Source organism: Skermanella aerolata KACC 11604 (assembly GCF_000936425.1).
Classification (GTDB): Bacteria; Pseudomonadota; Alphaproteobacteria; order Azospirillales; family Azospirillaceae; genus Skermanella; species Skermanella aerolata.
This window is the reverse complement of the sequence record NZ_AVFK01000029.1, coordinates 1-107,025: the sequence shown is the minus strand read 5'-3', so window position 1 is coordinate 107,025 and position 107,025 is coordinate 1. Positions and strand designations below refer to the sequence as shown.

At 64.7% G+C, this 107,025-nt stretch carries 101 protein-coding genes and 1 tRNA gene; 58 read left to right on the top strand and 44 right to left on the bottom strand.

The genetic code is table 11. The features are described 5' to 3' along the window. The 4 genes from N826_RS27420 to N826_RS27405 all read left to right on the top strand — a co-directional run. Positions 1 to 2,192 (top strand): VCBS domain-containing protein (locus N826_RS27420; RefSeq protein WP_044434018.1); only part of this gene is annotated, 2,192 nt, incomplete at its 5' end. A gap of 340 nt (positions 2,193 to 2,532) precedes the next feature. Continuing rightward, positions 2,533 to 4,305, top strand: a complete 1,773-nt coding sequence (locus N826_RS27415) for a TolC family protein (RefSeq protein ID WP_052832150.1) — start codon at positions 2,533 to 2,535, stop codon at positions 4,303 to 4,305. Positions 4,306 to 4,309: 4 nt separating this feature from the next. Next, positions 4,310 to 5,077: an efflux RND transporter periplasmic adaptor subunit gene (locus tag N826_RS27410; RefSeq protein WP_052832148.1), complete on the top strand. Its 768-nt coding sequence runs from the start codon at positions 4,310 to 4,312 to the stop codon at positions 5,075 to 5,077. A gap of 43 nt (positions 5,078 to 5,120) precedes the next feature. After that, positions 5,121 to 5,348 carry a sulfurtransferase TusA family protein gene (locus N826_RS27405; protein ID WP_044434016.1) on the top strand — a complete coding sequence of 76 codons (228 nt, stop codon included), beginning with the start codon at positions 5,121 to 5,123 and terminating at the stop codon, positions 5,346 to 5,348. Here the strand turns inward: N826_RS27405 and N826_RS27400 are convergent. The 3 genes from N826_RS27400 to N826_RS27390 are packed head-to-tail and all read right to left on the bottom strand — an operon-like array spanning position 5,321 to position 9,309. Continuing rightward, a complete protein-coding gene (locus N826_RS27400; protein WP_147040183.1) occupies positions 5,321 to 6,280 on the bottom strand; it encodes a lysylphosphatidylglycerol synthase transmembrane domain-containing protein in 960 nt (319 codons plus the stop codon). The two genes, N826_RS27405 and N826_RS27400, sit on opposite strands and share 28 nt — an antisense overlap. Positions 6,281 to 6,299: 19 nt before the next feature. Then, on the bottom strand, positions 6,300 to 7,091 hold the full coding sequence (locus tag N826_RS27395; RefSeq protein ID WP_052832146.1) for an endonuclease/exonuclease/phosphatase family protein: 792 nt from the start codon (positions 7,089 to 7,091) through the stop codon (positions 6,300 to 6,302). A gap of 7 nt (positions 7,092 to 7,098) precedes the next feature. Further along, on the bottom strand, positions 7,099 to 9,309 hold the full coding sequence (locus tag N826_RS27390; protein ID WP_044434012.1) for a VTT domain-containing protein: 2,211 nt from the start codon (positions 9,307 to 9,309) through the stop codon (positions 7,099 to 7,101). A 261-nt stretch (positions 9,310 to 9,570) separates the two neighbouring features. Between N826_RS27390 and N826_RS27385 the strand changes: the two genes are divergently transcribed. The 11 genes from N826_RS27385 (at position 9,571) to N826_RS27335 (ending at position 21,152) form a co-directional block, all read left to right on the top strand. After that, positions 9,571 to 11,166: a peptide ABC transporter substrate-binding protein gene (locus N826_RS27385; RefSeq protein WP_044434054.1), complete on the top strand. Its 1,596-nt coding sequence runs from the start codon at positions 9,571 to 9,573 to the stop codon at positions 11,164 to 11,166. Positions 11,167 to 11,262: 96 nt separating this feature from the next. After that, entirely contained in the window at positions 11,263 to 12,180 is a 918-nt protein-coding gene (gene oppB / locus N826_RS27380) for an oligopeptide ABC transporter permease OppB (protein ID WP_044434010.1), read from the top strand. An 18-nt stretch (positions 12,181 to 12,198) separates the two neighbouring features. Beyond that, entirely contained in the window at positions 12,199 to 13,098 is a 900-nt protein-coding gene (locus N826_RS27375) for an ABC transporter permease subunit (protein WP_044434052.1), read from the top strand. Between the two features lie 4 nt (positions 13,099 to 13,102). Next, positions 13,103 to 14,086: an ABC transporter ATP-binding protein gene (locus tag N826_RS27370; protein ID WP_308518129.1), complete on the top strand. Its 984-nt coding sequence runs from the start codon at positions 13,103 to 13,105 to the stop codon at positions 14,084 to 14,086. Positions 14,087 to 14,106: 20 nt separating this feature from the next. After that, positions 14,107 to 15,093: an ABC transporter ATP-binding protein gene (locus tag N826_RS27365; protein WP_044434007.1), complete on the top strand. Its 987-nt coding sequence runs from the start codon at positions 14,107 to 14,109 to the stop codon at positions 15,091 to 15,093. Between the two features lie 303 nt (positions 15,094 to 15,396). Continuing rightward, the gene (locus tag N826_RS27360) at positions 15,397 to 16,515 is read left to right on the top strand and encodes a two-component system sensor histidine kinase NtrB (protein ID WP_169789423.1); all 1,119 of its coding nucleotides are present in this window, start codon (positions 15,397 to 15,399) and stop codon (positions 16,513 to 16,515) included. A 6-nt stretch (positions 16,516 to 16,521) separates the two neighbouring features. Continuing rightward, positions 16,522 to 16,905 (top strand): response regulator, encoded by a 384-nt coding sequence (locus N826_RS27355; RefSeq protein WP_044434003.1) that lies wholly within the window; start codon positions 16,522 to 16,524, stop codon positions 16,903 to 16,905. Positions 16,906 to 16,916: 11 nt separating this feature from the next. Next, entirely contained in the window at positions 16,917 to 18,983 is a 2,067-nt protein-coding gene (locus tag N826_RS27350) for a methyl-accepting chemotaxis protein (protein WP_044434002.1), read from the top strand. Positions 18,984 to 19,129: 146 nt separating this feature from the next. Further along, positions 19,130 to 19,366, top strand: coding sequence for an antitoxin (locus tag N826_RS27345; protein WP_044434000.1), 237 nt, complete (start codon positions 19,130 to 19,132; stop codon positions 19,364 to 19,366). Continuing rightward, positions 19,363 to 19,773, top strand: a complete 411-nt coding sequence (locus tag N826_RS27340; RefSeq protein ID WP_084721228.1) for a type II toxin-antitoxin system VapC family toxin — start codon at positions 19,363 to 19,365, stop codon at positions 19,771 to 19,773. The genes N826_RS27345 and N826_RS27340 overlap by 4 nt, the downstream gene beginning before the upstream one ends. A gap of 110 nt (positions 19,774 to 19,883) precedes the next feature. Further along, on the top strand, positions 19,884 to 21,152 hold the full coding sequence (locus tag N826_RS27335) for a molybdopterin molybdotransferase MoeA (protein WP_044433998.1): 1,269 nt from the start codon (positions 19,884 to 19,886) through the stop codon (positions 21,150 to 21,152). Positions 21,153 to 21,333: 181 nt separating this feature from the next. On the opposite strand, the gene N826_RS40555 is transcribed toward N826_RS27335, so the two are convergent. The 4 genes from N826_RS40555 to N826_RS27315 all read right to left on the bottom strand — a co-directional run bounded on the left by N826_RS40555 (position 21,334) and on the right by N826_RS27315 (position 27,202). Beyond that, positions 21,334 to 22,758 (bottom strand): PAS domain-containing sensor histidine kinase, encoded by a 1,425-nt coding sequence (locus N826_RS40555; RefSeq protein ID WP_169789422.1) that lies wholly within the window; start codon positions 22,756 to 22,758, stop codon positions 21,334 to 21,336. Positions 22,759 to 22,980: 222 nt separating this feature from the next. After that, positions 22,981 to 23,712, bottom strand: a complete 732-nt coding sequence (locus N826_RS27325) for a Bax inhibitor-1/YccA family protein (RefSeq protein WP_044433997.1) — start codon at positions 23,710 to 23,712, stop codon at positions 22,981 to 22,983. Positions 23,713 to 23,919: 207 nt separating this feature from the next. Continuing rightward, positions 23,920 to 26,448, bottom strand: a complete 2,529-nt coding sequence (locus N826_RS27320) for an ABC transporter permease (RefSeq protein ID WP_044433995.1) — start codon at positions 26,446 to 26,448, stop codon at positions 23,920 to 23,922. A gap of 10 nt (positions 26,449 to 26,458) precedes the next feature. Next, entirely contained in the window at positions 26,459 to 27,202 is a 744-nt protein-coding gene (locus N826_RS27315) for an ABC transporter ATP-binding protein (RefSeq protein ID WP_084721226.1), read from the bottom strand. 40 nt (positions 27,203 to 27,242) lie between these two features. On the opposite strand from N826_RS27315, the gene N826_RS27310 reads away from it, so the two are divergent. The 17 genes from N826_RS27310 to N826_RS27230 all read left to right on the top strand — a co-directional run bounded on the left by N826_RS27310 (position 27,243) and on the right by N826_RS27230 (position 43,146). Then, positions 27,243 to 27,920, top strand: coding sequence for an arylesterase (locus tag N826_RS27310; protein WP_308518126.1), 678 nt, complete (start codon positions 27,243 to 27,245; stop codon positions 27,918 to 27,920). Next, a complete protein-coding gene (locus tag N826_RS27305) occupies positions 27,917 to 29,068 on the top strand; it encodes an FIST signal transduction protein (RefSeq protein ID WP_044433989.1) in 1,152 nt (383 codons plus the stop codon). Before N826_RS27310 ends, N826_RS27305 begins: the two co-directional genes overlap by 4 nt. Before the next feature lie 43 nt (positions 29,069 to 29,111). Continuing rightward, a complete protein-coding gene (locus tag N826_RS27300) occupies positions 29,112 to 30,155 on the top strand; it encodes an NADP(H)-dependent aldo-keto reductase (protein WP_044433987.1) in 1,044 nt (347 codons plus the stop codon). 49 nt (positions 30,156 to 30,204) lie between these two features. Beyond that, on the top strand, positions 30,205 to 30,750 hold the full coding sequence (gene thpR / locus N826_RS27295) for an RNA 2',3'-cyclic phosphodiesterase (RefSeq protein WP_052832142.1): 546 nt from the start codon (positions 30,205 to 30,207) through the stop codon (positions 30,748 to 30,750). A 181-nt stretch (positions 30,751 to 30,931) separates the two neighbouring features. Further along, positions 30,932 to 31,441, top strand: coding sequence for an SUF system Fe-S cluster assembly regulator (locus tag N826_RS27290; protein ID WP_044433985.1), 510 nt, complete (start codon positions 30,932 to 30,934; stop codon positions 31,439 to 31,441). Then, positions 31,425 to 32,906 carry a Fe-S cluster assembly protein SufB gene (gene sufB, locus N826_RS27285; RefSeq protein ID WP_044433983.1) on the top strand — a complete coding sequence of 494 codons (1,482 nt, stop codon included), beginning with the start codon at positions 31,425 to 31,427 and terminating at the stop codon, positions 32,904 to 32,906. Before N826_RS27290 ends, sufB begins: the two co-directional genes overlap by 17 nt. Before the next feature lie 72 nt (positions 32,907 to 32,978). Continuing rightward, positions 32,979 to 33,731 (top strand): Fe-S cluster assembly ATPase SufC, encoded by a 753-nt coding sequence (sufC, locus tag N826_RS27280; RefSeq protein ID WP_044433981.1) that lies wholly within the window; start codon positions 32,979 to 32,981, stop codon positions 33,729 to 33,731. A 4-nt stretch (positions 33,732 to 33,735) separates the two neighbouring features. Then, positions 33,736 to 35,067: a Fe-S cluster assembly protein SufD gene (gene sufD, locus N826_RS27275; RefSeq protein ID WP_044433979.1), complete on the top strand. Its 1,332-nt coding sequence runs from the start codon at positions 33,736 to 33,738 to the stop codon at positions 35,065 to 35,067. Positions 35,068 to 35,106: 39 nt separating this feature from the next. Then, entirely contained in the window at positions 35,107 to 36,375 is a 1,269-nt protein-coding gene (locus tag N826_RS27270) for a cysteine desulfurase (RefSeq protein WP_044433977.1), read from the top strand. Next, the gene (gene sufU / locus N826_RS27265; protein ID WP_044433974.1) at positions 36,375 to 36,845 is read left to right on the top strand and encodes a Fe-S cluster assembly sulfur transfer protein SufU; all 471 of its coding nucleotides are present in this window, start codon (positions 36,375 to 36,377) and stop codon (positions 36,843 to 36,845) included. Before N826_RS27270 ends, sufU begins: the two co-directional genes overlap by 1 nt. Continuing rightward, positions 36,842 to 37,264, top strand: coding sequence for an SUF system Fe-S cluster assembly protein (locus N826_RS27260; RefSeq protein WP_244619443.1), 423 nt, complete (start codon positions 36,842 to 36,844; stop codon positions 37,262 to 37,264). Before sufU ends, N826_RS27260 begins: the two co-directional genes overlap by 4 nt. Before the next feature lie 46 nt (positions 37,265 to 37,310). Beyond that, complete coding sequence (locus tag N826_RS27255; RefSeq protein WP_044433972.1) at positions 37,311 to 37,649, top strand: HesB/IscA family protein; 339 nt, start codon at positions 37,311 to 37,313, stop codon at positions 37,647 to 37,649. A gap of 300 nt (positions 37,650 to 37,949) precedes the next feature. After that, positions 37,950 to 38,564, top strand: coding sequence for a M10 family metallopeptidase C-terminal domain-containing protein (locus N826_RS27250; protein ID WP_052832140.1), 615 nt, complete (start codon positions 37,950 to 37,952; stop codon positions 38,562 to 38,564). Between the two features lie 95 nt (positions 38,565 to 38,659). After that, positions 38,660 to 39,391: an RluA family pseudouridine synthase gene (locus N826_RS27245; protein ID WP_044433970.1), complete on the top strand. Its 732-nt coding sequence runs from the start codon at positions 38,660 to 38,662 to the stop codon at positions 39,389 to 39,391. A gap of 77 nt (positions 39,392 to 39,468) precedes the next feature. Further along, entirely contained in the window at positions 39,469 to 40,710 is a 1,242-nt protein-coding gene (locus tag N826_RS27240; RefSeq protein WP_052832137.1) for a glycosyltransferase family 4 protein, read from the top strand. Positions 40,711 to 40,721: 11 nt separating this feature from the next. Further along, positions 40,722 to 42,122, top strand: a complete 1,401-nt coding sequence (locus N826_RS40550) for a glycosyltransferase family 2 protein (protein WP_147040181.1) — start codon at positions 40,722 to 40,724, stop codon at positions 42,120 to 42,122. A 277-nt stretch (positions 42,123 to 42,399) separates the two neighbouring features. Continuing rightward, positions 42,400 to 43,146, top strand: coding sequence for a helix-turn-helix transcriptional regulator (locus tag N826_RS27230; protein ID WP_044433968.1), 747 nt, complete (start codon positions 42,400 to 42,402; stop codon positions 43,144 to 43,146). 20 nt (positions 43,147 to 43,166) lie between these two features. Here N826_RS27230 and N826_RS27225 read toward each other — a convergent pair whose 3' ends face one another. From N826_RS27225 to pepN, 3 genes are all read right to left on the bottom strand, one after another. Continuing rightward, positions 43,167 to 43,358 (bottom strand): hypothetical protein, encoded by a 192-nt coding sequence (locus N826_RS27225; protein WP_044433966.1) that lies wholly within the window; start codon positions 43,356 to 43,358, stop codon positions 43,167 to 43,169. Between the two features lie 167 nt (positions 43,359 to 43,525). Further along, a tRNA-Sec gene (locus N826_RS27220) sits at positions 43,526 to 43,618 on the bottom strand. 22 nt (positions 43,619 to 43,640) lie between these two features. Next, entirely contained in the window at positions 43,641 to 46,298 is a 2,658-nt protein-coding gene (gene pepN, locus N826_RS27215; protein WP_044433964.1) for an aminopeptidase N, read from the bottom strand. A 191-nt stretch (positions 46,299 to 46,489) separates the two neighbouring features. On the opposite strand from pepN, the gene N826_RS27210 reads away from it, so the two are divergent. The 4 genes from N826_RS27210 (at position 46,490) to N826_RS27200 (ending at position 49,399) form a co-directional block, all read left to right on the top strand. Continuing rightward, complete coding sequence (locus tag N826_RS27210) at positions 46,490 to 47,491, top strand: hypothetical protein (RefSeq protein WP_044433962.1); 1,002 nt, start codon at positions 46,490 to 46,492, stop codon at positions 47,489 to 47,491. A gap of 130 nt (positions 47,492 to 47,621) precedes the next feature. After that, the gene (locus N826_RS27205) at positions 47,622 to 48,056 is read left to right on the top strand and encodes a molybdopterin-binding domain-containing protein (protein ID WP_044433960.1); all 435 of its coding nucleotides are present in this window, start codon (positions 47,622 to 47,624) and stop codon (positions 48,054 to 48,056) included. After that, positions 48,053 to 48,199 (top strand): hypothetical protein, encoded by a 147-nt coding sequence (locus N826_RS43405; protein ID WP_157599371.1) that lies wholly within the window; start codon positions 48,053 to 48,055, stop codon positions 48,197 to 48,199. Before N826_RS27205 ends, N826_RS43405 begins: the two co-directional genes overlap by 4 nt. A gap of 144 nt (positions 48,200 to 48,343) precedes the next feature. After that, a complete protein-coding gene (locus tag N826_RS27200) occupies positions 48,344 to 49,399 on the top strand; it encodes a potassium channel family protein (RefSeq protein ID WP_044433958.1) in 1,056 nt (351 codons plus the stop codon). A gap of 22 nt (positions 49,400 to 49,421) precedes the next feature. Here the strand turns inward: N826_RS27200 and N826_RS27195 are convergent, their stop codons facing one another. From N826_RS27195 to thrC, 3 genes are read right to left on the bottom strand one after another with little or no spacing between them, the layout of a single operon-like run. After that, complete coding sequence (locus N826_RS27195; protein WP_044433956.1) at positions 49,422 to 50,012, bottom strand: GNAT family N-acetyltransferase; 591 nt, start codon at positions 50,010 to 50,012, stop codon at positions 49,422 to 49,424. A gap of 48 nt (positions 50,013 to 50,060) precedes the next feature. After that, positions 50,061 to 51,323, bottom strand: a complete 1,263-nt coding sequence (locus N826_RS27190) for a M16 family metallopeptidase (RefSeq protein WP_044433955.1) — start codon at positions 51,321 to 51,323, stop codon at positions 50,061 to 50,063. Beyond that, positions 51,320 to 52,750, bottom strand: coding sequence for a threonine synthase (gene thrC / locus N826_RS27185; RefSeq protein WP_044433954.1), 1,431 nt, complete (start codon positions 52,748 to 52,750; stop codon positions 51,320 to 51,322). The genes N826_RS27190 and thrC overlap by 4 nt, the downstream gene beginning before the upstream one ends. A gap of 182 nt (positions 52,751 to 52,932) precedes the next feature. Between thrC and N826_RS27180 the strand changes: the two genes are divergently transcribed. After that, positions 52,933 to 53,520: a hypothetical protein gene (locus N826_RS27180; RefSeq protein ID WP_052832133.1), complete on the top strand. Its 588-nt coding sequence runs from the start codon at positions 52,933 to 52,935 to the stop codon at positions 53,518 to 53,520. Positions 53,521 to 53,549: 29 nt separating this feature from the next. Here N826_RS27180 and N826_RS27175 read toward each other — a convergent pair whose 3' ends face one another. Both N826_RS27175 and N826_RS27170 read right to left on the bottom strand, forming a co-directional pair. After that, entirely contained in the window at positions 53,550 to 54,152 is a 603-nt protein-coding gene (locus N826_RS27175; protein WP_044433951.1) for a hypothetical protein, read from the bottom strand. A gap of 9 nt (positions 54,153 to 54,161) precedes the next feature. Beyond that, positions 54,162 to 55,313, bottom strand: a complete 1,152-nt coding sequence (locus N826_RS27170) for an FIST signal transduction protein (protein ID WP_044433949.1) — start codon at positions 55,311 to 55,313, stop codon at positions 54,162 to 54,164. A 630-nt stretch (positions 55,314 to 55,943) separates the two neighbouring features. On the opposite strand from N826_RS27170, the gene N826_RS40545 reads away from it, so the two are divergent. Further along, entirely contained in the window at positions 55,944 to 56,309 is a 366-nt protein-coding gene (locus tag N826_RS40545; RefSeq protein ID WP_052832131.1) for a response regulator, read from the top strand. Positions 56,310 to 56,403: 94 nt separating this feature from the next. Then, positions 56,404 to 57,168: a 2-keto-4-pentenoate hydratase gene (locus N826_RS27160; protein ID WP_044433947.1), complete on the top strand. Its 765-nt coding sequence runs from the start codon at positions 56,404 to 56,406 to the stop codon at positions 57,166 to 57,168. A gap of 160 nt (positions 57,169 to 57,328) precedes the next feature. On the opposite strand, the gene N826_RS27155 is transcribed toward N826_RS27160, so the two are convergent. Beyond that, complete coding sequence (locus tag N826_RS27155; RefSeq protein WP_044433945.1) at positions 57,329 to 58,024, bottom strand: endonuclease III domain-containing protein; 696 nt, start codon at positions 58,022 to 58,024, stop codon at positions 57,329 to 57,331. Between the two features lie 230 nt (positions 58,025 to 58,254). On the opposite strand from N826_RS27155, the gene N826_RS27150 reads away from it, so the two are divergent. Beyond that, the gene (locus tag N826_RS27150) at positions 58,255 to 59,520 is read left to right on the top strand and encodes a S41 family peptidase (protein WP_044433943.1); all 1,266 of its coding nucleotides are present in this window, start codon (positions 58,255 to 58,257) and stop codon (positions 59,518 to 59,520) included. A 7-nt stretch (positions 59,521 to 59,527) separates the two neighbouring features. On the opposite strand, the gene N826_RS27145 is transcribed toward N826_RS27150, so the two are convergent. Continuing rightward, entirely contained in the window at positions 59,528 to 60,829 is a 1,302-nt protein-coding gene (locus N826_RS27145) for a lytic murein transglycosylase (RefSeq protein WP_044433941.1), read from the bottom strand. A 332-nt stretch (positions 60,830 to 61,161) separates the two neighbouring features. Between N826_RS27145 and N826_RS27140 the strand changes: the two genes are divergently transcribed. The 3 genes from N826_RS27140 (at position 61,162) to mobA (ending at position 62,892) form a co-directional block, all read left to right on the top strand. Next, positions 61,162 to 61,320 carry a hypothetical protein gene (locus N826_RS27140; protein ID WP_157599370.1) on the top strand — a complete coding sequence of 53 codons (159 nt, stop codon included), beginning with the start codon at positions 61,162 to 61,164 and terminating at the stop codon, positions 61,318 to 61,320. A 65-nt stretch (positions 61,321 to 61,385) separates the two neighbouring features. Further along, on the top strand, positions 61,386 to 62,267 hold the full coding sequence (gene fdhD / locus N826_RS27135) for a formate dehydrogenase accessory sulfurtransferase FdhD (RefSeq protein WP_044433937.1): 882 nt from the start codon (positions 61,386 to 61,388) through the stop codon (positions 62,265 to 62,267). After that, the gene (gene mobA, locus N826_RS27130; protein WP_044433935.1) at positions 62,254 to 62,892 is read left to right on the top strand and encodes a molybdenum cofactor guanylyltransferase MobA; all 639 of its coding nucleotides are present in this window, start codon (positions 62,254 to 62,256) and stop codon (positions 62,890 to 62,892) included. The genes fdhD and mobA overlap by 14 nt, the downstream gene beginning before the upstream one ends. A 314-nt stretch (positions 62,893 to 63,206) precedes the next feature. Here the strand turns inward: mobA and xerD are convergent, their stop codons facing one another. After that, positions 63,207 to 64,184 (bottom strand): site-specific tyrosine recombinase XerD, encoded by a 978-nt coding sequence (gene xerD / locus N826_RS27125; protein ID WP_084721224.1) that lies wholly within the window; start codon positions 64,182 to 64,184, stop codon positions 63,207 to 63,209. A gap of 169 nt (positions 64,185 to 64,353) precedes the next feature. Next, entirely contained in the window at positions 64,354 to 64,494 is a 141-nt protein-coding gene (locus N826_RS42075) for a hypothetical protein (RefSeq protein WP_169789421.1), read from the bottom strand. 274 nt (positions 64,495 to 64,768) lie between these two features. Between N826_RS42075 and N826_RS27120 the strand changes: the two genes are divergently transcribed. The 3 genes from N826_RS27120 (at position 64,769) to N826_RS27110 (ending at position 67,777) form a co-directional block, all read left to right on the top strand. Beyond that, positions 64,769 to 65,359 carry a shikimate kinase gene (locus N826_RS27120; RefSeq protein ID WP_044433932.1) on the top strand — a complete coding sequence of 197 codons (591 nt, stop codon included), beginning with the start codon at positions 64,769 to 64,771 and terminating at the stop codon, positions 65,357 to 65,359. A gap of 62 nt (positions 65,360 to 65,421) precedes the next feature. Further along, the gene (gene aroB, locus N826_RS27115; RefSeq protein ID WP_044433930.1) at positions 65,422 to 66,531 is read left to right on the top strand and encodes a 3-dehydroquinate synthase; all 1,110 of its coding nucleotides are present in this window, start codon (positions 65,422 to 65,424) and stop codon (positions 66,529 to 66,531) included. Between the two features lie 142 nt (positions 66,532 to 66,673). Further along, positions 66,674 to 67,777, top strand: coding sequence for a COX15/CtaA family protein (locus tag N826_RS27110; protein WP_052832128.1), 1,104 nt, complete (start codon positions 66,674 to 66,676; stop codon positions 67,775 to 67,777). Here the strand turns inward: N826_RS27110 and N826_RS40540 are convergent. The 5 genes from N826_RS40540 to N826_RS27085 form a co-directional block, all read right to left on the bottom strand. Continuing rightward, positions 67,761 to 69,149: a sensor histidine kinase gene (locus N826_RS40540; protein WP_052832126.1), complete on the bottom strand. Its 1,389-nt coding sequence runs from the start codon at positions 69,147 to 69,149 to the stop codon at positions 67,761 to 67,763. The two genes, N826_RS27110 and N826_RS40540, sit on opposite strands and share 17 nt — an antisense overlap. 5 nt (positions 69,150 to 69,154) lie before the next feature. Beyond that, the gene (locus N826_RS27100; RefSeq protein WP_044433928.1) at positions 69,155 to 69,835 is read right to left on the bottom strand and encodes a response regulator; all 681 of its coding nucleotides are present in this window, start codon (positions 69,833 to 69,835) and stop codon (positions 69,155 to 69,157) included. Next, the gene (locus N826_RS27095) at positions 69,832 to 70,389 is read right to left on the bottom strand and encodes a cytochrome b/b6 domain-containing protein (protein WP_044433927.1); all 558 of its coding nucleotides are present in this window, start codon (positions 70,387 to 70,389) and stop codon (positions 69,832 to 69,834) included. Before N826_RS27095 ends, N826_RS27100 begins: the two co-directional genes overlap by 4 nt. A 2-nt stretch (positions 70,390 to 70,391) precedes the next feature. Further along, positions 70,392 to 70,676, bottom strand: a complete 285-nt coding sequence (locus tag N826_RS27090; RefSeq protein WP_044433926.1) for a PepSY domain-containing protein — start codon at positions 70,674 to 70,676, stop codon at positions 70,392 to 70,394. Positions 70,677 to 70,789: 113 nt separating this feature from the next. After that, positions 70,790 to 71,182 carry a group III truncated hemoglobin gene (locus N826_RS27085; protein WP_044433925.1) on the bottom strand — a complete coding sequence of 131 codons (393 nt, stop codon included), beginning with the start codon at positions 71,180 to 71,182 and terminating at the stop codon, positions 70,790 to 70,792. A 139-nt stretch (positions 71,183 to 71,321) separates the two neighbouring features. On the opposite strand from N826_RS27085, the gene kynU reads away from it, so the two are divergent. Together kynU and kynA are read left to right on the top strand one after the other, a co-directional pair. Beyond that, a complete protein-coding gene (kynU, locus tag N826_RS27080; RefSeq protein ID WP_044433923.1) occupies positions 71,322 to 72,578 on the top strand; it encodes a kynureninase in 1,257 nt (418 codons plus the stop codon). 33 nt (positions 72,579 to 72,611) lie between these two features. Further along, positions 72,612 to 73,451, top strand: a complete 840-nt coding sequence (kynA, locus tag N826_RS27075; protein ID WP_044433920.1) for a tryptophan 2,3-dioxygenase — start codon at positions 72,612 to 72,614, stop codon at positions 73,449 to 73,451. Positions 73,452 to 73,469: 18 nt separating this feature from the next. Here the strand turns inward: kynA and N826_RS27070 are convergent, their stop codons facing one another. After that, positions 73,470 to 74,570 (bottom strand): DUF1207 domain-containing protein, encoded by a 1,101-nt coding sequence (locus N826_RS27070; RefSeq protein WP_044433918.1) that lies wholly within the window; start codon positions 74,568 to 74,570, stop codon positions 73,470 to 73,472. Between the two features lie 318 nt (positions 74,571 to 74,888). After that, positions 74,889 to 75,452 carry a DJ-1/PfpI family protein gene (locus N826_RS27065; protein WP_044433917.1) on the bottom strand — a complete coding sequence of 188 codons (564 nt, stop codon included), beginning with the start codon at positions 75,450 to 75,452 and terminating at the stop codon, positions 74,889 to 74,891. Positions 75,453 to 76,409: 957 nt separating this feature from the next. On the opposite strand from N826_RS27065, the gene N826_RS27060 reads away from it, so the two are divergent. The 4 genes from N826_RS27060 to N826_RS40535 all read left to right on the top strand — a co-directional run bounded on the left by N826_RS27060 (position 76,410) and on the right by N826_RS40535 (position 84,112). Then, the gene (locus N826_RS27060; protein WP_044433915.1) at positions 76,410 to 77,225 is read left to right on the top strand and encodes a TylF/MycF/NovP-related O-methyltransferase; all 816 of its coding nucleotides are present in this window, start codon (positions 76,410 to 76,412) and stop codon (positions 77,223 to 77,225) included. Between the two features lie 114 nt (positions 77,226 to 77,339). Then, on the top strand, positions 77,340 to 79,058 hold the full coding sequence (locus tag N826_RS27055; RefSeq protein ID WP_044433913.1) for a glycoside hydrolase family 17 protein: 1,719 nt from the start codon (positions 77,340 to 77,342) through the stop codon (positions 79,056 to 79,058). Positions 79,059 to 79,121: 63 nt separating this feature from the next. Further along, positions 79,122 to 80,096 (top strand): autotransporter outer membrane beta-barrel domain-containing protein, encoded by a 975-nt coding sequence (locus N826_RS27050; RefSeq protein WP_147040175.1) that lies wholly within the window; start codon positions 79,122 to 79,124, stop codon positions 80,094 to 80,096. A gap of 101 nt (positions 80,097 to 80,197) precedes the next feature. Beyond that, entirely contained in the window at positions 80,198 to 84,112 is a 3,915-nt protein-coding gene (locus tag N826_RS40535) for a PAS domain S-box protein (RefSeq protein WP_052832124.1), read from the top strand. A 62-nt stretch (positions 84,113 to 84,174) separates the two neighbouring features. On the opposite strand, the gene N826_RS27040 is transcribed toward N826_RS40535, so the two are convergent. After that, on the bottom strand, positions 84,175 to 84,918 hold the full coding sequence (locus N826_RS27040) for a transporter substrate-binding domain-containing protein (RefSeq protein WP_044433908.1): 744 nt from the start codon (positions 84,916 to 84,918) through the stop codon (positions 84,175 to 84,177). 308 nt (positions 84,919 to 85,226) lie between these two features. Here N826_RS27040 and N826_RS27035 point away from each other — a divergent pair, with 308 nt between their 5' ends. After that, positions 85,227 to 85,778, top strand: a complete 552-nt coding sequence (locus N826_RS27035; RefSeq protein ID WP_052832122.1) for a septal ring lytic transglycosylase RlpA family protein — start codon at positions 85,227 to 85,229, stop codon at positions 85,776 to 85,778. Positions 85,779 to 85,890: 112 nt separating this feature from the next. Here the strand turns inward: N826_RS27035 and N826_RS27030 are convergent, their stop codons facing one another. Next, a complete protein-coding gene (locus N826_RS27030; RefSeq protein ID WP_044433906.1) occupies positions 85,891 to 86,217 on the bottom strand; it encodes an HPF/RaiA family ribosome-associated protein in 327 nt (108 codons plus the stop codon). Between the two features lie 310 nt (positions 86,218 to 86,527). Here N826_RS27030 and N826_RS40530 point away from each other — a divergent pair, with 310 nt between their 5' ends. Together N826_RS40530 and N826_RS27020 are read left to right on the top strand one after the other, a co-directional pair. Beyond that, positions 86,528 to 88,222 carry a sensor histidine kinase gene (locus N826_RS40530; RefSeq protein ID WP_052832120.1) on the top strand — a complete coding sequence of 565 codons (1,695 nt, stop codon included), beginning with the start codon at positions 86,528 to 86,530 and terminating at the stop codon, positions 88,220 to 88,222. A gap of 122 nt (positions 88,223 to 88,344) precedes the next feature. Further along, complete coding sequence (locus N826_RS27020) at positions 88,345 to 89,268, top strand: calcium-binding protein (protein ID WP_052832118.1); 924 nt, start codon at positions 88,345 to 88,347, stop codon at positions 89,266 to 89,268. 17 nt (positions 89,269 to 89,285) lie between these two features. Here N826_RS27020 and N826_RS27015 read toward each other — a convergent pair whose 3' ends face one another. Then, positions 89,286 to 89,981 (bottom strand): GntR family transcriptional regulator, encoded by a 696-nt coding sequence (locus N826_RS27015; protein ID WP_044433904.1) that lies wholly within the window; start codon positions 89,979 to 89,981, stop codon positions 89,286 to 89,288. A 93-nt stretch (positions 89,982 to 90,074) separates the two neighbouring features. Here N826_RS27015 and N826_RS27010 point away from each other — a divergent pair, with 93 nt between their 5' ends. Further along, positions 90,075 to 91,286 carry a benzoate/H(+) symporter BenE family transporter gene (locus tag N826_RS27010; RefSeq protein ID WP_044433902.1) on the top strand — a complete coding sequence of 404 codons (1,212 nt, stop codon included), beginning with the start codon at positions 90,075 to 90,077 and terminating at the stop codon, positions 91,284 to 91,286. 49 nt (positions 91,287 to 91,335) lie between these two features. Here N826_RS27010 and N826_RS27005 read toward each other — a convergent pair whose 3' ends face one another. The 8 genes from N826_RS27005 to N826_RS45425 all read right to left on the bottom strand — a co-directional run bounded on the left by N826_RS27005 (position 91,336) and on the right by N826_RS45425 (position 98,603). Then, a complete protein-coding gene (locus N826_RS27005) occupies positions 91,336 to 93,084 on the bottom strand; it encodes an ABC transporter substrate-binding protein (protein WP_044433900.1) in 1,749 nt (582 codons plus the stop codon). Between the two features lie 81 nt (positions 93,085 to 93,165). Next, complete coding sequence (locus N826_RS27000; protein WP_244619442.1) at positions 93,166 to 93,459, bottom strand: DUF2160 domain-containing protein; 294 nt, start codon at positions 93,457 to 93,459, stop codon at positions 93,166 to 93,168. A gap of 16 nt (positions 93,460 to 93,475) precedes the next feature. Beyond that, on the bottom strand, positions 93,476 to 94,318 hold the full coding sequence (locus N826_RS26995) for a carbohydrate ABC transporter permease (RefSeq protein WP_044433898.1): 843 nt from the start codon (positions 94,316 to 94,318) through the stop codon (positions 93,476 to 93,478). Further along, entirely contained in the window at positions 94,315 to 95,190 is an 876-nt protein-coding gene (locus N826_RS26990) for a carbohydrate ABC transporter permease (RefSeq protein WP_044433896.1), read from the bottom strand. The genes N826_RS26995 and N826_RS26990 overlap by 4 nt, the downstream gene beginning before the upstream one ends. Positions 95,191 to 95,207: 17 nt before the next feature. Continuing rightward, positions 95,208 to 96,293, bottom strand: coding sequence for an ABC transporter ATP-binding protein (locus tag N826_RS26985; RefSeq protein ID WP_044433894.1), 1,086 nt, complete (start codon positions 96,291 to 96,293; stop codon positions 95,208 to 95,210). A 9-nt stretch (positions 96,294 to 96,302) separates the two neighbouring features. After that, positions 96,303 to 97,403 (bottom strand): ABC transporter ATP-binding protein, encoded by a 1,101-nt coding sequence (locus tag N826_RS26980; protein WP_044433892.1) that lies wholly within the window; start codon positions 97,401 to 97,403, stop codon positions 96,303 to 96,305. Positions 97,404 to 97,577: 174 nt separating this feature from the next. Then, positions 97,578 to 98,336: an FkbM family methyltransferase gene (locus N826_RS26975; RefSeq protein WP_044433890.1), complete on the bottom strand. Its 759-nt coding sequence runs from the start codon at positions 98,334 to 98,336 to the stop codon at positions 97,578 to 97,580. Positions 98,337 to 98,369: 33 nt separating this feature from the next. Continuing rightward, complete coding sequence (locus N826_RS45425; RefSeq protein ID WP_044433888.1) at positions 98,370 to 98,603, bottom strand: hypothetical protein; 234 nt, start codon at positions 98,601 to 98,603, stop codon at positions 98,370 to 98,372. A 175-nt stretch (positions 98,604 to 98,778) separates the two neighbouring features. On the opposite strand from N826_RS45425, the gene N826_RS44420 reads away from it, so the two are divergent. Beyond that, positions 98,779 to 99,969 (top strand): methyl-accepting chemotaxis protein, encoded by a 1,191-nt coding sequence (locus N826_RS44420; RefSeq protein ID WP_052832115.1) that lies wholly within the window; start codon positions 98,779 to 98,781, stop codon positions 99,967 to 99,969. Between the two features lie 432 nt (positions 99,970 to 100,401). Here the strand turns inward: N826_RS44420 and pspC are convergent, their stop codons facing one another. Genes pspC through N826_RS43395 form a run of 4 tightly spaced genes read right to left on the bottom strand, consistent with a single transcriptional unit; the run spans position 100,402 to position 101,920 of the window. Further along, positions 100,402 to 100,806: an envelope stress response membrane protein PspC gene (gene pspC / locus N826_RS26960; protein WP_044433886.1), complete on the bottom strand. Its 405-nt coding sequence runs from the start codon at positions 100,804 to 100,806 to the stop codon at positions 100,402 to 100,404. After that, positions 100,803 to 101,030, bottom strand: a complete 228-nt coding sequence (gene pspB, locus N826_RS26955) for an envelope stress response membrane protein PspB (RefSeq protein WP_044433884.1) — start codon at positions 101,028 to 101,030, stop codon at positions 100,803 to 100,805. Before pspB ends, pspC begins: the two co-directional genes overlap by 4 nt. Positions 101,031 to 101,033: 3 nt before the next feature. Further along, a complete protein-coding gene (gene pspA / locus N826_RS26950) occupies positions 101,034 to 101,711 on the bottom strand; it encodes a phage shock protein PspA (protein ID WP_044433882.1) in 678 nt (225 codons plus the stop codon). Positions 101,712 to 101,764: 53 nt separating this feature from the next. Beyond that, positions 101,765 to 101,920: a hypothetical protein gene (locus N826_RS43395; RefSeq protein WP_157599369.1), complete on the bottom strand. Its 156-nt coding sequence runs from the start codon at positions 101,918 to 101,920 to the stop codon at positions 101,765 to 101,767. A gap of 191 nt (positions 101,921 to 102,111) precedes the next feature. Between N826_RS43395 and pspF the strand changes: the two genes are divergently transcribed. Beyond that, positions 102,112 to 103,137, top strand: coding sequence for a phage shock protein operon transcriptional activator (gene pspF, locus N826_RS26945; RefSeq protein WP_044433880.1), 1,026 nt, complete (start codon positions 102,112 to 102,114; stop codon positions 103,135 to 103,137). 33 nt (positions 103,138 to 103,170) lie between these two features. Here the strand turns inward: pspF and N826_RS26940 are convergent, their stop codons facing one another. From N826_RS26940 to N826_RS26930, 3 genes are all read right to left on the bottom strand, one after another. After that, the gene (locus N826_RS26940; RefSeq protein WP_244619441.1) at positions 103,171 to 104,322 is read right to left on the bottom strand and encodes an FAD-binding oxidoreductase; all 1,152 of its coding nucleotides are present in this window, start codon (positions 104,320 to 104,322) and stop codon (positions 103,171 to 103,173) included. Between the two features lie 64 nt (positions 104,323 to 104,386). Then, positions 104,387 to 105,685 carry an aromatic ring-hydroxylating oxygenase subunit alpha gene (locus N826_RS26935; RefSeq protein ID WP_244619440.1) on the bottom strand — a complete coding sequence of 433 codons (1,299 nt, stop codon included), beginning with the start codon at positions 105,683 to 105,685 and terminating at the stop codon, positions 104,387 to 104,389. A 92-nt stretch (positions 105,686 to 105,777) separates the two neighbouring features. After that, entirely contained in the window at positions 105,778 to 106,533 is a 756-nt protein-coding gene (locus N826_RS26930; protein WP_147040174.1) for a terminase small subunit, read from the bottom strand. Positions 106,534 to 107,025 lie beyond the last annotated feature (492 nt).

Sequence of the window (107,025 nt, the reverse complement as noted above, 5' to 3'; positions counted from 1 at the left end):
CCGCTAACGACGCCAACGGCAGCTCGACCCAGACCGCCGAGTCCACCCGATCGCTGATCGCCAACACCGCCCCGGTCAACTCGGCGGTCCCGACCATTTCCGGAACCGCTGCCGTCGGCGGGACCCTGTCGGCCAGCACCGGCACCTGGAGCGACACCGACAGCGATACAGTGACCTATAGTTACCAATGGTACCGCGCCACCGACGCCGCCGGCACCGGCGAGACCGCCATCACCGGGGCAACCGCCGCCACATACGCGCTGTCGTCGGCGGATGCGCATAAGTTCGTCCGCGTCGTCGTCACCGCCAACGACGCAAACGGCAGCACGACCCAGACCAGCGCCTCGGCCAGATCCGGTGTCGCCAACACGGCTCCGTCGCTGGCGTCCCCCGCCGTCCTCACCTTCGCGGATACCGCCAGGGCCGATACCTTCGCCAACCGCGCCGGCAGCCTCGCCGCGTCCGATACCGACACCGACGGACTGACCTTCGGCATCGATGGCGGCATTACCGGCGGCGCCTTCACGTCGGATGGCATCACTTACGACGTGTCCCGGACCGGCGTCTATGGGACGCTCCACGTCAACAGTGCTACCGGCGCCTTCGTCCTCGTCCCCAACGGTGTCGCCATCAATGCGACGAACGCCGCGACGGGCGAAAGCTTCACCGTCACCGCGTCGGACGGCAGGGTCACGAGCAGCACGACGCTGAGCGTCGCGGTCGCTGGGACCGTGGATGCCCCCATCGCCGCGAACGATACCGGCAGCGCCCTGGAAGCCGGCGGCATTTCCAACGGGACGGCCGGCAGCAATGCCACCGGCAACGTGCTGACCAACGACACCGATGCCGACACCGGCCTGACCCGGACGGTTGCCGGGGTGCGGCTGGGCGCGATCGAAGGAAGCGGGAATGCCGGCAGCGTCGGAACGGCCCTTGCCGGGCTGTACGGTTCCCTGACGCTGAAGGCGGATGGCACATACACCTATGCCGTGAACAACGACAATGCAGCCGTCAATGCCCTCGGCGCCGACGCCAGCTTGTCCGAGAGCTTCAACTATACCGTCTCGAACGGGGCTCTGACCGATACCGCCGTGCTGACGGTCACGATCAAGGGCGCTGAGGATACGGTGGCGGCACCGCCGCCGCCGCCGGTTACGCCCACGACGCCAACCCCCACCGCGCCCACGACAACCGATGTGACGCCGACGACCCCGACCGCGCCGATCATCCTGCCGCTCTTCACGCCGACCAGCTCAACGAACATCTTGACTTCGACTTCGTCGAATCCAGTTTCGAGCTTCTCTTCGAATTCGTTGAACTCGAATTCGTCCTTGGGTTCGAGTTCATCTTCGAGCTCGAATTCGTCCCTGGGTTCAAATTCATCTTCGAACTCGAACTCGAACTCGCCTTCGACACCGGCAAGCCCCGATATCATTACGCCGACGCTCACCACGACGGCACCCCAGGTTTCGACAACCCCATCCGGCAACACGGCGTCAAGCAACAGCTCGTCGCTCAACTCGATCAGCCTACCGGCCAGTCAATCGTCTCTGATCAGCGTCGGCCCGTCGACCGCCGGCAGCAGTAACGGAGCAGGCGCCGGCATCGGCAGCGCGACTGGGACCGGCCTCTCTTCGGAGGGCGGCGCCATCAGCACGGGCCTCACCGTCCGCTCGGAAGTAGCGTCCCAGCAGGTCGGCGGCACCTCGGGAGACAGCTTCAAGATCCCGTCCGGGGTCTTCGGACACACCGACCCCAATGCCGTCGTGACCATCCAGGCGACCCTGGAAGACGGCTCGCCCTTGCCGTCCTGGCTGAAATTCGATGCCGGCACCGGTACCTTCAGCGGCAAGCCGCCGGAAGGTGAAAAGCAGGACCTCCAGATCAAGGTGACGGCCCGCGACAACGCCGGATCGGAGGCCACGGTCAACTTCAAGCTGGACGTCAATGAAAACGGCGATCAGCCGGCCGGCGAAGGTCAGGATGGGCAAAACAACGCCGGGCAGCAGAGAACCGATGCCGGCCGTCCTGCCGACCGGCAGACCGCCCAAGCTCCGCTTCTGGGCAGGCCGTCGCTGACGGCGCAGCTCAAGGCGGCAAGCGGACAGAACGGCTTCATGGCCGAAGGACTAGCCTTGCTCGAAAGTCTGCTGAAGGCGGCAGGCATCGACGAAACCGACAAGGCGGCCTGAGACCTCGCCTAACGGGGGGGGATCGATCCGGTCGAACGGATCGGTGTCCCCCGGTTCCCGGTGTTTCCCGGCGTTTCCAACATTGTCACAGTGTTGCGAACACAACACATAATGACATTTCATGACAATTTTTAACGTTATTCCGCTGAACGGATTTCATACCGGATGGACGATACTCCCTAAGTTGAGTATATATTTCTTAAGGTGTAATGCCTAAGATTATTCAGGCCGGGGATAACGGCTTTATGGGGATACTATGCACGACGTCATTACGATGAAAAAGGCAGCGCGTCTTCAGCCTGGCAAGAAGCATTTACGACATGCGGCATTGGCCTTCGTAATGATCTCGGCAGCTGGCTGTGCCCTGACCCCCGAATCCATCACGCCGGAAGAGCGGGCGGTGCTGATCTCCGCTGATCGCAAGCACCTGTTCGAAAACCAGGAACCGGTAACCGGCCCGATCTCCCTGGAAGAGGCGATCGCCCGCGCCATCAAGTACAATTACGACTTCCGTCTGACCGCGATGGATCAGGCGCTGCAAAACCGGCAGCTCGACCTGACCCGTTACGACATGCTGCCCAAGCTGGCGGCATCGGCCGGCGGCACCGCCCGGTCGAACGAGAACCTGACCGTCAGCGAGAACACGCGGACCGGAGTCCGGTCCACCGATCCCTCGGTCAGCCAGGACCAGGAACGCGCCACCGCTGACCTGACCATGTCATGGAACGTGCTGGATTTCGGCGTCAGCTATTATCAGGCGCGCCAGCAGGCCGACCGCACCCTGGTCGCCGACGAGCGCCGCCGCCGGGTGCTCCACTCCGTGGCCCAGCAGGTGCGCTCCGCCTACTGGCAGGCGGTCTCCGGGGAACGTATCCAGGCGGCCATCGCCCCCGTGCTGGAGGAAGCGCGCAGCGCGCTGGCCGACGCCCGCGCGGTCGAGCAGCAGCGCCTGCGGCCGCCGTTGGAAGTCCTGCGCTACCAGAAGGCCGTGATCGAGATCATGCGCCAGCTCGAATCGGTCGAGCAGGACCTTGCCATCGCCAAGGCGCAGCTTCGTGCTTTGATGAACCTTCAGCCCGGACAGCCCTTCACGCTGGCGCTGCCTCAAGGGTTCAAGCGCGATGTGCCACCGGTCAAGCTGACGCTCGAGGAGATGGAGTCGGCGGCGCTGACCAACCGGCCGGAACTGCGGGAAGAGCAGTACCAGCAACGGATCAGCTCGGCGGAAGTGCGGAAGGCGATCCTGCGCCTGCTGCCCGGCCTGACCTTTACCGGCAGCGGCAACTACGACAGCAACTCCTACGTACAGAACAACTTCTGGGCGGAAGCGGGATTGCGGGTAAGCTGGAACCTGCTGACGCTGCTGTCGGGACCGGCATCGATCGCGGCCGCCGAAGCCCAGCAGGAACTCGGCGAAACCCGCCGTCTGGCGCTCAGCATGGCGACTTTGACCCAGGTCCATGTCGGCTATCAGCAATACCAGCGGGCACGCCGCAACTTCGAGCAGGCCGACCTGCTCAACTCGATCGAGCAGCGCATCTTCGACAACACCAGGAACGCCGAGGCCGGCGAGGCCCAGAACGTGCTGGAGCGGGTCCGTGCCGCCGCTTCGGCCATTTCGTCGGAGCTGTCGCGCGACCGCGCCTATGCGGACGTGCAGGCGGCCACGGCCAACCTGATGGTCTCGCTCGGTCTGGACCCGCTGCCGGCCGAGGTGCAGGGCCACGACATCAAGGCGCTGTCTGCGGCTTTCGGGGAGATGAACGCGAACTGGCAGTCAGGCCAGTGGATGCCTCCGGCGCCGGTTCCGGTAGCGGTAGCGGCACCGGCTCCCGCACCGGCGGCCCCTGTCGTTCTGGCACCGGCACCAGCCGCTGCGCCGATCGCGGTCGAACCCGTCGAAACCGTCACGTCCGTCGAAACGGTCACGCCCGTCGCCAAGGCCGAACCGGTCCAGACGGAAGCACCCGCCGCCAAGGTCGAACCCGTTGAAATCGTGACTCCCGCTGCCGGGATAGTTCCCGTCTCGATGGAACAGGCTCAGCCCGCCCTCGTCCCGACCAGCCGCAAGAGCAATCCGAACCGCAAGCCCCTCATCTCCAACTTCAGGTAACACTGTGCGCAAGGTCAGGTGGTTCGCCTATCCGCTTGCCGCCGCCCTGCTGACGGCGGCAGTTCCAGCACCGGCCCAGATGTCCGATCCATCGGGCCTGGGGTCCGGCGTGCCGGAGATCCGGGCTCAGATCAGCCCGCGCCGGAGCACGATGCTGGCGTCGGAGCTGCCGGGGAAGATTGACGATCTGACCATGCGCGAGGGCGATCGCTTCAAGGAAGGCCAGAAGCTGGTCGGCTTCGACTGTGCCCCCCACCGCGCCCGCCTCAACAAGGCGACGGCCCAGCAGCAGGCTGCCCGCAAGGCCTACGAGGTCAATTCCCGCCTCGACAAGCTGGGGTCCGTCAGCACCCTGGAACTGGAAGCGGCCGCCGCCCAGCTCAGCGCCGCCGAGGCAGAGACCGCCATGACGCGCATCATGGTGGAGCGCTGCGTGGTCACCGCCCCCTTCCCCGGCCGGGTCGCGGAAATGAAGGTCCGGCGCTACGAATATGTCAGCGAAGGCAAGGAGTTGCTGGAGATCCTGGACGACCACGACCTGGAGGTCGAGATGATCGTTCCGTCTCGCTGGCTGGTCTGGCTGACGCCCGGCAACAAGTTCAAGGTGCTGATCGAGGAAACCGGCAAGACCTTCGACGCGGAGGTGACGCGCCTGTCCGCCCGGATCGATCCGGTCAGCCAGTCGATCAAGGTCTTCGGCAAGGTCGCGAGCCGTCCAGGCGAGTTGTTGGCAGGCATGAGCGGCCGGGCCGTGTTCGCGGTGCCGAACTAGGCTACACTCCCCTTCGAACACAGATCGCGTAAGAGGGAAATCCATGGCACGGGAACTGGACGTTCGGGGCTTGCATTGTCCGCTCCCGATCCTGCGCACCCGCCGTCAGCTCGACCACATGGCGGAAGGCGAGGAACTGATCGTGCTGGTCACCGATCCGGCCTCGGTGATCGACTTCAGGCACTTCTGCAACACCACGGCGCACGAACTGGTGGAGCATACCCAGGCCGAAGGCGTCTTCACCTACCGGATCCGGCGCGGCGCCGCCTGACCGGGTCCCGGTTCCGGGAACGCAAGCACCAGCCCGCCAGGCAGGCTGACCAGCAGGAGCAGCAGGCCCAGCAGGACCGACATCAGCAAGGCGCCGTCCATCGGCACGCCGACCAACGCGAAGACGGCGACGACGGCGCCTTCCCGCAACCCCCAGCCGGCGATCGACAGCGGCATCCCGGCCACCAGCACGATCGGCGGCATTAGGACGAGGCAGTCGACCAGCCCGACCGGTAACCCCAGGCTGCCGGCGATCAGCCACATGGTCGCCCCCGCCAGCAGGTGGACCATGACCGAGACGCCTACGATGGGGATGGCGGTGACCGGACGGCTCAGCAGCCCGCGCACCGCCCGGCCGAACTCGGCCACTCCGCTCAGCCTGCCGGAAGCCCAGCGCCCCGACAGCCGGTCCGCCGACAGCGCCAGCGCCAGCAAGGCGGCCCCCAATCCCAGGCCCGCCGCCACGCTCCACCGCATCGCCGGGTCCGGCATGCGGGCCAGCAGCAGCGGCGCCGTCACCAGCACGACCAGCACCAGCCCGATCATCGCCGTCGTCCGGTCGATCAGGACGCCGCGCACGCCGGTCCCGATGCCGAAGCCAAGGCTCCGGATCTTCAGGACCCGCCACGCGTCGCCCGCGATGGAGGTCGGCAGCGCCTGCCCCAGGAAGAACGCCGCCAGGTTGATCCTCAGCGCCCGCATCGTCCCGATGGAGGCGTCCAGGCCCGCCATGATGACGGCCCAGCGCCACGAGATCAGGACGACCTGCACGACGGTCAGCGCGAAGGCGGCGGCCAGCCAGCGCGGATCGATCGCCGCCGCGCGTGCCATCAGGGCCGAGGCGTCGGTCTGGCTCAGCAGCAGCCAGAGCAGCGCTCCCGACAGGGCGAAGCGCGCGGCGGTCATGCCTAAGCGGCGGATTCGGTCGGTCAAGATACGGCCACCGACTCCGTCAGTTCTTCAAGGCAACGGTCGCGCGGACCGGCAGATGGTCCGACGCCCGCTTGGTCAGGACCGTCTTGACGACGTCGTAGTTCGACAGCACCAGCCCTTCCGACACGAAGATGCGGTCCAGCCGCAAGGTGGGCATCCGGACATGAAAGCTGCGAGGGGCGGCGCAGTCGGCGAAGCTGTGCATCAGCCGCTTGATCCGGGGCGACCGGGGCCGCCACTCGTTCAGGTCGCCCATGAAGACGGTCGGCCGCTCGGGGCCGCGCTCTATGGTGTGAAGGACGCGGGTGATCTGGGCGTTGCGCTCCCACGGGTCGAGCCCGAGATGGGCCACGATCACTCGGACCACCTTGTCGCCGACCTGGATATCGGCGTCGATGGCGCCGCGCGGTTCGCGGTGGGGCAGCGACAAGTCCATCGGACGGACCTCCAGCACCGGCAGCCGGCTCAGCAGCGCATTGCCGTAATGGGCGCGCTCATGGTGCTTGGTCGGGCCGGGCCAGGCCTTCATGCCGGTCTCGCGCGACAGGTACTCGAACTGGTCCAGGCCGACCTCGCCCCTGTGGTGCCACCCGACCTCCTGAAGCCCGACCACATCGGCCTCCAACGCCTTGACGACGGCGGCGATTCGGCTGGGCGCGAACTTGGCGTCGATGCCGACGCAGCTATGGACGTTGTAGGTCGCGATCCGAAAGGAACTCAGCCCGGCCGGCGCTTCGCCCGGCCGCTCGTCGCGTACGTCGACGCCCTCGGCGTCAGACTCGGTATCAGTGTTGTCTGGCAAATCAGCCACGCTATCCTTACCCCGCTCTTGCCGTTGCTTTATCAGTCCCGCCGGCCTTGCGGCCGAGCAGCTTGTTGGCGACCCAGCCCAGGCTGGCGGCTACCACCGCGATCCCGACCGCGATCGCGATGCTGGCGGCCGACGGCTCCCTTAGCGTCCGCTCCAGCTGGCTGCCCAGCAGGCTGAAGGCCAGCGTACCGGGCGCCATGCCCAACGCCGTCCCGATCATGTAGTCAGTGAACCGCAGATGGGACGCGCCCGCCACCACATTCACCACGCTGAAGGGTGCTGCGGGTATGACGCGGATCACCGCGACCGCCAGAATACCCTGATCCGACAGCTTCCGGCTTACCTTGTTGACGAACCGCCCGCCAAACCGCCTGACCCATCGCTGACCGCCCAACCGCCCGACCCAGAACAGCGCCGCCGCACTGGCAAGGCAGCCGGCCAGCGCCGTGGGGAACCCCAGCAGCGGCCCGAACGCGATGGCCGTAGCCGCGATCAGCACCATGACCGGGAACATGACGAACCCGCCGGCGACATAGACCGCTACCGCGACCAGAGGCCCCAGCGGCATCGCCGCCAAGCTCTGCGCCCAGTCCAGGATGCCGTCCACCGTCGCCAGTTCGCTGAGATCGGTGAAGCGCCACAGGGCGGCAAGCCCCACCAGCAGAAGCGCCACCAGCGCCACCACCATGCCGAACTTCAGCTTGGGCGTTGGTTTTTCAAGATCGGGCATGATCTGGCGGGTCAGTTCCTCGGCGGTAATCGGGCGTTCGGGATCGAACAGATGGGTCTCGGCGATGAAAGTATCGACACCGTCAACTTCGTTAACCCTGACAGGTTCCAGCCGGCGACGCTCGGGATCGTGGAAATGCTCGATCGTCCGGATCATCGAACCGGTCTCCGCCAGCTTGGCGGCGACCTGCTCGGGCGGCAGGCCCAGGTGCTCGGCCAGCAGCCCGTCGCGGTAGCGGACGATGGCGGCACGCCGGGCTTCCTCGTCCGGCGCGCCCGCGACGACCTCCACCGCGAGGTCGCATTCCGTGTCGAAGCCCATCGACCGGTTGTTGAGGTTGCTGGAGCCGATCCGGACCAGCCGGTCGTCGATCACCACCGTCTTGGAATGGATCGTGACCGGAACGCCGGTCGGGGTGACCGCTCCGTAGATCCCGAACTTGCCGTGGGTATCGGCGTTCCGCAGGCGGTTGACCAGATGCCGGCGCGCCCGGCCCATCAGTTCCTCCTCCAGCCAGCCGGGACAGTTCTTCGGGGTCACCACGACGATCTCCGGGCCGTCCGGGTCGCCCAGCCGGGCCAAAAGGGCCTGACCAACGCATTCCGCCGTGAAATACTGGCTCTCGATGTAGATGCTGTGCCGGGCCGCCGCGATCGAGGCGGTGTAGAGGGCTTCCACCTCCAGCACTTCGGCCTGCTCGTTGTGGCGGGGAAAGGTCCGCGCGATGCCGACCTCGACGTTCTCGAAGTCAGCGGCGAGGTGGTCGGGCCAAGGGTCCGACGGGCTGGTGACCGGCGGAATCGGCGCTTCGCCGGTGCCGCGCCGCCAGCGGTAGCGCGCCAGTTCTCCCAGGGCGGCGGCGGCCGGGCCGTCCACCGCCATCATCATGTCGTGGAACGGATCGTAAAGGTCGCCGTTGGGCCGCCGCCGGCGGGTGTCGTGGTCGATATGGTCGCGCGTATCCCAGCGGTTAGCCGTGATGTCGATGCCGCCGCAGAACGCCAGCGCATCGTCGATCACCACCAGCTTCTGGTGATGGCAGGCGCCGGCCGGATGTTCCCCATCGACGCGGAAGGTGACGCGCGGATCGGTGATCATGTCCATCAGCGCGGTCGGGAAGATCTCCCGCTCCAGCGCGAAGATCATCGAGAAGTCCCATTTCAGGACGTGGATCTCTAGTTGAGCATTATCGGCCACCAGCCGTTCCAGGAAGTCGCCGAGCCGGTTGGGAAATTTCGGGTCCAGCGGGTCCTTTTCCAGCTCGACGCGGGTGTCGAAATCCCAGCCGAGCAGGATGATCGACCGCTTGGCCTTCCGCATCGCCGCCTTGACGGCGGCGTAGTAGTCGGCGGCGTCCACGATCAAGGCCACGCGATCGGCACGCTCCAGCCGCCAGCAGGTCGTGCCGGGCACCAGCAGGGGTGAACCAGGATCGGTGTCGTGAAAGAGGTGCTGGGTCGGGCAGTTCGGCTCGGGCGGAGGCTGCATGGGCGTCTGGCTTAGGGGTTGGGAAACTGCACAGTGAGGCTGCACGGCGAGGCATGCACCGCACTAACGTATGAAATGACTGAATAACCCCAAACAGGCTCGAATCGTCCAAGATGCGGGTCGCCGCAAAAGATAGTTGCTAATTCACAAGCAGATGACCGGTCTGATTGAAAATCCATTGCCGCCACGGATTACGCTGCCTTACGTTAAGGTTAACAAGGGCGGCACTGACCGGACCCAATGAACATGGAGCTTCACGACATGCGGAATTTTCGCAAATTCCTGACATGTGCCGGGCTTGCCTTGGCGCTGACTTTACCTGCGGCCGCTTCTCTTCGGGCGGAGATAGTGTTGAAGCGCGGCAACGGCGCGGAACCTGAGTCGCTGGATCCGGCCATTTCGACCGGCGTGCCCGAATCCTTCATCCAGATCGACATCTTCGAAGGACTGGTCCATCCTGGCCCCGACGGCACGCTTCGTCCCGGCGTCGCGGAAAGCTGGCAGGTCAGTGACGACGGCCTGACCTATACCTTCAAGCTGCGTCCGGACGCCGTGTGGTCGGACGGTTCGCCGCTGACGGCCAAGGACTTCATCTATTCATGGGCAAGGATGGTCGATCCGGCGACGGCATCCAACTACGCCTTCATCCTGTGGCCGATCCGGAATGCCGAGCAGATCACCAAGGGCGAGATGCCCAAGGACCGGCTTGCGGCGGAAGCGGTCGACGACCACACGCTGAAGGTGACGCTGCGGGCGCCCACGGCCTATTTCCTCCAGATGCTGATGCATCACTCGGCCTATCCAGTGCCCCGGCAGGCGATCGAAAAGTTCGGGCCGGAATGGACGCGGCCGGGAAACATCGTCACCAACGGCGCCTACACGATCCAGGAATGGGTGCCGCAGGGCCATATCAAGGCGGTCAAGAACCCCAGGTTCCGTGATGCCGCCAGCGTCCAGATCGACATTGTCTATTACTATCCGGTCGAGGAATACGGCACCGAGCTGAAGCAGTTCCGGGCCGGCGAGTTGCACACCACCTACGACGTGCCGCAGGAGCAGATCCCCTGGCTCGAGCAGAACATGGCCGACCAGTTCCGCAACTCGCCCTATTTCGGCACCTACTACTACGGCATCAACGTCACGCGTGAGCCGTTCAAGAGCAATCCCAAGCTTCGGCACGCGCTGGCGATGGCGCTGGACCGCGACATCCTGATCAAGCAGATCACCAAGGGCGGCGAGTTTCCGGCCTATGGCTGGGTCCCGCCCGGCGTGCCGGGCTACGAGCAGCAGCAGGTATCCTGGGCCGGGACCGACCAGAAGACCCGCGTAGCGGATGCCAAGAAGATCCTGGCCGATGCCGGCTTCGACAAGAGCAACCCGCTGAAGGTCGAATTGCTATACAACACCAACGACAACCACAAGAAGATCGCGATCGCCATCGCCGGGATGTGGAAGCAGTTCCTCGGCGTCGAGACCTCGCTCCGGAACGAGGAGTGGAAGGTCTACCTGGAAAGCCGCAACAAGAAGCAGTTCGAAGTTATGCGCGCCGCCTGGATCGGCGACTACGTAGACCCTTATAGCTTCCTTGAACTGCTGCGAGGCGACATCGGCGAGCAGAATCCGGCGGGCTACAGCAACAAGGATTACGATCAGGCAGCCGACAAGGCCGCCAACGAGAAGGACCCCGCCGCCCGCTTCAAGCTGCTGGCCGAGGCGGAAAAGACCCTGCTGGCCGACATGCCGATCATCCCGATCTACTTCTACACCCAGCAGCACATGGTTTCCGACAGCGTCAAGGGCTGGCAGGACAACCTGATGGACTGGCACCCGACACGGTACCTGCGCGTCGAGAAGTAAATTCGGTGTTGGGCCACGGCCCAACCTACAAGTTCCGCTTAACGGTAGGTTGGGCCGTGGCCCAACAACCCCGTCGCTCCTGAAGGTCCATCCACCGTGCTGACCTATGCCGCGCGCCGGTTACTCGGCGCCATCCCGACGCTGCTGGTCATCCTGACCATCACCTTCTTCCTGATCCGGCTGGCGCCGGGCGGGCCGTTCGACGGGGAGCGGACCCTGCCGGCGGAGATCGAGCGCAATCTGGCCGCCGCGTACCATCTGGACGAGCCGTTGCCGCTGCAATACGTCCGTTATCTGGGGCAGGTGCTCCAGGGCGACTTCGGACCATCGTTCAAGTACAAGGACTTTTCGGTCACCCAACTGATCTGGAGCGGTTTTCCGGTGTCGCTCCAGCTCGGCGGCACCGCCATGCTGCTGGCGGTGGTGATCGGGACGGCGCTGGGCGCCTTCGCGGCGCTGCGCCAGAACTCCGGCTTGGACTATGGCGTGATGGGTGCGGCGATGGTCGGGATCGCCGTGCCCAACTTCGTCATAGCGCCGCTGCTTACGCTGGTGCTGGGCGTGCATCTGGGATGGCTGCCGACGGGCGGCTGGGGAAGCTGGCAGCAGATGCTGCTGCCCGTCCTGGCGCTGGCGCTGCCGCAGATCGCGTATATCGCCCGCATGACCCGCGCCAGCATGATCGAGCTGCTGCGCTCCAACTTCATCCGGACCGCCAGAGCCAAGGGCCTGCCGGAACGGGTGACGATCTTCCGCCATGCGCTGAAGGGGGCCTTGCTGCCGGTGGTCTCGTATCTGGGACCGGCGACGGCGGCGGTCATCACCGGTTCGGTCGTTATCGAGCAGATCTTCGGCATTCCCGGCATCGGCCGCTACTTCGTCCAGGGCGCGCTTAACCGGGACTATACGCTGGTGATGGGGGTCGTGATCTTCTACGGCGTCCTGATCATCGTCTTCAACCTGCTGGTCGATCTCGCCTATGGGCTGCTCGATCCACGCGTCCGCTATGATTAAGGCCGACCCGTCATGGTCATGAACGATCCCTCCTTGGCAGGGCCGGGCGCCGTCAGGCCGATGACCGTCCGGGGCCGCAGCCTGTGGGGCGACGCCGGCCGGCGCTTGCTGCGCAACAAGGCTGCCGTCGCCGCCGTCATAATCCTGCTGCTTGTGGTACTGGCCTGTTTCGTCGGGCCGCTGCTGGTCCCATACGAACTGGACGAAATCTTCTGGGACGCCATCATGACGCCGCCGGACTGGGCGGGCGGCCATTTGTTCGGCACCGACGCCAACGGGCGCGACCTGCTGGTCCGGACACTCAACGGTGGGCAGATCTCGCTGATGGTCGGCCTTGTCGCCACGGCGGTCAGCCTGACGATCGGCGTGCTGTACGGGGCGACGGCGGGATATCTCGGCGGCCGGGCGGACAGCGTCATGATGCGTCTGGTCGACGTGCTCTATTCGCTGCCGTTCATGTTCTTCGTGATCCTGCTGATGGTGTTCTTCGGCCGCAACATCGTCCTGATCTTCGTCGCGATCGGGGCGGTGGAATGGCTGGACATGGCCCGCATCGTCCGGGGCCAGACGCTGAGCATCAAGCGGAAGGAGTTTATCGAGGCGGCGCGGGCGGGCGGCGTCCGTCCCGTCTCGATCATCCGGCGCCACATCATCCCCAATACGCTGGGTCCGGTCGTCGTCTACATGACGCTGACGGTGCCCAAGGTGATCCTGCTGGAAAGCTTCCTGAGCTTCCTGGGACTTGGCGTCCAGGAGCCGATGACGAGTTGGGGCGTCCTTATCAGCGAGGGCGCCGCCAACATGGAATCGTCGTGGTGGATGCTGGTCTTCCCGGCGGGATTCCTGGCCGTGACACTGTTCTCGCTCAACTTCATCGGCGACGGCATCCGCGATGCGCTCGACCCGAAGGACCGCTGACGCCATGGCTATGACTTCGGCTCCTCTGCTATCCGTACGCAACCTGACGACCGGCTTTGCGACACCCGACGGCGAGGTGCGCGCCGTCAACGATATCAGCTTCGATATCATGCCCGGCGAGACTGTCGGCGTGGTCGGGGAATCCGGCTCCGGCAAGAGCCAGCTCTTCATGTCGATCATGGGCCTGCTGGCCGGCAACGGGCGCGCCACCGGCAGCGTCCTGTATCGCGGCAAGGAAATCCTGGGACTGGCGGCTCCCGCCCTCAACCGCATCCGGGGCGAGAAGATCTCCATGATCTTCCAGGACCCGATGACCTCGCTGAACCCGTACCTGAAGGTCAGCACCCAGATGGTCGAGGTGCTGCGGCTGCACAAGGGCATGGATCGTGGAGCCGCCCGCCGCCGGGCGGTCGAGATGCTGGACCTCGTCCGCATCCCGGAAGCGTCGCGCCGCCTTGACATGTATCCGCACGAGTTCAGCGGAGGCATGCGCCAGCGCGTCATGATCGCGATGGCCCTGCTGTGCCGTCCCGACCTGCTGATCGCGGACGAGCCGACAACCGCCCTGGACGTCACGGTCCAGGCGGCGATCCTCGACCTAATGGGCGATCTGAAGCGGGAGTTCAACACTTCCATCGTCCTGATCACCCACGATCTCGGCGTGATCGCCGGGCTGGCCGACCGGGTGATGGTGATGTATGGCGGCCGGGTGATCGAAACAGGCGAGGTACGGGATATCTTCTACCGGCCCGGCCATCCCTATACCCAGGCCTTGCTGAACAGCATGCCGCGCATCGATTCCGACACGATGGAAGACCTGCCGACGATCCCCGGCCAGCCGCCCAACCTCCAGCACCTGCCGCCGGGATGCAGCTTCCATGATCGCTGCGTCAAGCGCTTCGACCGCTGCGTCGCCGAGATCCCAGCCCTGATCCCGCTGCCCGGAGCAGCACGCTCCGCCGCCTGCCACCTGTGTCAGCCCTCGTGAAGCCGATACGTGAAATCGATATGACCTCCAATCCCGCTCCCCTCCTGTCGGTACGCGACATCAGCGTCACCTTCCCGATCCCGCGCGGCATGTTCCGGGGGACCGACAGGCTTCGCGCCGTCGATGGCGTCAGCTTCGACCTGTTTCCAGGCGAAACGCTGGGGATCGTCGGCGAGTCGGGCTGCGGCAAGTCCACGCTGGGCCGCGCCGTCCTGAAACTGATCGAGCCTTCCGGCGGTACGGTAGCGTGGCTGGGACAGGATCTGGCCGGATTGCCGGAATCCCGCATGCGCCCCCACCGCCGCGACATGCAGGTGATCTTCCAGGACCCACTGGCCTCGCTCGACCCGCGCATGACCGTGGGCGACATCATCGGCGAGCCGCTGCATACTTTCCACCCGGAGCTGAAGCGGGACGCACGCCGCGCCCGCATCCAGGAGATGATGGCGAAGGTCGGGCTGCTGCCCGAGATGATCAACCGCTACCCGCACGAATTCAGTGGCGGACAGGCCCAGCGGATCGGCATCGCCCGCGCGATGATCCTGAACCCGAAGCTGATCGTCTGCGACGAGCCGGTCTCGGCCCTGGACGTGTCGATCCAGGCGCAGATCGTCAACCTGTTGATGCGGTTGCAGCGGGAATTCCACCTCTCGCTGATCTTCATCAGCCACGACCTCAGCGTCGTGCGCCACATCAGTCACCGCATCATGGTGCTTTACCTGGGCAAGCAGGCGGAGATGGCCGACCGCGACACGCTCTACCGTGACCCGCGCCATCCTTATACGAAAGCTTTGATATCGGCGGTCCCGATCCCGGACCCTGACCGCGAGCGGACCAAGCGGCGGATCGTCCTGACCGGCGACCTGCCGTCCCCCCTGTCGCCGCCGAGCGGCTGCTATTTCCGTACCCGCTGCCCGCGCGCGGAAGCGGTCTGCGCCGAAGTGACGCCGGGCTTCGACCCGGTGGCACCGGGGCACTTCGCAGCGTGCCACTTCCGGAACGAGTAAATGCAACCTCTTATCGAAATGCATTCTGCACTCGCCGATGCAGAATGCATTTCTGTTTGGCGCCTTTTAAAGTAAACAAATAGTTTACTGCCTTTCCGAACATCAAGGCGTTCCCTTAATTTCGAAAGACAGACTTCATTTTATTACCAATTGTCTATTTTCTTTATGCCTTTCGTGGAATCTCGCCTTAACAGAATCATGGCATGTTTCTTGATAAGTTGGAATTGAGGCAATTTTTTATAGAGTCGGTTGACCAGGGCAAGAACCTTCATGCCTCAGTCCGCCGAAATCGGGACACAGGCAATGCCCCTAAGTCAAACGACACTGCTCCGCTCCATGGAGGCCAGCAACGTGGCCCACACCATATCCGAGCCGGACGGTGCCATGAACATCGTCTATGCCAACAAGGCATTTTCCGACCTTACCGGCTATGGCCAGGACGAAATCATCGGCAGGAACTGTCGGATGCTGCAAGGTCCACGGACCGAGCCGAACATGATCGCCCGTATAAGGGCGGCCATCGCAAGGAGTGAAGCGACCGAAGTCAGCCTGACCAATTACCGGCGCGATGGCAGTACTTTCCTCAACCGGCTGTATCTTGCTCCGGTTCTGGACGAAGTCACCGGGCGGCCGATAGCCTTCATCGGGATACAGTCGGACGCGAGCAGGCTTCAGCGCCAGATGCGGTTCGAGCAGGAACATAACAATCTGGCCGCCCTCGGCCGCTATACCGCCCGGATAAACCACGAGATCAGGAACGCCCTGCAACCGATCAGGCTGATCGGGGACGTCCTGAAGGACTGGCAGCATCTGCGGCCCGAAGACATCGACAAGTCTCTCGCGACCTTGCGCGAAAATCTGGATTTCGCCCTCGACCTGACTTCCGACCTGATCCGCATGGCACGCGGACCGTCGGTGAAGCCGCCCACCGCGGCGGTAGCGCTTCTCGCCGCACAAGCCGGGCATTTCGTTCAAGGGCTTCTGCCCAATACGGTCCGTCTGGTCAACGACGTGAGCACCATCGAGGGAACCGACCTGAGCGTGGCGATCAAGCCCCGCCACCTGCTTCAAGTTCTGAGCAACTTCGTCGCCAACGCGATGGACGCAATGGACAGGTCGGGCGACCTGAAGATGCGATGGACACTGACCACGATCCCATCGGCGCAAGCGGAGGCCCTTCAACTGGCACCGGGAAATTACCTGCGCATCGATATCGAGGACAATGGCCGGGGCATGGACGAAGCCACGCAGCTGGAAATCTTCGAAGTCTTCTTCACGACCAAGGCCGATGAGGGAACCGGGCTGGGGCTGGCAATCAGCCAGTCGATCGTCCGGGAAGCCGGCGGAGTCATCACGGTGCAAAGCCGGCTCGGACACGGCAGCACTTTTTCCATCCATCTTCCCACCAGCCAAGCGGTGTAGATTAACATGGCCCACATACTTCTGATTGAGGACATGAAGGGTGTCAGTGACGCGCTGAATGTCGTACTGAGCATCGCCGGCCACACCATCGACGTGGCATTCGATGGTGAGGAAGGAATCGCGAAGATCCTTGGGCATAGCTACGATCTCGTCATCTGCGACATCGTCATGCCCCGGAAGGACGGCACTTCGGTCATCATAGAGTCGAAAGCCGCCAAGCCGCGCTTGCCGATCCTGGCCGTCTCCGGCGGGGCCGGCGGCGTTACCGCAAAGCAGGCCCTGCTGGTCGCCGCCGGCAAGGCCGACCGGACGCTGGAAAAGCCGTTCTCTCGCGAAGATCTGCTGAACGCGGTCCGCGAAACGCTCAACCCTGCGCAATCGGCCGCCTGAAAGGGATACCCATGCTCAACCTTATCCGCGGACTGAGGATCGGTCCCCGCATCTATATCCTGACGGCGATGTCCCTGGCCTTTCTCGGCATCGTCGCCGCCGTCAGTTTCACCAGCATGGTGCGGATCGGTCATGAACTGACCCAGGTTGCCGACCGAAGCCTGCCGATCAGCGACCACTTGCGGGAGATCACGATGCACCAGCTCGAGCAGGCCGTCCTGTTCGAGAAGATCCTTCATGAGGGCCAAGTCGAGGTGGTGGAGAGCCACTTCGACAAGGTGGTGGCCGAGTTCGAGAAGCTGTCCCACAGGATGGATGGTGAAATCGTCGATCTGGAAAAACTGGTTTCCGATGCCCGCGCCTCCATGGATGCCCATGAGATCGACGGCTACATGGCGCGCATCAAGTCGATCCGGGAAAAGCACGTCGCCTACGAAGAGGGCGTGAAAACCATCATCGCGAAGATCCGCCAGCAGGGCATCAGGACCGGAGCGTCCACGGTAACCGAACTGATGCTGATGGCGGAAAGTCTCGGCAAGAACGAGGACGACCTCGATCAAGCCGTCATCGAGCTGATGGAGGACGTTTCAGCGGCGACCGACCAGATGGTACGGCGCGCCCGGGACGACGAAGCCGCCGCGACAACGCTGATCGCAAGCCTGTCCGCCATCATCCTGATCCTGGCCGCCGTCCTGTCGATCCTGATAACCCGAAGCATCGTGCGGCCGGTCGGCAAGCTGACCAACGCCATGAAGGACCTCGCCGGCGGCAACCTGGAAACGGAGATCGCCGACCCCTATTTCCGCGACGAGGTCTTCGAGATGTCGGAAACCATGCAGGTCTTCAGGGCCAACATGGTCAAGGCCCGAAACCTGGAGGAGATCCAGAAGGAAGAGCGGCGGAAGCGCCAGCGCCGAAACGAGGAACTGGGCCAGCTCGTCGGCATCTTCGGAGCCAGCATCGGCGCCGTGTTCTCCCGGATCGTCTCCTCGACCACCGTCATGGTCTCCGAAGCCAACGTGATGACGAAGCAGAGCGGCGACACGCTGAGCATGGCGAACGGAGTTGCCGAGGAAGCCAACCATTCATCCGAGAGCGCCGGCACATTGGCGAGCGCGTCCGAGGAAATGCTGGTCACCTCGCAGGAAATCGGCCGGCAGATCGCCAATTCCGCGGATGTCGTCAACAAGGCGGTCGAGGCGGCGCTGAACGCGCGGTCGGAGGTCGAGCGCCTTCAGGAGACCACGGCGCAGATCGGCGAGGTCATCGATCTTATCCGGGACATCTCGCGCCAGACCAACCTCCTGGCGCTCAACGCGACCATCGAGGCGACACGCGCCGGCGAAATGGGCAAGGGCTTCGCGGTCGTCGCCGCCGAAGTGAAGCAACTGGCGACGCAGACCACCAAGGCCACCGAGGAAATCAGCGCGAAGATCACTGGCGTACGGCAGGTATCCTCGTCCTCGGCCAGTGCCATCACCCAGATCGCCGACCTGATCAACGAGACCAACACCTATATCTCGGGCATCGTATCCGCCGTTCAGGAGCAGGATGCGACCTTGCAGGAAATGGTGCGCAACATCGACTTCGTCGCCAAGAGCGCCGATACGGTGACCGGGAGCATGGAAAGGATCAAGGGACAGGCCGTCACCGTCGGCGACAGCGCCGATGGCGTCACCCGGATGGCATCGGGACTGAAGGATGAATCCACCAGCGTCAGCCGGGAGGTGGAGACTTTCCTGAGGGCGATGAGCAGCACCGATGTCGATGACGACACCTTCGCGTCCTACTCCATCGACCGCAAAGCGCAGGTCACCGCCGGGACGATCCGCTGGAACGGCAAGGCGCATGAGATCTCCGCCGCCCATGCCGTCCTCTCTCCCGAGCTATCGGTGATAGCCGGCGAAATGATCGAGATCACCATCGAGGGCATCGGTGCCCCGTTGCAGGCCCGCGTCGCCTCGACCGGCAAAGGCCGGACGACGATCCAGTTCCCCCTGGACATGGAACATCTTCAGAAGATGCGCGACCAGGTCGCCGTCATGGGACACGAGATCGCCATGCGGAAGGCGGGGTAGAAGCTGGAAGCCGGATCTTCGGGCGGAACTGAACTGATGCCGGCGGTGGGTAGAACCTGCCGCCAGTACTGGTCTGTACACACAAGTGTTTACACAAGGTGACCCTACCACCATAATGCAGCCGGCCACTACAGGAGACGCCGGTCGTGCCGATTACGAAAATCTTCAAGAACGGGAACTCGCAGGCAGTACGGATTCCTGCCGACCTGGCCTTCGATCGGAACGACATGGAAGTGGAGATCGAGCGCGTCGGTGACGAACTCCGCATACGCCCGGTTTCGCGAAAGTTGGACCGGGTTCTGGAGAAATTCGGCGCGTTCTCCGATGATTTCATGGCCGATGGCCGGGATGACAATCAGCAAGCCGAGCGGGATGGACTGTGAGGCCGAAATACCTGCTGGACACCAACATCTGCATCTACCTGATGAAAAACCAGCCGCCTTCGGTCGGCGAACGCTTCGCGCAGTGTCGTGTCGGCGAAGTCGTCATGTCGGCCGTGACCTATGCGGAACTGGACTATGGCATCGCCGTATCCGGTGAGAGAAAGACGCAGAATCAGGCAGCGTTGGATGAGTTGATCAAGGATATCCCCGTCGTGGGCTTCGATGTCGTAGCGGCACGGTCCTATCGACAGGTGCGGCTCGCCAATCGCGATCGCAAGCGTGACGCATTGGACAGGCTGATCGCCGCTCATGCAATTGGGCTGGACGTGACGCTGGTGACCAACAATGTCGGTGACTTTAGCTGCTACTCCGGTCTGCGGATAGAAAACTGGGTTGTAGCCCAGTAGGTACGCCGCCAAGATCCGATGTAGAAAGAATTGTTGCGGACACATGGTTGGCGACTACTGTCCTGCACCATAGTGCGCCTGCTGTTTCGGAAGCCTGGGAGAAGACGCCGATGGCCCAACTGAGTGACGACTGCTTCGCGTTCGGCGGGCCGTTGATGACGCTGGAGGCGGCCCAGGACCTGCTGGCGGAGCGGCTGACCGCCGTCACGGGAACCGAGTCCGTGGCTTTGATCGACTCCTTGGGGCGTGTACTGGCGGGCGACGTCGTATCGCCGGTCAGCGTGCCGCCGCACGACAACTCGGCGGTGGACGGCTACGCCGTGCGGTTCGAGGATTTGTCGCGAGAGGGCGACACGGTGCTCCCCATCGTCGGCAGGATCGCCGCCGGCGACGGAGCGGGCAGGCCCGACCCGTGCGGGACCGCCGTCCGCATATTCACCGGAGCGCCGATGCCTCCCGGATTCGATACCGTCATGATGCAGGAGGATTGCCGGGAGCAATCCGGACCCGGTGTGCTGGGAAGCGTGCTGATCCAGCCCGGCATCAAGCGCGGCGCCAATCTGCGGAAGGCCGGGGAAGATGTCATGGCCGGCAGCGTGATTCTGCCCGCAGGACGCCGGCTGCGCCCGCAGGACGTCGGATTGCTGGCGGCGGTCGGATCGACCGCCGTGACCGTGCGCACGCCGCTGCGGGTCGCCATCATTTCCACCGGCAACGAGTTGGTCGAGCCGGGCTCGCCGCTGGCACCCGGCGCCATCTACGACGCCAACCGGTTCACCCTGTCGGCGCTGATCCGGCAGATGGGAGGACGCGTCACGGATTTCGGCATCCTGCGGGACAATCCAGTGGAGTTGAAGCAGGTCCTTGAGACCGCGGCGAAATCGCACGACCTGATCGTCACGACCGGCGGCGTTTCGACCGGGGAAGAGGACCATGTGAAAGGAGCGGTCGAGGCGAGCGGCGGCCTTCATTTCTGGCGGCTCGCGATCAAGCCGGGACGTCCGGTGGCGCTGGGACAGGTGCGTTCGGTACCCTTCGTCGGATTGCCGGGCAATCCGGTCGCAGCCATGATCACGTTCTTCTGCCTTGCCAGGCCGCTGATCCAGCTCCTGGGCGGCGAAACGGTGACCGGACCGACCCTGTTCCGGGTCCGCTCCGATTTCGACTACAAGAAGAAGGAAGGCCGGCGCGAATTCGTCCGCGTCTGTTTACGGCGGGACCCCGGCGGCACCCTTGTCGCGACGAAGTTCCCCCGCGACGGCGCCGGCATCCTCTCGTCCATGGTCGGATCCGACGGACTGGTCGTCCTTTCAGAAGAGATCACGCGCCTGGAGAGCGGCTCCATGGTCGAGTACATGCCGTTTACGGAGGTGCTCTAATACCAGGGTTACTAAACATTGACCGGTCCGGAGCGTTAAATGTCGGGCTGAAGAGGCCCGACCTACGTGAGCGTGCTTTTGCCCGAGGTTGCTTTTGTAGGTCGGGCCTCTTCAGCCCGACATCTTTGCCGGAGCTCACCGGTCAATCTTAAAGGCCCCTGGTATAGCGCTGCGCCAGCGCTCAAGCCGCCGACGACAGGACTCGCGTCGCCGGGACGCTGACGCGGACGCGGGTGCCGCGTCCCAGGTCGCTTTCGATCGACAGGCTGCCGCCATGCAGTTCCACCAGCGTCCGGACGATCGACAGGCCAAGGCCCGTTCCATCTTCGCCGGCGCTGTGGGAGTTGCTGGCCTGGGCGAAGGGCTCCTGGACCAGTGACAGTTCGGCTTCCGGAATGCCGATGCCGGTATCGCTGACGACCAGTTCCAGTTCGTTCGACGGACCGATCCCTGCCGTCAACTCGATCAGCCCGCCGACAGGGGTGTATTTGACCGCATTGGTCAGCAGGTTGATCAGCACCTGCTTCAGCGCCCGCTCGTCGCCTTGGATCTTGAGGGTGCGTTCGACCCGCGTGTTCAGGACGATCCGCTTGCGGGCAGGACGGTCGCCGAGAAGCTGGATCGAAGCACGGACGAGGGCGTCCAGATCGACGATCCCCTCGGTCAGCGTGTAGCGGCCCGACTCGACCTTGGCGAGATCCAGGATATCGTCGATTAGGTCCAGCAGGTAATGCCCGCTGGTTTCGATATCCCTGCAGTACTCGTGGTATTTGGGAGAGCCCAGCGGACCGAACAGCTCCCCCCGCATGACATCGGCGAAGCCGATCACGGCCGTCAAGGGTGTCCGCAGCTCATGGCTCATCAGCGACAGGAAATCGGACTTGGCCCGGCTGCTCGCCTCCGCCGCATTGCGGGCGGCGACCGCGTCCGACCGGGCATGCTCCAGTTCGTCCCGGGCTTCGGCCAGTTCCCGTTCCCGGGCGACGCGGGCAGTGACATCGACGCCGATGCCCCAGCCGCCGGGATAGTCGGCGATCGGGAAGTCCTTGGCGATGCAGGACACCGCGATCGTCCTGACGGTGCCGTCCTTGCAGGTGATCTGGCGCTCCCAGTCGCGGCACCGGAGCGCCGCCCTGCCGATCTCGGCGGCGCTGGCCCGGCGGTAATCCGGATCGGGCAGCAGGAGTTCCATGATGCGCGGGTTGCCGATCGCTTCCGACGCGCTGTACCCGGTGATGCGTTCCGCCTCCCGGTTCCAGAGGGCGACCTGATGGTCCCTGTCGAACGCGGCGACAAGAACCGGCATGTTCTCAAGCATGACCAGCAGCCGCCGCTGATCCTGTCTCAGCACCGCTTCCGACTGCGCCGCCTCCCCGACCCGACGGACGAGGCGGTGGAGCAGAAAGGCGGTGACCAGGATGAAGACGAGCCCTTTGAGCGTGTGGACCGACGACAGGAACGATGCGTCGCCAAGCGCCCACTGCAGGATACCGTCGGACATCAATATCCAGAAAGCCGCCAACGCCGCGTAGATCAGGGCGACGGGCATGGCGCGGTAACGGGGTCGTCCAGTGGACAGCCCTCCTCCGCCGCGGTCGTCCCGCATCCTGGAGTTTGCAAGCGCGCGGTTTATTACACACACCATACGTTGAGCGGGAAAAACCGGACCTAAGTTATAATCCGACCCGGCCTTTAGTCTAGAATATCTCCAGGAAGGAATAAACCGCCACCGCGCGCGCCACCTTGTGATGCATGGCAGCCGATACGAAAAAACCCAGGCCGCGAGGCCTGGGTTTCGTCCGTATCCAGTCGCTGAAGCCGGAGGAGCTTATTCGCGCTGGCCGAAGAGGTGAAGCAGCATCGTGAACAGGTTGATGAAGTTCAGATACAGCGACAGGGCGCCCATCAGGGCCATCTTGCCGAGCGACTCGGAGCCGTAACCTTCGCTGTATTCTTCCTTGATGCGCTGGGTATCATAGGCGGTCAGGCCCGTGAAGATCAGCACGCCGATCACCGACACGGCGAACTGTAGCGCGGAAGACGCCAGGAAGATGTTGACCACGCTCGCGACGATGATGCCGATCAGGCCCATCAGCAGGAACGAGCCCATGCCCGACAGGTCGCGCTTGGTCGTGTATCCCCACAAGCTCATCGCGCCGAATGTAGCACCGGTGATGAAGAACACGCGGGCGATGCTGGCGCCGGTATAGACCAGGAAGATGGACGACAGCGACAGGCCCATGACGGCCGCGAAGGCCCAGAAGGTCGTCTGGGCGGCCGACATCGACATAGAGTGGATTTTGGCCGACAGGAAGAACACGAAGCCCAGCGGGGCCAGCATCACCACCCACTTCAGCGGGGAGCCGTACATCACCTGTGCGAAGGCCGGGTTGGACATGGCCAGCATGGCGGTAACGAAAGCCACCACGCCGGTCAGGCCCAGACCGATCGACATGTAATTGTACACGCTCAGCATATGCTGGCGCAGGCCTTCGTCGTACTGGGCCTGATCGACCGCGCGGCCGGGGGTCGCGTACCGATTGAACAGTCCGTTTGCCATGTGATCCTCGATCCGAAAGGCAGTTTTAACCTGACACAGGATATTGGGGAGATCGCCGAGCAATTCAATGGAAATCGGATGCCGGGACCATCCGGTTCTTCATCCGTAACCCTTTGACGCCCAAGGTTTATATCCTGGTGTGCAGGTGTACGAACGAGTTTCCGTTTTAATCCCGAAAAATTTTCGGGACTGGTATCGGCACCGGCTTCAATCGTTCCGCAGCAGCGGCGCCGCCGGCTGGCCGAGCGCCCGCCACGTGCCGATGAAGCCGAAAGCCAGAGTGATCGCGGTGCAGATGACGGCGGTGGACAGCACCGCCGACGGCAGGAAGGTCCATTCCCAGTCCATCACGTGGACCAGCACCGCCCAGGCGGTCAGAGTGCCGATGGCGCCGGAAATCGCGGCCGTGATGAGGCCGAGCAGGCCGTATTCGACCAGGAAGGCCTTGAGCACGTCGGCGCGGGTGGCGCCCAGCACCTTCAGCACGACGGCGTCGTAGACCCGCCGCCTGTGGCCGGCGGCGACCGCTCCCGCCAGCACCAGCGTCCCGGCCAGCAGCGTGATCGCCGCCGTGACGCGGACTGCGGTCCCGATATTGCCGAGCAGCTCGTTGACGGTATCCAGCGCGTCGCGGACCCGAACCGACGTGATGTTGCCGAACTTGTCGGTGACGGCGCGCTGGATCAAAGGCTCCGCCTCCGGCGTCGCCCGGACGGTGGCGAGGAAGGTCTGAGGCGCCCCTTCCAGCACGCCGGGGGAGAAGATGATCGTGAAGTTGATGTTCATGGTGGAGAAGTCGATGGCGCGGATGCTCGCCACCTCGGCCGTGATGTCGCGGCCCAGCACGTTGACGGTCAGCGTGTCGCCCAGGCCGATGCCGAAGGCGTCGGCGATGTCGGCATAGATCGACACCAGCGGCTTGCCCTTATAGTCGTCAGGCCACCACTGCCCGGCGGTGATCTCGGCATCCTCCGGCGGCGGGCCGGAATATGTGACGCCCCGATCGCCGCGCAGCACCCAGGCATGCTCGGGGTTGACCAGCGCCTTTTCGGCCTCCACGCCGTTCGCCTGGGAGATCCGGCCGCGCAGCATCGGGACCTCCCGCAGGTCGCTGGCCCCGCTGACGCCGAGAACGGTGCTGTTGAAGTCGGCGCGCTGGTTCGGCTGGATATCGATGAAGAAATAGGCGGGCGCGTTCTTTGGGATGCTCTCGTTGACGCGGGCGGAAAAATTGCCCTCGATCAGGGCGATGGCGACCAGCACGGTCAGGCCAAGGCCGAGCGACAGGACGACGCTGCCGGTCGGGTTGCCCGGCCGGTGCAGGTTGGCGAGTGCCAGCCGGAAGCCCGGATTGCGCGGCCTGCCGACGCGGGCAGCTCCCCAGGTGACCCCCGTTGCGGCGAACCGGAAGGCCAGCAGCGTCAGGAACGCACCGCCGACGAACCATGCCGCGAAGGCCTTTTCCTGTGCCGTCACGATCGCCAGCGCCGCGAGAGCGGCCCCCGAGAGCAGGCCAGCCGCCAGATAGAGGCCGCGCGGGCGGCCTGAGGCCGGCGAGACGACATCCCGGAACAGGGCGCCGGCGGGAACTTCCCGCGCCCGCCCAAGCGGCCAGAGCGAGAAAGTCAGCGCCGTCAGCAGGCCGAAGGCCGCCGCGATGGCGAGACCGCCGGGATATATGCCGATGCGCGCCGTGATCGGCAGCACGTTCGCCAGCGCCGCCGCCGCGATCAGCGGCGCCACAGCACCGATGACGAGACCGAGCAGGATGCCGAGGGAGGCGAGCACGAGGATCTGGAGCAGGTAGGCCTGGAACACCAGCGGACCGGGGGCGCCCAGGCATTTAAGGGTCGCGATGGTGGCGATCTTGCCGTCGAGATAGCTGCGCACCGCGTTGCCGACGCCGACGCCGCCGACCAGCAGCGCCGTCAGCCCGACCAGCGTCAGGAACAGGGTCAGCCGGCCGATGAAGCGCTCGATCTGCGGGGCGGCGTTGGTGAAGTCGCGCACCCGCCAGCCGGCGTCGGGGAAGCGGCTCTGAAGATCGGTCTGCCAAGCCTGGAGGTCGGTGCCCGGATTGAGGCCGACCTTGTAGTTCCAATAGATCATGCTGCCGGGCTGGATCAGGCCGGTGCTTTCCAGCGCATCGAGGTCGATCAGCAGGCGCGGCCCTAGGACGAAGCCGCCGGACGCGGCGCGGTCGGGCTCGCGCTCGATCGTGCCCCGGATGCGGAAGGTCGTATCGCCGACCTTGACGGCGTCGCCGACCTTGAGGTCCAGGCGCTGGCTGACGGTATCCTCGACCACGGCGCCCCAGGCGCCGTCCCGTTGGCCGAGAGCTTCGTGAAGATTACCGCCCTCGCGGAGCGTGAAGGCGCCATAGAGCGGGTAAGGGTCATCGACCGCCTTCAGCTCGACCAGGGTCGAGCGGGCGCCGTCCTCCCGCCTGGCCATCGAGCGCGCCTCGACCGCGACCGACACGCGGCCCTGTGAGTCGAGATAGGTCCGCTCCGCCTCCCCGATCGGATTGTAGAGGACGCGGAGCGCCACGTCGCCGCCCAGGATCGCCCGCCCATCGGCCCGCAATCCTTCGATGATGCCGCCGGACAGCGACTGCACCGTCGCGATGGCGGCCACCCCCAGCGTCAGGCAGGCGAGAAAGATGCGGAAGCCCTTGAGGCCGCCGCGAAGCTCGCGCCGGGCGATGGTCCAGGCGATCGACAGCGTATTGTTCATGGGGGAATTCTCAGACGCCGGAGGCGAGGATGGGGCGCAGGTTGGCCTTTGTGCCGTCGCGGCTCTCGATCAGGCCGTCCACCAGCCGGATCGCGCGGTCGCAGCGGGCGGCCAAGGCAGGATCGTGGGTGATCAGGACCAGCGTGGCGCCTCGGTTCTTCGCCAGATCGAACATCAGGCGGATGACCTGGGCACCGGTCTCGCCGTCCAGGTTGCCGGTGGGTTCGTCGGCCAGCAGCAGCGACGGTTCCGACGAGAAGGCGCGGGCCAAGGCCACGCGCTGCTGCTCGCCGCCGGAAAGCTGGCCGGGATAATGGGTGGTGCGGTGCTTGAGGCCGACGGCCTCCAGCCCGGCATGGGCACGCTCGAAGGCGTCCCGGCGGCCGGCGAACTCCAGCGGGATCGCGACGTTCTCCAGGGCCGTCATGGTCGGGATCAGGTGGAACGCCTGGAACACGATGCCGACGTGGTCACGGCGGAAGCGGGCCAGCTTGTCCTCGTCCATTCCGCCGAGATCGTGTCCGGCGACCCGAACCAATCCGCTGGTTGGACGTTCCAGGCCCGCCATGATCATCATCATGGTGGACTTGCCGGACCCCGAAGGCCCCACCACGCTGACCGTCTCGCCGCGCCCGACCGACAGGTCGATGCCACGCAGGATGTTGACGGGACCGGCGGCACTGGCCAGCTTTAGGTGTACGTCGGCCAATTCGACGATCAGGTCACCCCGAGATACAGCATCGGAATTCGCCATGGGTTTTCCAGACATTCATGAACGCTCAAGCGGATATGGCTTGCGTGGCCGGCTTTTCAACGCGGTTGCGAAGGCAACCGCCGTCGCGGCGCTGGGGTTGGGAGTGGCGATGACGCCTGTCGCAGCGGCTGAACCGGTCAAGATTCTGGCGCTTGGCGACAGCCTGACCGCCGGCTATGGGCTGCCGGAAGCCGACGCCTTCACCACCAGGCTCCAGCAGGCGCTGAAGGACAAGGGCTATGACGTCCAGGTGATAAACGCCGGCGTTTCCGGCGATACCACGGCGGGCGGCAGGGCGCGGCTGGACTGGGCGCTAGGCGATCAGCCGGATGTCGCGGTGGTGGAACTAGGCGCAAATGACGGGTTGCGCGGCCTCGATCCAGCCTCGACGCGGGAGAACCTGGATGCCATTCTTACGGTGATGAAAGAGCGCGGAGTCCCGACCCTGCTGGCCGGGATGTACGCGCCGCGCAACCTGGGGCGGGAGTACGGCGACCGCTTCAACGCGATATATCCGGAACTCGCCGCGAAACATGACGTGCCGCTCTATCCTTTCTTCCTGGAGGGGGTGGCCTTGGACCCCAAGCTGAACCAGGAGGACGGGATGCATCCCAATGCCAAGGGTGTCGCGATCGTGGTGGATGGCATTTTGCCGCACCTGACCGCCCTGATCGACGGTCTTCCCGGAACAGCCGATACGGGAGCAAAAGGCAAATGAGCGGGCGTGACGCACCGACCGGCGCCCGCTTCGCATCGGCCGTGGGAACCGGCGAGGACTGGCGCACGACGGTCAAGGCCTGCCTGGACAAGCTGGGGCCGGTCGACGGCTGCAACCTGGGCTTCCTCTACATTTCCGACGAGCTGGCCGCCGATGCCGTCAGCATCGTGACGCTGATGCGCGGCGTCACCGGCATCAAGGACTGGGTCGGGACGGTCGGCATCGGCATCTGTGCGACGGGTGAGGAGCTGTTCGGCAAGCCGGCCATCGCCGTGATGGCGGCGCAGTTCGAACCCGGCAGCTTCCACCTGCCCGCCCCCATCACCGAGAGCATCGAGGGCTTCGCCCCCGAGACGGTGGAATGGCTGAAGGGCCATGGCCCGGTGCTGGCGCTGGTCCACGGTGATCCTCGCAATCCCCAGACCCACGACATTATCCCCGAACTGTCCGACGCGCTGGGCGGCTTCCTGGTCGGCGGGCTGACATCGTCCCGGACCAACTACGGCCAGTTCGGCGGGCGGCCGGGCACCGCCCCGGTGATCGAGGGCGGCGTGTCGGGCGTGCTGTTCTCCAGCGACGTCCCGGTCGCCACCGGCCTGACGCAGGGCTGCACGCCGATCGGGCCGGTCCACAAGATCACCAGGGCACAGAACAACATCATCGTCGAAATCGACGGCAGGCCGGCGCTGGACGTCTTCAAGGAGGACATCGGCGAGCTGCTGGCGCGCGACCTGCGCCGGGTCGCCGGCTATATCTTCGCCGCACTGCCGATCACCGGGTCGGATACCGGCGACTATCTCGTGCGCAATCTGGTCGGCATCGATCCCAACCACGGGCTGATCGCCATCGGCGACATGGTCGAGCCGGGCCGCTCCATCATGTTCGCACGGCGCGATCTGGCGAGCGCCCAGGCCGATCTGGAGCGGATGCTGTCCGTCATCCAGAAGCGGCTGAAGGGGCCGCCGCGCGGCGGCGTCTACGTGTCCTGCCTTGCCCGCGGACCGGCGCTGTTCGGCGACGATAGCCAGGAGCTGAAGACGATCCGGGACACGCTGGGCGATTTTCCGCTGGTGGGATTTTTCGCCAACGGGGAGATTTCCCACAACCGGCTTTACGGCTATACCGGCGTACTCACCCTCTTCCTGTAAGTTTAAGCCTCCTGTAAGTTTGAAAAGTTCTACAAGGAATACCATGGAATACCGGAGACTGGGCCGCACCGACGTGCAGGTCAGCGCCATCTGCCTTGGGACGATGACCTGGGGGCGGCAGAACACGGAGGCCGAGGGCCACGCCCAGATGGACTACGCGCTGGAGCGCGGCGTCAATTTCTGGGACACCGCCGAGATGTACGCGATCCCGCCGATCGAGGAGAGCTACGGTTCGACCGAGAGGATCATCGGCACGTGGTTCGAGAGCCGGGGCAGCCGCGACAAGGTCGTGCTGGCGAGCAAGGCGATCGGCCGGGCTCCAGGAGGATTCGGCTGGATTCGCGAAGGCCAGGCGCGGCTTGACCGCGACAACCTCGTCCGCGCCGTCGAGGACAGCCTGTCCCGGCTGAAAACCGACTACATCGACCTCTACCAATTCCACTGGCCCGACCGCACCACCGCCCGCTTCGGCGCGCGCGGCTACAAGGGCGGAGACGACGCGGAAGCGACGCCGATCGAGGAGACGCTGCGCGCCGCCGACGACCTCGTGCGTTCCGGCAAGGTCCGCTTCATCGGCCTGTCTAACGAGTCGCCCTGGGGCACGATGACCTTCCTGCGGCTGGCCGACCAGCTAGGCCTGCCCCGCGTCGTCAGCGTCCAGAACGCCTACAACCTGCTGAACCGCAGCTACGAGGACGGTCTGGCCGAGGTCTCGGTCCGCGAACAGGCCGGCCTGCTGGCCTACTCGCCGCTGGCCGCCGCGACCCTGACCGGCAAGTACCTGGACGGCGCTGTTCCGCCCGGCACCCGCCGCGCGCTGGACCACCGCAAGTCGCGCTACGACAAGGTCAACGCCGATCCGGCCGTCCGCGCCTATCTGGACATCGCCAAGCGCCACGGCCTGGACCCGGCGCATCTGGCGCTGGCCTTCGTCAACCGGCAGCCCTTCGTGACGTCCAACATCATCGGCGCCACGTCGATGGAGCATCTGAAGACCAACATCGACTCCATCGAAATCAATCTGTCGGAAGAGGTGTTGAAGGAGATCGAGGACGTCCACGAAAGGCTCCCGAACCCCTGTCCATAGGCCCCTGTCCCTGAGACCTTGAAGACGCCGTTCGTCGGCTTGATGCACCATGATTCGCTTGTTCGTAGCCCTGGAACTGCCGGCAGCCGTCCGGGAACGCCTCGCCGGCCTCGGCGGCGGCGTCCCCGGCGCCCGCTGGACCGAAATCAATAACCTGCACTTGACCGTCCGCTTCATCGGCGAGGTCGAGAACGGGCTGATCCCCGACATAGACGAGGCTCTTGCGGGCGTCTCTGCGCCCGCCTTCGACCTCGTGCTCGACGGCGTCGGCCAGTTCGGCAGCGGCAGCCGGTCGCGCATCCTGTGGGCCGGGGTGGAGCGCAACGAGGCGCTGTTCCACCTGAACCAGAAGGTCGAATCGGCGCTGGTGCGTGCGGGATTTCCGCCTGAAGAACGCCGCTATACGCCCCACGTGACCCTCGCCCGCCTCCACAACTCCCCCCAGGAGCGGGTCGGCCGCTTCATCGAGGATCGCGGACTGTTCCGCGCCGGTCCGATCCCGATCGGGCATTTCACCCTGCTCGAAAGCCGTCCGGGACGGAGCGGCGTGGTTTATGATCCGCTGCGGGACTACCCGCTGGAACCGTCGGGCTGATCCACCCTTCGACGCGGCGGAATGTCGCACTCACTCAACCACGTTTAAAATGCCCCAGTAATGCACTGGGTCTTTCATCGTCCCGGCCGAAAGGCGTATGATCGGGCCGTCAAGCACCTTGACATCCCAGCGCGGCTCATCACTTAATCAGTACCAGATTGGTACGGATTAAGGCGCCGGGATGATCAAGCTCAGCAAGATGACGGACTACGCGGTGATCGTGATGGCGCGAATGGCGCGTGACGGCGCCTGCGTCCAGACCGTTCCTCAGCTTGCCGAGCGCACCGGCGTCCCTGCTCCCACTGTCGCCAAACTCATGAAACTGCTGGCCCCTGCCGGCCTGATGGACTCCCATCGGGGCGCGGCCGGCGGCTACAGCCTGACGCGCGCGGCGGAAGGCATTTCGATCGCCGAGATCATCAGCGCTGTGGACGGGCCGATAGCACTGACCGCCTGCGTCGATGGCGCCGAAGGGCATTGCGACGTCGAAAGCCTGTGCCCCATGCGGGGCAATTGGGACAAGGTCAACCGCGCCGTCCGCCGGGCCTTGGAAGAAGTGACTTTGGCGGATATGAGCACGGTGCCGGCGTTTCCACCGCTGGCGGCGCTGGAGCAGAACGAATTGATCGATAACCGTCGGACCGGACGGACTACGAGGGTAATAGGAGAGAAGCATGGCTGCGACGCTTGAGACTGTCGAACAAGTCCGGGCCGTAACGGAACAGAAGTACAAGTATGGCTTCTTCACCGATATCGAGTCGGATACCGCGCCCAAGGGGCTGAGCGAGGATACCGTCCGCTTCATCTCGGCACGCAAGAACGAGCCGGAATGGCTGCTGGAATGGCGTCTCAAGGCCTATCGTCACTGGCTGACGATGGAAGAGCCGAACTGGGGCAAGCTGGGCTATCCGCCGATCGACTACCAGGACTCCTACTACTACTCCGCCCCCAAGGTCGCAGCCGGTCCGAAGAGCCTGGACGAGGTCGATCCCGAACTGCTCCGGACCTACGAGAAGCTGGGCATCCCGCTGAAGGAGCAGGCGATCCTGGCCGGCGTCGAAGGCGCCGGCGACAGCCCCTCCATCGCGGTCGATGCCGTGTTCGACAGCGTTTCGGTGGCGACCACCTTCAAAAAGAAGCTCGAAGAGAAGGGCATCATCTTCTGTCCGATCTCCGAAGCGGTCCAGACCCATCCGGAGCTGGTCAAGAAGTACATGGGTTCGGTCGTTCCGTACTCGGACAACTTCTTCGCGACGCTGAACTCGGCGGTGTTTACCGACGGCTCGTTCGTCTACATCCCCAAGGGCGTCCGCTGCCCGATGGAACTGTCGACCTACTTCCGCATCAACGCCAAGAACACCGGCCAGTTCGAGCGGACGCTGATCATCGCCGACGAAGGCAGCTATGTCAGCTATCTGGAAGGCTGCACGGCGCCCCAGCGCGACGAGAACCAGCTCCATGCCGCCGTGGTCGAACTGGTCACGCATGACGACGCGCAGATCAAGTACTCGACCGTGCAGAACTGGTATCCGGGCGACGAGAACGGCAAGGGCGGCATCTACAACTTCGTGACCAAGCGCGGCGCCTGTCGCGGCAAAAACTCGAAGATCTCGTGGACGCAGGTCGAGACCGGCTCCGCCATCACCTGGAAGTACCCGAGCTGCATCCTCCAGGGCGACAATTCGGTCGGCGAGTTCTATTCGGTCGCGATCACGAACAACCGCCAGCAGGCCGATACCGGCACCAAGATGATCCATATCGGCAAGAACACGAAGTCCACCATCGTGTCGAAGGGCATCTCGGCGGGCAAGGCGCAGAACACCTATCGCGGCCTGGTCAAGATCATGCCCAAGGCGGACGGCGCCCGCAACTTCACCCAGTGCGACAGCCTGCTGATCGGCGACAAGTGCGGTGCCCATACCGTGCCGTATATCGAAAGCCGGAACCGCAGCGCCCGCGTCGAGCATGAAGCGACGACCGCCAAGATCAGCGAAGACCAGATGTTCTATTGCCAGCAGCGGGGATTGTCGTCGGAAGACGCGGTGTCGCTGATCGTCAACGGCTTCTGCAAGGAGGTCCTGAAGGAACTCCCGATGGAATTCGCGGTCGAGGCGCAGAAGCTGGTCGGCATCAGCCTGGAAGGCAGCGTGGGCTAAACCCTGCGCGCCCTCTCCATAAATCCCGGCTGAACCACCCCAAAAAACAAGATACCGAACGGAACCGAACCGATGCTCGAAATCAGGAATCTTCACGTCAACGTCGTCGGCAAGCCCATCCTGAAGGGCCTGGACCTGACCGTCAACGCCGGTGAGGTGCATGCCATCATGGGGCCGAACGGGGCTGGCAAGAGCACGCTCGGCTATACGCTGGCCGGCCGCGACGGCTACGAGGTCACCGAGGGCAGCGTGACGTACCGGGGCAAGGACCTGCTGGAACTGGAGCCGGACGAACGGGCAGCATCCGGCGTGTTCCTGGCCTTCCAGTACCCGGTCGAAATCCCCGGCGTGTCCAACACGACGTTCCTGAAGTCGGCGCTCAACTCGATCCGCAAGGCGCATGGCGAGAAGGAGCTGGACGCGATGCAGTTCCTGAAGCTGATCAGGGCCAAGACCAAGGAACTTGGCATGACCGACGAGATGCTGAAGCGCGCAGTCAATGTCGGCTTCTCCGGCGGTGAGAAGAAGCGCAACGAAGTGCTTCAGATGGCCGTGCTCGACCCCGCCTTCTGTGTGCTGGACGAAACCGACAGCGGCCTGGACATCGATGCGTTGCGGATCGTGGCCGACGGCGTCAACGCGCTGCGCGGTCCCGACCGCGCTATTCTGGTCATCACCCACTACCAGCGCCTGCTCGACTACATCGTTCCGGACAAGGTTCACGTGCTGGCCAATGGCCGCATCGCGCGCACCGGCGACAAGAGCCTGGCGCTGGAACTGGAAGAAAAAGGCTACGCCGAGTTCGGCGTAGACGAGGCGGCCTGATACCATGGCGACTGAAACCGCATCCCCCATCCAGTCCTACCTGGACCATTACGGTCGGATAGCCTCCGGCCTGCCCGGCGGCACCCTGCCCTGGCTGGGCTCCCTGCGCGAAGCCGGGATCGCCCGTTTCCGCAAGCAGGGCTTCCCCGGCGCTCGGGTCGAGGCGTGGCGCTATACCAGCCTGCGTCCGCTGGAAAAGTTCGCCTTCGCACCGGCTCCCGCCGCCGCCGGTACGGTGGCTATCGACCTGCTGCCGACGGTCATGCCGGCAGGCCAGCCGTCGCACCGTCTGGTGTTCGTCGATGGCGCCTACCGGTCGGATCTGTCCTCCATTGGCACGCTCCCCGCCGGTGCCGTCGTGACGTCGCTGGGCGAAGCACTGGTGTCGCAGGCCGGTCTGCTTGAGCAGTACCTGGGCAAGGTCGGGGTCACCGACTCCAACCCGTTCCAGGCGCTCAACACCGCCTTCCTGTCCGACGGCGTCGTGGTTCACGTGCCCAAGGGCGTCGCCATCGCGGAGCCGATCGAGGTCGTGTTCGTCGGCAGCGGGTCGGAAAATCCGACCATGCACCACCCGCGCATCCTGATCGTCGTGGAAGCCAATGCCGAAGCGACGGTGGTCGAACATCATGTCGGGCTCGGCGCCGGGACCTACTTCTCCAACCTCGTGACCGAGATCGTGGCCGGGGAAGGTGCGCGCCTGCATCACTACAAGGCGCAGCGGGAAACGCCCCAAGCCTTCCACATGGCGACCGTCACGGCGGATCTGGCCAAGGACAGCAGCTACGACAACTTCGTGCTGACCATCGGCGGCCGGCTGTCCCGCAATGAAATCAAGCCTGTGTTGAACGGGACGGGTGTCGAATGCCGCTTGTCGGGCGCCTATATGGTGAACGGCGTTCAGCACTGCGATACGACCACCGTGATCGACCATGCCCATCCGCAATGCACCAGCCGCGAAGTCTACAAGGGCGTCATCGACGGCAACGCCAAGGCGGTCTTCCAGGGCAAGATCATCGTCCGGCCGGATGCGCAGAAGACCGACGGCTACCAGTTGAACCGGGCGCTGCTGCTGTCCGACACGGCCGAGATCGACAGCAAGCCGGAGCTTGAGATCTACGCCGACGACGTCAAGTGCAGCCACGGTGCCACCGCCGGCGAGCTGGACGACGACCAGCTCTTCTATCTCCGCGCTCGCGGCATCGATCTGGAGTCCGCGCGCAATCTCCTGATCGCGGCCTTCCTGGCGGATGCCATCGAGGAGGTCCGGATCGAAACGGTACGCGATTCCTTCCAGGGGATCGTCTCCGGTTGGCTCAAGTCGCAGCGTTCCTGAGTTGCAGAGCCGGGCGCCGGTAAAGGGTAAGGAAACGACATGAACGAGATCACCAAGGTGCGGCAGGAACTTGAGACCGGGACGGCAGCCCCGTTCGACGTGTACGAAGTCCGCAAGGACTTCCCCATCCTGTCGCGGACCGTCTACGGCAAGCCGCTGGTCTATCTGGACAGCGCCGCCAGCGCCCAGAAGCCGCGCCAGGTGATCGACACCATGGTTTCCTGCATGACGGAGGAATACTCCAACGTCCACCGGGGTCTGCACTGGCTGAGCGCCACCGCGACGACCCGGTTCGAGACGGCGCGCAAGACGGTTCAGCGCTTCATCAACGCGCGCGAGGACCGGGAGATCATCTTCACCCGCAGCGCCACCGAGGCGATCAACCTCGTCGCGGCAAGCTGGGGCCGCACCAACCTGCGCGAAGGCGACGAGATCATCGTTTCGCAGATGGAACATCACGCCAATATCGTGCCGTGGCAGATGCTCCGGACCGAGAAGGGCATCGTCCTCAAGGTCGTGCCGATCGACGAGAGCGGCACCCTGCTGATGGACGAGTACGAGAAGCTGCTGGGTCCCAAGACCAAGCTGGTCGCCATCAGCCACATGTCCAACGCGCTGGGCACGATCAACCCGGTCAAGGACATCGTCCGGCTGGCCCATGAAAAGGGCGTGCCGGTCCTGCTGGACGGCTGCCAGGGCGTCACCCACTTGGGAACCGACGTCCAGGACCTGGACGTCGACTTCTACGTCTTTTCCGGCCATAAGCTGTACGGCCCGACCGGCGTCGGCGTTCTCTACGGCAAGGCCGAGATTTTGGAAGGCATGCCGCCCTACCAGGGCGGCGGCGACATGATCGCCCGCGTCACGTTCGAGGAAACCACCTTCAAGGGCCTGCCCCATCGCTTCGAAGCCGGAACGCCGGCCATCGTCGAAGTGATTGGGCTGGGCGCCGCCCTCGACTACCTGATGGGGTTGGGGCTCGACCGGATCGCCGCCCACGAGCACGACGTGCTGACCTACGCGACGGAGCTTCTGTCGGAGATTCCCGGCATCCGGATCTACGGCACATCGCCGCACAAGGCCAGCATCCTTTCCTTCACGCTGGACGGCGCCCATCCTCACGATGTCGGAACGATCATCGACCGGGCCGGCGTCGCGGTCAGGGCCGGGCATCACTGCGCCCAGCCGCTGATGGATTTCTACAATGTCGCGGCCACGGCACGCGCCTCGTTCGGCCTCTACAACACCCGTGAGGAGGCCGAGGCGCTGGCAAGCGCGCTGCGGCGCGTGAAGGAGATTTTCGGCTGATGCTCGACGAACTTCGCGATCTCTACCAGGAAGTCATCCTGGACCACGGCAAGAACCCGCGGAACTTCCGTCATCCGGAAGACGCCAACCGGGAAGCTCGGGGCGACAACCCGATGTGCGGCGACAAAGTCGCGGTCTTCCTGAAGGTCAACGGCGATGGCATCGTCGAGGATGCGGCCTTCGAGGGACGCGGCTGCGCCATCTCGACCGCGTCGGCGTCGATGATGACCGAACTGGTGGTCGGGCGGAGCGAGGAGCAGGTCAAGACCCTGTTCGAGAGCTTCCACGAGATGTGCACCAAGGACGACCACGAGCACGTCCATCACGACGGCGTCGATGACGAAGCGATGGAGAAGCTCCAGGTTCTGGCCGGCGTGCGGCAGTTCCCCATGCGCGTCAAGTGCGCGACGCTGGCGTGGCACACGATGGATGCGGCCCTCAAGGGCGGCGCCAAGGCCAGCACGGAATGAGCGACGGACAGATGATGGACGGACAGGCGGTTAGCGGACAGGCGGCTGGGGGAGGCGAAGAGATGCCGGACGATACGAGTGGACAGGTTCTTGAGCAGACGCCCGTCGTGGACAACGAAGTCCTGATGGAACAGGTGCTCGACGCGATTCGCACGGTCTACGACCCCGAGATCCCGGTAAACATTTGGGAACTCGGACTGGTCTATCGTGTCGATGTCGACAGCGACCGGAACGTCGAGGTCGACATGACCCTGACGGCGCCGTCCTGTCCGGTCGCCGGCGAAATGCCGGTGCAGGTCCAGCAGGTGATCGAGAACCTCGACGCGGTCAAGTCGTGCAAGGTCGAACTGGTTTGGGAACCGTCCTGGCACCCCGGCATGATGTCGGACGAGGCCAAGGTCGCACTGGACATGTTCTGATCGGGAAGATCTCGATCGGGAAGAATGAAGTCGGAGACAGAGTGAAATGGCGCTACCCAAGGCAATGACGATCACGGACGCCGCGGCGGAGCGGGTCAAGCAGATCATGTCCAAGTCCGAGAAGCCTGCTATCGGCCTGCGCGTCGGCGTCAAGGCCCGTGGCTGCTCCGGTCTCAGCTACACCGTCGAATACGCTGATGAGGTCAAGAAGTTCGAGGAAGTCGTGGAGGACAAGGGCGTCAAGATCCTGATCGACCCCGCCGCCACCATGTTCCTGATCGGCACCGAAATGGACTTCGTGGACGACAAGCTGCAAAGCGGCTTCGTCTTCAAGAACCCCAACGAGAAAGCCCGCTGCGGCTGCGGCGAGAGCTTCAGCGTCTGATATTCGTTAATTTTAGCGTACAAAAGCACGCTCCCGTAGGTCGGGCCTGCTCGTTTACCGTGAGCGTGCTCGTTTACAGCAGCCGGAGGCGCAGTCAGAAGGCTCGCCTCCCGAAGTTCACCGATTGATCTCAAACCGCGCCCGACGCACGGCGTAAATAAAAATTGTCTCCTGTCACTCGCGCGACAGCAGAAGATGTCATCCCGCGGCATTCATTGGGTCATGGCGCAAATGTCGCCGGGTCAAGGCCAAGCTTTCGCAAGCGAACTTTGACAAAAACCCAACCCCTGGAGACATGACATGGCTTTTATATCTGGCACTAACGGCGATGACGTTCTCAGCGGCACGCCCCAGACCGACTTCGTCAATCTATTGGCAGGCAACGACTTTTTCTTTTCGGGTGCTGGAAACGACACCGTGCTCGGCGGCACCGGCAACGACGCCATTCGCGGCGATGCGGGCAATGACGACCTGCTTGGCGAAGCCGGCAACGATTTCCTCGTCGGCGGCAGCGGCAACGACAGGCTCAACGGCGGCACCGGCAGCGACAGGATCGACGGCGGTTCCGGCGTGGATACCATGACCGGCGGAAGCGGCATCGACATTTTCGACTTCAATTCCCTGCTCGACAGCGGCACGGGTGTCGGCAATCGCGATATCATCACGGATTTCCAGCGCGGAACCGACAAGATCGACCTTTCCAGCATCGACGCCAACCCCAACATCGCCGGAAACCAGGCGTTCTCCTTCATCGGCACCGGCAGTTTCACGGGTGTCGGCCAGCTGTCCTTCTCGATCTCGCCCACGACCGGCGGTCTGCGCGTCCTGTTGAATACCGATGCGGATGCCCAGAGCGACATGCAGATCGAACTCACCGGCCAGACCACCGTGTCATCGAACGATTTCTTCCTGTAACCCATCTGGGCCGGCTGGCCTTGAAGGGCCAGCCGGCCATGGAATCCGTCGGGGTGACGAATTGCATGTGTCGGTTCCGGATAGTATGGGAATGCATGTCCGTGATCGAACAGCCGCCAGCTTGCCCGGAAACGCCAACCGCCGCGATCACGGCGGAAAGCTTGAAGGACCGCGTCCTCCATCTCGACCATGACGTCCTGATCCTAGACAAACCGGCGGGCCTGCTGGTCCATCCGGGGCCGCGCGGCCAGGGCAGCCTGAGCGATTTCCTGCCCGACCTGTGGTTCGAGATGGCGCGGCCGCCTGCCCTCGCCCATCGGCTGGACCGCGACACCAGCGGCTGCCTCGTCCTGGGGCGGCACCAGAAGGCGCTGATGAAGCTGGGACGGCTGTTCTCGCGCGGGCTAGCGGACAAGACCTACTGGGCGGTCGTGCGCGGCGCCCCGCCCTCTGCCGAGGGACGGATCGACCTGCCCCTGCTGAAGGTGCTGCCGGAGACGGGCGGCTGGCGGATCAGGCCCGACCCCGAGGGCCTCCCCGCCGCCACCCTGTACCGGCTGCTGGGAAGCGGCGGCGGCTTGAGCTGGCTGGAGCTTCGTCCGCTGACCGGCAGGACGCATCAGTTGCGCATCCACTGCGCGTCGATCGGAACTCCGATCGTGGACGATCCCTATTATGGAGATTCAGCCGTACCTCCGGCCGGGCCACTCCACCTGCTTGCCCGCTCCATAACGTTGCCGCTCAGGCAGGATCAGCCCCCGATCGCTGCGGTGGCGCCACCACCGGCGCATATGCTGGCGGACCTTGCCGCCTGCGGTTACCTTTGACAACGCACGGGTTCATCATTAGTTAACCAGTACTTACGGCAATCCACAAAAATCGGCGGGCGTAACCGGAGCAGAAGATGGATGTGACGACTGTTCCCAGACCCGGCACCGCCCCCACATACCGCGCGCCGACGGAACGGCCGGCCCAGGCTGCCGTCAAGGTCGTCTTCTTCGTGTCCGAGGACTGGTGGTTCTGCCTGCACTGGCTGAACCTGGCGCTTCGGCTGAAAGAGCGCAGCCACGAGATCACGATCATCTGCAATGTCGGTTCCGACCGCGAACGGATCGAGCTTGCCGGCTTCAAGGTCGTTCCGCTGCGGCTCGACCGCTCCGGCCTCAACGTCCTCAACGATGTCCGCATCGCGTCCGACCTGGTGACGCTGCTGAAGCGGGAGCGGCCGGCGCTGATCCATTGCGTCGGCATGAAGCCGATCCTGATCGGCACGCTGGCCGCCCGGTTCGTCGGCGGCATCCGCATCCTCAACCACTTCGCCGGTCTCGGCTACCTGTTCTCGTCCAGTCACCTGAAAGCGCGGTTGCTGCGGCCCCTGGTCATGCTGGGCATGCGCGCCGCCTTCTCCGGCCACGAGGTCCATCTGGTGACGATGAACAGGACGGACCGCGACGTGCTGATGCGCTGGAAGCTCAACACGCCCGAGCATACCCATGTCGTCGGCGGCACCGGCCTCGATCTCGCCCGCTATCCGGTCCTTCCGTTCCCCAAGGACGGTCCGGTCACGATCGCGATCACGACCCGGATGATCGAGGACAAGGGGCTGGCCGGGCTGGTCGAGGCGTTCCGCAAGGTCCGCGCCCGCTTCCCCGATACCGAGCTTCTGCTGGTCGGCAAGCAGGACGGCCGCAACCCCACGGCCATCCCGGAAGAACAGCTCAGGGCCTGGGACCGTGAGCCGGGTATCCGCTGGATGGGCCATGTCGAGCGGATAGCGGAGCGGGTCTGGGCGCTGGCCCATATCGCCGTGTTGCCGTCCCGCCGGGAAGGCCTGCCGGTCAGCCTGCTGGAGGCGGCGGCCTGCGGCAGGCCGATGGTCGCGACCGACGTTCCCGGCTGCCGCGAAGTGGTGATTGACGGTGAGACCGGCCTGCTGGTGCCGCTGGGCGATGTCCAGGCCCTGGCGGACGCGCTGGAAAAGCTGGTCGGGTCGGAGGACCTGCGCCAGTGTTTCGGCGCCGGCGCCCGCGATCTGGTCGAGCGGCATTATTCGCTGGACGTCATCAGCGACCGCGTCGCCGGCCTCTACCGCACCCTGATCGAAGACGGGGCAAACGGCGAAACCTATGCAGGGGCCGCCAGGTGAAGGGCAACGGCATGAGCTTCGCCATCACCCGCCTGCTGCTGCTTCAGCAGCTCGTCCTGATGATCCCCAAGGGGATCAAGGAGACGGTGCGCGCGACGCTGTTCCCGCCGCGAGCCCCCCTGGACGCTCCGGTCGAGTGGCTGGAAACACCGCCGGTCCGCCGCGACCAGGGCCAGCCCTTGGTGTCGGTGGTCATCCCCTGCTACAATTACGGCCGGTTTCTCAATGACGCCGTCGCCAGCGTCCGGGCACAGACCCTGCGGGACGTGGAGATCATCGTCGTCGACGACGGATCGACCGACGACGTGACTCCCTGCGTGCTCGATGCCCTGGAAGGTCCGGACCAGGAACCCGGCCTGACCGTCATCCGGCAGGAGAACCAGGGTGCGCCCGCAGCCCGCAATACCGGAATAAAGGCAGCTAGGGGGCTGTATATCTGCTGTCTCGACGCCGACGACACGATGGAGCCGACATATCTGGAGAAATGCGTCCTCCTGATGGAAGGCAACGCCGGAGTGTCCCTGGCCTATTCCTGGCTGCGGGTGACTGGCGCCGAGGAACGGGTCTGGAAGTCGGAGTCGCTCGACCTGGACCGCATGCGCTACTACAACCATGTCAGCATCTCCGCAGTCTTCCGGCGCGAGGCCGGGCTTGAAGGGGGCGGCTTCTGCGCCGCGATGCGCGAGGGTTACGAGGACTGGGAATTCTGGCTGAGGCTAGGCGCGCGCGGATACCGGGGCGAGGTCATCCCGGAGATGCTGGTCAACTACCGCCGCCACGAAGCGTCCTTCATGAACCGGGCGCGGAAGCGCCATGCCGAACTATTCGACGATATCTACCGGCGCAATCCCGCCGTGTTCGAGGATGGCGATTCCCGGCGCGCGGTCCGGCGAGGCTACCGCGACCTGCCTGTCCGCAACCCCTTCGCAAACCTGGACGATCCCGACCAGTACGGCCACATGCTGCCGATGGTCGTTCTGGTGCTCTCCGGTGCCGCAGACGCCGATACGGTGGGACGTCTGGTGAAACTGCTGCGCAACGATCCGGCCCTGTGCGTGGTCCAGGCCGGAGATGCCCCTGCCGGCGGCAACGATGGAAGCAGGGACGGAAGCGCTGTCGCCGACTACACCTTGAAGCACCTTCTACCATCCGGTCTTCACGGCGGCTTCGTCGCGCATCTGGTCCGCACTAGGCCAGTCCGAGCCGTGCTGTGGCACGATCCGGGTGCGGAGCCGGTCGGACTGGCGGAGGTATCCGGTCTGGCGCCTGACGACCTCCTGCTTGGAGCCGTCACCCGGCCAGACGGTCATGTTCCACCCGGGCTGGACCTCCATCTGGTCGTCCGTCCCGATGGCAGCCTGAGCGGGGCCGAGCATTTAAGCCAAGGGTTGCATCCCGTACTGGTGCGCTGACGCGCCGGCTCTGGACTAAACGGTTGAAGACTAACCCTTCCGGGAGAATCCATAGCTACAGCTTCAGGCGCGCGGAGTAATATAAAAAATGAGAAAAATTCTCCGAGTGTTCTCCACACTTTCGGATTGAAACTGATAAATATGCTGAGCGATCGGATGGTCGATGTTGTTCACCCGATCAAAGGATATATCGAATCGCTTCAGCAACAGTCCTGGCCGACGCATCTTTCTCCGGTTTACGCCGGCCAGTCTTCAGCAAATCATAAAGGACAGCAGAGTGCCTATTCCGCCCCCTGCGGCCCGTGGCGCCGCCACGCCCGGACTCCGCCACAATCCGGAGGGTAAGACCGGCAAGAGTTTCGTCGCCTTCAAACGCTGCCTGAGCGCCATGCCGCAAGTTCAGCCCGCCCTGACCGAGATCATGGGGTTCAAGGTCCGGCCGATCGATGGCCTGCATGAGCTGGAATCCCTGCGCTGGAGTTCGGAAACGCTGCTTCTCAGCGTCCGTTCGCTCGACCGGCTGCAGGACATCATTTCGACCGGCAATGTCGGGCTGATGCGCGGCATCCACACGCTCGGCGTCTTCATGCCCACCCAGCTCGGCCGGGTGCGGGAATTCGTGACCCTGCTTGACGGCTGGCTGGTTTGGAACGGATCGGCGGACGACCTGAAGGCCAAGCTGGATCTGGCGGCATCCGGCTATGCCATGGTGGCGCCCGCGATGATCTCGGTGATGGCGGCGGACCAGCACCGGCTGACCCTGCTCGACACGCTGACCGAAGCACACCTGTCGCTGCTGCCGCTGCTGGCGAACGGCATGACCGACGAGGAGATCGCCAACGCCCGGAACGCAACGCTGCCGACCACCAAACTGCTGGTTCGACAGCTACTAGCCCGACTGCAATGCCGCAACCGGACCGAAGCCGCCATCTTCGCGTGGCGGCACGCCACCGCCCTTGCCCAGCGGCAGGCCGTCCTCCGGTCCTATCACGACGTGGGAGCGATGGAAGGCAAGAGCGCCTGATCCGGTAGACAGGACAATCGTCAAAGCGTCTCGGCGCAATCCACCTGATCGGCCGGGACCGCATGCATCTGCCCGGCGGCGTCTTCGACCAGTGCCCAGCCCTCGTGGATTTCGACCAAGGCGACGGGGCTGGAAGCGCAAGGCACCCAGACGAGCTTTCCGCCGGGGGCATCCGGCGGCGCTTGCAGGGCCGAAAGATCTGTTTTCCTCAAAGCACAATTCATTTCCGAGAAAGCCCGAAAGGCGGTGGGGTTCATACCCTAACGAACATCATCCGGAAACGTTCAATCTTAGGAGGTATACTACCCCCTTCGACCGGTTTTTGTCACATAGGTTAAACTTACCGGTCATGTGGCGGGGCGATCGGCGGAGGGACGACTGGCGGAGGCGGATGGGAATCGAACCCACCACACGCTGTTGGCGTGTCTCCGGTTTTGAAGACCGGGAGGGCCACCAGACCCCTGTCGCCTCCGTCGCCCGTTCCAGGACGGCCGTCAGGCCGCCTGAAGACTCTTCGACGCGATCTCGAACACGTCGGGAGACAGATTTGGGGCTCCGACGATCCTTTCCAACTGGGCGCGCATGAAAGCCTGGCGGCGGTCGTCGTATTTCCTCCAGCGGGCGAACAGCTTGACCATGCGGGACGCGACCTGCGGGTTCAGCCCGTTGAGGGTCAATACCTGATCGGCCAGGAATTCGTACCCGGCGCCGCTGCTGTCGTGGAACCGGACGGCATTGCCGCCGGCAAACCCGCCGATCAGGGCGTATACCTTGTTCGGGTTCCGGATCTCGAAGGCGGGATGGTTGAGCAGCGACCTCACCTCGGCCAGGGTTTCGGGCCGTTCCGACATCGCCTGGATGGAGAACCACTTGTCGACCACCAGCGGCTCGTTCTTCCAGGTCTCGTAGAAGCGGGCGAGCGCCGCGTCGCGCTGCGGCAGATGGGTGTCGTTCAGCAGCCCCAGCGCCGCGATCACGTCGGTCATGGCGTGGGCGTTGTGGAACTGGCCGACGCAAAGCTCGACCGCCTCGGCGTCCTCCAGGCTCATCAGGTAGCCGAGCGCCAGGTTCTTCAGGCTGCGCCGGCCGATCGCGGCGTCGATCGCGAACGGCTCGTTGCCGCCCAGGGCGCGGTAAGTGCTCAGCAGATCGTCTCGAAGATGCGCCGCGATGGCCTTCCGGGCGAAGCCGCGCACCTCGTGGATGCCGTCCACGTCGATCACCGGCATCTGCTGGCCCAGATATCCTTCGGACGGCAGGGTCAGCGCCTGCGCCGCGAAGGCGTGGTCCAGCGCCGGATCGTTCAGGATCTTGTCCAGCGCGTCCAGGAAACCCCGGGACAGCTCGAGCGGCCGTCCCGCCGCCCTGTCCTCCACAAGGCCGAGCAGCAGCCGCGTCCCCAGCGTCTGGCCCGCTTCCCAGCGGTTGAAGGCGTCGCTGTCGTTGGCCATCAGGAAAGTCAGGTCGTCATCCGTGTAGGACATGCGCAACTTGACCGGGGCCGAGAAGCCGCGCAGCAGCGACGGCACCGGCGGGGCCGGCACGTCGGCGAACTCGAACACCTGCTCCGCCTCCGTAACGTCGAGCACGCGGGAAGTCCCCTTCGGCACATCCTCCGTTTTCAGGCGAAGTGGGATGTCGGCGCCCTGGGGGTCGAGCAGGCCGAGCGCCAGCGGGATGTGGTACGGCTGCTTGACCGGCTGGCCGGGCGACGGCGGGCAAGACTGGCGCACCGTCAGCCGATAGGTCCTGCCATGCCCGTCATACTCGCCGCTTATGTCCAGTTCCGGCGTGCCTGCCTGCGAATACCAGCGGCGGAACTGGCTCAGATCCTTGCCGGTCGCGTCCTCCATCGCGGCCACGAAGTCGTCGCAGGTGACCGCCTGCCCGTCATGGCGCTCGAAGTAGAGGTCGATCCCTTTCCGGTAGCCTTCGGCCCCGAGCAGGGTATGGATCATGCGGACGACCTCCGCACCCTTCTCGTAGACCGTGGTCGTGTAGAAGTTGTTGATCTCGATATAGCTGTCGGGCCGGATCGGATGGGCCATCGGGCCGCTGTCCTCGGGGAACTGGGCCGCGCGCAGCCGCTGCACGTCGGCGATCCGCTTGACCGGCCGGGAATTCAAGTCGGAAGAGAACTCCTGGTCGCGGAAGACCGTCAGCCCTTCCTTCAGGCTGAGCTGGAACCAGTCGCGGCAGGTCACCCGGTTGCCGGTCCAATTGTGGAAATACTCGTGCGCCACGACAGCCTCGACCCCGAGAAAGTCGGTATCGGTCGCAGATTCCGGCCGGGCCAGTATGTACTTGGTGTTGAAGACGTTGAGGCCCTTGTTCTCCATCGCCCCCATGTTGAAGTCGCCGACCGCGACGATCATGAAGATGTCGAGATCGTATTCCAGGCCGTAGACATTCTCGTCCCAGGCCATCGACTTCTTGAGCGACCGCATGGCGTGGTCGCACTTGTCCTGGTTGCCCGGCTCGACATAGATCCGGAGCGTGACGGTGCGGCCGGAGCGGGTGACGTAACTGTCCTCGACATGGACCAGCACGCCGGCGACCAGCGCGAACAGATAGCAGGGCTTGGCGAAGGGGTCCTCCCAGGTGACGGTATGCCGTCCGTCATGCCCCATCTTCGATGCCGCCACGAGATTGCCGTTGGACAGCAGCACCGGATATTTCAGCGCGTCCGCCGTGATGGTCGTGCGATAGCGCGCCATCACGTCGGGACGGTCCAGAAAGTAGGTGATCTTGCGGAAGCCTTCCGCCTCGCACTGGGTGCAGAAGTTGCCACTGGTCCGGTAAAGCCCTTCCAGCGACGTGTTCTCCTGCGGCTTCAGCTCCGTCTCCACCTCCAGCGCGAAGGCGGCGGGGGGATCGAAGATCGTCAGCGACTCCGGCCCTATGGCGTATTCCGCTGGCTCCAGCGTGCGGCCGTCGATCGCGAGCGACACCAGCTTCAGTTCCTGCCCGTCCAGCACCAGCGGGACCGGCGCACCGTCGGGGAGCCGGACCGGGTTCGCCCGGAGTTGCAGGCTGGACCTCACCCGAGTGACTTCCTCGCCCAGATCGAACGTCAGATCGACCGTGTCGATCAGGTACGGCGGCGGAGCATAGTCCTTCAGGTGAATGGCCTTGGGAGCGGATTTGTCCATTACTGGTCTCTTATCTGGCTGGATCGGGCTTGTCGGGCCGAAGGGCGATCTTAACAGCCTGCCCGAGTACTTGTCGCATGCTCTGTCCGCCGGGCTGATTGCTTATTCCGAAAGCGGTGCTTTGCCGGGACGCGACAACAAGCTATAAAGGAAAACTCGAGTTACCTCCATCGGGCGGATGCGCACAAGCCATGACTGCGGCGGACCAGCTTACCCAGGCACCAGGATCGCAGCCGTCGGCCGCCCCGGCAGCCGACAGCCGCAGCCAGACATTCGCGTTCGAACACAAGGTATTTTCCATGACGGGCGGATACTTCGCCTATGTCAAGAATACCAAGGAAGCCGCCTTCCACCTCCCGCTCGGCGACCTCAAGGGTGCTATCGCACTACCGACCCTGCGGATCGAGTTTGAGCTTGCGCCTGAGACCAACGACGGCAAGCTGCTGGACATCGTCGACAAGGCGCTGCGGTTCGTGAAGGAGATCAGGCCGAACGACTCGATCCCGCACGAATTGCTGGACGGCACGGCATCCTGGACGGTGGAGGAGAAGCACAGGACGATCGCGCGCAACCGGCTGACCGTCCAGCTCGTCTCGTGGCTGACCGGTGGCGACACGCTGATGGTGGACCTGACCCAACTCGAGCAGATCGCCGACGATCCCAAGACCAAGGCAAGGGTACAGGAAGCCTTCACCAAGGCGGCGGAGAAGCTGGGCATCGGGGCGGACCGCAAGCAGGAAGTCGTCGATATGATCGAAAAGCTCGCGCGCGAGCTTTCCTATATCGAGGCGCTGCGCGACCGCTACTGCAAGGTCCAGTACATCAACGCGCAGCTGATCATGCTGTCCAAGATCTACAAGCGGGAGCCCGGCATCCGGAACGAGATCTTCCGCATGCAGGTGCTGATCCGCGCCCCGGTCGCCGATTTCGACTCGATGTTCACCCAGGCCGATGCCCAGACCGGCGAGATCCTGGCGGTGCTGCGCAACATCGGACCGCAGACCAAGTTCATCCGCGAGATGCGCGACGAGCTGCACAACCGGCTGATGCTGTGGGACGAGATGATCAATCCCTGGAGCGCCATCACGGTCGAGCCTTCGGCCGACATGGAAGCGCTGCTGAAGGATACTTACCGGTTCCTGGCCCGCAACTTCGCGGTCAGCAACGACTGGCCCCTGACCGGACGCCGCTGACTGCATACGAACCTCACAATTAAGTGTTATACGGCCCGATAATGGGCTTGCTATACGGCCCGTAGCGGCGCACCATACTGCCCATGTTCGGACCGCATAGGCGGACCCGTTCGAAGCTGGGAGTTCACCGGTGCAGTTCCGCGAAAGGCGTCGCGTCATCCAGGTCATCCGCACCACCTACGATCCCGCTCTCAAGCGCGGACGCTCGGAAGTGGTCGGGAAGATCGACAAGGACGCGCCGGCCATACCCGAGAAACTGCGCAAGTCCTGCTCCGCAGAGGAGCTGGCGGAAATGGAATCCTGGCTTGCCGAGCGGGAAACCGCAGTACGGACCGAAACCATCCGGGACGAAACCGGCTTGCTGGCGCAGCGCATGCGTCAGGCCGCCGACTACTTCCGTCATCACGCTCAGGGGACGTCCCAAGGCAAAATGGACGACGCGCAGGCGGCATTGCACGCGGCGGAGATCCAACTGGCCTGGGAAGACCTGAAGAAGGCAATCCGCAAAGCGGGATATTCGGAATCCCGGCTGGCGAAAGAAAAAGAAGAAAGGGGTTCGCCATGACCACCCAACAGCAACTCGCTTCCAACGTCCTTCCCTCGCTGACCGACTGCCGCCGTGCGATGGACCGCGTCGAAACCGGCGTCGAGACCGCCCTGGCGCTGAGCGTCGCCCTGCTCGTCTGGGCACTCGTCCACGGCCTGTAACGGCGGACGGACGGCACTGGGCGGAAAGCAAGTTTGGAACGACCTCCCCCGCGACCGCGTTGTCGGATTTGAAGTAAACCAGGGGGAGGTTGGCGGTGCCTTGGAATTCCATGCTCCTTTGGGGCCACGGGCATCGGCACAGGCATGCGGAAATTCCCTGAAAGGCGACGGCGCAAGCAGAAGAACGCCCTCATCCTCCACGTCAATTCCGGCCTGTCGCCGGAGAAGACGCTGCTGCTGCGGGCTTGCCTGATTTTCGCCCTGCTCGCCGTCGTGATCGTCATTTTCTGGTTCGACCGTGATGGCCTGAAGGATCAGATCGACGGCCATATCTCGTTTTCCGACATCCTGTATTTCGGCATGATCACCGTGACCACGGTGGGTTACGGCGACATCGTGCCCGTCACCGACACGGCGCGGCTGATCGACGCCTTCGCCGTCACGCCGATCCGGATCTTCATCTGGTTGATCTTTCTCGGCACGGCATACGAGTTCGTCATCCAGAAGATCGTGGAGGATTTCCGCATGGCCCGGCTTCATCAAAGTCTGGAAGGGCACATCGTGGTGTGCGGGTTCGGCCACAGCGGCATGATCGCGGCCAGGGAGATGGTCGCGAAAGGCCATCCCGAAGATAAGATCGTCGCCATCGATCTGGCGGAGGACCGCGTCAGCGCCGCGGCCGATGCCGGCTTCATAGGGCTGCTCGGCGACGCCACCAGCGAGGAATTGCTCGCCAAGGCCTGCGTCGGCCGGGCAAAGGCCGTGATCGTCAACACCCGCCGGGACGACACCAACATCCTCGTCATCCTGACCGTCCGCCACCTGTCGAAGCGCTCGAAGGTCATCGCCAGCATCCGGGACGAGGAGAACATCAAGCTCGCCCGCCTCAGCGGCGCCGACCTCGTCGTGACGCCCACCAGGGTCGGTGGCTACCTGCTGGCGGACGCGGTGGAAACCCAGCACGCGACGCCCTTCCTGTGCGACCTGATGTCGGCCGGCGGCCATATGGTGATGGACGAGCGCACCGCCCGCCCTGACGACGTCGGCAAGACCATGGCCGAGATCGAGGGCGGCGTGGTCGTCCACATCCACAGCGGCGACCGCGAAATCCCTTTCATCGAAAGGGAGCGCTACCGCATCCAGCCCGGCGACAAGCTGCTGATGATCTGCCCGGCGTCCAAGCCGGCCGGCAATCCATGAAGGATTTCACCCGATCAGGATTTTACCCGCGCCATTCGTCCCGCAGGATCGCGTACAGCACGTGGTCGCGCCAGGCGCCGTCGATCCGGAGATAGCCTCGGGCGTAGCCCTCGTACTGGAAGCCGGTCTTTTCCAGCAAGCCCCGGCTGGGGGCGTTGGTCGGCAGGCAGGCGGCCTCGATCCGGTGGAGGCCCAACTGGCCGAAGGCGAAGTCGACGGTCAGCTTGGTCGCCTCGCTCATGTAGCCGCGCCGGGCATAGACCTCGCCGACCCAGTAGCCCAGCGTCGCGGTCTGGGCGACGCCGCGCCGGATATTGCTGAGGCCGATTCCTCCGACCACGCGGTCGGTCCTGCGGTCGACCGCCAGGAAGCTGTACGCCTCGTCGTCGCGCCACTCGATGATCTGGCGGCGCAGGCGTCTGAGATAGGCGGTGCGGGCCAGCGCGTCGGCCGGCCATGTCGGTTCCCACGGGGCCAGGAACGTGCGGCTCCGTTCCCGCAGGTCGGACCATTCGTGCCAGTCGCGCGACAGGGGTGGGCGGATCGACACCCGCTCGCCGTCAAGACGCACGGCGGGAGGACTGATCAGGCCGTTCCGAAGCAATCCGATCACGGCCTGTCGCCATCCCCCGGCTGATTGGTCCATCGATGTCTATTGCGGTCAGGACAGGCGCGCGACGATTCGGTCATAATCCTCAAGCCCGTCCAAAGGCCCCAGGGCCGTCACCGTCGGCGGCTTCAACCGGAGCCGCAGGGCCGCCCGCTTCACCGCGGCGGCATCGACGGCTTCGATCTTCTCCACCATCTCCTCGATCGTCAGGGGACGGTCGAAGATCACCATCTGCTGGCCGAGCTGCTCGCAGCGCGACATCGTGCTTTCCAGCGACATCAGCATGCCGGCCTTGAGCTGGGCACGGGCGCGGCGGACTTCCTCGTCGGTGACGTCTTCAGCGACCTTGCACAGCTCGTCGCACATCACCGGCACCAGTTCGCCGATCTTTTCCGGGCCGGTGCCGGCATAGATGCCGAACAGCCCGTTGTCCTCGTACGCGCCGGAGAAGGTGTGGACGCTGTAGGCCAGCCCGCGCTTCTCGCGTACTTCCTGGAACAGGCGGGACGACATGCCGCCACCCAGCAGGGTCGAGAGGACGGAGTGGGAGTAATAATCCGGGTCGTGGACGCCGACGCCCTCGAAACCCAGCACGATATGGAGCTGCTCCAGATCGCGGTCCTCGCGGAAGTCGCCGCCGGTATAGCGCGCCGGGTCGAGCGGAGCGGGATCGGTCGGGGCCGGCAGGTCGCGGAAGGTCCGCTCCGCCATCTCGACGACCGTGTCGTGGTCGATCCGGCCCGAGGCCGCCAGCACCATGGTCCGGCCGGAATAGTTGGCGCCGATATATTCGACCAGCGCGTCGCGCGGCAGGCTGCCGATGATGTCGGGATGTCCCAGCACCGGCCGTCCCAGCGCCTGCCCCGGATAGGCGCAGGACTGGAAGTGGTCGAAGATGATGTCGTCCGGCGTGTCCTCCGCCTGCCCCAGCTCCTGAAGCACGACGGCGCGCTCGCGTGACAGTTCGTCCTCGTCCAGCAGGCTGTGCTGGAGCATGTCGCCTATCACGTCCAGCGCCAACGGCGCATCCTCCTTCAGGACCTTGGCGTAATAGGCGGTGTGCTCGCGGGTCGTATAGGCGTTCATATGGCCGCCGACCGCCTCGATCTGCTCGGAGATGTCGAAGGCGGTGCGCGTCGGCGTGCCCTTGAACACCATGTGCTCGACCAGATGCGCGACGCCGTTGACCTCGGCCCGCTCGTTGCGGGTGCCGACGCCGACCCAGACGCCAAGAGACGCCGTCTCGACATGGGGCATGGTATCGGTGGCGACCCGCAGGCCGTTGGGGAGAGTCGTTACCCTGATGGTGCTCATGCGGCCCCCAGGGCAGCGGAAGCGGTGCGGCGGGCACGGGACCGGACGAAGTCCTGAACAGCCTTGAGGTCGTTGGGCAGCACGATGACGCGCTCCTCGCGCTCGTAGAGATCGGCCAGACGGGGCGGCAGCGGCGGACGCACGCCGGTCGCCCGTTCGACCGCATCGGGGAACTTGGCGGGGTGGGCGCAGGCCAGCGCCACCAGCGGCACCGACGGATCGAGATGCGGCTGCTCGGCGCGAGCGGCGGCAAGGCCCACGGCGGTATGTGGATCGATCATCAGCCCGCCCGCGCTCAGGCGGGTGCTTGCCATCGTGGCGCTGGTCAGGTCCTCGTCCACCTTGTGGCCGTTGAACAGCAGGCGAGCGCGGCCGAGCTGTTCCGGCGTCACGGCGAAGGAGCCGCCGGCGCGGAACCGGCCCATGCACTCGGTCAGCGCCTTGCCGTCGCGGTCGTACAGGTCGAACAGCAGCCGCTCGAAGTTGCTGGAGATCTGGATGTCCATGCTCGGGCTGATGGTCGGCGTGACGCCGGCCGTCGTCATCGTGCCGGTCGCGAAGAAGCGCGCCAGGATGTCGTTGGAGTTGGTGCCCACGACCAGCCGCTCGATCGGCAGGCCCATCGCGCGGGCGCCGTAGGCGGCGTAGACGTTGCCGAAGTTGCCGGTCGGCACGGCGAAGGACACCGGCCGGTTAGGGGAGCCGAGCTGGACCGCCGCCGCGAAGTAATAGACGATCTGGGCCATGATCCGCGCCCAGTTGATCGAGTTGACCGCCGACAGGTTCTGCTCGTCCCGGAAGGCCGTGTCGTTGAACATCGCCTTGACGAGGTCCTGGCAGTCGTCGAACGAGCCTTCCAGCGCGATGTTGTGGACATTGCTGGACAGCACCGTCGTCATCTGCCGGCGCTGGACCTCCGACGTGCGGCCCTTCGGATGCAGGATGAAGATGTCGATCGCCTCGCGGTCGCGGCAGGCCTCGATCGCGGCGGACCCGGTGTCGCCGGAGGTGGCGCCGACGATGGTGACGCGCTCGTTCCTCTTCGCCAGGACGGTGTCGAACAGGCGGCCGAGCAGTTGCAGCGCCACATCCTTGAACGCCAGCGTCGGACCATGGAACAGTTCCATCACCCAGGTGCTCTGGTCGAGCTGGACCAGGGGCGTCACGGCGGCATGGTCGAAGCCGGCATAGGCGTCGCGGACCAGCGGCGCGAACTCGGCTTCCGTCACGCGTCCGCCCAGGAACGGCGTCATGACCTTGATCGCCAGATCGGCGTAGGACAGGCCGCGCATCGCCCTGATCTCGTCATGGGTGAATGTCGGCCAAGTCTCGGGCACGTACAGTCCGCCGTCGCGGGCCAGACCGGCCAGAAGAACTTCGTCGAAGGCGAGTGTCGGGGCGGCGCCCCTCGTGCTGATGTAGCGCAAGCTCAATGGTCTCCACATCTTGGCGCCCAGGAGCCTCCTGATGCGCCCGGTACACTAGCGAGTGAGCCGGTACGGGCGCAAGGGCCGGGGATGTCTCCAGAGAACAGGCCAGCGAAACAAAAGGCGCATGGATTCGGTTGTTGCGGGGTTATTCCCGCAGTCCCCGATCCGGAGCGAGCCTCTTGAGCCAGACCTTCGACACCCCCGACATCTCCCTCGACACCGCCCAGCGGGAAACCGAAGAGTTCCTGACGGTCCAGATGCCCTCGACATTGTCGGCGGTGGAATACGACATGCCGCGCTTCAGCGAGGAGCCCAATCGCCAGACGCTGGCCCATATTACCCGCAGCCGGGTCGATGTCCGGCACGTCACCGGCACGCCCGACGCCGCATATCTGGTCAGCGCCTTCGGCGAGGACCTGCTGATGACGGTGCAGCTGAACGTCCGCCGCTTCGTCGTGGTCTATTCGGTGCCGGTGACGCTGCCGATCGGATCGAGCACGATAGCTCCTCATTTCGAGCGCTGGGCCACGGGCGCGCAGCATGCGGGATGGATGATCGGCTGGCGCGACACGGCGGCCCCGCGCGAACCCGATCAGCATTGGGTCGAGACCTACTGCTACGCCAACCTCGAGCCCGACTTCCTGGTCAACGACCTGCACAAGCTCTACTGGCGGACCGATATCCTTCAAATGACGCGCTACTTCATGCTGGAAGGGATCAGGGCCGGCGTCCCGCTGTCGCCGATGAACGCGGGCTATCGCATCTGACACCGCCGACGGCGCGCCGGCGCTGGCGGCTATGGCCGGACGGTCGCAATCGCCAGGATGGAAATCAGCCGGCCGGCATGGTCGCGGATCGGGCGATAGGATACTCCGACGACCCGCCCGTCCGGCTGCGCCACCCAGCGGGGAACGGTCGCCATGACCTCTTCGAAAGTCGCGGTGCCGCCGTCGCCGAAGGCAAGATCGACCGCGGCCCGAAACAGCAGCCGGGCATCCTCCCGCAAGCCCAGGACATCGAAAATGGGCCGGCCTGCCGGTGACCGGCCGAACAGGTCGAGACAGGCGCTGGAATAGGTGTCGCCGCAGAGGCCGTCCCGGCCGAACAGCATCAGCGCCTGCCCCAGCCCGCCGAGCATGCTGCGCATGGCGGCATTGAGCGCTTCCAGCTCGCGGTTGGCTTCGGTCAGCTCGTCGGAGCTGATCTGGAGATTGCGGGCCGCCAGCTTCAGCTTCTCGTCGCTCTGCGCATAGGACGCCTCGACCTGATCCAGGAAATGGTCGAACCCGGTCAGCAGCACGTCGGCGGCGTGGTTGCTCCCCAGCCTTTTCAGCAGCCCGACATCCTCGGTATCGAAAGCCCTCCGGAGTTGCCGTCTTATCTTGCGGGAGCGCGTCATGCCGGTCCGTCAATTTTCCAGGGGAATTTCGCAGAAGGAGGCGATCGTCATGGACTGGTTGTGCAACTCGCTTAGGCTGTCGTCGCCATGGGGACCTATCTCCCCATATGAATAGAAACCGGCGATCGGAGTGCCTGCCGGGAACACGGCGCGGACGGCCTCAATCTCGTCGTCGATGTCGTCGCCCAGTACGTTCCTGCGGCCGACGCAGCTGATCAGCAGCACCGCGGCGCCGGCTCCGGAAGTTTCCCTTACCTGCTCAGCGGCAAGCCTGGCGCCGTCGATCAGCCGCTGGTTGTCGGCGTGCATCAGCCGGACGAGACTGCCGGGCTCCAGCGCCCCGGCGAGCGTCAGGGTGCCGGCATCCCAGTCCACCGCCATGACCGACCGTATCAGGCCGGTACGCGCCGAGTCGCTCTGTCCGACCAGGGCCAGCGGATAGAGCAGGCCGCTCGACGGCAGTTCGCTCGCCTTTTCGCCCAGATAGTCGCAGTAGAGCCGCAGGGCCGGCTTGCGGTCCAGCATGCTCAGCACGGGGCCGGACGCCTCGGTCACCGTGCGGGTCGGGCCGAACGAGGTCCAGCCGCTGGCGGAGCCGGTTCCAACCCTGAGATCGGGACCATAAAGACCAACCGCCACGGCCTGGTCGGTATAGACCTGATTGCCCAGGATGGTGAAGGTCTGGCCGAACCGGTTGCCGTCCGCCGCCATGCCGCCGATGGTCGGGGTGGACGGCGGGAGGGCGGCACGCAGGCCGTGGACGAAGGCGTGACCGTCGACTCCGAGGCCGGGGATGAAGGGAACGACGGCAGCGGGAGGACCGGACGACAGAAGAAGGTCGCCCAGCAGATGGCCGGCCGGGCCGGAACGGGCTTGGCTGTCCAGTGCGACGCGCTGCGTCCGAACGACAGTGCTGTCGAAATCGAGCCCCAGCAGCGAGACCAGACCGTCACCGGCACCGCCCACCCCGATCTCTCCGGCGGTCGAGCAGCCGATCACCGTGGCGTTGGGAAAAGCCGCCGACACCCGCCGGGCCACATGGCGTCCAAGGTCGAGATCGGGAGGGCAGAAGCAGAATACGAGGTCGGCGCGGAAGCCGGCCCACTGGAGGCGCAGCGACTCGAGATCCGACGCCGCCGCAGTGAACGACCGCGACCTCATCGTACCGGCAGCCCCGATAGCAAAGCCATGATCTGAACGCCGGCAAACGGTAACGGTACGATTCCAGCCATTTCCTGCCTCTTGATATCAACCAGTCGAGTCTCCGCGAAAGGATAAGCAACATCGACCGAATGAAAGTACGATAGATCACACCTACCCTTAATTTCGATGTGTCCGATCCACAAGGCAAGTGGGATTTAGCGAAAATTTTGACATTTCTTCGGGAAATGGGTCGTCTGCGAATTTCGCCACCATGAACCTTTCGATCGCATCCGCTTTTATTCATACGCCATAAGTGATAAACTCTGTTCATAGACAATGGTAACTTGGCGTCGTTCTCAACATCACCGATGGTTTCGACTTAAGGGGCGAGGACCGTCGGCGATGCAGCCGGGCAGATCGGCGCACTTTCGCCTAATACCGCCTTTTGCCATCCGCCCGGGGACGTGGTAGTTCGTGCCGCCAGCGTGGCGGGACAGGAAACGGGAGCTCGCATGCTCCCTTCGAGACTCAAAAAAGCCGGCCTTCGTCTGCGACAAACACGCCGTATATGCGTTGAAACCAATTACAGCACCCAAGATATTGAACCATCCATACAGCTTGGGTCTATCGCCTTTATGGAGGCCAGATATGGATCACAAACCCCGTCTGATCGTTGCGGAGGACGACCCCCTGATTGCCTGGGCCGTGCGGGTCGGGCTGGCCGATCAGGGTTATGAGGTTTGCGGCTGGGCAGACAACGGAAGGGAAGCGGTCCGTCTGGCCGAACTGCACCGTCCGGATGTCGCCGTCGTCGATTTCGGGTTGGCCGACGGCACCGACGGCATGGCAGCGGCGCGCGAAATATCCAGCCGGCTGGGCATTCCGGTGGTAATGTGCAGCGAAGATGCCGGCGCGGGAGATTGCGCGGACGAGGCGGCCGTGGTCGGCTGGGTGTCGCGGCCTTACCGGATCAGCGACCTGAACCGGTTGATCGCCGCCGCCATACGTCATTAAATCGGTGCGTCATTAGATTACAGTGGGTTTAAGTATCCTGTGCGCTCTAATGCCGGAAACCACGGGATCGAACCGGCAGGATGGGACGGGGAACATGAATCCGATTGAGAGAGCGGCGGCATCGCTGCTGGAAGCGCGCCGCACCGGCGCCCGGCTGGACAACCTTCCCGAAGGCACGGCACCGTCCGACGCCGCCACCGCCTACGCGATCCAGGACCTGATCACGGCGGAGCTGCGGCCGGAACTGGGTGGAACGGGCGGCTGGAAAGTGGGATCAAAGGGCACCACGGACCAGCCGCTCTGCGCGCCGATGCCGTTGGGCCTGTTCCAGAAGTCGCCGGGGAACCTGAAGGGGACCGACTTCAAGACCCGCATCATCGAGGCCGAGGTGGCGTTCCACATCGCCAGCGACCTGCCGCTCCTGGATCGCGCTTACGAGTCGGAAGACCTGATAGACGCGATCGACTTCATCGTTCCGGCGATCGAGGTGGTGGAAAGCCGCTACGCGAACTTCCGGGCGCTTGAGCGCATGTCCGTACTGGCCGACAGCCTGTCGAACGGCGGCTTCATCCATGGGCAGCCCGTCCATGACTGGCGCAGCCTGGATCTGGTGAACCCGACGGCATCGCTGGTGGTCGATGGCGCCGTGACGCTGGAAACGAGGGGCGGCAATCCGGCGGGCGACCTGATGCGGCTGGTCGTCTGGCTCGCCAACCATGTGGCCCAGCGGACCGGCGGCCTGCGCGCCGGTGATTTCGTAACCACGGGCAGTTTCATCGGCATGCAGCCGGTCGGCCCGTCGGCGGATGTGGAAATCCGCCTTTCCGGAGTCGGCAACGCGCGGGTTCGGTTCGAGTAATACCAGAGGCGGCAAACTCTGAGCCGTCGGCACGTCGGTGTTGGGCCACGGCCCAACCTACAGGCTCCTGCTTCGTAGGTTGGGCCGTGGCCCAACAACTCCGCCATGAAGGAAAGTCGCACGATAGGCCGGAACTATCCGGTTCCGGTAGCTCCGGACCTCAGCGCGGATTGACGACTCCGACTTGCCCGCACATCGACAGCAGCAGGCAAGTCGAGCATTTCGGACGCGCCGCCGTGCAGACGAATTTGCCGAACGGCACCAACCGCTCGTTGATCTCGATCCAGTAGCGCTGCGGAAGCCTCGTTTCCAGCGCCAGCATGGTGCGCTCCGGGCTGGTGGCGGCGACATAGCCCCAGCGGTTGGTGATCCGGTGGACATGGACGTCGACCGCGACGGCGGGGCGGCCGAAACCGACCGCCAGGGTAAGCGCCGCGATTTTAGGGCCGACTCCGCGAAACTCTATCAGCTCGGCAAGCGAGTCAGGCACCTTGCCGCCGTGCTCGTCGATGATCTGGCGGGCGATCACCTTCAGGTCGCGGGCCTTGGGCTCCGGGAACGTGGCTCCCATCAGCAGGGCGACCAGCCTGTCTTCCGGAAGAGCGACGAAGTCTTCCGGCGTGCGCGCCTCGGCGAACAGGCGCAGGCAAACCTCCACGGTGGTCTCGTCGCGGGTGCGGGCTGAGATCAGGCTGCCGACGAGTTGCTCGAACGGCGTCCCGTAGCCTCGGTCGCGCAGGTCGAACATGGCCGCTTTCGGCAGATCAGCCACGGCCCGGCGCAGGCGCTCGAACACCACGTCAATATCCAGTGGTTCCTTGCCGGTTTGCGGCGTTGACGCGTGCGTCTGGGACATGCCACGCCAACCGCCGGAACGGGTCGGTGGTTCCATCGGCCGGCACTCGCCGCAATCGTCTTTCATCCACGCAATAAATGCGAAGACGCCACGGCGTCATTCACCGCTCAGGGGACCCTGGGGGAACAAAAAACATTGCCGGAAGGCCAGAAGACCACACAGAATTTTAACTATAAGCCGGATAGGTTTGGATCATGCACTAGCGTTCTTGGTCAGAAAGGAATGCGCCCATGAACCGGACCCGCACCGCCCTCGCCGCCTCCCTGCTGCTGTTCTCGCCATTGCAGGCGATGGGACAGACCGTGGAGCCAGCGGCAACGGTGCAAGCTTCGGCCGATCATGAGGCCGTTCCGGCGGGGCGGGAGATGTCCCGGGCCGAAGCGCTGACCCTGTTCAACTCGGCATTTTCCCAGTTCAGGAACGGGTTCGTCGATCGGGTCGATGCCGACAAGCTGATCGAAGCCGCCATCGGCGGGCTTCTGACATCGCTCGATCCGCATTCAAAATACCTCAACCCCGACAAGTATGCCGAGAACAAGGCGCAGAACAGCGGCGAGTTCGGCGGCGTCGGGGTCGAGATGGCCGTCGAAAACGGCTTGGTCAAGGTGCTCACCCCGATCGAGGACTCGCCCGCCTTCCGCGCCGGCGTGCTGCCGGGCGACTTCTTCACCCACATCAACGGCGAACCGGTTCGCGGCGTCACCCTCGTCGAGGCGATGGAGCGCATGCGCGGCAGCATCGGCACGCCGCTGCGGCTGACCATCCAGCGCGGCAGCGGCGGCCAGAGCTTCGACCTGACGCTGATGCGCGAGCTGGTCAAGAGCCCGGCGGTGCGCTGGCGGACGGAGGGAACCGTCGGCTACGTCAAGATCGGCGGCTTCACACAGCAGACCCAGCCCGGCCTGGAAAAGGCCATGGCGGGAATCGCGGCCGAGCTGGGTCCCCGGCTGACCGGCTACGTGCTGGACCTGCGCGACAATCCGGGAGGGCTGGTCAAGCAGGCGATCTCGGTCTGCGACAGCTTCCTGGACCAGGGCGAGATCGTGTCCACCCGCGGCCGCGATCCCGACTCGGCGCGGCACTACTTCGCGACGCCGGGCGACTTAGCGCACGGCAAGCCGATCGTGCTGATCGTCAACGGGCGCAGCGCATCGGCGTCGGAAATCGTGGCCGGCGCCCTCCAGGACCAGCGCCGCGCGGTTGTCCTGGGGACGCAGACCTTCGGCAAGGGCTCCGTCCAGACCATCACGCCGCTGTCGAACCGGGGCGCCACCCGAATGACGACGGCGCGCTACTACACGCCGTCAGGACGCTCCATCCAGGCGCTCGGCATTACCCCGGACATGACGGTCGAACAGGCCCGGGTGACTCTCGCGGGCGACCATGGGCAGGAGGGCGACTACCAGCTTACCCGGGCGCTGGACATCGTGCGCGGCGCCGCAGTCTTCACGGCGCCGGTCTCCGCCACGGCGCAGCAGGCGCAACTGGTTCAGTAAGCCGGCGTCAGGATGCAGGTCCTGCCGCCCGCAGCCGGTCGAGCAGCGTGCTGGACGCGAAGCCGTCGGCCGGCAGGTTCTGCGTCTTCTGGAAAGCCCGGATGGCGGCGCGCGTATTGGCGCCGATGATGCCGTCGGGGTTTCCCGCGGCATGCCCCCTGCCCCCCAGCAGGCGCTGCATCTCGAACCGCTCGTCGCGGCTGAGCGACCTTTCCTCGCGCGGCCAGCCTCCCTGGATGCCGGGCAGCCCCGCGATGCGGTCGCTCAGGTAAGCCACCGCCAGACCATAGCTGCTGGAATTGTTGTAGCGCAGGATCGAGCGGAAGTTGTTCAGCACCAGGAAAGCCGCACCGCGATAGCCCGCGGGCAGCAGGATCGAGGCGTCGGCCTGATCCGGCAGCGGCCTTGTCCCGGCGGCCTGAACTACGCCCAGGCGGCGCCATTCCGCGACCGGCTTCCGTACCGTCAGTTCGGCCTGCTCATAGTCGAAGCCCGCGGGCAGGACGACTTCCGATCCCCAGGGTTCCCCCGCTCTCCAGCCGACGTCGCGCAGGTATCCGGCCGTGGAGGCGAAGATATCGGGCAGGCTGGTCCACAGGTCGCGCCGGCCGTCGCCGTCGCGGTCGACCGCATGCCCCACGAAGGTCGTCGGAATGAACTGCGTCTGCCCCATGGCACCGGCCCAGGAGCCGATCAGGCGGTCGGGCGCTGCATCGCCCTGGTCGATGATCTTCAGGGCGGCGAGAAGCTGTTCACGGGCGAAGGCGGCCCGGCGGCCGTGCCACGCCAGGGTCGCCAGCGCCTCGACCACGTTGTACGAGCCGATATTGCTGCCGAAGTTGCTCTCCATCGCCCAGATCGCGACGATGGTTTCCGGCGGCACGCCATAGTCGCGGCTGACGGCGGCGAGCAGCGGGCGCTGGATATTAAGCTGTTCACGCCCCTTGCCGATCCGGGCGTCGTTCAGGGCGCCGTCCAGGTAGGTCCAGACCGGCCGGACGAACTCCGGCTGGCTGCCGTCCGACTTCAGCACGTCGGGCAGGATCCTCAGGCGGGTCAGGCTCCGGTCCACGGTGGCCGCGCTGATTCCCGCCGCCCTTGCCTCCACCCGGAAGTTGGCAAGCCACGACTCGAAATCGAGCTGCTCCATGACCGGATCGACCGGCGGCGCCGAGGCGGTCGCTTCGGCCGGGGACACGGCATTGGAGGCGCCGGGGTTCGGCATGGGTTCGCCGCCGGCGGTGGAACAGCCCGCTGCCGCCACGACCGCGGCAGCCAGTACCATGATATGCGAAGTCCTCAGTGCCATGCGTCGTTCCGCCGTTGCAACCCGAAGCCCTGCATAAAGCCGCCGGGCGCCGAGCACAAGCGGCCAATCCAGTTTTGGGCCGGCGGCGGGTACCTCTCCGAGTCTCACTTTCGGAGGATATCGATTCTTTTTCGAGGGATTACGTGATCTAGATCACAGTGCCGAAAGCGCTTGAATTCTATCCTTGGTCTTGCCTGAACTCGGCCGGACGGACTATGTTGCGGCGCGGCATCAGGTCGAAGCAAAATGATTTGAAGTGTTATGGTTGAGCCGATCACGAGATGAATTTGAGGTATCTTGTTTCAAGGCACCTTAAATTCTTGGGCGTGGTCATGATGGAGCAGAAGGACGGGAGCGGCAGGGGCGTCAAGATGGACAGTTTCGTCAGGGATTGGGCACGGTGGTCGGTCGGTGAGCGCTATACGGCGATTGCGGTCGTGGCGGCATCGGTTATCGGTCTGGCAAGCCATTTTCTACTTGAAATGATCTGATCCGAACCGGGCGAGCGGCGGGACGGCGCTTGCCTGAACGGGTGTGGCCGAATAGGCTCCATTCCATGGAAGAGTTCATCATCCGACCCAATCCGTCCGACCCGCGCCTGACGCAGCGGGTTACCGGCATCGATCAGACCGGAGCGCCGATCGAAACCTCGGTCACGGTCGAACGCCCCCTGACCCTGTTCCTCAACGGTCAGGAGATCGTCACGATGATGACGATCTGCGATTACCCGGAATATCTGGCGCTCGGGTATCTGCTCAATCAGAACATGCTGCGCACCGACGACCGCGTCACCGACATCGTCTACGACGACGAGATCGAGACGGTGGTCGTCCGCACCGAGCGTCCCACCGACTACGAACAGAAGCTGAAGAAGAAGACGCTGACCTCGGGCTGTGCCCAGGGAACCGTCTTCGGCGACCTGATGGAGAAGTTCGAGGACGTCCGGCTGTCCTCGACCGCCCGCATCAGGACGTCCTGGCTGGCGACACTGACCCGCAAGATCAACACGGCCCCCAGCCTCTACCTGGAAGCGGGCGCTATCCATGGCTGCGTGCTGGCGTGCGAGGACAGGCCGCTGGTCTATATGGAAGACGTCGGACGCCACAACGCGGTCGACAAGGTCGCCGGCTACATGTGGCGGCACGGGCTGACGCCGGAAGACAAGATCTTCTACACGACCGGGCGCCTGACCTCCGAGATGGTCATCAAGACGGTGCAGATGGGCATTCCGATCCTGGTTTCGCGCAGCGGCTTCACCGCCTGGGGCGTCGATCTGGCGCGGCAGGCGGGACTGACGCTGATCGGCCGGGCGCGCGGTCGCCGCTTCGTGGCGCTGGCGGGAGAAGAGCGAATCGACTTCGATCTGGCTCCCGGCGAGGGCTCCGACGAGCCCACCAGCCACCGGCGCAAGGGGAGCCGCGACGATGACGGCGAATGATGCAGGGGGAGTCGTCGGCCTGCTGCTGGCCGGCGGCCTGTCCCGGCGCATGGGCGGCGGCGACAAGACGCTGAGGCTGCTGGGCGGACGGACGATACTGGACCACATCCTCGACCGCGTGCGCCCGCAGGTCGAGCTTCTGGTGCTGAATGCCAACGGCGATCCCGACCGCTTCGCCGGCACCGGGTTGCCGGTGGCGCCCGACGTGGTCCCGGACTACGCCGGCCCGCTGGCGGGGGTCCTGACGGGGCTGGATTGGGCGGCGGAACACGCACCGGAAGCCCGCTGGGTCGCGTCCTTCGCGACGGATGCGCCGTTCCAGCCGACCGATCTGGTGGAACGACTGCTCGACGCCGTCGAGCGGGAGGGCGCCGACATGGCCTGTGCCCGGTCGGATGGCCGCGAGCACCCCGTGTTCGGCCTGTGGCCGGTACATCTGCGCCACGACCTGCGCCGCGCCATGCTGGAGGAGCAGGTCCGCAAGGTCGATGTCTGGACCGCGCGCTACCGGCTGGCGATTGCCGATTTCGACTGCGACCCGATCGATCCCTTCTTCAACACCAACCGCCCCGACGATCTCGCCGAGGCCGAGCGGTTGCTCGCCGGCGGCGCCTTCGAATCGTAATCCAATAGGAGCCGAAGAGATCGACCGACGATCCTGCCGCCATGTCGGGCTGAAGAGGCCCGACCTACGAAGCAAGCAATCTTTCTGGCCAACGCTTCGGCCATTTTACACGAGCACGCTCGCGTAGGTCGGGCCTCTTCAGCCCGACACTAACGCTCCTGACCAGTCATAGTCTTCAAAACGTATTGTACCAGGCAGTGTTTGTTGTTGGGCCACGGCCCAACCTACAGACTCCTGCTTCGTAGGTTGGGCCGTGGCCCAACACTTGCCTACCGCCGGTCAAATTCTTCGGCCCTTGGTATTGTAACCTCCCCCTACTTCGCCCCGGCAAGCTTCTTCGGGCGGGCGAGCGGGTGGTGGTCGTTGATGACGCGCTTCAGGCGGTCGCCGACGACATGGGTGTAGATCTGGGTCGTCGCGATGTCGGCGTGGCCCAGCATCTTCTGAACGCTGCGCAGGTCGGCGCCGTGGTCCAGCAGATGGGTGGCGAAGGCGTGGCGCAGGACGTGGGGGCTGACCTTGCGCGGCTCGATCCCGGCGTCGATCGCCAGTTCCTTGAGGAGCTGGGCGAAACGCTGGCGGGTCAGGTGGCCGTCCTCCGAAGTCCGCGACGGGAACAGGAACGCCGCCTGACGCTGCTCGCGCCCCGGCACCATGAAGTCCTTCCGCAGCGGGACATAGGCCGCCAGGGCGTCGCGCGCCGGTTCGGACAGCGGCACCATCCGTTCCTTGCCGCCCTTGCCCTTGACGAACAGGCAGCGGCCATCGCGGGCGATGCCGTTGAGCGGCAGGCCGACCAGTTCCGACACGCGAAGGCCGGTCGCATAGAGGACTTCCAGCAAGGCCACCAGCCGGATGCCGTCGGGCCCACCCCGGCGCTGGGCCGCCGTCAGCAGCGTGTCGACTTCGCCCTCGCTCAGGATCTTGGGCAGCGGACGGCCCTGCTTGGGGCTGTCGATGGTGGCGGCCGGATCATCGGCCCGCAGTCCTTCGGATACCAGGAAGCGGTAGAACTGGCGCAGCGCCGACAAGCGGCGCGCGATGGTCCGGACCGCCGTGCCGCCTTCGTGGCCGCTCAGGTCGTCCAGATAGCCCCTGATGTCATCGGTATTGGCGCCTTCCAGGGTGGTGTTGCGCCCGGTCAGCCACGCCGCGACGTCGATCAGGTCCCGCTCATAGGCCTGCCGAGTGTTGCTGGCTGCACCCCGCTCCGCCACCAGCATGTCGAGGAAGGCTTCGATCCGGGGCGATGCGGGTGTCTTGGGTTTACGGGGGCGTCCTGGGCGGGGCATCGACTGTACTTTCGGCTTTTATCGTCTAACCGCGTTGCACCGGCCGCTTGAATGACGGCCGCGGCGAATCAGCGCATGGAGAGTCAAGATCGGGCGCCTATGCCGGGCTGCCCCGGACAGGGACCTGGCCTTGTCCGGATCGGCGGGAACGAGCGGGCCGACAGCCCGGTCAGCGCGGGAAACGTTCATCGGGGATCACCCGCTCCACCGTCTTCGACGGGGCCGGAATTTCCCAGGTGGCCAGGAAGACCGCGCCGCCGGCGACGACGATCAGGGCCAGAACTATCAGGGCGCCGAGTAAGCGGGACATTATACCAGTCGAGGATGAGCCCGAATAAGGGCGGTTGCGAGAGCGTGCCACGGTACCGTCATTGATAGTGGAGAAGACGAAATACCTTGTGTTAAGGACACTCATGTCCTTTTTTAGGCGGTGTTGGAACCTTCGGCAAAAAGGAGCCTGATCGCGCCCTGCGGCGGATCATGTACCTGTCCAAAGGTTAAACGCGGTGTACTGTAGCCATACCTTATTCACAGCGCAACATCAGCGGTTGCTAAACCGTGTCGCAGAGGATCCTGTCGCTTCGATGATCGCCCATCAGCCCCTCGCATCGCAGCATCCGGCGACTCCCCGCCTGGTAGTGCCCCGGACAGTGGTGCTGGTTGGTCTGATGGGAGCGGGCAAGACCAGCATCGGCCGCCGGCTGGCGGCACGCCTGGACCTCCAGTTCCGCGACGCCGACCACGAGATCGAAACGGCGGCCGGCCGCACGATCGAGGAGATCTTCGAGCAGTTCGGCGAGGCGGAGTTCCGCGCCGGCGAGCGCCGCGTGATCGGCAGGCTGCTTCAGGAGAATCCACCGCATATCCTGGCCACCGGGGGCGGCGCCTATATGGACGACCACACGCGCGGCCTGATCCGCACCCACGGCATCTCGGTCTGGCTGCGGGCCGAGGTGGACGTGCTGCTGGCGCGGACCTCCCGGCGCAACAACCGCCCGCTGCTCAAGCAGGGCAACCCGCGCGAGATCCTGGGCCGGCTGATCGCCTTGCGCTATCCGGTATATGCCGAAGCCGACATCACCGTGGACAGCATCGAGGCGCCGCCGGAAGAAACGGTGGAGCGGGTGCTGAAGGCGCTGGAGACATGGCCGGGCGTGACCAGGACGGCCGGGTGAAAACCCGCCCGCCCGGCGGTCGGGTGGCCCATAAGAATAAACCAACTGAAAAGAGCCCAATCATGCAGGATATCGTCCGCGTCGATCTGTCAGAGCGCAGCTACGACATCGTGATCGGTCCGGGGGCGATCAAGCAGGCGGGTGCGCGCATCGCTCCGCTGATCGGCCGGCGTCCCGTCATCATCGTCACCGACGATACGGTGGCCCCGCTCCACCTGCCGTCGCTGGAAGCGGCGCTGGAAAGCGCCGGCGTGCGCCGCAACGGCCCGGCGATCATCCTCCCCGCGGGCGAGAAGACCAAGAGCTTCGCCCATCTGGAAGCCCTACTGGACGAGATGCTCGGCCGCGGGATCGAGCGTTCCACGGTGCTGATCGCCCTTGGCGGCGGCGTGGTCGGCGATCTGGTCGGGTTCGCCGCCGCGATATCATTGCGCGGGCTCGACTTCATCCAGATCCCGACGACGCTGCTGGCCCAGGTGGACAGTTCGGTCGGCGGCAAGACCGGCATCAACACCCGGCAGGGCAAGAACCTCGTCGGGTCGTTCCACCAGCCCCGGCTGGTGCTGGCCGATACCTCGGCGCTGGCCACCCTGCCCCGCCGCCACGTGCTCGCCGGCTATGCCGAGGTCGTGAAGTACGGCCTGATCGACGACCTGGACTTCTTCGAATGGCTTGAGCAGCACGGCACCGCCGTCTGCGCCGGCGACACCGAGGCCCTCGTGCGCGCCGTCACCGTGAGCTGCGCCGCCAAGGCCGCCATCGTCGGCCAGGACGAGCGCGAATCCGGCCGCAGGGCGCTGCTGAACTTTGGCCATACCTTCGGCCACGCGCTGGAAGCGGCGGTCGGCTACGACAACCGCCTGCTCCACGGCGAAGCGGTGGCGCTGGGCATGGGGATGGCGTTCGACCTTTCGGCCCGGCTGGGTCTCTGCACCGGCCAGGAAGCCATCCGGGTACGCCGCCACTTCGAAGCGATCGGCTTGCCGACCAAGCTCGGTCAGGTCGAAGGCGTCGAGTGGGACACGGTCGAGCTGCTGGGACACATGGCCAAGGACAAGAAGGTCCAGGACGGCAAGATCACCTTCGTGCTGGCGCGCGGCATCGGCCGGGCCTTCACCGCCCGCGACATCGACAGCGCCGAAGTGGCCGCCGTCTTGGATGCCGCGGTATGAATGAGAAGCGTCTGGATGCCACATGCGACCTGTGGTCGCGGTATCGCATCCTATCGGATGTTTGACCAAGCGGATGTTTGACGGGGGACCGGCGCGCGCCACATAGAGCGGTATTATCGCGCCTCCTTCGGCCAGCCGGTAAATGGCCGCCAGAAAAGAATGGGTCAAAGCCTTGTCGTCCGTCACCTATCCCGCCTCGCGCGATGCCGAGGCCAGTGCCGCTCCGGCGTCGCGCGCCATAGCCTTCTGGCTGCTGATCTGCTGCGGCATGGTATTCGCCATGGCGGTGATCGGAGCGATCACCCGGCTGACCGAGTCGGGCCTGTCGATGGTGGAATGGAAGCCGCTGATCGGCATGCTGCCGCCCCTGTCGGCGGAGGAGTGGAACCGCGTGTTCGGCCTGTATCAGGCAACTCCCGAATACCGCTACGTCAATGCCGGGATGTCGCTGGAAGAGTTCAAGCACATCTTCTTCTGGGAGTGGTTCCACCGGTTCTGGGGCCAGTTGATCGGCTTCGCCTTCCTGCTGCCCTTCCTGTGGTTCTGGGCGACCAAGCGCATCCCCAAGGGGATGATGCCCAAGCTGCTGGGGTTGTTCCTGCTCGGCGGCCTCCAAGGCGGCATCGGCTGGTTCATGGTGGTCAGCGGTCTGGTCGACCGGCCCTCCGTCAGCCATTACCGGCTGGCGCTGCACCTGGGCATGGCCTTCATCATCTTCGCGGTGATGCTGTGGATCGCCCTGGGCCTGCTCGACCCCAAGCCGGCGTCGAGCGGCAGCACCAAAGCTCCGGCGCTCCGCCGCCATATCGGGATGGCGCTGGGTCTGGTCGCGGTCACGGTCGCCTGGGGCGCCTTCGTCGCCGGGCTGGACGCCGGCATGATCTACAACACCTGGCCGCTGATGGGCGGGCATCTGGTGCCTGAGGACATGTGGTTCCTCGACCCGGCGGCCTTGAACTTCGTGGAGAACCACGCCGCCGTCCAGTTCACCCACCGCTGGCTCGCCATCGTCACCGGCGTCGTGGTGCTGGCCCTGTGGTGGAGGACGGTCCGCAGCGACCTCAGCCCGCGCGGCCACCTGATCGGTCATGCGACCGGCGCCATGATGGTGCTTCAGATCGTGCTCGGCGTCGCGACCTTGATCAGCGTCGTCGCGATCCCGCTGGCGGCAGCCCATCAGGCCGGCGCCCTCACCCTGATCGCCCTGCTGATCTGGCTGCGCCACGAGGTCAAGGCGGTTCGCTGAAAGGTCCCTGATCGGGAAAAACCAGGCGGAAAAGGGTTCCGCCGCCAGGGCGGTCGGCGACGGTGACGGAACCGTCATGGATCTCCATCGTCTTGGCGACGATGGCCAGCCCCAGGCCGGCGCTGCCGCGCGTCCGCCTGTCCCCCTGGGCGAACCGGTCGAACAGGTCCCGGCGCAAGGCCGGGTCGATGCCCGGTCCCTGGTCGCATACCTCGATCACGGGACCCGGCCCGGCGCTGACCGTTATCAGCGATCCCTTGGGCGCCGCGCGCAGCGCATTGTCCACGAGGTTGCGGACGGCGCCCGCGATGGCGTCCCGATGGCCCTGGATGATGGAAGCGCTTTGGTCCCGGAATTCGGTTTCGCGGCCCCGGTCCAGCGCGATTGGGGCCAATTGCTGGACGACGCCGCGTCCGACTTCGGCCAGATCGACATCGGTCGGAGGTTCCGCCGACATTCCCTCGATCTGGGCGACGCGGAGCAACTGGTCGACCAGCCGGGACATCGCCTGGATGTCGCTCTTGGCCGCCTCCGCCGCCGGTCCGCCGATTTCGTCCAGTTGCAGCAGCAGCACGGCCAGGGGGGTGCGCAGTTCATGCGCCACGTTGGCCGTGAACTCGCGCTGGAAGCGCAGCACCTCGTCCGCCCGGCCCAGCGCCGCGTTGACGGCGCCGACCAGCGCATGGACCTCCCGCGGGAGATCGTCGCCGGCCGACAGCCGCAGCCCGCCGCGCCGGGCGTCCAGGACGGCGGCCTCTCCGGCGGCCCGTGCCAGCGGAAGCAGGCTTCGGCGCACGGCATAGACGTTGACGGCCAGCAGCAGCAGGGCAAGCGGCACCATCGGGATCGCGACATGATCGACGACCTCGTGCAGCAGCGCCACCCAGGCGAGCCGGTCCGGATCGGAGGCGATGGCGATGGCGATCAGCAGGCCCGGCGCTATGCGGTCGAAGCGCTGGACGAGGACGCGGGTTTCGCCCTGCGGTCCGGGCACGACGCGCCAGAACAGGTCGGGCGCCGTCGCAGGCTCGGGCAGCATCACCGTGAACAGATCGGGATTCATGCCCGCGACTTCGGCTCCATCGGCATCGACGACCCGGAAGGCATAGGCTGCCCTGTGATCCCGGTAACGTTCTACATGCTCCTCCGGCAGGGCCAGGACGGGCCGTCCCTCGGGTCCGATCCCGATATGGCCGGCGATCCGTTCCGCCTCGTTCGCCGCGACCCGGACACCCAGCCGCCTGCCGTCCCAGCCGTAATGCATCGCGACCAGAACGACCTGCGCCACCATCAGCAGCCCGGCCGCCAGGATCAGCCGGCGCGTGATCAGCCGGGTGACCGAAGGCCGCTGTGCCGGCCGTGCCGACGGCATCCGCATCACGGCGCCACGGCGGGCCGCAGCAGGTAGCCGACGCCCCTGACCGTATGGACGGTCACGTCGGCCGCCGCGTCCGACAGACGCCGCCGCAAGCGGGAAACATGGGCCTCCAGGGCATTCGGCGTCACCTCGTCGTCGAAACCGTATAATCGTTCCTCCAGCACCGCGCGCGGCACGACTTGGCCGGAGCGGCGAAGCAGCACTTCGAGCAGGTCCGTCTCCCGGCGCGGCGCGTCGATCTGGCTGCCGGCGACCGCGACCTGCCGCGACGTCGTGTCGAGCGTGACGTTGCCGGCCGCGAGCACGGTCGAGAGAGCCGCCCCCGGACGCCGCAGGACGGCGCGGCAGCGCGCCAGCAACTCGTCCATCTCGAACGGCTTGACCAGATAGTCGTCGGCACCGGTATCCAGTCCGGCCACCCGATCGGTCAGGCCGCCCCGCGCGGTCACGACCAGGACGGGGACGTCCCGGCTGCCTCGGCGGAACCGCTTCAGCCAGTCCATCCCGTCCCCATCGGGCAGGCCCAGATCCAGCAGGATCAGGTCGTAGTCCACCGTGTCCAGGGCGGCTTCCGCATCTTCCAGCAGGTCGAAGACATCGACCGTGAACCCGCCACGCGACAACCCGCCCCTCATCAGGGACGAAAGACGCTCGTTGTCCTCGACCAGCAAGACCCTCATGCCCGTTTCCGGCCCGTGACCATCGCCCACACCAAGTTCTCGCGGTGACGCATGCTCTCGTACAAGGCGGCGCCGGCATGGATCAGCGCCAGCCATAGTATCGCGTCGGCCGTGACCTCGTGAAGCTCCTCGACCCACTCGACGCCCCAGAAAGCGTCCAGTGTCGCCATCCAGCCGGTGATGCTGACGGCGGCGAGCAGCGCCATCAGCACCACCATCATGACGGCGGCGGCCGGGTTATGACCGACCTGACGCGGCTCCCGCCCCTGGGCCATCAGGGTCAGGTACTCGGCCAGCCGGCGCGGTCCCGGCACGAAGTCGCTGAACCGGGCGTAGCGGGTCCCGACGAAGCCCCAGACCAATCGGACTACCAGCACCGCCGCCACGGCATAGCCGATGACCTCATGCGCCCGCCCGCCGTCCTCCACGATGAAGAGGTTGGCGAGGCACCCCGCCACCACCGTCCAATGAAAGATGCGGACGACGGGGTCCCATACCGATACCGAGCCTGCCGATCCAGGTCCTCCCGATACCGAGCCCTCGGCGGCATTCATGGTCAGCCCCCGATTTCCGATTTGACGATGGAGCCGTTGACCGGGTTGAAATAGACCTCGGCCTTCCTGCCGTCCTTGTCGTGGCCGTAGATTTCGTAGCAGTTGCCGCTGGTCGTCTTGAAGGTGCGGATGTCCTTGAAGCCCATCTCGGCGATCTTCTGCTTCATCGCCTCTTCGGACAGCCATTTGTCCTTGGCCTCGCCGGTGCACTTCGGTCCGGCCAGCGCCGGGCCGGCGGCGAGGGCGAGCGCCAGGGATACGGTCAGGAGGAGTGTCGTGCGGTTCATGTCGGTTGCCTCGTGTCTGGCAGGCCGTGCGGCCCGCCGTGGTTGTTTCACGAGAGGGACACTAGCCGCGCAACCTGACGTATCGCTGACATGAGCGCCGGAATTCGTACCCGTCAGGAACGGTTGACGACCACGGCCTCAGGCCGGAAGAACAGTCCGAGCTTCAGGCTTTCGGCGATGCGGTTGGCTCGCTCCAGGAAGCGGGCCGCAAGGTCCGGCTCGAACATCTCCGTGACGGTCCGCTCGAACAGGACCAGCCAGCGGGAAAACAGCTCGGGCCGCAGGTCCGGGATGCGCATGTGCGCTTGCATCGGACTGCCGTGATAGGTGCCCGACTTCAGCATGACGGAGGACCAGAACCGGTACATGGTGGTCAGGTGCCTGTCCCAGTGGCCGGCGACGATCCCCTCGAAAACCGGCCCGAGCTCCGCGTCCTCGCGGATGCGGTCATAGAAACGGTCCACCAGAGTGACGATATTGTCGTCGGTGACGCTGTCGAACTTCATCTCACATCCCGCGTTTCCAAAGCCTGGAGCGCCAGCTTCGCACGCGAACGATAACATGTGCAAGTTATGCATCTTTGCTGTGTCACTTGGCCGCTCCCCGGCATCCAGCCGGTGAGCGGTCCCAGGAAAGGGAAAGCCGATGACCGGAGTGGATCTGGACAGCATCGACCTCAAGCACTGCGAGGCGCTGGACGCGGCGGACCCGCTTGCCCGCTTCCGGGAGCGGTTCGCGCTGCCGGATGGTGTGATCTACCTGGACGGGAACTCGCTGGGAGCGCTCCCCAAGACGGCGCTCGACCGGACGGCCGAGGTCGTCGGGCGGGAATGGGGCGAAAGCCTGATCCGGGGCTGGACGGCTCATCGCTGGATCGACCTGCCGCGCATCGTCGGCGACAAGATCGGCCGGCTGACCGGAGCTGAACCCGGTGAGGTGCTGGTCGCCGACTCGACATCGGTCAACCTGTTCAAGTTGATGGCTGCGGCTCTTCGGCTGCGGCCGGAGCGCCGGGTCATCCTGTCGGAACGCTCCAACTTCCCAACCGATCTCTACATTGCCGAAGGGTTGATCGAGCTGCTGGGCGGCCGGCACGAGCTGCGGCTGGCCGATGGAACAGACATCGAGGGTGCCATCGACGACGATACCGCGCTGGTATCCCTGACCCACGTCAACTACCGGACCGGCGCCCTTCACGACATGGCGGCGATCACGGCACGGGCTCACCGGGCCGGAGCGCTGGTCCTGTGGGATCTGGCGCACAGCGTCGGCGCCGTCCCGGTAGACCTGAACGGCGCCGGGGCCGACTTCGCGGTCGGCTGCGGCTACAAGTACCTCAACGGCGGACCGGGAGCGCCCGCCTTCCTGTTCGCAGCACGGCGCCATCACGCGGAGTTGCGCCCTGCCCTGTCCGGCTGGATGGGGCATGCCGCGCCCTTCGCCTTCGAGACCGGCTATCGTCCGGCGCAAGGCCTTGAGCGGATGCTGACCGGAACGCCCTCGGTCATCGGCCTCGCAGCCCTTGAAGTAGGGGTCGACCTGATGCTGGAGGCCGACGGGGCGGCGCTGCGGGCCAAGTCCATGACCCTGGGTCGCCTGTTCGCGAAGCTGGTCGAACGGCGATGCGGCCGGTACGGCTTCCGGCTGGCCTCGCCTGCCGACGAGGCCAGCCGCGGCAGCCAGATCTGCTTTGCCCACGAACACGGATACCCGATCGTGCAGGCCCTGATCGCGCGCGGCGTGATCGGGGACTTCCGGGCACCGGACATCCTGCGCTTCGGCTTCGCACCGCTCTATGTCGGCCATGCCGACATTTGGCACGCGGTCGACCATCTGGTCACCGTGATGGAGTCGAGAGAATGGGACCGACCGGAGTTCCAAACGCGTGCATCGGTCACCTGAAGCCCCTTACCCGAACAGGGAGCATGAACCACCATGGCGAAGATCCCAGACGAGGAGGCGGCCGGCGTCCATACCGACTTCGCCGCATCGATGAGCTACGGCGATTACCTGAAGCTCGATCCCCTGCTCGCCTGTCAGCAGCCGGTATCCGATCAGCATGACGAGATGCTGTTCATCGTCATCCATCAGGCGACCGAGCTTTGGCTGAAGCTGGCGATCCACGAGTTGAAGGCGACCATATCGGGGCTGGAACACGACGATCTCCAGCCCGCTTTCAAGAACCTCGCCCGCGTTTCCCGGATACAGAGCCAGTTGATCCAGTCCTGGGACATCCTGTCGACCCTGACGCCGACGGACTACCTGAAGTTCCGCGACAAACTAGGGCAGTCGTCCGGCTTCCAGTCCCACCAGTACCGGATGATGGAGTTCCTGCTCGGAAACAAGCGGGCCGCGATGCTGGCTCCGCACCGGCACCGTCCCGACCTGCATGCGGCGTTGAAGGAGGCGCTGGAAGGACCCAGCCTGTACGACGCGACGATCGGGCTCCTGGCGCGGCGCGGCTTCGCGATAGCGCCCGAAGTACTGGCGCGCGACCAAGCGACGCCCCATCGCAGCGATCCCAGCGTCCTGGCGGCCTGGACCGTGATCTACCGGAACACCGCCGCGCACTGGGACCTGTACCAGTTGGCCGAGGAACTGGTGGACCTGGAAGATTGGTTTCAGCAATGGCGGTTCCGCCATATGACCACGGTCAAGCGGATCATCGGCTTCAAGCGCGGAACCGGCGGGACGGCGGGAGTGGGCTACCTGCGCCACGCGCTCGACACGACCTTCTTCCCCGAACTGTGGGAGGTCCGCACCGAGCTTTCGTGACGCAGGCGCGTCCGTTCCTCAGTCCAGCTGAACGTTTACCCCGAAGCCGATATATTCCAGCTTCCGGGAGTAGAACTGACCGTTCGGGTTCGAACCGTTGTAGTATTCCGCAAGCAGCCGGATACGCCGGGGATTGAGGAAGGTGCTTTCCAGCTGGACGCCGGCGCGGAGCGACAGGTCCATGTCCCAGTCCGACTCTTCCCTGAACTTCAGATCGGCGGCGGCGATCGGCCGGAGGTGACCGCCGGCGAAGGTTTCGCTGCTCTCATATTCCACGCCGGCCTGGGTGCCCCAGGGCTTCAGGTCGGAGGGTTCCTGGTCGAACAGATAGCTGAAGCCGCCATAGACACGGAACTCCTCGCCGATGTCGTAGGACGCCAGCGCTTCCACCGCCTCGTAGCTCAGGTTGATCCGGCGCGACTGGTCGATCCCTTCCCGCAGCAGGAACTCGTCGCCCAGGTGCGAGCTCTGGTGATAGACGCGCCCAAGCACCGAGAAATCGCCGATCCGGTAGGAAATCGGGATGCCGACCCAGTAGTCGGCGTTGATCAGGTCGAGACTGTCGCTGTTCAGGTCGAAGATGGAGAACACCGCCGCCTGGAACCCGATTTCCCAGCGTCCGCCGAACAAACTGTTGCGATAGAGAGAGAAGGTCTCGCCGAAGCTGACTGCCCCGGCGTGCTCGACATCAGGATCGTCCGTAAAGTAGCGGTAGGCCGCCGAGAAGCGCGGCCAGCGCGGATCGGCCATCAGCGGCTCGAACAGGTTAGATCGCGGCAGCACCTGACCGCCCTCGTCCTGCGTGACGGCGGTCGCGGGAGGCGGCGCGCCGTCGGGCCGGCCGGCCGCGGCGGGAGCAGCCGGAGCCAGACCGGGAGCGGCCGTGGCCGGCACCGAGGCTTCGCGCACCCGCACGTCGGTCACGCCCGGAATCTCGGACAAGGCGGTGCGCAGGCGCGGACCGGCGGACGATTGCAGGGTCGCGGCATCGACTTGGACGACCCCGCCCGACACGGTGACCTTCGACGCGGCAAGCCCGAACTCGCGCTGGAGGACGGCGGCGGCATAACCCGCGATGAACGCATCGTCGGGCGCCTGGGCCGACGCCGGCTCGGGCATGCCGCCAAACGCCAGCAGAGCAGTAAGGCATGTTGCGGCAACCAGACGGTGCCGACGGGGAAAGTACGGGATCACGGGCTTTTCGTCTCCGGCTTCAGGGCGCCGCCCGCTCTATCGATGGGTCGGATGGCAGGCTGCGGCGGAGAAACACGCAGGCACGCCGAAGGCTCCCCGTGGTTTTGGAAAAGTCTCTCCTGCGATCATCCCGCCACTTTGCCCGGCCACCTGCTTGCCCGACCGTCCGTCGAAGACACGAAAAACGCCGCGATCCAATGGATGCGGCGTTTTTTGACAGATTTTGACGACCGTGCCTGAGCGTCAGGCGGCCTTCTTTACCTGGGCAGCGTCGGTGAAGGACTTAACCAGCTGGTCGACGAAGGCCTGAAGGTTGTCGAGACCGTCGGCGGTCACGAGGGCCTTGTCGATCGTGATCGGCTCTTCGCTCCAAACGGCGCCGGCAGCTTCGAGAGCTTCGCGCACGGCCGGGGAACCGGTGAGAGTGCGGCCCTTGACCTTCTGGGCTACCGCCAGGAGGCTGACGCCATCGTCGATCGCCGCGACCGGCTTGCCGCCGTCCATGAAGCTGCTGACGATGCGGCGGATATGCGGGTTGGCGGCCAGCTTGGCCACGCTACGCTCGCCGCCCGGCAGAATCAGCATGTCGAAATCGGCGGCGAGAACCTCGGCGATCTGCTGATCAACCGGAAAATAGTGACCCCAGGCTTTGCCATGCCAGCCGTTGACCAATCCCTGTTCGGGAGAAAGCACCTTAAGAGTGGCGCCGGTCTTGAGCAGGGCACGCTGGGGCTCGGTCATCTCGGTCTCTTCGAAACCGTTAGCCACCAGGATGGCGATGGTCTTTCCCGCGAGCGGCTGATCCATCAAAGCAATCCTCCATTGGTTGTGTCGAATATCGTCGGGCGCCTCAAGCCCGCTAAAGCAGCGTGGGCAACCCGGTGGATCACAGTGCCATCCGTTACAACTCGCAGCGAAGTCCGCCAGGAAGCGGTTCGATCCACCGGACCCAAAACAGGGACAATAACCCGGTCAACGCGCGATATGCGGATACCTGTGACACGGTCACCCTAACAGGAGGGAAACCGCAGCCGGGGTGCGAAAGGCACCGTCAAGCTTTTCAAAGCATGGTCGTTAAGTGGCGACTTTCCCTCTTTAAGTCAATGCCTAATTCCTCATCTGATTCCGCGCCGCAGCGAATGAGTGTGCGCCGCAGCGAATGAGTGTGCGCCGCATGACGCGTCGTAGTCGTCCAGGCGGCGTCATGATCAAGTCCAGGTGCGGCAAGGCTTGCACTGGAGAATGGGCACGGTGTGATTTGCGCATATGAGCTGCGCGGGAGACGCATCGTCACGAACGCATGGCGGGTAAATCGCAAGCCGTGACGACAACAGGAAGTTTCACGGAACCGGAGGACGGCATGCCCGGTTCAAGCAATTGGGACGATGCCGGATGCGACATACCCCGATCGATCTTCTTAAACGGCGTTCGGACCTGACCGAGCGGGGAGACCAAAGATACGCAAAAAGTATGTGCTCGGCGATAAACGTATTCACAGCGAACTTCAGCACCAGCCTACTTATATATCGATATAGGCAAGAACCTCATTTCACCCCGAACTTTCTCTCAATTTTGTCCCACAATGACCAGTATTAAAGACTAGAGGCGAGCACAGCAGCTTTACTAAAATTTTTTCAAGTTGGTCAATAACCACTTTGCGCCTACTCTTGAGGCACGTCAAATAAACACTGGCGCTTGTGCATCCAATATGGTTTTTATTGGTTAATGAGACTTGATGAAACGAAAGACAGGAACCTGGCTCCGATGACGGTCCAAGACAATCATGCTGCCCGGCCCCTGGGCGTTGAGCGTTTCAACACGCCTTTCTACCGCCTGCTGAGGACACTGGGACTGTTTGGGCCGTCCCGTAAGGTCAACCGGTGGCTCTACCGGGTGCGGACCCAACGGCGTGCGCTCGCGGGTCAGGGACTCGTCCCCGAGCAGAAGCTCACGGCCAGCTTCGTCGATGCGATCCAGCGGCTGCGCGATCTGAACGGCAGCGAGAACATCGGCGATTATCTGGAATTCGGCGTCTGCTACGGCTCGTCGATGGCCTGCATGCACGATGCGCTGGTCAAGACGGACACCAAGGGCGTCCGGCAGTTCGGGTTCGACAGCTTCGAAGGGCTGCCGCCGGAGACCGATTTCCAGGACAACAACATCTGGAGCAGCGGCCAGCTCGCCTCCTCGATCGAGTTCGCCCACAAGCTGCTGACGCGGCGTGGCGTGGACTGGAAGAAGACCTTCCTGATCAAGGGCTGGTTCAAGGACACGATGACGCCCGAACTGGTCGAAAAGCACCAGATGAGACATGCCGGGGTCATCATGGTCGATTGCGACATCTACACCTCGGCCCGCGATTCGCTGGCCTTCGTCGAGCCGATGATCGGCGACTACGCTGTCATGCTGTTCGACGACTGGCATGCCGGCGGCCTGGCCGAACAGAACCTGGGCGAGAAGCGGGCGTTCGACGAGTTCCTGCGGCGCAACCCTGACATCGAGACCGAAGAGCTGCCGGCCTATAACGAGAACTCCGCGATCTTCGTACTGAAGCGAAAGAAGCCGGCTCCCGCCGTCTGATCGGGCGCCGATCTTACCGGCTACGGCGACACCAAGCGGCCCGCGAGGAACGACGATCCTCGCGGGCCGTTTTTCCATGCCGGTGACGGGCGAATTCGTGTAGATATCGCCGTCATGCGTGTATTCCTCCTTATCGCCGTTCTGGCCGCCGCCGTCCTGGGCAATTTCGCCCTGTGGGCGCTTCCCAACCGTCCCCAGCCGCTCGAGCCGCCTCCCGGCGGCAAGCTCCAAAGCGTGTCCTTCGCGCCGTTCCGCGACGGGCAGAGTCCGCTGACCATGGTCTACCCGACGAAGGCCCAGATCGACGAGGATCTGAAGCTGCTGAAGGACGAGGTCATGTCGGTGCGGACATACACCAGCCGCGAGGGGCTGGAGCATGTTCCGGAACTCGCCCGGAAATACGGCATCAAGGTGATGCAGGGCGCCTGGATTGGCAGCAAGCCGATCCTGAACGAGGAAGAGGTCCTGGCGCAGATCCGCCTCGCCAACAAGTATCCCGACGTGATCGATAAGGTGATCGTCGGCAACGAGGTGCTGCTGCGCAACGACCGCACGGTCGATCAGCTCATCGAGTACATCCGGTACGTCAAGGCGCATGTGAAGCAGCCGGTGACCTACGCCGATGTCTGGGAGTGGTGGCTGAAGTATCCGCAGGTGGCGGATGAAGTCGATTTCATCACGATCCACCTGCTGCCCTACTGGGAGGACATCCCGACCAGCGTCGAAGGCGCCGAGGAGCGCATCCTCGAAGCCTACAGGGAGATCCACGAGCGCTTTCCCGGCAAGCCGATCCTGGTCGGCGAAGTCGGCTGGCCGACCGCCGGACGAACTCGCGGGCCGGCGGAAACCGGTCTGGTCAACAAGGCGCGCTTCATCAACCAGTTTGTCCGCATGGCCGAGCGCGAGGGCTTCCAGTACAACATCGTCGAAGCCTTCGACCAGGGCTGGAAATCGGCGAACGAGGGCACCGTCGGCGCCAATTGGGGCCTCTACTCGACCGACAGGGAACGCAAGTTCTCGCTGGCCGGTCCGGTGGTCGAGAACCCTTACTGGGTCCGCCACTTCGCATTGTCGAGCGGTCTCGCCGTCCTGGCCGTCCTGATCGCCGCCGCGACGACGCCGGGGCTGGTATCCAGGCTGCGGCCCGGCCGGGCGATCCTGCTGGCCCTGCTGGCCCAGGGCATGGCGAGCGCCCTGGTCCTGGCGGCCCATGTCGCCTGGACCGAAACCTACTACACGTTCGAGACGATCCGCGCGGCGCTGCTGTTCGCGCTGGAAGCCGTACTGGCGGTGGCCATCCTCGAATCGGCGGCGCGGCTGCTGACCGATCCTTCCGGCAAAAGCACCGGCCGGTTCGCCCATCTGGGCGACGCCGCGGCCACCCTGATGGCCACCGTCGCCGTCGTCGCGACAGCGCTGCTGGTGTTCGACGGGCGCTACCGCGACTTCCCGGTCCCCGACTATCTCGTGCCGGGACTGGCTTTGCCGGCATTGGGGCTGATCCGGGTCGTGCTACAGGGCGGTGGCGCCAAAGCCTTCACGGTGTATGGCGCCCTGACCGGCCGGCCGGGCGGGCCGACCCCGGCGCCTGCCAGTTCCGGACAGCCGCTTTCCCTCTCCGAAGTGGCGAAAGCGGCCCCCGCCGCGATGGCAATCACAGTGCTGCTTCTGCTCGGCGCGGTCGGGATAGTGATTCGCGAAGGCACCGGGAATACCGAGGCATTGCAGTGGGCGGGCCTCCTCGTGATGACGTCGATCCCGTTCGCGGCGGCTCTGCTGGTGGCCCGCGGTGGCGTTTCGAAGTCCGAAGACATTTTATCAGCATCTCATTAACCATATCAAAACCCGACCCGACGACCCTGTCCTTCCAGTTACGGAGGACAGGAGGGGGCCGGGATGCCTCGGTGGATTTCATCTATACCAGCGCGGCTGACGGCAGCCGCCGTCGCATTGGGCTGCACGGCTTCATCCCGAGCCGAGCCCGTCGTCGACATCAACAGCGCGGTCGCGGCCGCCGGACAGCAGACGCGGGCGGTCATCGCCCGCCTCAACGACCTTCACGCCTCGCATGCCGGCGGGGCGCCCAATGGCGGCATCCGCACCGAAAGGCTGCGGCTGGAGTTCGACGAGAAGCAGGTGCCGCTGCGCGCCTTCTCCCGCTTCATGCCGTCGCTGCTGAAGGATGACCGGACCGGCCCGATTGGGAGCTTCTTCAGCGGCAGCGCCCGGCTGGCCCAGAAAGCCGGACGCCACCAGAACGGCGAGACCTATCTGGAAACGCCCGGGCTGACGGCCGGGGCCGACATGCAGGTCGGCCAGCACAGTTCCATCGGCGTTGCCGGCGGCTATATCGCCACGGCCGAAAAACTGTCGGGCCGCAGCCTTGCGGTCTACGGCGCCCATATGGTCAATCCCGGCCTGACCCTCGACGCCATCGCCGGCACCGGCGATCTGTCGTTCTCGTCCGCGCAAGGGGATGCGGGCGGAGCGGACAAGGGCAACCTGCTGTTCGGCGGGATCGGGATGCGGCAGGAAGCGAGGTTCGGCGACAGCCTGGTGCTGGCGGCCCTGACCCGCTTCAACTATGCCTCCGCCAATGCCGAGATGGCCCATGCATCGGGCGAGATGGCGACCGGTACGCTCGGCATACAGGCCAGCTACCGCATCGACTACCTGTGGGGAACGCTGACGCCGCGCGCCGGGATCGAGCATATCCAGGAAATGGCCGACACGGCTGTACAGCCGACGGTGACCAGCATCCGCTTCGGCCTGACGGCCCTTCACCGCGACGGCGGCATCCTGACGATCGATCACTCCACTACCCAGACCCGCGACCACACGGTACGGGCGGCCTTGAAGATGAAGTTCTGAACCGCAGACTTCCCGGTTCAAGATGTCGCGCCGGCACATGGCGCTTGGTGACATCGGGGTGATGGATCATTCTCGCGTGGCGATTGCTCCACGGGAGACCCATGCACCATTCCGCGACGTGCTCCACCGCAGCGACCCTCGCCAGGTTGGTGCCCGTGCTGATGACGGCGCTGTGCCTGCTGCTGGCCTGTCCCGGGCCGTCGCCGGCGCAGAATGCCGGCAGGACCGTCATGCTGGTCGACGAGACGGCGGTCCATGCGCTTGGCCCCGACCTGGAAGTATTAGCCGACGAGACAGGGCGGCTGACCATAGATCAGGTCGCCACGCCCGAGTTCTCGATGAACTTCACGCCTTCCACCCAGGACGAACCGGGTTTCGGGATCACGCGGTCCGCGATCTGGAGCAGGATCACGCTCAACAGCATCCTGTCGGTGGAGCGCGAATGGTTCCTGGTCTACCGGCAGGCCCTGGTCGACAGGATATCGGTCTATGTCCCGCGCCCGGACGGCGGCTGGACCGAGATGAACAGCGGCATGCTGTCGCCGAACCGCTACTTCATCTTCCCGCATCGCTATCCGGTCTTTCCCCTGGGTCTCCAGCCGGCCGAGCAGCCCACCATCTATATCAGGATCGAGAACCGCGATACGCTGCGGCTGCCGCTGGTCGTCCAGTCCGTCGCCTCCCTCTATGCCTCCGACCGGTCCGAGCAACTCCTGTTCGGCATGCTGTTCGGCATCCTGATCACGGTCTGCGTCTACCTGTTCTTCATCTGGCGGGTGATGAGGGAGCACAGCCAGATCTTCCTGATCACAATGCAATTGATGATCACGATCTATATCTCCTCCACCTCCGGTTTCCTGAGCGAGTACCTGTGGAGCGGGATGCCCTGGATGGCGGGGGCGTCGGTCCAGACAGCCATCCTGCTGGTTCTAATTTCCGGTCTGCTGTTCGGCCGGAGCTTCGTGCCGACCGACCGCCTGATGCCGCACCACCGCGAACTTATGCGGGGACTGGTGGCCGTGCTGGCGATCCTGATCCCCCTGGGCTTCATCGACCGCCGCATGGTCAACACGATGCTGCCCTGGTGCGTCATCGTCATCTTCGCCGTCGCTCTCCATTCCAGCGTCGTCGCGATCCGCGCCCGGATCGACGGTGTCGTGGTCTTCACCGCCGCGTTCGGTGCGCTGCTGGCCGGCGGTCTGGCGCTCAGCCTCCTGACCCTCAACGTGATCCCGGGCACTTCGCTGGCCCACAACCTGTTCCATGCCGGGGCGGCCGTCTCCTCGGTCATCTTCGCCATCGGCATCGCGGGCCAGTTCAAGGCCCGCCAGGAGGAAAAGGAACGGGCGCTCCGGCTCAGCAACGAGCGCTTCGCGCTTGCGGCACAGGGCGCCAGTGCCGGGCTGTACGACTGGGATCTGGTCAACGACACGGCCTACTATTCCCGCCGCATGGCGGAACTGGTAGGCGGCACCGCCGCCGAACTGTCGGCCGACACGGGAAACTGGATGCTCCGGGTCCACCCCGCCGATCTCGAACGGGTGCGCCGCGCCTATCGCGCTTTCCTCAAGAGCCGGTCGATCACCGTGTCGCTGGAATACCGCGTCCTCGCCGCCGACGGCAGGCTCCGCTGGGTTTCCACCACCGGAGCCGCCGTACGCGATCCCGCGACCAGCCGGGTGCTGCGGGTCGCCGGATCGACCGCCGACATCACGGAACGGAAGCGCGCCGAAGACGGCCTGCGCGCGTCCGAATCGCTGAAGGCCGCCGTCATCGCCTCCTCGCTCGACTGCATCATCACCAGCGATCCCGAAGGCCGCATCATCGAGTTCAACCCGGCGGCGGAGCAGACCTTCGGACAGTCGCGCGATGCCGTGATGGGCAAGGTGCTGGTCGATCTCATCGTCCCACGCCATTTGCGCGGCCGCCATGCGGAGGGGTTGCGCAAGGTCTTCGGCAACCGCGAGCACCACTTGCTCGGCCGCCGGGTAGAGGTGGAGGCGATGCGTGCCGATGGCAGCGTCTTTCCGGTGGAACTGGCGGTCAACGAGGTCCAGGCAGGCGGCCAGAGCGTCTTCACGGCCTTCGTCCGCGACATCACCGAACGGCGTCAGGCCGAAGCGGCGCTTCGGACAAGCAGGAGCGACCTTGCGGAAAAGACCCGCTTCCTGGAAACCGTGCTGGACACCGTGGCCCAGGGGGTGACCGTGATGGACGCCGGTCTCAGGATGCGGCTGGTCAACAACCGGTTCGTTGCGATGTACGGCTATCCGGCGGAGCTTGGGATTCCCGGCACGCCGCTCGCCTCCCTCATCCGTGACGGAACCGGATCGGAAAGGCCGGACGGGCGCGAGGTCGCCGAAGCCTTGGCCCTCGTCCGCGAGCCACCCGATACCCGCCTGGAAGAAACCCGCCCGGACGGCAGGGTGATCGAGGTGTTCCGCCGCCAGATGGAGGATGGCGGGATGGTGGCGACCTACAGCGACATCACCCGCCTGAAGCAAGCGGAGCGCGAGGCCAAGGCAAGCGAAGCCCGGTTCCGCGGCATCCTGGAAGCGCATCCGGTGCCGGTCGTCATCACGTGGCTGGACGACGGCAGCCTGTTCTACGCCAGCCCGCGCAGCTACGAGATCTTCGCGTTCGGCGATGCGGGAGTGGACGGCATCAAGGGCCGCGACTTCTGGGCCGACGAGGACAAGCATGCCCAGGCCCGCCGGCTGCTGATGGAAGACGGTTCCATCGATCTGATGGAAGTGTCGCTGCGCCGCCGCGACGGCAGCACCTTTCCGGCGGCGATCTCGGCGCAGGCGATCGAGCTGGACGGCCGCATGGCGGCGATCACCGGCATCTACGACCTGACCGACAAGAAGCGGGCGGAGGCGGAGATCGCCCGCCAGCGGGAAGCCCTGGCCCAGTCCGAGAAGCTGGCGGCCATGGGGTCTCTGCTGGCCGGCGTGGCGCACGAGCTGAACAACCCCCTTTCCGTCGTGGTCGGCCAATCCGTGCTGATGCAGGACACGGCGCCGGACGAGAAGACCGCCCAGCGTGCCCGCAAGATCCAGCTTGCCGCCGACCGCTGTGCCCGGATCGTCAAGACCTTCCTGTCGCTGGCACGGCGCCGCCCGCCCGAACGGCGGGAGGTGGACTTGAACGAAACCGTGATGTCCGCGATCGAACTGGTCACCTATGCACTCCGCATCGACGAGATCAGCCTGGTGCTGGATCTGGCGGACGGATCGCCGCACCTCTGGGCCGATCCGGACCAGTTGAACCAAGTCGTGACCAATCTCGTGGTGAACGCCCAGCAGGCGCTCCAGTCATCGCCCCGCCCGCGCCGGATCACGATCGCCACCCGCTTCGGCCCCGATGCCGGTGCGGTCCGCCTGACGGTTTCGGACAACGGCCCGGGCGTTCCGCCCGATATCCGGAACCGCATCTTCGATCCCTTCTTCACGACCAAGCAGGCAGGCGTCGGCACCGGGGTCGGTTTGTCGCTGGTCCACAACATCGTCTACGGCCACGGCGGTACGATCACGCTGGGCGAGACGCCGGGCGGCGGCGCCACCTTCGCGATGGAACTCCCCGCACGGGCCGGCATGCCCCAGGCAGCCGGGTCCGGCCATCGGGAGGTGCGGGGGCGGACGGCGGCGCTGAGGCTCCTGATCGTCGATGACGACCCCGAGATCGCGCTGACCCTCGCGGAGATGCTGGAGCCGGACGGGCACGCCATCGACATTGCCGGGAACGGCGCCGAGGCGCTGGAGAGGCTTGCCGGCCAGTCGTTCGACCTGATCATCAGCGATCTTCGGATGCCGGAACTGGACGGTCCCGGGCTCTACCGGGAACTGGCCGCACGCTATCCGGACATGCTCGACCGGATCTTCTTCGTCACCGGCGACACGCTCGGCAGCGGCGTCCGGGACTTCCTGGAGGAAACCGGCGCTCCTGTGGTCGAAAAGCCCTTCGAGCCGCACGACCTCCGCGAAGCCATGGCCCGGATCGTCTCCGTTCCGTGACGCGGCGCGGCCGTGCGTTCAATAGATAATGCGCTCCGCAGACTCTCAATAGATCCGGATGCTCAATAGATATTGAACGGAAAGTACCGGGCATTGACCCGGAGATAGGTGCCGTTCCTCAAGACCTTGTCGATCGCCCCGTCGAACCGCGAACGCAGGTCATGGTCATCCGGCCGCAGGACCATGCCGATACCCTCATCCGTGTAGATCGGGCTGCCCACCCAGTTGAAGGCGGCGCCCTGCGGTGTGTTGAGGAAACTCCATAACGCCAGCCCATCGCCGAGAACGAGGTCCAACCTGCCTTCGATCAGGGCCGACAGCATTTCGTCGTGATCGGCATAGAGCGTCGGTTCGACCGCGGCGCTCAGGTGGCGGGCAATGTAGTCGGCATGAACGGTCCCCTTCCCGGCCCCGATTCGCCGCCCGGCGAGTTCGGCGGGGTTTATCGTCAGGGTCAGGTTCCGTTCGGCGATGAACCGGATCGGCGTGGAATAGTATTTCGCCGAGAACGACAAGTACTTTCGCCGCTCCGCCGTGATCGCGACGCTGCCCATGATCGCGTCGATCCGCCCCGCCAGGAGCGCCGGAACCAGATCTCCGAACTTCATCGTTTCCCATTCGCAGGAAACGTCGACGATGTCGCAAAGCCGGTTGCCAAGGTCCACTTCGAAACCGGTCAGCCGCCCATCCGCATTACGATAGGAGAAAGGCGGATAATTCCCTTCGGTGCCGATGCGGATCGATTCGCACCGCGCCTCGATAGCCGTCCATGAAAGCAGCGCCAGGGCGAGCCAGAATACTTTCATGACGCGGCAAGCCCCCGTTCGGTCGATCAGGTTCCGGAAAGTGCTCTCCGGACGCTATCGACCAAACGGGGTAGTGTCAACGACCGGCGGCAGGCGGTCTCAGCGCAGTCCAAGGAAGGACAGGATGGCGATGATGACGACGATGACACCGATGATGACGAAGATGTTAGGCATTATTAGCTCCGTAAGCAGGACTTGGTCGACACAAAACATTCAAATTGCGACAATGTTCCGTAATTTCCATAACTGGAACAAAATCACCGGCTGGCGTGTTGGTTGTTTAGGGTCAACAACGTTCGGCAAGACTGATGACATTCAAAAAAGCTTTGGCGACCGCACTGCTTACGGCAGCATTTTCACTTCCCGTTACCTTTATCGATACTGTACCCGCCTCCGCAGCCTCTTCCACCACCAAGTCCGGCGATACCGCCGTCAAGTCCAAGACAGCCGAATCCAAAACTTCTAAAGCCAGCACTGCAAAAGCTAAGGCATCCAAAGCCAGCACTGCCAAGGCGAAGCCCGGCAAGAAGCCCGATTTCCGGCAGGTCGGTACCGCCTCTTGGTACGGCCCAGGCTTCAACGGCAAGAAGACCGCCAGCGGCAAGCGGTTCGACCAGAACAAGCTGACTGCCGCCCACCGCTCGCTTCCGCTCGACACGGTGGTCAAGGTGACCAACCTCGACAACGGCAAGGCCGTCAACGTGGAGATCAACGACCGGGGTCCCTATTCGGGGAAAAGGGTCATCGATCTTTCCCGAGCCGCTGCCCGCAAGCTCGACATGACCGACGACGGCACAGCCCGCGTCCGGATCGAAGTCGCCGAACTTCCCGGCTCCGGTGCTCAATCCTCAACGGATTGAGCCTAAACGAATTGCCCTTCGGCGAATCGACCTTGGACCCTTCGCCGCCTTGCGGGTTCAAGCACCGGCCGGAATGCGGCTGCACGCTGCTCCCGGCCGGCGATAGGGCGCCTTACTTGCCCTTGTAGTCCCTCAGCATCCGCTCGGCGGTTTCGAAGGCGTCCTTCAGGACGGCATAGACGTCGGGGTCGGCAAACCGTTCATGCGCGTGGTTTGGTTCCTTGCTGACCACCAGATCGTCCCCCGGCACCGACATCTCGATCCGGACACGGAAAATATTGCCTTTCTGGTGCTGTTTATGCGGTGCCTCGACCACGACCCGGCATGCCACCAGCCTTGGAAACATTTTCTCCAGCTTGGCAACGCGTTCACGCACCCGCGCTTCGACGGCTTCGGAAGCTTCCAGGTTATGGAAGGCGAGTTCCAGAGGAACATCCATGGTGATTCACCCTCATCTCTTCTTTCGTACGACGCACTCAACAGATTGCAATCGGGTTCGGCACTGTCAAAACAGACCTTTCTGCCCATGTTTCGATCGATCTTTGTACGAAAGTCGAACGATAATCTTCTGATTTTTAAATACATCCTGAGTGTCTTTGGCGTCACCCATAATATCGCTTGCACGAAGCTCAGTATTTCGCCCAAAACTATGGGGCAAAGTTAAGACTGCGGTAATAGACCAATGCTGATAATCTATCCAGCGTGGGGCGATCGTCCTTCGATCAGGGCGACGTTTAGGAGAGAGCAGCTTGTCGAATGACATTGACGTCCGGGATCATGGCCAGGACCATGGATCGATCTTCAACCAGGACGCGGTCGTGCGCTTCGCCCGCTCAGGCGGCACGTCGGCCCTGATGGCTCCCCTGACCGTATCCCGTGACGCAGCTTCTTCCCGGCTGATCGGCCGCATCCTTGCCGCCGTCAGCAGATTGGACGAGTACCCATCCATAGAAACGAGCCTGTCCGACATCTCCTTACTGCTCAACGACATTCCCGGCATTTCACGCGCCGAGTTCGAGATCGACCATGCCGCCGGCTTCAGCGGCGACGACTTCAACGGCGACGACTTAGACCAAGACGATCGGATTTCCCCTACGGAAATTTCCGCCGATCCCGGAGCCGGTACGGCTTCCGTCGGCGACTGGACATCCGGAGGTCTGCGTCTGGTAGCCGGCAGCGCCGCCGGAGACGACCGGAACTCGGCGATCCCGCTCCGCGCAGGACGGACGCTGTATGGCCGGCTCCGCCTGCGCCATGACGGCGGCGCTCCGTCGCGCCAGGTCACCGCCGAACTGGAAGCGATCGGGCGCCTTGTAGCCCTGCACCTGGAGAAGCGCCAAACCATCGCTCTGCTGGAGCGCGCGAACAACGACATGGCCGAAGCACACCTGACGCTGGAGCAGGACCTGTACTGCCTGACAGTGGAGAACGCCCTCCTCGCCGCCGTCGCCCAATCCCAAGGCCGCGCCCTGCGTGGCATGGCCCCCGATCTATCGCTATCGCCCCTGCTCGACACGCTGAAGGGCCTGACCCGCGCCCGCCATGTCGAAGTCTCCGGCACTTCCGGCCGGATCGAGTTCGACAACCCTGCGCTGACGCTGCCGGCCGGTCCGCTGGCTATCGTCGAGGCAGCCGTCAGGGACATCCTGTCCGCCGCGGAAGAGCGGTCCGAACTGTGCCAGGCGAAACGCCGGGCCGAGCGGGCGGAGTTCGCCGATCTCGCCAAGACGGAGTTCCTGGCCACCATGAGCCACGAGCTTCGCACTCCGCTGAACGCCATCCTCGGCTTCGCCGAACTGCTGAAGAACCAATCCTTCGGACCGCTGGGTTCGGCTCGCTACGTCGGCTATGCCGCCGACATCCACGACAGCGGCCAGCTGCTGCTCCAGATCATCTCGGACATCATGGATGTGGCTAAAGTGGAGACCGGCCGCATCAACCTGACGCCGGACTGGGTGGACGCCACCCACTTGATGGCGTCGGTCGCCCGCCTGATCGAACCGCGTGCCGCGGCTGCCGGCATCAGCTTCGAAATAGCCCTGCCCGAACAGGCCCTGCCCCGGCTGTGGGCGGATGAACGGCTGATCAAGCAGGCGCTGCTGAACGTCCTGTCCAACGCGGTGAAGTTCACGCCGTCCGGCGGCAGCATCCGCATGACGGCGATGATCCATCCTCTGACCGGAAAGATGGAAATCGAGATCGCCGATACCGGGCTGGGTATCGCCAAGTCCGAACTGTCGAAGGTCTTCGAACCCTTCCATCGCGGCGACGGCGCGATGAACCGCCGTTTCGAAGGGACCGGCCTCGGTTTGCCGCTTGCCCGCTCGTTCGTCGAGCTTCATGGCGGGTCGCTGACGCTCGACAGCGTTCAGGGGCAGGGAACCACCGTCCATGTGGCCCTGCTGCCGGCACCGCCTCACGATCGCGACGAAGATACCCGGTAAGGCCATAATCCTCGCCACAAGAACACTATCTTACGTGGATCAGCGCCTGTACCGAACATCCGGCCCCGGCGGTACTCGTCCATGGGAAAATCCCCTGTGATTGTTTTCCGGGGGAGATTGACATGGCGACGATCCAGGGCGGAAACGGCAACGATATCCTGCGCGGCGAAGACGGACAGGATCGGCTTTTCGGTGGTAACGGCTGGGACATCCTTTATGGCGGGGCCGGCGACGATAAACTCTATGGCGAGGGCGGTACCGACACGCTGAAAGGCGAAGCCGGCGATGACGTCCTCAACGGTGGAAGCGGGATCGCATATCTTTATGGCGGCGAGGGGGCGGACCAGCTCTTCTACGACCCGACGGCATCCGACATCCTGACGGTCGGCAATTATCTGGCGCCCAGCATCCTGGACGGCGATGCCGGCATCGACACGCTCACCATCAACAACCACGCGACGTCCCTGTCTTTCGAGGGCAAGGTCGAGCCGGTCAGCACGGATATCTTCATGAGCGGCCGAACCAGCGGCCAACTCTTCTTCGAAGACAAGTTCGGCGCATACATCGAAACCGGCAAATTCCAGGAAATCGAGAAGGTCGTCGCCGGCGGAACCGGCAACCTGAAATTCTACGGCTACGATTCGCCGGGCGCCGGCATCGACGTGACCGGCACGGCGGGAGACGATCTCTTCTACAGCTTCGGCGCCGACGACACGATACGCGGCGGCGCCGGCAACGACCGCTTTTTCGCGATCGGCGGCCATGACACCATCGTCAGCGGCTCGGGCGACGCCGACCAGTTCTATTTTTCGCCGGACTACTTCTATCTTACGGGGACGGTGGACATAACCGGCTTCAACGGCGCCGGCACCGTGGACGGCGACCAGCTCATCTTCACGGCGAGCCCCGGCGACGAGGCTACCCTCGATGTCTCCACCGCCGGCGGCAAGACGATCTTCGACATGACGACGAAGGCGGGCGCCAGCACCCATGTCACGGTCGATCTGGTCGGACTGGAGGAAGGCATCGATTACTTCTTCGCATAACGCCAAACACCCATCGCTCAGCGCTCCGCGAAGAACCGGTCGATCGTCGCCGCCGCCGTTCCGATATGGGACTTGAGAACGGCGCCGGCGCGGGCGGTATCGCCCGACCGCGCCGCGTCCAGCATGGCGCGGTGGTCGTCCTGGGACATGTGCTCCCTGCCCTTCGCGGCTAGGTGAAAACGGAGATAGCGGTCGAAAGCCGCAAGCTGGCCCTCGACCAGGGCCAGCAGCCGGGGCCGCCCGGCCCTGGCGTAAAGCGACATGTGGAAACGCCGGTTGAGCTCGCCCATCCGGGACGGGTCCGGCTCCGCGTCCATCTCCGCGATCAGGTCGGCGGCGCGGGTGAAATCCTCGCCATTCAGGTGCGGGATCGACAATGCGAAGGCGGCAGGCTCCAACGCCAGCCGGATCGCGTAGGTATCGGCCGCGTCGCTGGCCGAGATTTCGGTGACCACCGCGCCCTTGTGCGGCACGAAGTCGATCAGCGCCTGCGCCTCCAGCTGGCGCAGGGCTTCCCGCACCGGCATCCGGCTGACGCCGAAGGCTTCCGCCAGATCCTCCTGCCGCAACGGCGTGCCGCCGCCTAGGCTGCCGGACAGGATCGCTGTGCGCAGCGTCGCCTCGACGAACTCGGTCGCCGTACGGTAACGCGGCCCCGACGCCGCGATCAAGCCGGCCAACGACAGCGAGGCGACTTCCGAATCCCGATTCATCCGATATCCATCTGTTGATTGGATCCAATCTTGATGTAGTCTGGCGGAGAACGAACTGCAACAAGTCCATTCTCCTGAGCACGGAAAAAGGGCATGCCCAAAGATCCCCTCACCGATTCGGCTCTCCACACCCCCGCGCGGGCTTCCCTGCTGCAACCCGCCACGGCCGGCATCCTCGCCGCCATCGTCGGTTTCGGCAGCGCCTTTCCGATCGTGCTCCAGGGCTTGGCCGGCGTCGGCGCCTCCCCAGCGGAAGCCGCCTCGGGCCTGCTGGCGCTCTGCATCGTGACGGGACTGCTGGGTGCTGCCCACAGTATCGCGACCCGTCAGCCGGTCAGCATCGCGTGGTCTACGCCGGGTGCGGCATTGCTGATTTCAACCGGCATACCCGACGGCGGATTCGCCGCCGCCACCGGCGCCTTCATGGTCGCGGCGCTGCTGGTGGTGATGGCCGGATTGTGGAAGCCGTTCGGCCGGGCTGTAGTCTCACTCCCGATGAGCCTCGCCAGCGCCATGCTGGGCGGGGTCCTGCTGACCCTGTGCCTGGCACCCGTCAAGGCGGTCGGCGCTGTCCCTGAACTGGCGCTGCCCATCGTCATCGTCTGGGCGCTGGGCTGGCGTTTCGCCCGGCTCTACGCCGTCCCCCTCGCGGTGCTGGTGACGGTCGGCATCGTCGTCTTCGCGACCCCGATACCGGCGGGAGCACTGGCGGACATCTGGCCGAAGCCGGTCCTCGTGATGCCGGAGTTCACCCTATCAGCCGCGATCAGCATCGCGCTGCCGCTGTTCATAGTGACGATGGCATCGCAGAACGTGCCGGGACTGGCCGTCATGCGCGGCAACGGCTACCAGCCCGATGTCGGCCCCGTCTTTATCTCGACTGGTCTGTTCAGCGGGATCACCGCCCTGTTCGGCGGGCATGCCGTCAACCTCGCCGCGATCACCGCCGCGCTGTGCGCCGGTCCCGAGTCCCACCCCGACCCGGCGCGGCGCTGGATAGCGCCGGTCGCCAGCGGGGCCGCCTATCTCCTGCTGGGATTGTTCGCCGGTTTCGCCTCCGCCTTCATAGCCGCCTCCCCGCCCCTGCTGATCCAGGCGGTCGCCGGACTGGCGCTGCTGAGCAGCCTCGCCGGAGCGGTGACCGCCGCAATGGCGAAGGAGGACGAACGCGTGCCCGCCATCGTCACCTTCGTCACGACGGCGTCGGGCGTCGGCTTCTTCGGTATCGGCTCCGCGTTTTGGGGGCTAGTGGCGGGCGGCTTGCTGCTGATGTTGCAGCGGGCGGGACGTCCCGCTGGTTCATGAAGGGAGTTGTTGGGCCGAAGCCCAACAACTCCCTTCATGATTCCCGTACTTACCGCACCTTGCCCTGCTTCCAGGCCGACAGAAGCTCCTCGTAAGCCACTGTCTCGCCCGTCGGCTTCTCGTTGCTCAGCTTCGGCTTCGGAGCGCCGGGCTGGTCGAACCAGTACTGCGCGTCCTGCACCTTGTTGAGCTTCGGACCGCACTCACCCTGGACGTTGGCGCGCTCCAGGCGGGCCATCACGGCGTCCTGGGCTTCCGCCAGGCTGTCCATCGCCTGCTGCGGGGTCTTCTCGCCCGTCACCGCCTCGGCGACGTTCTGCCACCACAGTTGCGCCAGCTTGGGATAGTCCGGAACGTTGGTGCCGGTCGGCGTCCACGACACGCGGGCCGGGCTGCGGTAGAACTCGACCAGACCGCCCAGCTTCGGCGCCATGTCGGTCATCGCCTGGGTCTGAAGGTCGGATTCACGGATCGGCGTCAGCCCTACCATCGTCTTCTTCAATGAGGTCGACTTGGCGACCGTGAACTGGGCGTAGAGCCACGCCGCCTTGCGCCGCTCCAGCGGAGTGCTCTTCATCAGCGTCCACGATCCCGTGTCCTGATACCCCAGCTTCATCCCCTCTTCCCAGTACGACCCATGCGGCGACGGGGCCATGCGCCACTTGGGCGTGCCGTCAGCATTGACCACGGGCAGTCCGGGCTTGGTCATGTCGGCCGTGAAGGCGGTGTACCAGAAGATCTGCTGGGCGATCGCGCCCTGGGCCGGCACCGGGCCGGCTTCCGAGAAGGTCATGCCGCCCGCCTCCGGCGGAGCGTACTTCTTCAGCCAGTCGATATACTTGGTCAGCGCGTAGACGGAGGCTGGGCCGTTGGTGTCGCCACCGCGCGTTACGCTGGAACCGGCCGGGTTGCAGCCTTCGACCCGGATGCCCCACTCATCGACCGGCAGACCGTTGGGGATGCCCTTGTCGCCCGCACCGGCCATGCTCAGCCACGCATCGGTGAAGCGCCAGCCCAGCGATGGGTCCTTCTTGCCGTAGTCCATGTGGCCATAGACGCGGACGCCGTCGATGTTCTTGACGTCGTTGGTGAAGAAGTCGGCGATGTCCTCGTAAGCCGACCAGTTGACCGGCACGCCCAGTTCATAGCCGTACTTGGCCTTGAACTTCTCCTTCAGGTCCGGCCGCGCGAACCAGTCGGCGCGGAACCAGTACAGGTTGGCGAACTGCTGGTCAGGCAACTGGTAGAGCTTGCCGTCGGGCGCCGTCGTGAAGCTCTTGCCGATGAAGTCGTTGACGTCCAGCGTCGGCAGGGTCACGTCCTTGCCTTCACCCGCCATCCAGTCGGTCAGCGGCACCACCTGCCCATAGCGGAAATGGGTGCCGATCAGGTCGCTGTCGTTGATGTACGCGTCGTAGACGTTGCGGCCCGACTGCATCTGGGTCTGCAACTTCTCGATGACGTCACCTTCCTGGATCAGGTCGTGCTTCAGCTTGATCCCGGTGATCTCGCTGAAGGCGCGGGCGAGCGTCTTGGACTCGTACTCATGGGTGGTGATCGTTTCCGACACCACCGAGATTTCCATGCCCTTGAACGGTTCGGCCGCCTTGATGAACCATTCCATCTCCTTCAACTGGTCCGCCTTGGACAAGCTGGAAGGCTGGAACTCCTGATCGATCCATTTCTGCGCCGCGTTGAGCTGATCGGCAGTCTGCGCCAGGGTCGGCAGAGCGGCCATCGTCAGTGCCGAGGCCAGCACCGTGCCGGCCAGCAGGGTTCGTCTCACCGTCTTCGACATTGTTTCCTCCGAACCGTTTCTAGTTGTTGTCGTTGCGATCGGACCGGACTCTCCGACATTCACCAGAGAGAGCGGGGGAGTTCAGCCGAACTTCATGACCACCGCCATCCACACCAGCGACACCCCGAACGCGATCCACAGGTTCAGGTCGGTGAAGCCGATGACGGCGAGGTGGATATAGGCGCTGCCGAGAAGGCCGATGAAAAGCCGGTCGCCGCGCGTCGTCGGCATCGGCAGGAATCCCCGCCGCTCGATCGTCGGCGATACGGTCTGCCACGCGGTCATAGCGGCCAGGATCAGGGCGATGCCGGCGAAGAAGGCGGCGGTCGGTCCCGTCCAGGCCATCCACTCCAGGTCGGCGGCCAGCGTTTCCATGGCGGTGGTCCCCTTGTCAGACGCGGCCCAGGGCGAAGCCCTTGGCGATGTAGTTGCGGACGAACCAGATCACCAGCGCGCCGGGCACGATGGTCAGCACGCCGGCCGCCGCCAGCAGGCCCCAGTCCATGCCGGCGGCGCTGACGGTGCGGGTCATGGTCGCGGCGATCGGCTTGGCGTCCACGCTGGTCAGCGTCCGTGCCAGCAGCAGTTCCACCCAGCTGAACATGAAGCAGAAGAAGGCGGTGACGCCGATGCCGGCCCGGATCAGCGGCAGGAAGATCGTCAGGAAGAAGCGCGGGAAGCTGTAGCCGTCGATATAAGCCGTTTCGTCGATCTCGCGCGGCACGCCCGACATGAAGCCTTCCAGGATCCAGACCGCCAGCGGCACGTTGAACAGGCAGTGCGCCAGCGCCACCGCGATATGGGTGTCGATCAGCCCGAAGGTCGAATAGAGCTGGAAGAACGGCAGCAGGAACACCGCCGGCGGGGCCATGCGGTTGGTCAGCAGCCAGAAGAACATGTGCTTGTCGCCCAGGAAGCGATAGCGCGAGAAGGCGTAGGCCGCAGGCAGGGCCACCGACAGCGAGATCAAGGTATTCAGCGCCACGTACTGGATCGAGTTGAGATAACCCGTGTACCAGGACGGATCGGTGAAGATCGTCACGTAGTTCGCGAAGGTTATGGTGCGCGGGAACAGGTCGAAACCGCTCAGGATCTCCTGGTTGGGCCGCACCGACATCGCGATCAGCCAGTATATGGGCAGCAGCAGGAAGACGAAATAGACGATCAACCCGATATGGCGCTTGCGGAACCTGCCCGTGGACGGGTTCAGCGCGGGTCCCTTCGCCGTGCTCATCGCGCATCCTCCCGGTCGGTATGGGTGATGTAGGTATAGAAGATCCACGACAGCAGCAGGATCACCAGGAAGTAGATCAGCGAGAAGGCGGCCGCCGGTCCCAAATCGAACTGCCCGACCGCGATCTGAGCCAGGAACTGGCTGAGGAAGGTCGTGGCGTTGCCCGGACCGCCGCCCGTCAGCACGAAGGGCTCGGTGTAGATCATGAAGCTGTCCATGAAGCGCAGCAGGATCGCGATGGTCAGCACCCGCCGCATCTTGGGCAGTTGGATGTAGCGGAACACCGCCCAGGCCGAGGCTCCGTCGATCTTGGCCGCCTGATAGAACGCCTCCGGGATCGAGCGCAGTCCCGCGTAGCACAGCAGGATCACCAGCGGCGTCCAGTGCCAGACGTCCATGATCAGCACGGTCAGCCAGGCATCGAAGGCACTCGACGTATAGTTGTACGGAATACCCAGACTGTTAACAGCCACACCCGCCAGCCCGATATCGGGCCGGGCATAAAGCTGCCAGATCGTGCCGACGACGTTCCACGGGATCAGCAGCGGCAGCGCGACCAGGACAAGGCACAGGGAGGACTGCCAGCCCTTGACAGGCATCGTCAGCGCCACTGCGATCCCCAGCGGAATCTGGATCAGCAGCACGCAGCCGGAAAAGATCAGCTGGCGCAGGAAAGCCCCGTGCAACCTGTCGTCGTTCAGCACCTGCTCGAACCACTCGGTTCCGACGAACACCCGCTGGAACGGTCCCAGCACGTCCTGGACCGAGTAGTTGACCACCGTCATCAGCGGAATGATCGCGCTGATCGCGACGATCAGGAAGACCGGCAGGACCAGCAGCCACGCCTTGTTGTCGTAGGGTCGCTTATCCATGGCGCCTTTTTCCTCCCTCAAGCCACCAGCCGGCCGTCGGCGTAGAGCCGGGTGCGGTCGGGCGGGAAGGTCAGCCAGCCGTGGTCGCCGGGGACGGCATCATCCTCCGGCAGCTTGGCCTTGAGCATGTGGCGGCCCAGCCGGGCCGTCACGATCTTGAAGTTGCCGAGATCCTCGACCATCGCGATCTCGGCGGGCAGCGCCCCGTTGACCGGGTTGGCCCCGATCCGCAAGTGCTCCGGGCGGATGCCGATCTCCAGCGGCACGCCCCGGTGCGGCGCGTGGTCCAGCACCGATTTGGCGAGCGGGATGCGCTGGTTGTCCACCATGGCGGCGCCGCCCTCGTAGCGGCAGGGCAGGAAGTTCATCCCCGGACTGCCGATGAAATAGCCAACGAAGGTATGAGCCGGACGCTCGAACAGCTCCTGCGGCGTGCCGAGCTGCATGACGCTGCCCTCGCTCATCACGACGACCTGCTGGGCGAAGGTCAGCGCCTCGTTCTGGTCGTGGGTGACGTAGATCAGGCTGAGCTGGAACCGCTCGTGGATCTGCTTCAGCTTCCGGCGCAAAAGCCATTTCAACTGCGGATCGATCACGGTCAGCGGCTCGTCGAACAGGATCGCCGCCACGTCGCTGCGCACCAGTCCGCGCCCCAGCGAGATCTTCTGCTTGGCATCCGCCGTCAGCCCGCGTGCCCGGCGGCCAAGCTCGCCGGTCAGTTCCAGCATGTCGGCGACTTCCTCGACCCGCGCCCGGACCTCCGTCTCCGCCACCCGGCGGTTGCGCAGCGGGAAGGCTAGGTTGTCGAACACCGACATGGTGTCGTAGATCACCGGGAACTGGAACACCTGGGCGATGTTGCGTTGCTGCGGCGGCAGGCGGGTTACGTCCAGCCCGTCGAACAGCACCTGCCCCTCGCTGGGGATCACCAGGCCCGAGATGATGTTCAGCAGCGTGGTCTTGCCGCAGCCGCTCGGTCCCAGCAGGGCATAGGCGCCGCCGTCGTGCCAGACGTGGTCCATCCGCTTCAGCGCGTAGTCCGCGTCGCCTTTGGGATGGGTGCTGTAGGAATGGGCGAGCCCGCGCAGTTCGATCCTTGCCATGGCCCTCTCCTACTCCGCCGCCATGCCGAGACGTGGGCGCGGCGGGGCCGCGACCAGCCCGCCATCGGCCCCGAAGGCAAACAGCCGGCGCGCGTTGACATAAGCCGTGACCGGCTCGCCGATCCTCAACGTATGGACGCCGTCCTGCTGGACGACCCAGGCGATGCCCGGACCGTGGACATGGATGAACGTCTCCGACCCGCTGATCTCCGCCAGTTCCACCGTACCCGGAACCGGGATGTCGTCGTCATGGGCTCGGAACACCGACAGGTGGTTCGCCCTGATGCCGAAGCGGTAGCGGCCATGGGCCAAGTCGGCCAGATGGCCGGCGGCGGGGACCCGGATGCCGTCCGCCAGCAGCACGCCGGACCCATCCACCACTCCATCCACCTGATTGAGCGGCGGATCGCTGAACACCTGCCCGACCCTCAGGCTGGACGGGTTGTGATAGACCTGAACGGTTGGACCGCTCTGAAGCACCCTGCCCTCATGGAGCACCGTGATGGTGCCGCCCAGCATCAGCGCTTCCAGCGGTTCGGTCGTGGCATAGACGACGATGGACCGGTGCCGCTTGAAGATCTCGCGCATCTCGGAGCGCAGCTCCTCGCGCAGCTTGTAGTCCAGGTTGACCAGCGGCTCGTCGAGCAGCAGCAGCCCCGCTTCCTTGACCAGCGCCCGCCCTATCGCGGTCCGCTGCTGCTGGCCGCCGCTCAGCTCCGCCGGCAGGCGCTTGAGCAGGCCGTCGATGTGCATGATCCCAGCCGCCTCCCGCACCTTGCGGTCGATCTCGGCCTTGGGCAGTCCTGCCAGCTTCAAGGGAGAGGCGATGTTGTCGTAGACGGTGAAGGAGGGATAATTGACGAACTGCTGGTAGACCATCGCGACCTGACGGCGGCGCACCGAGACGCCCGTCACGTCCTTGCCATCCCAGAGCACCCGCCCGCCGGAGGGCCGGTCCAGTCCCGCCATCAGCCGCATCAGCGAAGTCTTGCCGGCCAGCGTCGGGCCAAACAGCACGTTCAGCGAACCCGGTTCAAGCGTCAGGGACAACTCGTGCAGGTGGGTTTCACCGCCGACGACACGGGAAATCCGATCCAGCACCAGCGTCATGGGCAGACACCGGAATCGCAGCCATCCCCGCAGAAACGCAAACCGACCTCCCCAAAGCGCCCGGCCCTTGTGGGCGGGTTCGTTTTATTATCGAACAAAGGGTATGCGGAGATGTCAGGCTTTTGCAAACGAAAATTTAGAGTTCGGATTGTTCTGATTCGAAAATTTTATCACTCAGAATGATCGAAAAGGAACATGCCGGGCATAGATGTCGCCGGAGCCTTCCTCAGCCCCGCGCCCCTCCAGCCATTTCACCAGATCGTCCCTACCGCACCAGACATCGAACAGCAGGTGCCGGGCCTCTCCCAGCACCACATTATACCGGTATGTTCCCAGCGCCTCCAGCCGAGCCAAGCAGAGCAGGGTGCGGTCGCCGGTTTCGGAAATGAACTCGAACGACAGGCAGGGCAACGGCTGGGACAGTCCCGCCAGCACCGATTCCTCGAATCCCTCCACGTCGATCTTGCAGAAGCGCGGCACGCCATGGACCGCAATCAAAGCATCCAGCGTCGTGACCTCGACCGCGACCCGCTCGTCCCAGCGCTCGCCGGGAAAGCGCGGCGACGCCGAGACGGTCGCCGCCCACTCCGCCGACAGGGTCGAGAGCGTCGGGTTGCGCCGGTTGATCAGCAATTCCGCCGTTCCCGCCTCTGCCCCGACTGCGCCCTGGACCAATGCCACATCCGGGCTGTGCCCATAGAACCGCCGCAGCACCGTCATCAGGTGCGGCTGCGGCTCGACCGCGACGACTCGGACGCCCAGATCGGTCCAGGCCTGCACCCGGTCTCCCAGATGCGCCCCGATGTCGAACGCCAGATCGCCCGGCCCGACGAACTGCCCATAAAAGCGCCGGGAGCGCCGCCGCTTCAGCGGGTTGGCCCGGTAGATCAGCGCCGACCGGGCGATGCCGTAGGCCTTGAGCAAGGCGTTCATGACAATCGGCCTTCCAGGTGTCTTCAGGCTATCTCATACCAGGATGTTCAACGCCGTCCCGACATTTCCAGTGGAAAGCGGCCGATTGATGCCGCGCTCGTCTTCGTTCTTCCCTGTCAGCGAACCGGCGTTTTCGCGCAATTTGATGTCCGCCTTTGTTTCACCCGGCTGGGCATTGGGGCCGGCGCTTGGATCGATGCCCTTCTTCGCCTTCTCGGCATCGGTGCAGTCGCGGCATGGATACCCGTTAACGATCTCCATGGCCATATTGCGATCTCCAAAACTGTTCGGGATGAGAGTGGCACAATCTTCGAATTGCAGGGGATCAAGGCTCGATCACATCTCCGTTACAGCCATTGATCAGGAAAATAGTTGCGTGAAATCAGGCCGCAACATAGAAAACGTACCCCTGGCCAGCCCGAAATTTATAAGAGAAATAATTATGCTGGGAACGATCCTTTCGCGAGTCATTGGCCTGGTCTTCTGCGTCGCGGTGGCGGCCACCAGCTTCTTGTGGATGGATCGCTTGACCGCTGCCGGCGTCTTGGCGCTGACCATGGGGGTAGCGTTCCTGGTGGTCCTCAGACTGCTAGCCCCACTTACCGAACTGCGCCGGGCGCTGGAGTTGCTGGCCGAGGGGCGGACCGATTTCGTGGTGCCGTACCGGGACCGGCGGGACGAGGCCGGAGCCATGGCCCGTGCGGTCGAGACGATCCGCGCCGGCAAGGCCGCCGTCGACCGGATGATCGAGGACGACCGCGCCAGCCTGGAGCGCCGGCAGGCGCGGATGGAGCGGCGCGACCGGCGCATCGGCAGCTTCGAGCAGGCCTTAACGTCGGTCTCGATTTCCCTGTCGGCCGCCGCCGGGCATATGGGCGAGCAGTCGGGCCGGCTGGGCGAGGTGGCCACGGCCACCGCCGCGTCGGCCTCCGCCGTCGCATCCGCCGCCGCCCAGTCCACCGCCAACGTCGAGGCGGTCGCCGCCGCGACGGAGGAGCTGTCGGCCTCGATCCAGGACATCGTCCGGCAGGTCTCCGAGTCGTCGGCCATCGCCCGCCTGTCGGTCGAACAGGCCGAGCGGACCAACGCCACCGTGGCCGGTCTGGCCGACGCCGCCACCCGGATCGGCGAGATCGTCGCCCTGATCGGCTCGATCGCCGAACAGACCAACCTGCTGGCGCTGAACGCCACGATCGAGGCGGCCCGCGCTGGCGAGGCCGGCAAGGGGTTCGCCATCGTGGCGGCCGAGGTCAAGGGCCTTGCCACCCAGACGGCGCGGGCGACCGAGGACATCTCGACCCAGATTGCGGCGCTTCAGCAGGTGGCAGGCGACGCAGCGGGCGCCATCAGCGGCATCGGTGGGACGATCCGGCGCATAGCGGCCATCGTTTCCGCGATTGCCAGCGCCGTCGAGCGGCAGGAAACCAGCACGCGCGAGATCGCCCGCAACGTCACCCAGGTCAACGACGGCACCCGCGTCGTGACGGAGCACGCCGACCGTGCCCTGACCAAGGCCAGTGAGGCCAGCGGCATGGCGGAGGACGGCCGCGCCGTGGTGACCCGTCTGGCCGGCCACACCGAGGCGCTGCGAGAGCATCTGGAAAGCTTTATCAACGACATGCGCGCGGCCTGACGGAACTTTGGGACGGACCGCGATGTTTTCCCTGATAGATAAGGTTAGATCGGTGTTGGCGGCAGGTGACGGGCAATATCTGGTTAAATTATCGTAAAGAGAACTGGATCAAAAGGAAGGCAACTTCTGCCGCGTCACAAAAACGGCATAGGGCTTCATTTTACCCCTACCAACGGCCGCCCTGTTGCACCAATCTAAATAGCAACGAAGGAGAGGATACATGGAAATCGCCTTGATAGCTTTGGTCGCCTCTGTCGCCGTTGCCGGTTGCTATGCAATCGCAAGCTCGGCTCAACCCGAGCCCATCCCGGTCCGGGTACGGTCCAACCGTCGGGGTCAGCGTCGCTGACCTGACGCGCAGACGACTCCGACCCGGACAACCGTCCGGGCCGAAGCCGCCTGCATACCGAACGAACCGATACCGGCACAGCGTCAACGGTCGAGATCGTTGATGGCGCGGTTCAGTTCGAACTCCTTGGAGGAGACATAGCTCTCCATCCTGGTCAGCCGTCGTTCCACATCCCGGAACTTCTGCCTGAGCCCGGCTACCGTCACGTCCGGCTTGGTTGCGACGGTGCGCCAGAAGTCTTCTTCCTCGCGACTGGCATAAGCCCTGGGCGGCTTGGTCTTGAGGACCAAGGCCGCGAGCAGGTAGGCGCCTACGACCGGCATCGTGAAGAACACGGCGCCCAGCACCGTCCCGATGCGGACGAACATGACGTCCACCCCGAGATAGTCGGCCAACCCGGCGCAGACGCCCAGCAGCTTGCCGTTGTCCTTGTCGCGGTAGAGCTGATGCGGGTTGGGCGACGTGAAGGGCGATCCGGACCAGTTCATTGACGCGTCCTCCATCCCGGAGCTTCGGAGTCCAGGATCTTCTCCAGGCTGCCGATCCGGTTTTCCATCCTGCCGGCACTTTCCCAAAGGTCGGCCAGCATGCGTTCATCCTCGGCGGACAGGCCACGGGCCGACCGCCACTTGGTGACGTAGTGGAAGATGATCCAGAGCGGCGCCACGATTGTCAGGAACAGCACCGCCAGGACGAATGAGGCTCCGCTCATGGCTTAGCCCGCCATCGGCTTGGAGTTGTGCATGCGGGCCTTGAGATCGGCCAACTCCTGCTCGACCTTGGTCGAAGCCTCGAAGTCGGAGAACTCCTCCGCCAGCGTCCGCTTGCGGCCGATGTCCATCGACTCGGCGCGGCCTTCCAGCTCGTCGAGATTGCGCTCCACCTGCTCGAACCGGGCGAACGCGTCGTTGATGCGGTCGTCGTGGATCTGGGTGTTGACCTTCAGCCGGCTGGCCGCCGACTTGTGGCGCAGCACGATCGCCTTCTCGCGCTTCTTGGCGTCGGTCAGCTTCTCCTGAAGCCGGCTGATGTCTTCGCTGCTCTTGGCCAGCGCCTCCTCGATATGGACGAGCTGATGTTCCAGCACGTCGATCTGCTCGGCGATCTTGGACTTGGCGACCAGCGCACCCTTGGCGAGGTCGTCGCGGTCGCGCGACAGGGCCAATTCGGCCTTGCGCTGCCACTCTTCCATTTCCCGGCCGAGCTGGTTCAGCTTGCGCTCGATCTCCTTCCGCTCGGCGATGGTGCGGACGGTGCTGGAGCGAACCTCGACCAGCGTGTCTTCCATCTCCTGGATGACGAGGCGGATCAGCTTTTCCGGGTCCTCGGCACGGTCCAGGATCGAGTTGAGGTTGGAATTGACGATGTCGGTGAGGCGCGAAAAGATGCCCATGATGGTCTGAATCCCTTCAGTCTTTCTCGGGTAGTGGGAATGCGTGATTTTCGTCAGCCAACGAAGGCGCCGAGAACCACGCCGGCGGCGAAGAACACCCAGGTCTCTGTCGAGCGGGTGCGCAGATAGTCGAGGAAGCGCTCGCCTGTCGTGCGGGTCGGACGGTCCGAGGCCCGGTAACGGCTGCGGTAGCGCGGGTAGTCCTGCATGGCAGTCTCCAAAGGGAACGGTCATGGTGTTCGCGGATATCTATTGCAGCCAGCGTGCCAACCGGCAAGAAATCTATAACATATTGATATTGAACAGTTTTATTCATCGGTCTTGATACCCCTACCTGAACCTCCTAACTATCTCCGCCATGAAGTGGCGAATCTCGCCATTCCTTGGCGGAATTGACCACATGACCAAACCCTCCCCCGACCTGCCCGCCCTGATCGGCGAATCTCCCGCCTTCCAGGCCATGCTCGAACATGTCTCCAAGGCGGCGCCGCTGAACAAGCCGACGCTGGTGATCGGCGAGCGCGGCACCGGCAAGGAGCTGGTGGCGGCCCGGCTTCACTATCTGTCCCGCCGCTGGGACCGGTCCTTCGTCAAGCTCAACTGCGGCGCCCTGGCGGAGAGCCTGCTGGAGAGCGAGCTGTTCGGCCACGAGGCTGGCGCCTTCACCGGCGCCGTCCGGCGCCATGTCGGTCGGTTCGAACTGGCCGACGACGGCACGCTGTTCCTCGACGAGATCGCCAACGCCACCCCCGCCGTGCAGGAGAAGATGCTGCGCGTGATCGAGTACGGCGAGTTCGAACGGGTCGGCGGCAACCAGACGCTGGCGACCGACGTGCGGCTGATCGGGGCCACCAACGCCGACCTGCCGGCGCTGGCACGAACCGGCAAGTTCCGCGCCGACCTGCTCGACCGCCTGAGCTTCGACGTCATCACGATCCCGCCGCTGCGTGCCCGGCCGGAGGACATCCCCGTCCTGGCCGAACATTTCGGCGTCGCGATGGCGCGCGAGCTGCAACGATCCTACTTTCCCGGCTTCACCGAGCGGGCGATGACCCGCCTGCTGGCCCATGACTGGCCGGGCAATGTGCGCGAGCTGAAGAACGTGGTCGAACGCGCCGTCTACCGGGCGGAGCGGCCGGAACGTCCGGTCGATACCATCGTGCTCGACCCCTTCTCATCGCCCTGGCGGCCCGTCGCCTTGTCCGAGTCGGGCCTGATCCCCCCGGAACGGCAAAAACCCGCCGGGGAGACCCCGACGGGCGATTTTATCGAGCAAGTCAGAAAGTTCGAAACCGGACTTATCAGCGCGGCACTGGAGCGCAACCAGTTCAACCAGAAACGCGCCGCCGAAGAGCTTGGCCTGAGATACCATCAGTTCCGAGGATACCTGCGGAAATACGGTCTGCTCGAGGCCAAGTCAACCTGACGGAACGTCGCATCGGCGCTTACCGGTCGGCCGCTACCGGTCCACTACGATGTCGCTGGTCGGCTTGGAGCAGCACAGCAGCGCCTGGCCGGCGTCGATCTCGCGCTGGCGGATGCCGCCGGCGTGCTTCATGTCCACCGTCCCCGAGATCAGCTTGCTCTTGCAGGTGCCGCACAGGCCCTTGGTGCAGGACGACGGCAGGCGCATGCCCGCCGCACGGGCGGCGGTCAGGATGTTGGTGTCGGCGGCGCATTCGACCACGCGGCCGGTCTTGGCGAACTCGACCCGGAAGGTCCGGGTTTCCGGAACCGGCGGAGGCACCGGTACGGTGGCGGAGGCGGCGGCCGCTTCCGGCTGGCTTTCGGCCAGCGTCTCGAAGTTGAAGCTTTCCTCGTGGTAGCGGTCCATGTCGAAACCAGCCTCGCGCAGCATGGCGCGGACGGCGGCCATGTAGGGTTCCGGGCCGCAGGTGAAGACCGTCCGCTCCATCAGGTCGGGAGCGATCAGCTTTAGCATCGGCAGGTTCAACCGGCCCCGGAAGCCGCTCCAGTTGCGCTCGCCGTCGGTCGTCTCGCAGACATGGGCGACGGAGAAGCGGGGCAGATTGCGGGCCATCAGGTCCAGTTCGGACCGGAAGATGATGTCGGCCGGGCTGCGGGCGGAGTGGACGAAGGTGATGTCCCGGTCCTGCGCCAGATCGTGGTAGGTGCGGGCCATCGACATCAGCGGCGTGATGCCGCTGCCGCCCGACAGGAACAGATACTTTGGCGCGTGGTGGTCGAAGGCGGTGAAGTCGCCGAGCGGACCGACCGCCCGTAGCTCATACCCCGGCTTCACCGTGTCGTGCAGCCAGTTGGACACGATGCCGCCCGGCACCCGCTTGACCGTGATCGAGATCAGGTGGCCGCGCGTCGGGGCCGAGGAGATCGTGTAGCAGCGGTTGATGACCTGCCCGCCGATGGGGAGATCGAGGGTCAGGAACTGGCCGGGCTTGTAGCGGAACAGCCGGGGCTCGCGGGCGGAGAAGACGAAGGTCTTGACGTCGTGCGTCTCGTCGCGGACCAGACGGCAGACCAGCACGTCGTCGGTTTCGGCATCCCAACCCGCCAGCTCGCGGGTCACCTGGGCGGCGAAGGCGTCTTCCGCGATCCCTGTCTCTACAGGCGGCGCATCGATCATCAGCATAACCCCGTCTCGTCCCCTTCCCTGTCGAACTCTGTCTGCGGCGTGCGGCTTCAGCGCTGTAACTTCAGCGCTGGTTCAGGTGTGCGGCCATGCGGCCGATGTACCAATTGGTGAATTTCTCGACCAGCATCTCGGTATGGACCGAATAGGGGCCGGGTTCGTAGGCCGGGCTGCGCGCACCCGCCTGGGCGTAGCCGACCAGTTCGCCGTCCTGGTTGTTGGTGGCGACCCAGACCGAGATCAGGTTCCGCAGGTCGTAGTCGATGCCCTCGACCGCATCCTTGTGGACCAGCCACTTGGTCCGCAGCAGGGTCTTTTCCGGCGAGATCGGCAGCACCGAGAACGTGACGATGTGGTCGCTCATGAAGTGGTGCCAGGAGTTCGGCTGGGTCCAGACCGACAGCCCGCCGAGCTTGGCGTCGGCGATGGTGCCGAGCAGCTTCTTGCAGGCGACTTGGGTGTTCATCGTCTGCGATTCGCCGTGATTGTCGATCGGCAGGCGCTGGGCGCGGTAGCCGGTGACGCAGTCGTCCAGGTGATCGACTTCGCGCGCCGCCATCCCCTGGGCTTCGCAGCGGTTCTCCAGGTCGCAGACCAGGCTTTCGTAGCGAGCGATCTGCTCGCGCCCGACATCGTCGACCTCGTCCGGAGAATAGCCGAAGCCGTAGGCGAACAGCGGGACCGTCAATTCCGGGTGATTGACCGAGCAGTGGTAGCATTCACGATTGTTCTCCATCGTGAGCTTCCAGTTGCCTTCCTCGATCAGGTCGATCTGCTGGACGACCTTGGTGTTGGCGATGTCGTGGGGAGCGATATAGGGCTCCAGCGCTCGCGCCATGTCCTCGATATCGGCGGGAGGGTCTTCGGCGAGGCAGATGAAGATCAGGCCGGCGACGTTCCGCAGGTGAACCTTCTTCAGGCCGTGGCAGCCGGTGTCGAAGCCCGGTCCCATGTGCTCGGCGAACAGCAGCGAGCCGTCCAGGCCGTAGGTCCACTGGTGATAGCGGCAGACGATGTTGCCGACCGTCGTCTTTTCGTCATGGACCAGCCGCGCGCCGCGATGGCGGCAGACATTGTGGAAGGCCTGGAGCCCCATGTCGTCGTCGCGGGCGATGATGATGGAGGCCCGGTCGATATCGACAACCATGCAGTCGCCCGGCTCCGGCACGTCCGGCTCGACACCGACATAAATCCAATGCCGCCGGAAGATGATGTCGAGATCCGCCTGGAAGATGTCCGGGCTGGTGTAGAAAGCCGATTCAAGGCTGTAACCCGGCTTGCGGCGCCGGATCAGGCTTTCGATGGAGTCCGGGGCTGACTCCGTAGCTGACTCTGCAACTGGGGTGGCGACCATAATCGGCATTTCAAAGGCTCTCCCGCGGCTTCCAGGCTGTTGTCCCGCCCGAACCCGATGGTGCGACGGAGCAAAAAGGCCGGCTTCCACAAATGCGTCATTTATCTCTCAACCCGCGACATCGGGCCGGGGGATGCGATGGGCGACGGGATGCAGGACAGGGACGCGAAGCGGCGGCGCGGTTGGGTTTTGCGGTGCGTTGGCTGGGATGCTGACAGGGGGTATGTAGCCGCAAATGTCATCATTCGGCCGCTTTCGACCGGGGCGGAGGCGGGTTCTTCCGGCTCGGGCGGTTCGGCTGGTTCTTCCGGTTCGGCCGGTTCAGCAGGTTCGGGAATGAAGTCCTCGTTCTTGGCCTCGGCGGCGGCCGGGACCGGGACCGGGATCGGAGTCGGGTAGGAATCCGGGTCGAAATCGGGGTCTTCGTCCTCCCTCGGGTCGAAGAACACCTTGGACAGGTCGTCGTCGGGACTGTCGGCATAGAGGCCGGCGCGGGTGTCGCGGATGACGCCGGTCAGCTTCAGCTGCATGTCCATCGCCTTGAGGGCGGCGGTCGGGCGCTGAAGCTCCATCGCCATGTCGATGATCCGGTCAAGTCGTTCGATCGCCTGATCCACGCTGCCCTGCCGCTCCGCCATCCAGGCGTGGCGTAAAGCTTCAACGCGTAACCGAACGTCACTATCCGCCATCAGGACGCTGCCCCGCTGCCGCGCGCCCTGCGGCGAATACCCTGCCAGCCGCGCTGCCTGCGCCAAGCTGGCGCCGCGCGCTACGTGGAGTGCGAAGAGTTCCTTGCGGGAGGACAGGCGCGGAGGCGGAGATGAGGGCGGGGGTGCGGGTGTGGTCAGGGCGGGCATGGCGGCGGCTTTCGGCGGACGGGACGACAGGGGTCCGTTCTACGCGAAAGAGGTACACCTTGCAAGAATTTATTCCTTTTTTGTGCTTAGCGCGAGAATAGCGCTGTCGCGAACGACCTCGTCTATCGATGTCATGCCAGGAGCCGAAGAGTTCGACTTACGGTCGGTAAGTGTTGGGCCACGGCCCAACCTACGAAGCAGGAGCTTGTGGGTTGGGCCGTGACCCAACAAACACGGTCCTCACAGGTAAATGTCTTTGGACCTTGGTATCAACCTGTCAACGTTATGTGTCGACAGAGGATATAAACATTGCATCTTAATTTTAGGCGGGCAATTGGCTGGGCTCAGAGATTTTGCACAGCTTAAGTATCATTTTATCAAGTCTCGATATGTTTAAAGGCTTTACCAGATAGCCGTTGACACCTACCTTCGAAGCCGTGGCGCTTGCCATCTATCAGTTCAGGTGCGCGCTCCAGAGCTGAGGAAGCGGGA

Bases quoted from the DNA above. Each gene is read 5' to 3' on its own strand.
- N826_RS27415 (WP_052832150.1), top strand. From the start codon at position 2,533: ATGATCTCGGCAGCTGGCTGTGCCCTGACCCCCGAATCCATCACGCCG.
- N826_RS27405 (WP_044434016.1), top strand. From the start codon at position 5,121: ATGGCACGGGAACTGGACGTTCGGGGCTTGCATTGTCCGCTCCCGATC.
- N826_RS27390 (WP_044434012.1), bottom strand. From the start codon at position 9,309: ATGCAGCCTCCGCCCGAGCCGAACTGCCCGACCCAGCACCTCTTTCAC.
- N826_RS27385 (WP_044434054.1), top strand. From the start codon at position 9,571: ATGCGGAATTTTCGCAAATTCCTGACATGTGCCGGGCTTGCCTTGGCG.
- N826_RS27375 (WP_044434052.1), top strand. From the start codon at position 12,199: ATGAACGATCCCTCCTTGGCAGGGCCGGGCGCCGTCAGGCCGATGACC.
- N826_RS27370 (WP_308518129.1), top strand. From the start codon at position 13,103: ATGGCTATGACTTCGGCTCCTCTGCTATCCGTACGCAACCTGACGACC.
- N826_RS27365 (WP_044434007.1), top strand. From the start codon at position 14,107: ATGACCTCCAATCCCGCTCCCCTCCTGTCGGTACGCGACATCAGCGTC.
- N826_RS27360 (WP_169789423.1), top strand. From the start codon at position 15,397: ATGCCCCTAAGTCAAACGACACTGCTCCGCTCCATGGAGGCCAGCAAC.
- N826_RS27355 (WP_044434003.1), top strand. From the start codon at position 16,522: ATGGCCCACATACTTCTGATTGAGGACATGAAGGGTGTCAGTGACGCG.
- N826_RS27350 (WP_044434002.1), top strand. From the start codon at position 16,917: ATGCTCAACCTTATCCGCGGACTGAGGATCGGTCCCCGCATCTATATC.
- N826_RS27335 (WP_044433998.1), top strand. From the start codon at position 19,884: ATGGCCCAACTGAGTGACGACTGCTTCGCGTTCGGCGGGCCGTTGATG.
- N826_RS40555 (WP_169789422.1), bottom strand. From the start codon at position 22,758: ATGCGGGACGACCGCGGCGGAGGAGGGCTGTCCACTGGACGACCCCGT.
- N826_RS27325 (WP_044433997.1), bottom strand. From the start codon at position 23,712: ATGGCAAACGGACTGTTCAATCGGTACGCGACCCCCGGCCGCGCGGTC.
- N826_RS27320 (WP_044433995.1), bottom strand. From the start codon at position 26,448: ATGAACAATACGCTGTCGATCGCCTGGACCATCGCCCGGCGCGAGCTT.
- N826_RS27315 (WP_084721226.1), bottom strand. From the start codon at position 27,202: ATGGCGAATTCCGATGCTGTATCTCGGGGTGACCTGATCGTCGAATTG.
- N826_RS27305 (WP_044433989.1), top strand. From the start codon at position 27,917: ATGAGCGGGCGTGACGCACCGACCGGCGCCCGCTTCGCATCGGCCGTG.
- N826_RS27300 (WP_044433987.1), top strand. From the start codon at position 29,112: ATGGAATACCGGAGACTGGGCCGCACCGACGTGCAGGTCAGCGCCATC.
- thpR (WP_052832142.1), top strand. From the start codon at position 30,205: ATGATTCGCTTGTTCGTAGCCCTGGAACTGCCGGCAGCCGTCCGGGAA.
- N826_RS27290 (WP_044433985.1), top strand. From the start codon at position 30,932: ATGATCAAGCTCAGCAAGATGACGGACTACGCGGTGATCGTGATGGCG.
- sufB (WP_044433983.1), top strand. From the start codon at position 31,425: ATGGCTGCGACGCTTGAGACTGTCGAACAAGTCCGGGCCGTAACGGAA.
- sufC (WP_044433981.1), top strand. From the start codon at position 32,979: ATGCTCGAAATCAGGAATCTTCACGTCAACGTCGTCGGCAAGCCCATC.
- sufD (WP_044433979.1), top strand. From the start codon at position 33,736: ATGGCGACTGAAACCGCATCCCCCATCCAGTCCTACCTGGACCATTAC.
- N826_RS27270 (WP_044433977.1), top strand. From the start codon at position 35,107: ATGAACGAGATCACCAAGGTGCGGCAGGAACTTGAGACCGGGACGGCA.
- sufU (WP_044433974.1), top strand. From the start codon at position 36,375: ATGCTCGACGAACTTCGCGATCTCTACCAGGAAGTCATCCTGGACCAC.
- N826_RS27260 (WP_244619443.1), top strand. From the start codon at position 36,842: ATGAGCGACGGACAGATGATGGACGGACAGGCGGTTAGCGGACAGGCG.
- N826_RS27255 (WP_044433972.1), top strand. From the start codon at position 37,311: ATGGCGCTACCCAAGGCAATGACGATCACGGACGCCGCGGCGGAGCGG.
- N826_RS27250 (WP_052832140.1), top strand. From the start codon at position 37,950: ATGGCTTTTATATCTGGCACTAACGGCGATGACGTTCTCAGCGGCACG.
- N826_RS27245 (WP_044433970.1), top strand. From the start codon at position 38,660: ATGTCCGTGATCGAACAGCCGCCAGCTTGCCCGGAAACGCCAACCGCC.
- N826_RS27240 (WP_052832137.1), top strand. From the start codon at position 39,469: ATGGATGTGACGACTGTTCCCAGACCCGGCACCGCCCCCACATACCGC.
- N826_RS40550 (WP_147040181.1), top strand. From the start codon at position 40,722: ATGAGCTTCGCCATCACCCGCCTGCTGCTGCTTCAGCAGCTCGTCCTG.
- pepN (WP_044433964.1), bottom strand. From the start codon at position 46,298: ATGGACAAATCCGCTCCCAAGGCCATTCACCTGAAGGACTATGCTCCG.
- N826_RS27210 (WP_044433962.1), top strand. From the start codon at position 46,490: ATGACTGCGGCGGACCAGCTTACCCAGGCACCAGGATCGCAGCCGTCG.
- N826_RS43405 (WP_157599371.1), top strand. From the start codon at position 48,053: ATGACCACCCAACAGCAACTCGCTTCCAACGTCCTTCCCTCGCTGACC.
- N826_RS27200 (WP_044433958.1), top strand. From the start codon at position 48,344: ATGCGGAAATTCCCTGAAAGGCGACGGCGCAAGCAGAAGAACGCCCTC.
- N826_RS27190 (WP_044433955.1), bottom strand. From the start codon at position 51,323: ATGAGCACCATCAGGGTAACGACTCTCCCCAACGGCCTGCGGGTCGCC.
- N826_RS27175 (WP_044433951.1), bottom strand. From the start codon at position 54,152: ATGACGCGCTCCCGCAAGATAAGACGGCAACTCCGGAGGGCTTTCGAT.
- N826_RS27170 (WP_044433949.1), bottom strand. From the start codon at position 55,313: ATGAGGTCGCGGTCGTTCACTGCGGCGGCGTCGGATCTCGAGTCGCTG.
- N826_RS40545 (WP_052832131.1), top strand. From the start codon at position 55,944: ATGGATCACAAACCCCGTCTGATCGTTGCGGAGGACGACCCCCTGATT.
- N826_RS27160 (WP_044433947.1), top strand. From the start codon at position 56,404: ATGAATCCGATTGAGAGAGCGGCGGCATCGCTGCTGGAAGCGCGCCGC.
- N826_RS27155 (WP_044433945.1), bottom strand. From the start codon at position 58,024: ATGTCCCAGACGCACGCGTCAACGCCGCAAACCGGCAAGGAACCACTG.
- N826_RS27150 (WP_044433943.1), top strand. From the start codon at position 58,255: ATGAACCGGACCCGCACCGCCCTCGCCGCCTCCCTGCTGCTGTTCTCG.
- N826_RS27145 (WP_044433941.1), bottom strand. From the start codon at position 60,829: ATGGCACTGAGGACTTCGCATATCATGGTACTGGCTGCCGCGGTCGTG.
- N826_RS27140 (WP_157599370.1), top strand. From the start codon at position 61,162: ATGATGGAGCAGAAGGACGGGAGCGGCAGGGGCGTCAAGATGGACAGT.
- fdhD (WP_044433937.1), top strand. From the start codon at position 61,386: ATGGAAGAGTTCATCATCCGACCCAATCCGTCCGACCCGCGCCTGACG.
- mobA (WP_044433935.1), top strand. From the start codon at position 62,254: ATGACGGCGAATGATGCAGGGGGAGTCGTCGGCCTGCTGCTGGCCGGC.
- xerD (WP_084721224.1), bottom strand. From the start codon at position 64,184: ATGCCCCGCCCAGGACGCCCCCGTAAACCCAAGACACCCGCATCGCCC.
- N826_RS42075 (WP_169789421.1), bottom strand. From the start codon at position 64,494: ATGTCCCGCTTACTCGGCGCCCTGATAGTTCTGGCCCTGATCGTCGTC.
- N826_RS27120 (WP_044433932.1), top strand. From the start codon at position 64,769: ATGATCGCCCATCAGCCCCTCGCATCGCAGCATCCGGCGACTCCCCGC.
- aroB (WP_044433930.1), top strand. From the start codon at position 65,422: ATGCAGGATATCGTCCGCGTCGATCTGTCAGAGCGCAGCTACGACATC.
- N826_RS27110 (WP_052832128.1), top strand. From the start codon at position 66,674: ATGGCCGCCAGAAAAGAATGGGTCAAAGCCTTGTCGTCCGTCACCTAT.
- N826_RS40540 (WP_052832126.1), bottom strand. From the start codon at position 69,149: ATGCCGTCGGCACGGCCGGCACAGCGGCCTTCGGTCACCCGGCTGATC.
- N826_RS27100 (WP_044433928.1), bottom strand. From the start codon at position 69,835: ATGAGGGTCTTGCTGGTCGAGGACAACGAGCGTCTTTCGTCCCTGATG.
- N826_RS27095 (WP_044433927.1), bottom strand. From the start codon at position 70,389: ATGAATGCCGCCGAGGGCTCGGTATCGGGAGGACCTGGATCGGCAGGC.
- N826_RS27090 (WP_044433926.1), bottom strand. From the start codon at position 70,676: ATGAACCGCACGACACTCCTCCTGACCGTATCCCTGGCGCTCGCCCTC.
- N826_RS27085 (WP_044433925.1), bottom strand. From the start codon at position 71,182: ATGAAGTTCGACAGCGTCACCGACGACAATATCGTCACTCTGGTGGAC.
- kynU (WP_044433923.1), top strand. From the start codon at position 71,322: ATGACCGGAGTGGATCTGGACAGCATCGACCTCAAGCACTGCGAGGCG.
- kynA (WP_044433920.1), top strand. From the start codon at position 72,612: ATGGCGAAGATCCCAGACGAGGAGGCGGCCGGCGTCCATACCGACTTC.
- N826_RS27070 (WP_044433918.1), bottom strand. From the start codon at position 74,570: ATGCCCGAGCCGGCGTCGGCCCAGGCGCCCGACGATGCGTTCATCGCG.
- N826_RS27065 (WP_044433917.1), bottom strand. From the start codon at position 75,452: ATGGATCAGCCGCTCGCGGGAAAGACCATCGCCATCCTGGTGGCTAAC.
- N826_RS27060 (WP_044433915.1), top strand. From the start codon at position 76,410: ATGACGGTCCAAGACAATCATGCTGCCCGGCCCCTGGGCGTTGAGCGT.
- N826_RS27055 (WP_044433913.1), top strand. From the start codon at position 77,340: ATGCGTGTATTCCTCCTTATCGCCGTTCTGGCCGCCGCCGTCCTGGGC.
- N826_RS27050 (WP_147040175.1), top strand. From the start codon at position 79,122: ATGCCTCGGTGGATTTCATCTATACCAGCGCGGCTGACGGCAGCCGCC.
- N826_RS40535 (WP_052832124.1), top strand. From the start codon at position 80,198: ATGCACCATTCCGCGACGTGCTCCACCGCAGCGACCCTCGCCAGGTTG.
- N826_RS27040 (WP_044433908.1), bottom strand. From the start codon at position 84,918: ATGAAAGTATTCTGGCTCGCCCTGGCGCTGCTTTCATGGACGGCTATC.
- N826_RS27035 (WP_052832122.1), top strand. From the start codon at position 85,227: ATGACATTCAAAAAAGCTTTGGCGACCGCACTGCTTACGGCAGCATTT.
- N826_RS27030 (WP_044433906.1), bottom strand. From the start codon at position 86,217: ATGGATGTTCCTCTGGAACTCGCCTTCCATAACCTGGAAGCTTCCGAA.
- N826_RS27020 (WP_052832118.1), top strand. From the start codon at position 88,345: ATGGCGACGATCCAGGGCGGAAACGGCAACGATATCCTGCGCGGCGAA.
- N826_RS27015 (WP_044433904.1), bottom strand. From the start codon at position 89,981: ATGAATCGGGATTCGGAAGTCGCCTCGCTGTCGTTGGCCGGCTTGATC.
- N826_RS27010 (WP_044433902.1), top strand. From the start codon at position 90,075: ATGCCCAAAGATCCCCTCACCGATTCGGCTCTCCACACCCCCGCGCGG.
- N826_RS27005 (WP_044433900.1), bottom strand. From the start codon at position 93,084: ATGTCGAAGACGGTGAGACGAACCCTGCTGGCCGGCACGGTGCTGGCC.
- N826_RS27000 (WP_244619442.1), bottom strand. From the start codon at position 93,459: ATGGAAACGCTGGCCGCCGACCTGGAGTGGATGGCCTGGACGGGACCG.
- N826_RS26995 (WP_044433898.1), bottom strand. From the start codon at position 94,318: ATGAGCACGGCGAAGGGACCCGCGCTGAACCCGTCCACGGGCAGGTTC.
- N826_RS26990 (WP_044433896.1), bottom strand. From the start codon at position 95,190: ATGGATAAGCGACCCTACGACAACAAGGCGTGGCTGCTGGTCCTGCCG.
- N826_RS26985 (WP_044433894.1), bottom strand. From the start codon at position 96,293: ATGGCAAGGATCGAACTGCGCGGGCTCGCCCATTCCTACAGCACCCAT.
- N826_RS26980 (WP_044433892.1), bottom strand. From the start codon at position 97,403: ATGACGCTGGTGCTGGATCGGATTTCCCGTGTCGTCGGCGGTGAAACC.
- N826_RS26975 (WP_044433890.1), bottom strand. From the start codon at position 98,336: ATGAACGCCTTGCTCAAGGCCTACGGCATCGCCCGGTCGGCGCTGATC.
- N826_RS45425 (WP_044433888.1), bottom strand. From the start codon at position 98,603: ATGGCCATGGAGATCGTTAACGGGTATCCATGCCGCGACTGCACCGAT.
- N826_RS44420 (WP_052832115.1), top strand. From the start codon at position 98,779: ATGCTGGGAACGATCCTTTCGCGAGTCATTGGCCTGGTCTTCTGCGTC.
- pspC (WP_044433886.1), bottom strand. From the start codon at position 100,806: ATGAACTGGTCCGGATCGCCCTTCACGTCGCCCAACCCGCATCAGCTC.
- pspB (WP_044433884.1), bottom strand. From the start codon at position 101,030: ATGAGCGGAGCCTCATTCGTCCTGGCGGTGCTGTTCCTGACAATCGTG.
- pspA (WP_044433882.1), bottom strand. From the start codon at position 101,711: ATGGGCATCTTTTCGCGCCTCACCGACATCGTCAATTCCAACCTCAAC.
- N826_RS43395 (WP_157599369.1), bottom strand. From the start codon at position 101,920: ATGCAGGACTACCCGCGCTACCGCAGCCGTTACCGGGCCTCGGACCGT.
- pspF (WP_044433880.1), top strand. From the start codon at position 102,112: ATGACCAAACCCTCCCCCGACCTGCCCGCCCTGATCGGCGAATCTCCC.
- N826_RS26940 (WP_244619441.1), bottom strand. From the start codon at position 104,322: ATGCTGATGATCGATGCGCCGCCTGTAGAGACAGGGATCGCGGAAGAC.
- N826_RS26935 (WP_244619440.1), bottom strand. From the start codon at position 105,685: ATGCCGATTATGGTCGCCACCCCAGTTGCAGAGTCAGCTACGGAGTCA.
- N826_RS26930 (WP_147040174.1), bottom strand. From the start codon at position 106,533: ATGCCCGCCCTGACCACACCCGCACCCCCGCCCTCATCTCCGCCTCCG.